This is a genomic window from Brucella sp. TWI559 (genome assembly GCF_039674265.1).
Lineage (GTDB): Bacteria > Pseudomonadota > Alphaproteobacteria > Rhizobiales > Rhizobiaceae > Brucella > Brucella chromiisoli.
The window spans coordinates 1-112,856 of record NZ_JBDJNE010000010.1 but is presented as its reverse complement, the minus strand read 5'-3'; the positions used below and the strand labels follow the sequence as shown (position 1 = coordinate 112,856).

Genomic DNA, 112,856 nt, shown 5'->3' with positions numbered 1-112,856 from the left:
CGATCTATGAATCCTATGGCTCGACGCTGCAGGCTCTGAACAAGCTGCCGACACTGCAACAGCGTGTGGGTGAGCGTTATCTGGGCAGCTCCAATCAGGTCAATTCCGGTGCCAATGTGGGTGAAACCGACAGCAAGGCGATCTGGGGCCGCATTGAAGGCGCGCATAACCGTCATGAAAGTGCCTCCACGGCAGGTGATCTGCATCAGGATATCAACTCTTTCATCATGCAGGCCGGTGTGGATGGTCAGTTCTATGAGGATGAGAATGGCACACTGTTTGCTGGCATTACCGGGCAATACGGCAATGCGCGCTCGAATATCCACAACCGGACCGGTGACGGTTCGGGCAGCATCAGCACGCAAGGATGGGGGCTTGGTGCCACGACCACATGGTATGGCACATCCGGCTTCTATCTTGACGCACAGGCACAGGCCAACTGGTATGACAGCGATCTTCATGTCGATGCAGTCAACAAGGCTCTCAGCAACGGCAATAAGGGCTTCGGTTACGCTCTGAGCCTTGAAGCGGGTCAGCGTTTTGCCATCAACCAGAACTGGTCGCTGACACCGCAGGCGCAGCTCATGTGGTCATCGGTGGATTTTGACACCTTTACCGATAGCTATGGCGCGCGCATCTCCAATAGAGACGGTGATAGCCTGACAGCCCGGCTTGGTCTTGCTGCCAACTATGCCAATAGCTGGAAGGGCCATGATGGGCGGATGATCAATACATCACTCTATGGCATTGCCAATCTTTATCAGGAGCTCATGGGTGACGCCCGTATGAATTATGCGGGAACCCATATGGCCACTGACAGCGATGATACATGGGGTGGGATTGGCGCAGGTGGCACCTATGCCTGGGCCGACAATAAATATGCCCTCTATGGCGAAGGTTCCATCAACACGTCACTCAACCATTTCTCCGACAGCTACGCCCTCAAAGGCAATGTCGGCTTTAAGGTGAAGTGGTAGAAAACCCATAGTCGCAATCAAATTATCGCTCCCGGTGCAAAGCCGGGAGCGATTTGTTTTATGCCGTCGATCTGATCCAAATGTGCTCTAATAGACTACTGCAAAATCCCTCGCGATCATGCTGAGATTGTGATTCACTCTTGGCATTTATTTAGGAGTAGCAGGTAGCTGCGCTGCGGGCAGCCTTCAATCCGAGCCGAGATGTAGCTTCGCGTAACGCTGTTTCAGGCCTTTTTCTCGATCTGCTCGGAACGGATGCTGATGGAGCAGATAAACAACAATCTGCTGTTTCGCCGGTTCGTTGGGCTTTCGATGGATTCCGCTGTCTGACATCAGGCAGCTTCATGCACAGTCGTGCCCGTTTGCGCGAAGCGGACACTGCCCGCGATTTCCTGTCCGCGTTGATGGCGCTGGCCCAAGGTTAGGCGTAACGACGAGCGGAACAAGCCCATCGAAGGACAGTGGCTGTCTCATGTGTTGTGCGAACTTTGCAAAAAGTGGAATGAGATTTCATTTTTTGCTAGACCAATCAAAACCGGTCGTTTATTCAATTATGAAATTTCATTCAATTTTCTGGGAGGGAAGATGAATTTGGAACTCGACGGGGCATCACGCCTGCATTTCGTGATCGGCGATCCGATCGCACGGGTTAAATCCCCAGCCGGGGTCAGCGAGATGTTGCAAGCGCGCGGACTAAACGCCCTTTGCATTCCCGGCCATGTTGCGCCACAGGATCTTGTGCTGTTCTGGAAGGGGCTGCGGCTGTTGCAGAATCTTGATGGCGTGATCATCACCGTGCCGCACAAGATTGCTGCGACGGCGATGGTTGATCGGCTGTCGGAGCGCGCGGCATTTCTCGGTGCGGTCAACACGATCCGCCGCACGCCAAGCGGTTGGGAGGGCGACATGTTCGACGGAGTGGCCCATGTTGCCGCCCTGCGCAAGGCAGGCTGTGTTCTGGAAGGCAAGAGGGCCATTCTTGCAGGCGCGGGGGGCGCTGGCAGCGCCATTGCTCATGCGCTTGTGTTGGCGGGCGTCAGCGAGCTGGCCATTCATGACATGGACGACACGCGGCGTAACAGCCTGATCGCGCGTTTGGCTTCGCTTGGCAAGGCAAAGGTTTTTGCAGGAAGTGGGGACCCCACCGGCTTTGATGTCATCGTAAATGCAACGCCCGCCGGTATGAAGGATAGCGATCCGCTCCCGTTTGACGGCGACCGTCTACGTGCGAATATGTTCATCGGTGACGTCATTACCCAACCTATGGTTTCGCCGTTCGTTGCGCGTGCGCGCGCCCTTGGCTGCCGTGCCATCACGGGCTACGACATGTTCGTGGAAGTGCGCGACTTGATGGTTGATTATATGTGCGCGAAGTGAGGCGGGTTATGACAAGACATTTTGCACTCGCTTTCCTTACCGTTGCCGATCTCACACCAGCACGGGCCATTCGTGTGGCGGCCGAAACGGGCTATTCCAGTGTCGGTCTGCGGTTGCTGCCAGCTGCGGCTACCGGCGAGGCGCCCTATCCAATTCTCACGGACAAGGCTGTTCTCGATGAAGCCCGCGCCGCCCTCGCTGAAACGGGCCTTCGGGTTGGCGATGTCGAGATCGTGCGGCTGAAGCCCGAAACGAGAGCCGCGGATTTCACGCGTTTTCTGGAATGCGCGGCGGCACTTGGCGCAGCCAATATTCTGGTTGCCGGCGACGATACCGATCATGCACGTCTGACAGAGACTTTCGCAGCATTTGCCGAACACGCAGCCAGCTATGGTCTCACCGCCGATCTGGAATTCATGCCCTGGACGGGCGTGCGCAATGCTGCTGAAGCCATCGCTATTGTGGAGGCGGCAGGACAGCCGAACGGCGGGGTGCTGGCCGACGCGCTGCATTGGGATCGGACTGGCGGCAAGAGTGAGGAACTCACCCGTATTCCGCGCAATCGCATTCATTACTTCCAGCTTTGTGATGCACCACGCGACTATGATGCCAGCGATGCGGGGCTGATTGCGATCGCTCGGGGCGGGCGGTTGTTTCCGGGTCAGGGAGGGATCGATCTTAAGACCTTTATTGCGGCTTTGCCTGATGATGTTCCTGTCAGCATTGAGATTGCCTCGACCGAGCTTATGAAGCGCCTTGCGCCGAAGCAAAGAGCTGAACAAGCTCTCGCATCGGCACGTGCGTTGTTATCCGAATTTGATGGAATGTAATTATTAAATTGAATGATATTCCATTTTATGTATAAATAAATCAACAAAGACGGAACTGCGCTCGTGACAAGAGCGGGCGCCTTTTCCACAAAATCAAAGCGGTAGTACCGACGCCCGTTGGGCGCGGCCGACTTTCTGCGCCCTGGAGGAGGCAAGAATGATAGTGGCGATGGCTGACACACCCAGCGCGGCGATGGGGCGGGTGGACTGCGATGTGCTGGTTATCGGTTCAGGCGCAGGTGGTCTGGCCACCGCTGTGGCCGCCGCTCATTTTGGCCTTGATGTGATTGTGGCGGAAAAGGCCGATGTGTTCGGCGGCACCAGCGCCTTTTCCGGTGGCTGGCTTTGGGTGCCGAATGCCCCGCATGCAGTTTCCGCAGGCAAGGGGGAAGATCCGGAGCGGCCGAAAACCTATCTCCGCGCTATCCTCGGCAATCGCTACAATGAGGACATGATCGGGGCCTATCTTGAGGCCGCACCGCGGATGCTGACATTTTTTGAGAACAATACAGCGGTCCATTTCAACCCCGGTGTCAACGTGCCGGATTTCCACGGAAATGTTCCCGCAGCGGCAACAGGTTGGCGCTCGGTCGTTGCGGCACCCTACGACGGACGCAGGCTGGGCGCGCTGATTTCGAGATTGCGTTCGCCTATCCCCGAGACGACATTTATGGGCATGGGCATCGCCTCTGGCGTCGACATGCGGATGTTTCTGACAGCGCTTCGCTCGCCCCGTGCCTTTGCCTATGTGACGCATCGGGTGCTGCGCCATCTGCGCGATCTCGCCGTCCACCGCCGCGCCATGCAATTGGTCAACGGCAATGCGCTGGTCGCGCGGCTTCTGCATTCGGCTGCCGACCGTGGGGTCCGGCTCTGGGCGGAGCTTTCGGCCCACGAACTCTGCCGCACCGGCGACCGCGTGAGCGGTGCCATTCTCGCTGGGCCGCATGGAGACGTCATCGTTTCGGCTCGCCGTGGCGTGGTGCTGGCGACTGGCGGTTTTCCGCACGATCCGGGCCGGTTGCATGATCTGCTCCCGCATGTGCAGGCTGGAACGCCGCATCATTCTGCTGCGCCGGAGAGCAACAGTGGCGACGGTCTGCGTCTTGCTGAAAGTGTGGGCGGTCATATCAACACGGGCATGAGCCATGCGGCGGCTTATGCGCCGGTTTCGCTGGTGCCGCGCGCAGGCGTGAAGGCCCCGGGACATTTTCCGCATTTGGTAGAGCGCGGTAAGCCCGGAATCATTGCCGTGAACGCCGCCGGAAAGCGCTTTGTTGATGAGGGCGGTCCCTATCATGACTATGTTCGCGAGATGATCGCCGCCACGCCGCCGGGCATGCCTGCGGTTTCGTGGCTGATCTGCGACAGACGCTTTCTGCGCCGTTACGGGCTGGGTGCGGTCAAGCCCGCGCCGGTTCCCTTCGGTGCCTTTATCCGCAACGGCTACCTGATCGAAGCCCCGTCGATTGCCGCGCTTGCGGCACGATGCGGCATCGATGCCACGGGGCTGGTAGAAACCGTTTCGGCTTTCAACCTGCACGCCGCGCGCGGCGAAGATCCAGACTTTCACCGTGGCACGACGCCCTACCAGCGGGTGCAGGGCGATCCGGACCATCGGCCCAACCCCTGTCTCGCCCCGATAGAAAACGGGCCGTTTTATGCGGTGAAAGTGGTGCCCGGCAGTCTTGGCACCTTTGCCGGCATAGAAACCGACAGCCGGGGCCGCGTGCTGGATGGCGCCGGCGTTCCCGTGCCCGGTCTTTTTGCTGCTGGCAACGACATGAACAGCATCATGGGGGGGCATTATCCGAGCGGTGGCATCACGCTTGGGCCAGCCATGACCTTCGGCTTTCTGGCCGCCGAGACTTTGGCGGAAGGAGAGGCCGTTTTGCACAGACACAGTGTTGGAGGAGAGCAAAATGCCGTCTGAACGCGGGTCGGAAGACCGGTCGCAGGCTTTCGAGGAAGTGGACCTTCTGGTCTGTGGCGCGGGCGCGGGCGGTATGACCGCAGCGCTCGTTGCGGCGCTGGAAGGGCTTCATGTGGTTCTCGCCGAAAAGACAGACGCGGTGGGCGGTACGACCGCCACATCCGGCGGCACGACCTGGGTGCCGGGAACACATCTGTCCGTTCAGGCCGGTGTGCCGGACCGGGTGGAGGAGGCTCGCGCCTTTCTTGAGGCAATCGTTGCCAACCGAGGCGGAAATGCCTTGCGCGAAGCCTTCCTCACATCGGGCCCTGATGCCATTGCCGAATTGGACAGCCGAACGGATGTGAAGTTCGTCGCAGCGATAGCACATCCGGATTATCTCGATGGGCCGGGTGCTGCTTATGGTGGCCGCGCGCTTGCGCCCGTCGCGTTTGACGGGCGCCGGCTCGACAAAGCTGACTTTGACCGGGTGCGCCCGCCGCGCCGCGAGTTTCTGGGGCTTGGCGGTATGATGGTCGGGCGCAATGAGCTAGGCGCTTTGCTGGCCCCTTTTGGATCGGTGGCAAATTTCCGCGGTGCGACCGGTATTGTCGGTCGCTATCTGCTGGACCGTTTGCGCTATCGGCGCGGCACCCGGTTGCTGATGGGCAATGCTTTGGTGGCGCGTTTGTTGTTCAGTCTGCGCAAGGCTGGCGTTCCCATGCTTTTTGATACGGGACTGCGCGACCTGATCGTGGAAGAGGGGCGGGTGGTCGGCGCGGTGCTTAACGGACCCGGCGGTCTGCGCCATATCCGCGCCCGCAAGGGTGTGGTGCTGGCTACCGGTGGCCTTTGCTGGAACCGCAAACTGCGCGAGCGCCTGTTTCCCGCAGGCACCCGCGATTATGCGCTCGGTCCTGCGACCAATACTGGCGACGGCGCCGATGCTGCGATGGCAATCGGCGCGCGGTTCGAGGATGGCGGAGACAGTCCGGCACTGTGGATGCCCTGCTCGTCCTACCGGCGGGCCGACGGCACGCTGGCCGTCTGGCCGCATATCATTCTTGACCGCGCCAAGCCCGGTCTTCTCGCTGTCGATGCGCATGGCAAGCGGTTCGTCAACGAGGCCAACTCCTATCATGATTTTGCGATGGGGCAGATCGCCAACGGCGCCATTCCGGCGCATCTTGTCTGCGACGCCGCCTTCATGCGCCGCTATGGCATCGGCATGGTCCTGCCCGGTGCATCCAACTTGAAATCCATGATCGCGGCAGGCTACGTCATCCAGGCTCGAACGCTTGCGGATCTTGCAGCACGCATCGGGTGCGATCCGGCTGGCCTCGCGGAAACGGTCGCGTCCTACAACCGTGCGGCGGCAACCGGCGTCGATGAGGCGTTCGGACGCGGGTCGAGCGTCGTCAACCGATTCAATGGCGATGCGCAGGCCGGACCAAATCCGTGTCTTGGTCCCATCGGGCAGGGTCCGTTCTATGCCATGGCCGTGCGTCCCGCCGACCTCGCCTCCAGCGCCGGGCTGTCAGGTGATGTCTATGGCCGTGTTCTTGATGAGGCTGGGACGGCCATTCCCGGACTTTACGCCTGTGGCAACGATCTCGCCTCGATTTTTCGCGGCACCTATCCCGGCCCCGGCACAACGCTTGGCCCGGCCATCGTCTTTGGCTGGCGTGTGGCCAAGCACGCCGCTGGCAAGCTTACCGACACGGCGACCGATGTCGCTGACACGATGACGCACGAAAGGAATGATCATGCAACGATATGAAATCGCAACGCTTTCCACCAGCATGGGCGCGGCAGCCAAGGTGTCGCCGGCTATTGAGGCCTTTGCCAGCGAAGGCAAGGGACGCCTGCTCGGCATTTTCAACGCAGATATCGGCGCGCTGAACCGCGTGTTCGTTTTTCGCGGCTTCGACACTGTTGTCGATTTCGATGCCGAGCGGGAGCGCACGTTGCGGGCAGCAAACCCTTTTGGTGCTGCGGAGTGGTTGACCGGGCTTGAGCTTGAGGGCTACGCACCGTTTCCGTTTCTGCCGCCGGTGCAGATCGGAAGCTTCGGCCCAGCCTATGAGTTCCGCACCTATGTTTTGAAAACCGGCGGGCTTGAGCCGACAATCCGGGCATGGGAGGCGGCAGCTCCCGCACGTACCGCGCTTTCGAAGCTTACGGTTTGCATGTACGGCATCGACGGTAAGCCGCGCATGACGCATATCTGGCCATTTGCTTCGGTTAACGACCGCGGTCAAATCCGCGCGGATTCTGTTGCGCAGGGCGTATGGCCGCCGAAGGGTGGGCCGGATTGGCTGACGACTGACATGCGCTCGACGATTGCCTTTCCGATGGCGAATTCGCCGTTGAAGTAATGCACCTGCCCATACAAAGCAAAGGCCCCGCTTCGTTATGAAGCGGGGCCTTTGTGTTTCTTGATATGGGCCTGCGTTCAGCCGAATTTATGAAGACCGGGAAAATAGCGGGAGCCATTGGCGGCCATGCCAATTTCTTTTGCGGCCTGCGCCAGCGCCGGGGCAAGTTCAGCCATGCGCTCGCTGGTCAGTCGCACGGCTGGGCCGGCAATCGAGAGACAACTGATGGCCTTGCCATCACTCATGATCGGCATCGCCATGGCCGCCATGCCGACGATATAGCTGTCGACGGAGACGGAGTATCCCCGTGCACGCGTGTTTGCCAGAATGGCCAGCAGATCGGTGATGGTGCGGGGTGCGCCGGGACCAGAGGGTTTGCCGTTATTGATCAACCCTTGTCGGGACACCCGTTCCAGTGCTTCTTCGTCACTCATGGAAGAGAGCCAAGCCTGCCCACCGGCACTGGAGGCTAGATGCACGACGACGCCCTGTTCCTGACCGGGGTCATAACGCAGGCCGCTGGTAGCGCCCTGAGCCACCGCGACCCAGATCAGGTTTTCACCATCGATGACGGAAAGACGAATCAGCTCGCCGCTTTCCTGTGCAAGACGGTCCAGAATGGGCTGCGCAATATCGCCGACCCCGGTGCGTCCGAGAAAACCGACACCGAGTGCCGCCAGTTTCATCGTCAGCGCATAATCGCCCTGATCTTGAATCTGACGGACATAACCTAGCCTAATCAATTCGTTAAGGGTCCTATGAACGCCGCTTGCCGGCTGGTTGACCCGCTGCGCAATGGCCGATACGGAGAGACCGCCGGGGTTTTCCGCCAGCATCTCGACGATGCTCAGGCATTTTTCAAGATTGCTCATGATCTTTCCAGTTTGGATTATCATTCCATTTTCGACGTGACACTGTTCATAGTCAAGGCGTTTATTGTTTTGTTTTAACGGGCTGGGGCACATGAGGCATGACGGTTCAGCATTGTGTCGTGTAAATAGTTTGTTGCGATCGCAACAAAACATTTGACGGACCGTAATCCCGTGAATAGAAATCAATGCAAGTTTGCAGCAGGAGGCTGCAGACGGAAGATCTATCGACACAAGAAATTGCATAGTTGCGGGGCCATCGCGTCCGGCGACCGCTTGTGGTCGTCCATTTTCTGGGAGGAAACAATGGTACATGGGGGATTGCCTGCATCGGGCGCAACAACAGGCGAAAGCGGTGGCTGGACCCCTTTGCGGATCACGGTCGTCTTCATTTGCTTCCTGCTCAATGCCATTGATGGAATGGACATCGTGATCATGTCCTATGTCGCGCCAGTGCTCAAGAGTGCCTGGCAACTCAGCCCGGAAGTGCTTGGCACTGTGTTTTCCGCGTCGCTGGCGGGCATGGCGATTGGCGGTCTGTTCATCGCGCCGCTGGCGGATCGGTTTGGCCGCCGTCCACTGATCATGAGCCTTCTCGCGGTGATCACAGTTGCCATGCTGGCGTCCAGTCAGGCCCGCAACGTCTATGAACTCATCGCGCTTCGCGCGATCATCGGCATGTCCGTCGGCGCATTTCTCGCAAGTGTGACGACAATGGCGGCCGATTTCGCGCCGAAGGGGCAGCAGGGCATGGTCGTGGCCATTGCCATTGCAGGCTATCCGCTGGGTGCTGTCATCACCGGCGTGACGATTGCGCACTTCTTGCCCGTCTGGGGCTGGCACGGCGCGCTCATGGCCGCCGGTATTGTTTCGCTGGTCGTGCTGCCGTTTGTCGTGATGATCTTGCCGGAATCAATCGATTACCTGAAACGGGTGCAGCCTGCCGGTGCGCTTGAAAGGCTGAACGTCATCCTGCGTCGTCTCGGCGATGCCCCGCTTGCCACGCTGCCGCCGCGCGTCGCAACGCAGAAGGCTTCCGTCCGCGCAATCTTTGCGGAAGGGCGTCTTGTGGCAACGTTTGCGCTATGGCTGGCGATCATCATGGGGTTCATGACCTTCTACTTCCTCGTCTCGTGGATTACCCAGCTGACTGTGCAGTCAGGCCTTCCCGTCGATAAGGCCATCTATGCGGGTGCCCTGTTCAATCTGGGCGGCTTTATCGGAACGCTGATCATCGGTGCTTGCGGCAGCCGTTTTGGCCTGCCACGTGTCACCTGTGTGGCGCTGGTCGCTGGTGCTGTCGTGGTTGCGGCCTTCGGCTATGTCACGGTTTCGCTCACCGTCACGCTCGCGCTCGCCTTCTGCGCCGGCTTCACCACCAATGGCGGCTTCAATGCCTTCTATGCGCTGGGTGCTGCGCTTTACCCCACCGAAATTCGCTCAACCGGGATCGGCTGGGCCATGGGTGTTGGCCGTCTTGGCGCCGTGATCGGACCGATGCTCGGCGGCATCCTGATCGGGCAGGGGCTGAGCCTTGCCGCCCTGCTCGCCGTCTTTGCCATTCCCCTCGTAATCGCAGGCAGCGCCGCTCTGATCGTTCGTCCGCACCAGCACGAACCGGTCCTGCAGCCCGCCGCAGCCGAATGAAAGGATACTCAAATGTCCCTTGCCAATAGCTATGACGTTGTCGTCATCGGTTCCGGTGCCGCCGGCCTGACCGCCGCGATCACCGCCAAGAAATCGGGTCTTTCCGTTGTTGTGCTGGAAAAAGCGCCGGTCTTCGGTGGCACGACCGCCTTCTCTGGCGGTGTGATCTGGATACCCGGCAATCCGCATTATGAGGCGGAAGGCATCAAGGAAGACCGGGCCGCCGTGCACACCTATATGCGTGGCGAGGCTGGCAACAAATACGACGCTGACTTCATTGATGCCTATCTGGATTTCGGTCCGGAAATGCTGCGCTTTATGGAAAAGGAAACCGAGGCGCGTTTCGTTCGCACGCTTTATCCGGATTATCACCCGGAGCAGGCGGGCGGCGTGCAGATCGGCCGGTCGGTTACAGCAGCAGCCTATGACGGTCGTCGTCTTGGCAAGGAGTTTCGCCGCCTGCGCCAGCCACTGAAGACCATTACCTTCATGGGCATGATGTTTAACTCCTCGAACAATGACCTGAAGCACTTCTTCAATTTTACCAAGTCGCCTGTTTCGGCCATGTATGTGGCCAAGCGTCTGGCCGTGCATATGTGGCATCTGCTGCGCCATGGGCGTGGCGTGCAGCTGACCTCCGGCAATGCGCTGGCTGCGGCCCTGTCGAAATCGGCGCTTGACCTTGGAATCGAGATCGTGACCGATGCGCCGGTGGGCGAACTGGTGAAGAAGGACGGCCGCGTTACCGGTGTTGTCGTCACCCTTGACGGCACACGCCGGGATGTTCAGGCAACGAAGGGCGTCATTCTGGCCGCTGGTGGATTTGCCCGTGACGGCAAGCGTATTTCCGCGCTTTACCCGCATCTGAAAGAAGGGGGCGAGCATTTCACGCCGGTTCCCGAAGGCAATACCGGCGATGGCATCGCGCTTGGTGAAAAGGCCGGCGGCCATATTTCCGAAGGGCTGCCGAATGCGGCGGCCTGGATGCCGGTTTCCAAAGTACCGTTCCCCGGTGGCGAGATCGCGTTTCCGCATCTTGTCGATCGCTACAAGCCGGGTTTCATCATGGTGACGGCATCGGGGCGGCGCTTCGTCAATGAGAGCCTTTCTTATCACGATGTTGGCGCGGCCATGATTGAGGCGTGTCGGGGCAAGGGCAAGACCGAAGCCTGGCTGATTGCCGATCACCGGACGATCCGTAAATATGGCATCGGCTATGTGAAGCCCTATCCGATGCCGCTTGGCCCACATCTTCGCTCCGGCTATCTGAAGAGCGGCAAGACGCTTGAGGAACTCGCGGGGCGGATTGGCGTCGATGCGCGTGCGTTCGCCGATGAGGTGAAGCACTATAACGACGGCGCCCGCAACGGGGAAGACCGCCAGTTTGGTCGCGGCACCTCCGGTTTCAACCGCTATCTCGGTGATGCCAACAACAAGCCGAACCCGAATGTCGCCCCCGTCGAGCAGGGCCCGTTCTATGCGCTGCGCATCGTGATGGGTGACCTTGGCACATTCCCGGGACTGGTAACCGACACGCAATCGCGGGTGCTGGACGAGCAGAGCCAGCCGATTGCGGGCTTGTGGGCTGCCGGCAATGACGCGGCCTCGATTATGGGCGGCGCTTATCCGGGGGCAGGCATCACCATCGGCCCGGCAATGACATTCGGCTATGTCGCGGCGCTTTCGATTGCCGGTAAGATCCATGAACGCGGGCGCACGCTCGCGGCAGAATAAGGAAGCCAGAATGTTTACTGCCCCCGCCGACCGTCCGCTCGTCAATCTGCGTTACTATACGATTGCGCCACGCAAGATGGGCGAGTTTCTCGAGGTCTTCGACCGGCTTGCCATGCCGGTTTTAATCGAAACACTGGGCGCGCCGATCGGCTTCTACACCAGTGCCGTCGGGTCGCTCAATCAGGTGGTTCATCTGTGGGCCTATCGTGACATGAGCGATATGGAGGCCCGATGGGCTGCCCGTGACAGCCATCCCGACTTTCCTGCCTACCTGAAGGCGTCTGCGCACCTCGTGGTGGCTCAGGAAGACTGTCTGCTCAAGGCGGCTTCGCTCGCGTCGCTGTCCTGAGCGGCCCGGCTCTGCGCGTCTTCTTCGACATTCGGCAGGTTGGCGATTAACCGGTGGAAATAGCCGAGGAGGGTTTCGAACTCCTCCGCCGTGAAGCCCTGCAGCACGGCAGCTTCACGGGCGCGGGCAATGGGAAGCACTTTTTGATGGAGCGCCCATCCCGCGTTGGTCAGGGCCATTTCACGCTTGCGCCGTGCGCCGTCGCGGGCGCTGACCAGTCCCTTTTCCTGCATGGCGGAAAGGGCGCGGCTGACGGAACTCTTGTCCAGCCCGATGGAATTTGCCATGGCAATGACGTTCGACCAGGGTTCGACGGCAAGATGGCAAAGAACCCGCCATTCCACGACACCGATGCCGAAACGGCGGTGATACTCCTGGGATGCGCCGGCGCCGAGGCGGCTGGAAAAGCTGGTGCTCAGTGCGCCAATGCAGCGCTGCAGATCGAAACTGTTTTCGTCCATAAACCCTCCTGAGGCGCAATCAACCCGCTTGGATGCATGTCTGCCGTCGACAGGTGGTTGCCGATGCAGCACGTTCCCTGCCACTTTGCCTTGGCATAATTGACGATGCTAGCCAATACCATCGAAAAATGCCGCAAGGCGGGTAGAGCGTGCCGCGTTTAATCGTACCCGATACGCTTGCTCTATGTGTTTGTTTTTAAGCACTCTCCCACGCAAATCGCTGCGCCCTTTTGCTGGGAATGTTTTAGCCGAGATAGCGCTTGCGGTATTGAGATGGGGTTTCACCCGTTGCCGCGCGAAAACGGCGCGAAAAATAGGGCGGGTCAGCAAAGCCGAGACGATAGCCGATTTCGGCAACGGAAAGCCGGGTGAAGGCCAGAAGTCGGCCAGCTTCGGCCATGCGTGCGGTCTCGATGTGGCGCGTCGCGCTATCGCCCGTCGCCATGCGACAGATTCGGCTGAGATGCCCCGGTGTGATCGACATGGCAGAGGCAAACTCCGCCGCGCCCCAGCCGGATGAAAGATGGTCTGCCAGCAGACGATCGAATTCCAGCATTCGCCGCTGTTGCAGCGGCTCCGTTGCTTCAGCACTGAGGGTTGCGATATCCGCTGTCACCGCCAGAGCCGCCTGCGCCAGCGCCATAAGGATCGCATCCCGGAATGGAGCTTTGCCGGCAAAGGTTACGGCAATTTCTTTCAGAATGCCGCGTAAACGTGCATCGGCTTGGGCTACAAACGGTCGCGCCAGACTGCGTTCCAGCGCTGCATTGTGCAGGCCCGCAAAAAGAGCGATCGGGAAGGACAGCACCAGTCCTTCGCTCCCGCGCGCAATGTCAAGTTCATGAACGGATTGCGCCGGAATGAACTGGAAATCGCCATCGCCAAGATGCACCGAGACGCCGTCGACACCAATTTGTGCTGCGCCATGCTCGACAAAAAAGATTTGCGTCATCTTTTGGTGGCGGTGTGGAGCGATCCGCCAGTCATGCAGACGCGCGCGGTCCCAGATCCGTTCGCAATGGGCAACATCGGGAAAGGATGACGTTTCGCCAAAGAGATTGAAGACAGGTATTTGCGATTGCAACGCCATGCACGAATAGTACCATTTTATACTCGCTCTGTCCATTCGCGAATGTCGTCATGCCCGGTACAAAAACGCCAGGGAGAACAATTCGGGAAATTGTTATGGATACTCAAGTTGTCATTATTGGTGGAGGACCCTCCGGTCTGCTGCTGTCGCAATTGCTCAACCGTGCGGGCATCGCGACGATTGTTCTGGAGCGCAGCACGCGCGATCATGTGTTATCGCGCATTCGTGCCGGCATTCTCGAATGGGGCTCGGTTGAACTTCTGCGGGAGGCGGGCGTTGGCACACGGATGGATGCGGAGGGTTTTCCGCATGACGGGACCTACATCACCGATCCGGACCTGATGGTTCACATCGATTTCAAGGCACTCACCGGCAAGCGCGTCATGGTCTACGGCCAGACGGAGGTTACGCAGGATTTGTATCAGGCGCAGGATGCGATGGGCACCACTGTCATTCACGGCGTTGAGGATGTGCGCATTCTCGATCTCGACGGGGCGCAGGCGAAGGTCGAGTATACGGTGAATGGCGAACGCAAAGCACTGACTTGTGCCTATGTAGCAGGATGCGACGGTTTTCACGGCGTCAGCCGTAACACGATTCCGGAGGAGAAGCGACGCGAATTCGAACGTGTCTACCCCTTCGGCTGGCTGGGAATCCTGTCGCAGACGCCTCCGGTGAATGATGAACTGATCTATGCGAATTCGCCACACGGCTTCGCTTTGGCTTCGATGCGGAATGCCAACCTCGTGCGCTATTATGTGCAGGTGCCATTGGCGGACAAGGTCGAGGACTGGTCAGATGATCGGTTCTGGGACGAGTTTCGCCGGCGTATTCCTTCAAGCGCTGCCGAGCGGCTGGTAACTGGGCCCTCAATTGAAAAGTCCATTGCGCCGCTGCGCAGTTTCGTTTCGGAACCGCTGCGCTGGGGCAGGCTTTTTCTGGTGGGTGACGCGGCGCATATCGTGCCGCCGACGGGCGCGAAGGGGCTCAACCTTGCGGTTTCAGATGTGTTCTACTTGCACCAGGCGCTCATTGATGCGCTGAAGCATGGCAGGGAAGGTGGAATTGATGCTTATTCGGAGCGCGCATTGCGGCGGATCTGGAAAGCCATGCGCTTCTCCTGGCAGATGACGACCATGCTGCACTGCTTTGAAGGGGAAGATAGTTTCGCCGGGCAGATGCGGCACGCAACGCTCGCCCATCTGGCAGAATCGGAAACCGCGCGCAAGGAATTGGCCGAGAATTATGTCGGACTGCCGTTTTGACGGCAGTTTGTCCTTAGCCCGCTTCCGGTCATAGATCAGTCTATGAAGTGGGTTTGACGCAGATTTCTGACATCTGATTTTCTTATGTCGGGGTCAATATTGCGTGTACAAAGAAGGGCGTGTCAGGCTTCTTTCAGCATGGCCTGCCTGCGATATGCACCCGGTGACAGGCCAACCCGCTGGGTGAAGAAGCGGTTGAAATAGGCCGGGTCTTCGAACCCCAGCAGATGCGCTACCTGCGAAACGCTACTTTCCGTATAGGCAAGGTAGCGTTTTGATTCGATGACGATCCGCTCATAAAGCATATCGGATGCTGTCTTGCCGGTGCGGGCTTTGCAAGCCGCGTTCAGGCGTGCCGGAGTGACAGCCAGATCGCCGGCATAGACGGCGAGCGAACGCTGGCTTTTGAAGTGGGTTTCAAGAAGGGCGCGGTAGCGCACCAGCAGAGCATAATCCCGATCCGGCGTCGCAATGCCCGGATCGTTATGAGTCACGAAAAGGCGCAAGACCACGACGAGAATGCGCATGTATTGCGCCATGATGGCTGTGCGTCGACCGGGGGCGGACCAGATGAATTCCCGGTGCAGCCAATCAAATGTATCAAAGACTGCCGGAATGTTGACGCCGGTGCCTTCCAACGGATAGACGGCGGGGCGCTCTGCCGCCCCTGACAAGCGCGGATCAGCACCGGACGCGGACTTGAGGCAGCCAAGTGCTGCGGTGACGGCGAAGCCGTCTGTGCCGGGGGAAAAGTCGATTTGATGCACGATGCCGGCCGGAATGACGAGAATACCCGGTGCCGGAATTGGCAGGATTCGGTCTTCCATGCGGATCGTCCCGCCGCCGGTCTTTACCAACAGAATTTGCATGTGATCAGGATGCGAATGCGGACGGATGCGCCAGTCATTCGGGCCGCTGCGGTCGCGAATAGGTTCCATATGCAGGAAATCGAGTTCGACGTCCGTGCTCTGATCGCCATAAAGATAGTAATGTGGAATATGGCTTGTCGCCTCAAGCGCCATCTGCTTCCTCCCGAATATATCCCAGTTGAATTGTGCAACAAATGCACCGGCACGTCCATTGGTCTGCTCTTGGTAGGCGCATAGGTTGCCTGTTGATAATTCGTGACTGGAGGCATGGAATGAAACACGGCTTTCCCGTGAAAATTGCCGTCGGCAAGACGCTCGCAGGCAACACCATTACATACACGATTCGTGATTTTCGGGGTGTCGGCCATGCGCCGACGGAAGAAAGCTGGGAGGTATCGCTATGAGTTGGCTTGGACTCAACGGTAAAACGGTGGTCGTGACCGGCGCGGGCGGTGGTATTGGGCAGGCGCTGGCGCGCGCTTTTGCCGGGCAGGGCACTCGCGTCGTGCTGCTTGACCGCGACACGCAACGCACAGCGCCGCTGGCAGAAAACCTCGGCGGGGGGGCGCTGGCGCTTGCCTGTGATCTTTCGCGGCCGGACGATGTGGCCGCCGCCGCGGCAAAGGTTGAGGCCGAAGGCGGTGCCGACATCTTGGTCAATAATGCAGGCATTCTGCGGCCCGGCCCGCTGGAAAGCGTTTCGGAAGCCGACTGGTCTGCCATGCTGGCGGTGAATCTGACCGGATATCTTGCAGCGGCACAGGCCTTCGGACGCGGCATGATTGCGCGCGGCGGCGGTGCGCTGGTGCATGTGGCCAGTATTGCAGGCACGCAGCCGCAACCCGCCAGCGGTGCTTATTCCGCCTCCAAGGCGGCGATCCTGATGCTCTCGCGGCAGCTGGCGTTTGAATGGGGTCCGAAGGGTATTCGTTCAAATTCGCTAAGCCCGGGTCTGGTGCGCACGCCGCTTTCCGAACCTTTCTACAAGGATGAGAAGGTCAAGGCAGCCCGCGAAGCCATGGTGCCGATGCGACGTATCGCAATGCCGGAAGATATGGCCGATGTGGCATTGTTTCTGGCCTCGCCGCGCGCTTCTTATGTGACAGGGCAGGACCTCGTGGTCGATGGTGGCCTTTCGCAGTCTCTGATGGGCATGGTGCCGAGGCCGGGCTATGCGTAAGCGCCGTCACGCGCTGGTTGCTGTCGGGTTTTGGGTGGCCATTGCCGATCTTGGTGACGCGGCTGCGGGCTGAGGATCGTATTCAAAACTGGAAAGGCCCGGCGCGAGGTTCGCACCGGGCCTTTCTGCTGCGCCCTCGGGAGGAGGCGTTCAGGCAGCGTCCTCGATATGGCCGCCGAGGAAAAGCTGGCCGACGCGCGGGTCCTTGAGAAGTTTGTCAGCCCTGTCGAACATGCGGGTCTGGCCAAGTTCCAGCACCAGGCCGTAATCTGACATGGCCAGAGCGGCCTTGGCATTCTGCTCGACCATGAGGATCGTGACGCCCTGGTCGCGCAAACGGATGAGGGTCTGGAACACTTCCTGCACCAGATTGGGCGACAGGCCGATGGACGGCTCATCGATCAGGATCATCTTAGGGTCGAGCAGCAGCGCGCGAGCGATTTCCAGCTGTTTCTGCTGCCCCCCCGAAAGCTCGATCGCCTTCTGGTCTTTGCGCTGGCGGAGCATGGGAAACTGGTCCATGACCTCCTCCATGCGCTGGCGAACCCGTGTCTGATCTCGCGAAGTAATACCGCCGAGTTCCAGATTATGCAGTACGGAAAGTTGCGGCACGACATTGCGGCCCTGCGGCACATAGGTCACGCCACGGGCAATCATTTCCGCCGGGCTCTTGCGGGTGACGTCTTCGCCATTAAGCAGGATCTGCCCGGAATTGATGTTGAGAAGGCCGAAGATGGCTTTGAACACCGTCGATTTTCCGGCGCCGTTCGGCCCGATCACCGTGGTGATTGAGGCCTTGGGAATGGTGAACGATGTGCCGTTGAGGATGGTGATGCGGCCATAGCCGCCATTGAGCTTTTTAAGTTCCAGCATGTCAGCCCCCCAGATAAGCGTCGATGACCATCTGGTTCGACCGGATTTCATCCGGCGTCCCCTCGGCAATGATCTCGCCCTGTGCCAGCACGATGATGCGCGTGCACAAAGACATGACGAATTCCATGTTGTGCTCAATGACGACGAAGGTCGTGCCATGATCGCGGTTATAGGTGATGAGCCGTTCCTTGAGATGACCGAGCATGGTGAGGTTAACCCCGCCCGCCGGCTCATCGAGCAGAACGATGCCGGGACCGGCCATGAACGCCATGGCTGCATCCACCAGCTTCTGCTGCCCGTAAGAAAGCGAGCCGGCGGCCGTGTCACGGTAAGGTGTGAGGCGGAAGAATTCGATGAGCTGGTCGGCCTTTTCGGTCAGGCCTGCATCGGGTTTGCCGAAAAGGCGCGAAAGCATCGAACCTTCATGCTCTTGCCCGGCCAGAATAACATTGTCGAGCACCGTCATATTCGGGAAAACCGAAAGCTGCTGGAAGGTGCGGCCGATGCCCATCAGCGAGAGGTCAGCCGGGCGCACGCCGTCTGTAGAGTGGCCGTTGACCTTGCAATGACCCTCCGTTGGCCGTAGTTGGCCGAGAATGCAGTTGAAGAGCGTCGATTTGCCGGAGCCGTTCGGCCCGATCAGGCCGAGGATTTCGCCGCGCTGGACGTCGAAACTGACGCCATTTACTGCACGGATACCGCCGAAATGCTTCGAGATGTTGTGAACCGAAAGAATCGGCGCTTCGGTGTTCTGGGTATGGATGTTCATAGTTGAACCCCCTGCTTCAGGTCGCGACGCGCCTCGTGCTTCGGCTTGAACTTGTCGATGAGCTTGCGCCCGAGGCCGATGAGGCCGGTGGGTGAATAGATCATGAGCAGAATGACGAGGGCGGAATAGATGATGAGGTAGTAGCCTTCGGTAAACCGCAGCACTTCCGGCAGGAGAATGACGACGGCAGCGCCGAGCATGGGTCCGAAGAAGAAGCCGGAGCCGCCGACGACGACCATCAGCAAAAGCTTGAGCGAGTGGATAAGTGCGAAGCTGGAGGGTTCGATAAACTGCACAAGCGGTGCTTGCAGCGCACCGGCGAGGCCGCCGAAGGCCGAGCCAATGGCGAAAGCGAGCAGGGTCTGGCGACGCACCTTCAGACCAAGGCTTTCGGCACGGATCGGGTTTTCACGCAACGCTTTGAAAGCACGCCCCCAGGGCGAGCGCAGGATCCACCACATGGCACCGGCAGCCACGAGGAAACAGACCAGCGAGAAGTAATAGAAGGCCATGTTGCTGTTGGTTTCGAAGCCGAAGAAAACCGGGCGTTCCATGCCGGAAAGGCCGAAGGAGCCGCCGGTGATTTCCTCTTCATTGCGCAGTACAAGAAAGAGCAGCGTGTTGAAGGCGAGCGTCACGAAAGCGAGAAAGTGGTGCTGCACGCGAAGGGCCGGATAGCCAAGCAGCAGGCCAACGACAAAACTTGCGGAAATGGCGATGATGACGGCGAAGCCCCAGTGGATGCCGGCCAGCGTCATAAGTGCGGTGATATAGGCGCCGATGCCCATGAAGCCTGCCTGCGCGAGACTGACTTGTCCGGCATAGCCGAGGGTCAGGTTCAGCCCCATGGCGGCGATGGAAAACAGCAGCCAGGAACAGAGGGTATAGATAATGTAATTGCCCTGGCCGATGGGGGCGGCAATCAGCGCCGCGATGCCGAGGGCGAGAAGGAGGGGTTTATAACGGGTCATACGGTTCTCCCTTCCGGGGTGCCGAGCAGGCCCTGCGGGCGCAGCAGAATGATGGCAATGAGAAGAATGAGCGGCATTGCGGAACGGTACTGGGCAGAGATGTAGACTGCCGAGAAATTGTCGATGATGCCGATCAGCAGGCCGCCGACGAGGGCGCCGCGGATCTGGTTGAAGCCGCCGACAATGGCCGCAATGAAGGCGACAAGGCCGAGTGTTTCACCGTTTGAGAACTTGGCGAGATAGATCGGTGAGATCAGGACAGAGGCAATGGTTGCTAGTGCGGCGTTAATCAGAAAGGTGTAAAGCACCATGCGCTTGACGTTGACGCCGAGAATTTCGGCAACCGCCGGGTTCTGGGCGCTCGCTTGCATGCAGCGCCCCGTGCGGGTGCGGCTGAGGAAAAGCTGAAGGCCGCCGATGGCGAGCATGGAGACGATGAGGTTGCCGATATCCTGAACGGAGACGCTGGCGCCAGCGATATGGTAGACGGTTTGCGGAAACACGGCCGGGAAGGGCTGGGCGGTCGCGCCGTAGAATTCCTTGACGCTTTCCTTCATCAGCAGGCCGAGCGCTATGGTTGCGATGACCAAGGGAAGCGTGCCGTGTGGTAGCATGGGTTCAACAATTAGTCGCTTGAAGGCAACGCCGAGAATGAGAAGCGAAAGTGCCAGCGCAAGCGCGACGGACGGCCAGAGTGACAGCCCGAGAATATTCATGCCGACAAGCACGAAGAAGGCCGGGAGCATGACGAATTCGCCCTGTGCAAAGTTGATCGTCTGTGACGCCTGCCAGAGCAACGTGAAGCCGACAGCGGCCAGCGCATAGATAGAACCGGCGGCAAGGCCGGAGACAAGGATTTGTAGAAGCTCGGCCATGATATGTCCTCACGGGCTGGTGGTCGGCTTTGCGAATGGGGTGATGAAGCCGACAACACGTTGTGCTGCCGGCGGATATGTTGATCGGCTGCGATCAGTTTGGCGGCAGGATGGCGTCGACGACCTGTTTGCCGTTCTCGACCTTCACAAAGAAGCTCTCGCGTGACATTTCGCCGGTGTCGTCCCAACTCACATCCATCAGAACGCCCGGATAGTCCGAGGCTTTGAGGGTCAGGCCGTGCAGTTTTTCGGCGACGGCCTTGCTGTCCGGCTTGCCGACCATTTCGGTGACGTATTTCAGCGTCCAGGCAGCGATGTAGCCTTTGATAGCGTTGTGATCGGGCGTATACTTGAACTTGATCTTGAAGCGCTCGACCATATCTTTGAGGGCTGGTACATCAGCGTCCGGCGTCAGACCGACATGGCCCATCGCACCGTTTGCGGCATCGCCAGCAAGCTCAATTACCTTATGGCCAATGAGCGTGGTTTCTCCGATCAGGGGCTTTTCGATGCCTTGCTTGCGTGCCTCGCGCAGGAAACGGGCGCTTTCCTCTTCGGTGTAGTAGATGAAGAAGGCATCGGCACCGGAATTCTTCAGCTTTAACACATCGGCGGAGAAATCTGCCTGCGCCTGTTCTGAAGGAACATCCACGACAATTTCAAGACCAGCCTTCGCCGCTTCGTCGATGAAGGCCTGATGGCCACCCTTGCCGAATTCGGTATTGGCCCAAGCAATGCCGACCTTCTTCACGCCCATGTTCTCAACCATGTATTTCACCATCTTCGGCACGCCTTTTTGCGAGCCGAAAGCGGTGCGGAAGATATAGGGGTTGCCCTTGGCGGTGATGGAAGGGGCCTCAGAACCGGTGAACTGTGGAATGCCATATTGCTTGGCAACGATCATGTTCACAACGGTGGAGGACGAGAAAACTGTGCCCATGATCGCATAGACTTCATCGTCGATCGCTTTTTGAACCATGGCGCGTGAAACCTGCGGATCAGTCTGGCTGTCATACTCGATGATCTTGACTGGTTCGTTGAGAATGCCGCCCTGTGCATTGATCTCTTCGAAGCCCATTTTCACGCCATCGCGGAAATTTGTTCCGGCAGCAGCGCCTGGCCCTGACAGCTCGACGATGGAACCGACCTTGATATCTGACAGTGCCGGGACAGTGCCGAGCGCCAGCAACACGGCAGCGGTGGAAAGCAGTTTCTTGATCATGATCTTCCTCCATGCATGATCGTTTCTCTAAAATCCGTTCGCCGATCCATCGACCTTTGCCCGGAACGCAGTGTCTCGAACTCCTCCCGAGAATGCGATTTGATTGTCAGACCTGCACTCCTCTCCTGGTCAGGTCCACCCGCAGTTGCCCGCATGCTTGACGTTTGACAAGACCATGGAGACAGGGGCTGGGAAATGGACGATGGGGACTAAACATTGGACGATTCCTCTGCCATCCGCATTTGCAGTTCGGCCAGCGAATTGGCGATTCCGCTCTGGATGCCCGTTACCGGTTGGGGGCCGAGAAAGGTGGGTACTGGATCACTCACCAGCGCTGCGGGGATGCGCAATGGCGGACCTTCGACGGTAATGCCGTTCCAGCCGGATTGCGTCTGAAGCTCGGCGACGAAATCGGCTATGTCAGCAGTGTCGCCTGCCATGGTCAACGTCACGGCTCCATCCGGCGCGGTCGTCATCGCCGCGGTAAGAAGACGGGCAACATCATCGACATGAACGAAGCCGACGCGACCGGAAAAGCGAATAAGTGCGGGCTCGCGCCGCACCGCAGCGGCAAGTGCGATTGACGGACCGGCAGCAATGCCCGAGCTGATACCGGGGCCGTAAACGATGTAGGGACGCAGCCCGAGGCTCGGTACGCCATGATCCAGAAAGAAGGCGCGGGCCGCGCCTTCAACAGCCAGTTTCGTGGCGCCGTAGGTCGTCATTGGCCGCGGATGCATAGCATCATCGGGCCCAAAGACACCGGCCGTGGAAAGATAGGCAACTGGAATGCAGTTTGATCTTGCCGCTTCGAAAACGTTGAGACTACCGATCAGATTGACCTGCGCGCCAATAATGGGATCACGGGCGCAGTCTGCTGTCATAAGGCCAGCGAGATGGACGATTCCATCGCAATCACGCGCAGCATCTGCGACCATTCCGGTATTTGTAATATCGCCTGCAAGCACTTCGACGGGCAGTCTTGCGGGAAAACGGGCGGGGCGGGGCGCAAGATCCAGCACACGCACCGCATGACCTGCCGCATGAAGGGCTGCAACAGTGCGCGCACCCACGAAACCGGTTCCCCCGGTTACGAGTATGCGCTTCATGCTGCGTTGCCCTTCTCATCAATGATGGTTTTGACAGTGCAACCCTCTGGTCTCGCTGGCATGCGGCGTCCCTCCCAAGATGGCCGTTTGTTCTTCTGATAATTTGGATCATTGCAAAAAATTGAACGGTATTCAATATTAAACTTCAATTCCATTTTAACTTCTGCTTTGTTTGTTCTCGTTAAAAGAATCGGGGAGGAGGCCTGTATGGAAGATGCAATTGCTGTGGCCGTTATCGGCGCCGGTGCCATTGGGCGCACACATATCGATACGCTTGGAAGAATGGAGGGGATGCGGCTGGCAGCGCTCGTTGACCCGGCGCCCTCTGGCAGGGCGTTAGCTGAATCGCTCGGCGTGCCATGCCTCCCGGATGCCGATGCGCTGATCGCATCCGGGCTTGTGCAGGCCGCGATTGTCGCCACGCCCAATGAGACTCATCTTCCGGTTTCCGAAGTGCTGCTGCGCGCTGGCATTCCGGTCCTTCTGGAAAAACCTGTTGCTGAAAGCCTGTCTTCTGCCCAGAGCCTGATTGCTGTTGTTGAAGAAACGGGCGTGCCGCTTCTGGTTGGGCATCACCGTCGTCATAATCCGATTGTGCAGGCCGCGCATGCGGCTATTCATGCGGGGCGGATCGGCCAACTGGTCATGGCAAGCGTCACCTGCACACTGGCCAAGCCTGCCTCCTACTTCGATGCAGCATGGCGGCGTGCACCTGGTGCAGGCGGACCGCTTTTGATCAATCTCGTGCATGAGGTCGACCTTTTGCGTTATTTCTTTGGTGAGGTGGCAAGCGCGAAAGCAATCACCAGCCACAAAGTGCGTGGTTTTTCAGTAGAGGATACAGCAGCCGTAGCCCTTCGATTTGCCTCTGGCGGGCTGGCGACGCTGTGTATTTCCGACGCTGCTGTGGGCCCATGGGCGTGGGACCTGACATCCGGTGAAAATCCAGCACGGTTCCCCGTCCACCCTGTCAGTGCCCATCATTATGCGGGTAGCCGCGCCGGGCTTTCTCTGCCGGATCTGACCCTGTGGGGGGCGGAGGGCGAACCGGACTGGACGCGACCGCTCTCTGGCACGGCGCTCCCCGTTGAGACGACTGATCCTTATCAGGCCCAGCTGCTTCACTTTGCAGAACTGGTCCGCTCGGGTGGCGCACCGCTGGTCAATGTGCGTGATGCAACCGCCAACCTCATCGTGCTTGATGCGATCCGCTCGGCGGCTGAAAGTGGTGAAGCAGTGAACGTGGATCTCGCACCGCTCGCGCTTTGAGGCGGGAGCGGTGTCGGCTGGTACTGTCGCAAAAACCGGGCACCGCAAAGGCATCCGGCGGGGCACTGCAAGAGTTATGCCGTTCGCATTATGATCAACATCATTGCAGCATACATTCTGGGTGCGGGCGGCATTTTACTGTCATGCGCCATCCCACCAGAACTGAGCCATGCCCACCACCCACTTGTGGCGCGAAATCGCCTGCCTGAAATCTGCAAATACCCGGCTTGGTAGACCGCACCGCAATGTCGATTTTTGGTTGTGGGCTATGAGAATTCATTCGATATTCTTGCTTAATCGATGCTTCTTAAGTGGGCTAGTTCCGCGCAGAGCCCAGATGGCTGATAGATGTGACGGCGGCACGATAGCCCTGCACACCTAAACCCGCGATCACGGCGGTCGCTATTTTGGACATCAGCGAATTATGATAAACCGCTTCGCGACGATGTACGTTGGAAATGTGCAACTCGATGATTGGCCCGTCGAACATCTTTAACGCATCCATGATGGCAACCGAACTGAAAGTGAAGGCTGCGGGGTTGATAATAATCCCATCGGCTTTCTCATCAATGGCTTCATGGATCCAGTCAATCAGTTCATATTCGCGGTTGGACTGGTGGAAAATAATCTCATCACTTCCAGCAGCTTCTTTGCAGATTGTTTCAACCTGCGCCAATGTTGTGTGACCGTAAATATGCGGCTCACGCGTACCAAGCCGATTAAGATTAGGGCCATTCAGTATATAGATTTTCTTAGTCATTTCATTCACCTGTTAGCCTGTGTAGCCGAAATAGCGCGGCACGCAGAGGACGATACTTGGAAAAATGGTTATAAGTGCAAGCGCTGCAAGCAAACCGAGGATAAACGGCGTGCCATCTCGGAGAAGGTCGCGCATCGACGCGCCTGAAATGCGTTTCACAACGAAGAGAAGCAGACCATAAGGCGGGGTTACCAAACCAATCATTACATTGAACACCACCACGACACCAAAATGGATCAGGTCGATACCGAGTGTGCTGGCCGTCGGGATAAGGACCGGCACGACGATAAGAATGATCGTGGCCCCTTCGAGAACAGCACCAAGCAGCAAAAGCAGCACATTCACGATCAGAAGGAAGGTCAGAGGCGTTAAGTCGAAGCTGAGCAGAAACTGACTGATGGAATTTGGGACGTTTTCGATGGTGACAATGTAATTGAAAACCAAAGCTGCGGCGATCAGCATGCCGATGGATGTTGTCGTGCGCGCAGCCGCCACCAGCGAACTATAAAACTCGCGTAAGCCAACATCACGATAAATGAACATTGAGACGAAAAGCGCATATCCCGCAGCAACGGCAGCCGCTTCCGTCGGTGTCATTACGCCACCACGCAAGCCAACAATTAAAACAACAGGGAGCATCAGTGCAGGGAGGGCTCGAAAGGTAATCTTGGGAAGTTCACGTAAAGGCACCGCTTCCTCTACAGGAAAGTTTTTTACGCGCGCCGTCCAGGACACAATGATCATTTGGCTGACAGTGATCAACAGTCCGGGCAGAATGCCAGCCAGAAAGAGAAAGCCAATCGAAGCGTTTGAAACAAGGGCGTAGATGACCATCGGGATTGACGGAGGCAAGATAGGAGCCACCACAGCAGTTACAGCCGTCAGTGCCGCAGAATAACTGGCCGTGTATTTGCCGTTATGGGTCATCATTTTGAGCATCATTTTGCCCATGCCGGCAGCATCAGCGATTGCCGAACCCGACATACCTGCAAACAGAAGGCTCTGAAGCACATTAACCTGAGCCAGCCCGCCCCGGAACCGGCCAACCAATGCATTTGCGAAATTCATAATCCGGATGGTCATCGAACCGGAATTCATGAGCTCTGCTGCCAGAATGAACAATGGAACGGCAAGCATCGTATAGCTTGTGTACATGCTGTTGAGCAGTTGTTCCGCAGCCGTGCCAATATCCAAGCCTGCGAGAAGCAGATACAGGATCGAAGCAAGGATCATTGAATGCCCGACAGGCAAACCCAACAGTGCCAGTGTAACCAGCAGCACAATACACGCCGTAAACGGATCAATGAAACTCATGATACAGGCCCCGACACGTCTTCCGGCTTGAGGGCCGCGCGATCAAAGATTGCGTGCCAAAGTATCCACATGTATCGGCAGACAACAGCAAGAAGAAAAATGATGTAAATCGAAAAGACGATATCGAAGCGGATTTTTAGATAAGCTGTCGACTGGATTTTCATAAATGTGACGTAATCCCAGCTTGCGCGCAGGGAGTACAAGTAAAGCCCGATCAATATCAGTGAACTGATAATCACCATTATGCGCCGCACGCCGCGCGTAACCGACGCGTAAATCAGGTCAAAACGGATCTCCTCGTCTTCACGCACAACAAATGCAGCCCCCCAAAGCACAATCCAGAGCCACATGATGACGGTAAGCTCGGACGACCAGCCCGTAGGCCAGTTTAAGAAGTACCGAAAAACGATTTGAAGGATAAAGGAGAAGAACATAACGGCCAGCATAAGTGCCTGAATGTTTTCAGCCCGTTTCCGGAGCCATTCTCCCATTGCGGAGATTCTCATCGGATTACTCATGTTTGAAAAAAGCGGCGCACAGTGCCACTCTTTTGAGTGGCACCCTTAAAAGAGCGGATCAGAGGGCGTTGATCTTCTCCAGCAAGCCTTCGGGCCAAGACGCGGCCTTGCCCTGATCGACATAGTATTTTTGCGCATGTTCACGGAAAGCGGCCAGATCAGGCTCGTAAATTTCCAGCCCTTGTGCTTTAAATTTTTCGATCAAAGCTGCTTCATTGTTCAGATGTTGCTGATTGCTCCAGGCGATTGCGTTATCGGCTGCCTTCTGGACGCGCGCCTGCTGTTCTGGTGACAATTTCTCCCAAGCCGAAAGCGAAATCGTAAGAACGTCGAAGCCAACCAGATGAGACGTCTGAACAATCTGCTTCATGACTTCATTGAACTTCATGTTTTCAACGTTTGGCAAAGGATTGTCCTGCGCATCAATCGCGCCCGTCTGAAGTGCGGTGTAAGTCTCGGCATAGGCGACGGGTGTAGGGTTGGCGCCAAGAGAGCTTCCGAGGAATTGCCACGCATCACCGCCCGGCATTCTAAGACGAACGCCTGCGAGATCAGCGGGCGTATTGATCTTTTTATCCGTCCGCATCCCGACGTGCCGTGCACCAAAATAGGTCGGTCCTAAAACGCGGATTTTCAGTTTATCTTCCGCGAGCTTCTTCAGTTTTTCGCCTTCCTCGCTCTGGAAGAAAGCCGTAAGATGGTGAGCGTCCCGGAACAGATAAGCAGAGGTTAGAATGGACCATTCTGGAAGTTGCTCTGAAATATCCTGAGGTGCGATGTTGCCCATCTCAAGATTGCCGCGCTGCAATGCAACCAGTTCGGTGCCCTGACGGAAGAGCGTCGCGCCATAGTAACCGTCATATTTGAAATCACTGCCCAACTCTTCAGCAAAGCGCTTCATCATTTCTGCGCGAATATCTTGTTGAGAGAAAACAGCAGAAAAACGCAGCGTCGTTTCCTCGGCGCGTGCGGCATTGGATAGACCTGCAATGAGCAGTGCGGCGGTGGTCGCTGCAAGAAACGCGCGTCTGGATATAGAATACATTTCAGTCTCCTCCGGAAGTGTGCGATGGCTCCTCAACCATGTTCCCGTATAATTTTTGGCACATGGGATAATGTGGATCAATAGATAAAATGAAAATCATATGATATTATTTGTTATGTCATTTATTCGACGACCTTGCAGTTGGCCAAACCTTTGAATTAAATGCAAGGGTAACCGGAGCTCCAATCTTGCACGCCCCTTCGAAAAGCATCACAGCAGGCGATAGTGCCTACGAACTGATCAAGTCCGATATTATATTCGGGCGGCTCAAGCCCGGACAAAGGCTTAAGCTCGACGAGATAAAATCAACTTATGACGTGAGCGTCAGCACGATCCGCGAGATTCTCTATCGTTTGAACGCGGAAAGTCTGGTGATTGCAGAAGGACAGCGCGGGTTTACCGTTGCCCCGGTCACCCAGAAAAATTTTCGCGATATTGCGTCAATGCGGATTTTTATTGAGGGCTATGCGCTCACCAAGGCGTTTGAGCGGGGTGATGTGGAGTGGGAAGCCGAGGTCGTTGCCGCGCACCATCGTCTCTCCCGGCTTGAAGAGCAAATCATAGCGGGCGATCGTTCGAACCCCCAGGCCTGGAAGAATTATGATCGCGCATTTCACCACGCACTGGTGTCCGCTTGCGGATCTCAAACGCTGCTGCAAACGCATGCGCGAATCTTCGATCAGTATCTACGCTATCAGATTGCGGCTGTTATCTTTCGAGGTCGCATTGCAGCAGATGAACACCGGCAACTCTTGCAATGTGCGCTGGACCGCGATCATTCGAAGGCTATCAGCATTCTTTCGACACATATTCATTCCTGCGTCGATCATACTATCGATAACGGCCTTCTCCCCGTCTGATACGAGATGAATAAAAATCCTATGGCAAAACAGAGCACAACCATCGATCATACCGTTCTCCCGCAAACCATCGGCGAGCAGGCCTATCAGCGCATTCGTTCCGACATCATATTCGGTCGATTGAAACCGGGCCAGAAGCTCAAACTCGATGCTTTGCGCGCCGTCTACGACGCCAGTATCAGTACTTTGAGAGAAATTCTTAATCGGCTCGCGTCCGAAGGACTTGTGCTGGCGGAAGGCCAGCGCGGCTTTGATGTTGCGCCCGTTTCGATAGAAAATCTGAAGGAAATCTCAGAGTTGCGGCTTCTTCTTGAAACGCACGCGCTTCAGCAGTCATTTGCAGCCGGCGGCGTAGACTGGGAGGGCACTGTTGTCGCCTGTCATCACAAATTGGCAACCTTGGAACGTCAAATGGCCGATGGCGACAAATCGCAAACTGAAACCTGGAAACGCTACGACTGGGAGTTTCACCAATCTCTTATTTCCGCATGCGGTTCTCAGGTGTTGATGGAAACACATGCAAGTATTTTTGATAAATACCTTCGATATCAAATGATTGCCTTGTCGTTTAGAGGCGAGATTGCCGCGCAGGAGCACCAGGGGCTGCTTGACGCAGCTCTGAGCCGCAATGCTGAGGCGGCAATCACAATTCTGGAGTGCCATGTTAAAGGGGGGCTGGAGCATGCACTCGCAACGGGAACGATAAAATAACAGATAATAGAAGAAATATCGGATAAAACTTAAAACACCATTTGATTTTAGCTTTCTCCATTGTATCGTTAAAGTGATTTTGACGGGGAGGAGTGAGCATGATTAAGCTTGGTTTGATCGGAGACAATATTCTTGCGTCCAGTTCGCCGCGACTGCATCGCTTGGCGGGTGAGATTGTCGGGCTTGAGGTGACATATGACGCGCTCATCCCCCGAGAGCGTAACCAGGATTTCCACGCGCTTTTCGATTGGTGTGCAGGAGAAGGGGGCTATCGTGGGGTGAATATAACGTTCCCCTATAAGGAGATGGTTTTTGAACGTCTCACGGTGAATTGTCCGACCGTACAAGCCTTGGGCGCTTGCAACACCGCCATTTTCGAAGATGGGCTGGCAACAGGCTACAATACTGACTTCTCTGGCTTTCAGACAGCATATCGCAACGCGTTTCCCAACGATGCGCCGGGACATGTTGCAATGGCTGGTGCAGGCGGGGTTGGGAAGGCGATCGCTTTCGGCCTTGCCACTTTCGGCGCTAAAAGCATTCGCATTTTTGACCCTGCCCTTGAACGTGCGGAACAGCTTGTCTCTGCAATCAAAAGAACTTTCCCTGACATACAGGCGCTTGCGGTCAAGACTATCGAGAGCGCTTGCGCAAATGCTGATGGTTTGGTGAACTCCACGCCTCTGGGCATGGTTGGCTACCCCGGTTCAGCATTTCCGACGCATCTTCTGGCTAAAAGACGCTGGGTCTTTGATGCGGTCTACACTCCCGTTGACACCCAGTTTCTAACGGAAGCCACGCTTTCAGGAGCGACCTGCATTTCCGGCTATGAGCTGTTTTTTCATCAAGGTGTGGACGCGTTTAACCTCTTTGCCGGACAAGACATTGATAAGAAACTGCTTCGTGCGCAGTTAAAGCACGCCCCGAAAAGCAACGGCCGCCTTTGCGGAGAAATCAGCCCACCAGACTGATTTCTATTCCTGCTACGATCCGAGAACGACATGCGTAAAAACAAGAAGATAGAGTGAGCGTATTGGGTATCATTAACCGCGACACGCTCTTGAGGCTCTACATCGAGCCGTGGCAGCGAGAATTTTTGGAAAAATCTCAGATGTGATTTCACGGCGCTGACTGCCGATCCCATCACGGCACCGTCTATGATCTTTTTTATTTCGGCATGCCTGCGGGGCGAAGATAACGGCGCAGTGCAGCTATTCTGAAGATAGCGTTCGCTGCGCCATATCCAGCATAACCGCTGCGTTGAACGATCTCGAAGAAAAAGCCTTGTTCGTCATTTGGGCTGTAGAGCTGAAAATATTCGCCCCCATCATCGCGATCATACAGCAAATTGGCTGCCTTTAATCTATCGGTAAATGCTGGCTCCAGGCCCAAACGCGCTTCAAGATCGTCATAATAGTTGGGGGAGATTTCGAGCATTGGAAAGCCGTTTTCGCGAAGTGCGGCGGCTGTCGCAAATATATCATCTGTCGCGAATGCCAGATGCTGTATGCCGGAACCAAACGTTTCAGCAATAAAGCGTCCTGCCAACGTGCGGTGATTTTCAGCGCCATTGAGCGTGATGCGCAGCGTCCCGCTTGCGTTTTCAATAACCTGACTGCGCACAACCCCCGCTGGATCGACAATATCGACCATCGGTGATTTATGTGCATCCGTAATCGACGTATAAAATAAAAGCCACGTCAAAAGTTCATCGAACTTCATTGTCTGCGCAATATGGTCGATATGCGTGAGACCGATCCCGCCGGTATCGCCTGAATTAGCAACATGCTCGAATTCAATATCGAAAATACGGCCGAGATCAGTTTTCTCATCAAGAAAATAAATCAATCCGCCGCCAACGCCACGGATCGCAGGCTTGCCGATTTCTCCCGGATCAAGCGGTTGCTCAAAGGGTTCCGCGCCCAATGCAACGGCTCGTTCCAGCGCCGCGGCAGCATCATCCACGCTCAGTCCAATCGCGTAGGCTGTTGGTCCATGCATCGCGTAAGCCGTGCTTGCAAAGCCGCGAATATCCGTGTTGATAACAAGATATATCGCACCCTGACGATAGACGCGTACATCTTTGGTCCGGTGCTTTCCGACAAGGGCAAAGCCCAAAGTGGAAAAGACCTGGCCAAGTCTCTTCCCATTCTCTGCGTTGGCAGCAAACTCGATGAACCCAACACGATCCACTTTCGCTCGCTCCGGCATTTCCGCGACCGTTAACTGGCTTGCGGCCTCAATGCGCTTCACCTGATCACCGAGATAGATAAGTGATCTATGCCCATCTTCGGCAATCGAAGCAGGCAAGCCACCTCGAAACTGATCGTTGAAAATTTCGAGGGAAAAATAGCCGTCATAGCCTGTCGCGGCGACTGCACGCATGAAGTCCAGAACCGGCAGGTCGCCCTCTCCGGGCATGTTGCGATAGTGGCGGCTCCAATAAAGCAGATCCATGTCAATCAGCGGCGCATCGGCCATTTGAACAATGAAGAGCTTATCCTTGGGGATTGAGCGGATCGAATTTACATCGATTTTGCGCGCCAGCGTATGAAAACTGTCGAGAATAAGTCCAACATTTTGATGATCAGCACGCCGCACAATTTCCCATGCATCGCGGTGGTCATGAATATGTCGTCCCCATGCAAGCGCTTCATATCCCACACGCAGGCCCCGCTTTGCTGCTCTTTCGCCAAGCGCATGAAAATCGTCAGCAGCCCTGTCGATGCCACCAAGAGCCGCAGGGGATACATTTGAACACACGAGAATAAGATCTGTGCCCAGCTCCTGCATCAAATCGAACTTGCGTTCTGCCCGGTCTAAAGTTCGGCTGCGCAAGGGCTCCGGCATACCCTCGAAATCACGAAAAGGCTGAAAAAGCGTAATGTCCAGCCCAAGGTCTCGCGCCATGCGCCCCACTTGCTTTGGGCTCTCATCAAAAGTGAGAAAATCATTCTCGAATATCTCGACACCATCAAAGCCAGCCTTCGCAATGGCCTCAAGTTTCTGTTGCAGATCTCCACTAATGGAAACGGTCGCTATCGACGTTTTCATGACATGCGCTCCTGATTGAGGCTGTGCTGATACGTGTTTTGCAGATTGAATCGGCTTAACGCGGAACCGGGTCTTAAATCGCAAAAATAGCTGCTGGATTGCTATTCTGTGTTCAGGTTGTCAGCGTAATGCATGTCGATGATAATATCGCATACCAAATGTGCCGCCTTGCATAACATGATGTTAATTTTTGAGGCTGTTCAATCAATATCTGCGAATGAACTGACAGCATTCATTTCTGTACGAAGCAGCTGCACAAAATGATCGGCATAAACGGAGAGGGGGATATCGTTGCGATAAGCGATATAGGTATTAAAGTTGTTTTCAGCATCAATTGGAATGCTTTTGAGGCCCCTTACGACCGCATGTGCCACCGTAAACTCATCAATGATCGCGATGCCCAATCCGGCCGCAACAAGGCTGCACACAGTCGATCCAAATCGCGCTTTGATGTTCATTTTATAATCAAGACCCGCATTGGTGAACATTGCAGCCATGATCGCCCCATAAGGATCTTTTGGATTGATCCCGATGAGTGGATATTGCGACATTTCCAGAGGGGTTATCTTGCTGCGTGATGCAAGGGGGCTATGTTCCGGCACGATGCATAAAAGCCGTCCCGTTGTAAGCGGCTCAAAATGGATAAGAGGGTGATCAAACCGCGATGAAATCGCAACAATTTCGCCGCGTCCCAGGAGAAGATAATCGACAGCTTCCTCAATCTTAAGAATGTCGAGGTCAAGATGAATATCTGGATAACGCTCGCGAAGTTTCGCAACAGTGCGTGGTATCATGACATTGGCAATGCTTGGCACCGATGCCACGCAGAGTTCCTGCGCTTTTCCCTTGCTCAGATCCGTAACAGCTGATTGAAGATCTTCGATTTTCCGGTGAACCGTATCGAGAAGATCAAAGATATTTCTCGCCTGTGGCGTAGGGACATATCGCCCGCCGCGCCGATCAAACAGCCTTACGCCGAGCGAGTCTTCGGAATATTTCATCAGCCTGCTAAGGCCGGGCGCTGATACATTGAGCAGTTTTGCAGCGCCAGCGATTGTTCCTGTTACCATGATCGCGCGGATCACTTCTATCTGGCGGAGCGTCAACATTCAGTCGCCTTTCAAATATGCCTTTTTGCCGCTGCTGCGAAACCTAACTCCAAGCTAAATCTCGTGGCGAAGCAGCTTTTGAACTCCGAGCATATGCGCACAATTATTACCAGCATGTTTGTAATATCCAGCCGAGATGCTGTGCCGCATGGGCATGCGTTTCGATCTGAGTTTTCGATCAACGCAAATAAAACTCAGCTAACTGCGAAGTTGAGGTGTGTTTTCACAATCTGGTCCTCATGAAGCTGGATCATGAGGACCAGCCGTATGTCTCGTCCAGCAATTGAAATTCGTTCAAACCAACGACATCGCAATATTGCTGATAGGTGATCATCTCAGACGCGCGCGCTTTCGACGTCCCATCACGCTTTAATACTGCCAACGTGTCGGACATTGCCTTCACTGCAGAAAATAGCGTCGACAGTGCATAGAACACCACATTGAAACCCATGCCTTCGAGGTCTTTGGCGGTTAAGGATGTGGTTTCATTGCCATCAACGATGCTGACGACCTTGGGTCCCTCGACATGCCTCGCCACGGCTTCCACTTCTGCGACCGTCTTGATTCCATCCACGAAAACCAGATCAACACCGGTGTCCTGATACATTTTCGCACGACGAATAGCTTCTTCCGCACCTGCCGCAGGCATCGCATCAGTACGCGCGATTAACAGCATATCGCTACCCTTACGCGCTGCCACAGCGCAACGCAGACGGCGAACATTCTCTTCTGCCGAAATCAAGCGAACGCCGGCAAGTTGGCCACAGCGCTTTGGCGCCATTTGATCTTCCAAATGGATCGCGGCAACGCCAGCTTGTAAATATTCTTCAACAGTGCGGACAATATTGGCAGGACCACCGTAACCGGTATCGGCATCGGCAATCACTGGAATATCCACAACGCGCACCATATCGCGCGCATGTGTGGTCATCTCTGTCTGAGTTAAAAGTCCCAGATCGGGCGTGCCAACCCGCGTTGCTGTTGCTCCAAATCCGGTCATATAGATCGCGGGGAAGCCTGACTGCTGTACGAGGCGTGCCGTCAATGCATCCTGCGCTCCAGGAGCCTGTATGATCTTTCCGCTGTTAATAAGCGCTTTGAGAGTTTTTGCCTGTGACATCTCTTGATCTCCTTAACGACCGCCGGAGACGTCAAGCACGACCCCGGTAATGTAAGCAGAACTGGGTGAGAGCAGCCAGACCGCAGCGTCTGCGACTTCCTCAGCGCTCCCGAGGCGCTTAAGCGGAATGAGTTCGGCCATTTTTGCAATATTCGCGGGATCAGCGAACACGTCTTTCTGAATTTCGGTATCAATGACACCGGGAGCCAGCGCATTGACACGCACCGCCGGAGCAAGCTCTTTGGCCAAGGCATAGGTATAGGACGCAATGGCTCCCTTGGTCGTTGCATAGGCGATATTGCCAATCATGCCGCCGGTACGGCCAGCAATTGACGAAAGACTGATGACTGAGCGGCCATCATTGCTGCTCATGTGGCGCAGATAGGCGCTCGACACGTAGAAAATGCTTTTCAGGTTAATAGCCAGAACGCGGTCGAGTTCATCGGAATCAAAGTCTTTTACCGTCATGCGATTGCCGATAATGCCAGCATTGTTGACCAGATGATCAATCGCTCCCCAATGCCCGACCAATTCTGCGACCGCTGCATCAACGGCACTTTTGTCGGAAACATCGACCTTTTGTGTCATCACTTGGTTGCCAAAGGTAGCAGCAACCTCTGCCAGGCGACTTTCCTGAATGTCCCACACTGCCACCCGCGCCCCCAATCCGGCGAGTTTGGCGGTGACGGCATAACCGATGCCTGATGCACCACCCGTTACCAGAACAACACGGTTTCGAAAAAAGTCGATAGGGCCGGGAGAATTTGGATTTTGCTCATTCATGAAAAGATGCCGTCCTTGCCAAGGTTGAAAACTTGCGTAAGCGAACCGGGGGATCACACATGCGCATAGCGTCCCATTAAAGGGCACATCTAAACCCTATTTGTCAATCTAGGGTACAAGTTTTCGCATACTACTTGTAATATACGAAATGCGGCGATACACAGATATTGAGAGCTTCAGATGGAAGGGGTGTTCAGGGTATTGCGCCGTGGGGAAACAACCGCCTTCTATGCGGCGCGAACACGCTAACGCTGAGATCTGGGACTCTGAGCCTTAAGCGGCATGTGCCACGAACTGGCTCAAAGCGCGACTTACCTAGGGAGGAAACCGTGGTACACTCTGTCACTGGTGCGATGAGCGCCAATACTTCACTGCGCGACAGCACGATCCGCAAGCTTAACGTGCGCATCGTCTTGTTTTGTTTCATTGCATTTATCATTAACTACCTTGATCGTGTGAACATCGGTTACGCCGCTCTTCATATGAACAAGGATATTGGCCTGACCCCATATATGTTTGGTATTGGGGCTGGGATTTTCTTCATCGGCTACATGTTGTTTGAAGTGCCAAGCAATATGATGCTGCACAGGTTCGGGTCGCGCATCTGGATCGGGCGCATCATGGTGACATGGGGAATTGTTTCTTGCGCCATGGCCTTTGTTCAGGGCCCCATATCGTTCTACATTCTGCGTTTTCTGCTGGGGGTTGCTGAAGCAGGATTTGCGCCCGGCGTTCTGCTTTATCTGACCTTTTGGTTTCCCGCTAAAGAGCGCGGTCGGGCGACTGCCTTGTTTATGACCGCGACAGTGCTTTCCATCGTCCTTGGCGCGCCGCTATCAGGCTGGCTTATGGATGCCGGTGAAGGTCTGTTTGGACTTCATGGTTGGCAGGCTATGTTCATCCTGGAAGGTATTCCGGCCGTTATTCTTGGTATCATCACTTTTTTCTATCTGGTGGATAGCCCGGAAAAAGATAGCAAATGGCTTGATGCTGATGAGCGCGCCTGGTTGTTAAAAGAGCTCGCAGAAGAGCGTAAAGGCAAGCAGGCAGATACGCGTCATTCGTTGCGCGAAGTATTCAGCGACTATCGCGTCTGGTTGCTCACGCTGGTTTATATGTTCAATGGAATTGCCATTTATGGCGTGATCATGTGGCTCCCGCAGATCGTCAAGAGCCTTGGTGATTATTCGGCAGCGCAAACGGGTCTGATTTCAGCGATTCCCTTTGTCTTTGCAGCACTGGGCTTGGTTGTGATCTCTCGCAGCTCCGACAAAACAGGCGAACGCAAAATTCATACCGCAATTGCCGGTTTGTTCGGGGGTGGGTTCCTTGCCGCCAGCGCGCTTGCACCAACACCACTTGTGGGACTGTTGTTGCTTTGCGCCTGTGCCTTCTTCCTCTGGTCATATCTCGGCGTATTCTGGACGCTGCCGACGCAATTTCTCTCTGGTGCTGCAGCCGCTGGTGGCCTTGCAGCCATTAACGGGTTCGCGCAGCTGGGCGGTTTTACCGGCCCCTACTTGGTTGGCTATGTCAAATCGACGACCGACAGTTTTTCTCTGGCGCTTTTGACACTCGCTGTATTCCCAATCTTAGGTTTTTTCATCTGCATGAGCCTTAAGGCGAAACGAGATTGAAGATGTCCACAGACTGGCCAGGTATTTCTGGCCAGTCGTTTCTATTCAAACCACACAAGTACCTATAAGATTTTCATATGAAAAAGATTCGCGGCAAAACCAAAGCGAGTTTGGCAAGCTCTATTGCTGATCGTATTCGCGTGGCTATTGTTAATGCCGAATTTGATTTCGGAGAAAGTCTCTCTGAAGATACGCTCGCTACGGCTTTTGAAGTCAGCCGGACGCCTGTACGCGAGGCGCTCAATATTCTGCAAATGCAAGATCTGGTCCATATCGTACCGAAATCGGGAACCTATGTTTTTACGCCAGATCACAACGACATTGCTGAATTATGCGATTATCGTGTTGCGTTGGAAACACAGGCCATCACGCTTTCACTGGCGCGCGCCAAAGCAAAACTCGTTATTGATCTCAATACGCATTTTGAAGCCATGCGCGTTGCAATCGCGAAGCAGGATTTACGCAGCTATGGGCGCCACGATACTGAATTTCATCTGACTTTTTTCAGGAATTGCGGCAACCGCTATCTGGCGCGGGCCTATGATCATATTCTAGGGCGTGTTGCAGCCTTACGCACACATCTCGCAATCGGTGCGAAAGGTGAACCGGACCGCTCATTTGGTGATCATGGTTTGATGATAGATCTGGTAAAAGATAATGAGTTGACCACGCTGACGACAGTGCTTTCAGACCATATCCTGCGCACCAAGAGCAATTATCTCAACGCGTTTGACCAGTTGCCGAAGCAGCCGTCTGACACCCGTACATTGCGGCTACGCAAGCAACTTTCGCTTTTCAAGGAATAAAGTGCATCACCCGGCTCTTGGAGCATCGATCTGATTAAATTCGATCGGCGCTCCAAGAGCCGGCTATCAAGATGGATCAATTATACCGTTTCCAGTGCGATGGCGATGCCTTGACCGACACCAATGCACATGGTGGCCAATGCATATTTGCCGCCGTTCAGCCGTAATTCCAGAGCGGCTGTTCCTGTTATGCGTGCCCCTGACATGCCGAGTGGATGGCCAAGCGCGATGGCACCGCCATTGGGATTGACTCTTGCGTCATTGTCATCAATCCCCAGTTCGCGCAGTGTTGCCAGTCCTTGACTGGCAAAGGCCTCATTGAGCTCGATCACGTCAAGCTGATCCGGTTGAAGGCCGAGGCGAGCCAAAAGTTTTTGCGAAGCCGGAGCTGGACCAATCCCCATAATGCGCGGCGGAACACCGGCAGCCGCTCCGCCAATGATACGCGCTATCGGTGTCAGGCCATATTTTTTAATGGCCGCTTCCGATGCGATGATCAGCGCAGCCGCTCCATCATTGACACCTGAAGCATTTCCGGCTGTGACCGTTCCCCCTTCACGAAAAGGGGTTCCAAGCTTTGCAAGCGCTTCCAGTGTGGTTGGACGCGGATGCTCGTCCTTATCCACGCGCAACGGGTCTCCTTTGCGCTGGGGAATTGTGACGGGTATGATCTCCTTCGCGAGGCGACCACTGGCCTGAGCCGCTGCTGCCTTATCCTGGCTACGCAAAGCAAATGCGTCCTGATTTTCGCGGGAAATATTGTATTCTTCGGCGACATTCTCACCGGTTTCCGGCATGGAATCGACGCCATATTGCTGCTTCATCAGCGGATTGACAAAGCGCCAACCTATAGTGGTATCGAAGATTTCAGCTTTCCGGGAAAATGCGGTTTCAGCTTTTGGCATCACCAAAGGCGCGCGGCTCATGCTCTCAACACCGCCCGCAATTACCAATTCCGCCTCACCTGCTTTGATGGCGCGTGCGGCAGTTATTACAGCATCCATGCCGGAACCACACAGACGATTGATGGTCGTTCCGGATACCTTCACTGGAAGTCCTGCCAGCAACAGCGACATGCGGGCAACGTTGCGGTTATCTTCCCCTGCCTGATTGGCGGAGCCGAAAATCACATCATCGATCGCTTCCCAATCGACCGTTTCGTTGCGCTCCATCAAAGCTTTGAGTGGAACAGCACCCAGATCATCAGCACGAACCGATGAAAGCGCCCCACCATAACGGCCGATAGGGGTACGGATATAATCACAAATATAAGCTTCGGTCATGATGGTGTCTCACAATTCCGGAACAACAAGATTAGCAACGGATCCATTAACGTGAAGCTGTGCACCGGTCATGGCCTGCAACTCATCAAAGCTCATATCAGCCAGCTTCTCGCGTAAAACAAATCGCCCTTTTTCAACGTCGATAACGGCATGACTGGTGTAGATGCGTGTGATGCAGGCAACGCCTGTCAGCGGAAACGTGCATTGTTCTACAAGCTTAGGCTCACCCTTTTTTGTGACGTGTTCGGTAATCACAACCACTTGTTTGGCGCCATGCACAAGATCCATAGCCCCACCAACCGCAGGCACGCCCTTTGCACCAACCCGCCAGTTGGCGAGATCGCCATTCTGGGCAACCTGATAGGCGCCGAGAATTGCCACATCAAGATGCCCGCCGCGAACCATCGCAAAACTATCGGCATGGTGAAAGAAAGCAGCGCCAGGCTTGAGCGTGACAGCTTTTTTGCCAGCATTGATCAGATCCCAGTCTTCTTCCCCTTGAGGGGGCGCTTCTCCAAAATCCAGAATACCGTTTTCAGTATGGAATATCGCTTGCCGTCCCGCTGGCTGGTATCTCGCAACCATTTCGGGAAAACCAATGCCAAGGTTTACATAAGCGCCATCGGCAATATCCTGTGCTGCACGCCAGGCAATTTGTGCATTCGATAACTTGATGTCCTCACGAGTATCGACGGTCATACGTATTCAACTCCTGCCCGAATGAGCGTTTCTTCCTGTTGGGGATCCGCGACTTCCACGATGCTGTCGACGAAAATGCCGGGAGTAATGACGTTCTCCGGGTCAATCTCCCCAAGTGCTACAGTTTTAGACACCTGAACGATGGTCTTGGCGGCAGCCATGCACATAAGAGGATTAAAATTACGCGCAGCCATTCGGTACGTCAGGTTGCCATGGGGATCGCCTGAATGGGCTTTGATCAATGCAAAATCAGCCTTTAACCAGCGCTCCTGAACGTAATGTCGCCCGTCAAATTCGGCGATTACCTTGCCTTCAGCAAGTTCGGTTCCATAGGCCGTTGGCGTATAAAATGCCGGTATTCCGGCCCCTCCGGCACGAATGCGCTCGGCAAGTGTTCCTTGCGGAACCAGTTCAAGTTCAATTTGCCCTGCAAGGTACTTATCAGTAAATGCGCGGGGATCGGATGAGCGTGGAAATGAGCAGATCATCTTTTTAACCATGCCGGCATCAATCATCGCGGCGATACCAATGCGCCCATTTCCGGCATTGTTATTAATAACAGTCAGGCCCTTCGGCCGCTTGTCGATAAGCGCATGTATAAGCTCAATCGGCGCGCCCGCGCCACCAAAGCCACCGATCATAACGGTGGCTCCGTCGCTGATTTCAGCGACTGCATCAGCAAGGCTTCCAATAATTTTGTCCATTCAAAATCTCCCTTTTGCCACCCGCACTCCCTGCGCAGCCTGAATACGCTTGAGAGCTCTGTTTTCACGTATGTCTTCTTCTCAAAGTGGCTTTGATTTTCGTGAGACATGCTTTTGGTGGGGCTTCTCGCAGCAAACCTGCCTCAAGTAAGCCACCACGCAGGCAAGCGGTCAAATATTTTGTTCATTATTTGACATTTGTTCGTATATCGCACAAAATCGATCATCACTTTTGACTGGGGCGCGTGATGCGAGAGACCGATTTTTTAGGTGGGTTCGCCAAAGGACTGGCGGTGATAGAGGCGTTTGGAGAAGATAAGCCACGACTTTCCATAACCGATGTATCGCATATTACGGGGCTTGACCGCGCAACCGCGCGTCGCTGTCTCTTGACGTTGGCAGAATTGGGTTATGCTGAATATGACGGCAAATTCTTCATGCTGTTGCCCAAGATATTGCGGCTTGGGCATGCATATCTCTCTGCGACACCACTACCAACGATTATTCAGCCTCATCTGGATCAACTCTCCGAGGCTGTGGGCGAAAGCGCTTCGGCTTCAGTGCTGGATGGAACGGAAATCGTTTACATCGCGCGCGCAGCCCAGATACGGGTCATGTCGATCAATCTGATGCCGGGAAGTCGTTTGCCGGCTTATTGTGCTTCGATGGGGCGCGTACTGTTGTCATGGCTCCCTGAAACCGAAGCGCGTGCGCTGCTTGCCCGTTCCGATCTGCAATCGAGAACCCGTTATACGCGCACGGATCCTGATCGGTTGATGGAAGAGTTTACACGTATCAGAGCACAAGGCCATGCAATCAATGATCAGGAACTGGAGCTGGGTCTTCGCTCAATTGCGATACCGATATTCAATAGCCGCGGAACGATTGTGGCTGCATTGAATATCGGCGCGCCAGCAATGCGTGTTGAGGTAGAGGAGCTGATTGAGCGTATTTTGCCCGCAATGCAACGGACGCAAAGCGCTCTTCGAGCGGTCCTGCCGTAGAGTGCGTTGCCTTAAATTGCTTTTGCGGTTTCACGAATAGTCTGGATGAGTATTTGCAGTGCGGTTGACGGTATTGCATCGGTGCGGATGGTCAATCCGACCGGTCCCGTTGTTTCACTAGTATCAATTGGCAATGGCACCAAACGGCCTTCCGCAATGTCAGTTGCCACCACACCTTCAGAAATAATCCATATCGCATCACTCTCACGGACAAATGCGCGTCCGAAAGCGTCCGAAACGGTATCGATCTGCATTGGCAGTGGTCCAATTCCATTCACGATCAAAAGCCGATCAACAAATGGCCGAATAATCGAATTCTGGGTCGGCATAAGCACGGGATAATCTGCGAGACAATCAAATAGCGAGCGTTTTCCAGAGGTGAGTGGATGGCCAGCACGCACGAGGAACAGCACTTTTTCTGAATAGAGGTGCTCGAAGGAAAAGCCTGTCATCTTATCGGGCGCAGCCAAGCGTCCAACCACTAAATCAAGATCGCCGACGCGCAACTGTTCCAGCAGAACCGCATTTTCGCCTGTGACAATCTTGATCGGACTCCCGATTTTTTCGGTCAGAAACAGGTTGATGGCATTTGGCATGATGCGTGTTGAAACGGTCGGCAATGCGCCGATACGCAGTGGTGGACCAGATCCATGAAGCTCCTGAGAAACGGAATCCAGCCCTTGCCGTAGCGCTGACAAAGCAGTGCCTGCATGACGTAGAAATACCTCACCATAACGCGTGATGCGGATACTGCGACCATCACGCTCAATCACGGGAACGCCAAGAATTTCTTCCAACTCACGGATTGTTTTTGTTACGGCGGGCTGGCTGACATGTAGCACCTCGGAGGCTTTCATTACGCCTTTTTGGCGCGCAACCTCAATGAGTGTGTGTAAATGGCGAAGCTTGATACGATAGTTTATCATTATTTTCATAACCTATAAGTTATGAGTAGGTACAATAATATCATTATACCTAACCATACGAAAATGCCAGTCTGGTTTAACGGAGGAGATCAGCGTGCAGTTTGCTTATATCAACAATATTGCCGTGCATTATGACTGGAACCACGCAGGCGAAGGTAAGCTGGCGGTTGTCTTCATCAATTCGCTCGGAACTGGTCTGGGTATATGGGATGATGTAAAGGCGCAGTTGGGTGATGGCTATTCCATTCTCACTTACGACAAGCGCGGACATGGCCTCTCAGATGTTGGTAAAACGCCTTATTCAGTCGAAATGCTCGCAGCCGACTTGATTGCGCTGATCGAACATCTGGCAATTGAAAAAGTGGTTATTTGCGGCCTTTCCGTTGGTGGGCTGATCGCGCAGGAAGTTTACGCCCAGCGGCCCGATTTAGTAGCTGGGTTAGTTCTTTCCAATACCGCCCATAAAATTGGTACTGGACAGATGTGGAATGACCGTATTCGTGCGATCGAAGAAATTGGTCTTGCGGGGATTGTTCAAAGTACGATGGCGCGTTGGTTTACAGCGCAGTTTCGCTCGTCTGATAACGCTGCCTTTGCTGGTTATTGCAATATGTTTACGCGTCAACCGCTAGATGGGTATATTGCAACTTGTGCGGCGCTGCGTGACGCAGACCTCACATTCGCTGCAGCCAACATCAAAGCCCCGACGCTCTGTATTGGCGGCGATCAAGATGGTGCGACACCGCCCGATCTGGTTCGTGAGCTGGCAAAGCTAATCCCCGGCGCCCACTTTGAAGAAATCGGTGACAGCGGTCATATCCCTTGCGTCGAACAGCCTTATATTTTTGCCAAACTGCTTGGCGAATTCATACAATCAGTTGAAAATGGAGATAAGGCCGATGTCTAATAAAGCTGCGCCATCCGAGCGCTATCAGACAGGCATGGGCGTACGTCGCTCAGTTCTCGGTAATGCTCATGTGGATCGCGCCCAATTGACAACCACTGATTTTGACATGCCGTTTCAGGAGTTGATTACTGAAGCTGCGTGGGGAACTGTCTGGGCGCGACCTGGACTCACCAAACGCGAGCGTTCCATTGTTACGATCGCACTTCTGGCCGCGCTCGGTCAGGATGAAGAAGTGGCCATGCATGTGCGTGCGACCGCAAATACGGGTGCCACAAAAGAAGATATCTGCGAGGCGCTGATGCATGTCGCGATCTATGCAGGCGTTCCCGCTTCAAACCATGCATTTAAAATCGCCAAGCTAACATTTGAACAGATGGAAGCAGCCAAGCAAGCCGAGGGGGACGCATCGTGAGCAACATAAAACCTGAAACGACACCGTTTTTTGCCCGCGATCTGGCGGTCCACCCTCCGGCCTTTACGCCCGGTTATAAAACCTCGGTATTGCGTTCGCCAACGCGTGCGCTTTTGTCTCTCGAAGGCACAAAGAGTGAAATTACCGGGCCTGTTTTCGGACATAACATGCTTAATGAGCTGGATAATGATCTTATCCTCAATTACGCAAAACCTGGCGAAATGGCGATTGGTCCACGTATTCTCGTCCATGGCCGTGTGTTGGATGAAAGCAACCGTCCAGTACCGGGAGCGCTTGTGGAGTTCTGGCAGGCTAACGCGGGCGGGCGGTATCGCCATAAAAAAGATACTTATCTTGCAGCAATTGATCCAAATTTCGGTGGCGTGGGGCGCACTATAACCGATGAGAACGGTGGCTATTGGTTCAGGACGATTCAACCAGGTGCATATCCGTGGCCAAATGGCGTCAATGACTGGCGTCCAGCTCACATCCATTTTTCGATTTTCGGTGCGGGCTTCTCCCAGCGACTGATCACACAAATGTATTTCGAAGGCGATCCGCTGATCTGGCGGTGCCCAATTGTTAACACCATTCCTGACAAATCAGCAATTGAACGGCTGATTGCACCGCTGGATATGAATGCAACCCTGCCAATGGACATGCTCGCCTATAAATTCGATATTGTATTGCGGGGTCGTCGCTCAACGTTATTTGAAAACCGCATGGAGGGAAATTAATCATGGTCCAACCACTCGGTTATTTAAAAGAAACCGCATCCCAGACTGCTGGACCATACGTCCATATAGGCTGCACGCCCAATTTTGCCGGCATCCACGGTATTTTCAAAGAAGACCTTGGGGCGGGCCCGCTTGTTAACGACAAGACGCGTGGCGAACGCATAGCCATTCGGGGAAGAGTGTATGATGGCTCCGGCACAGCGATGAAAGACGCTATGGTGGAAATCTGGCAAGCCGATGCCGCCGGACTTTACAATAGCCCAACGGAAACGGGTGGTAAGGCTGACGAAAATTTTCGTGGCTGGGGCCGCTGCCCCGCCGATATGGAGACTGGCGAGTTTCATTTTGAGACGATCAAACCGGGGCGCGTTGCATTTAGAAACGGACGTTTGATGGCCCCACATGTCACGCTTTGGATTGTTGCGCGCGGCATCAATCTTGGGTTACATACACGCATGTATTTTTCCGATGAGGAAGAAGCCAATGCAACAGACCCGGTTTTGGCGCGGATTGAACATCGGGTTCGTGTGCCAACCCTGATCGGCGAGCGCAACGGTGATACCTACACATTCGACATTCATTTGCAGGGCGAAAACGAAACTGTTTTCTTCGATATATGAGCATTTCAGTTTTTAATCACGCCTTTCAATCGGGGCTGTTCGGCGATGATGAAGTCGCGCGGGCATTTGAAGCCTCATGCGATGTGCGCGAGATGCTGCGTTTTGAAGGAGCACTTGCCAATGCTCAGGCTCAATTGGGAATCGTGCCAAGCGTTTCAGCGAAAACCATCGCAGAGGTTGCAGCAGGCCTCCAACCGGATATGGATGCTCTGAAGCGGGCGACCGCGCGCGATGGTGTTGTGGTGCCGGAACTGGTGCGCCAACTGCGCCATGCAGTCGGAGAACACTATGCCGCTCATGTGCATTTGGGCGTAACCAGTCAGGACGTTATCGACACCAGCCTGATCCTGCGACTGAAGCAGGTGTTTCAGCTTTTCGATCAACGGTTGACCCACTTGATTGAGCGGTTTGATCAGCTGGATCAAGTGTTTGGGGGTGTTGAATTGACCGGCTATACGCGGATGCAGGTGGCTATCCCTATTCGGGTCAGCGATCGGATTGGCGCATGGCGCGCACCGCTTGCACGCCACTTGCAACATGTGCGCAGTTTGCAATTTCCATTGCAATTTGGCGGTGCTGTCGGCACGCTGGACAAATTTGGTGAATATGCAGCGCCGTTAAGAGCCGCACTTGCAACCATGCTTGGCCTGAACGATGTACCCCAATGGCAAACCCAGCGCGATTATGTTGTAGCATTCGCAAATGCGTTATCATCCATCACCGGTAGTCTTGGTAAGTTTGGTCAAGATATCGTTTTAATGGCAGAAATTGGTGATGAGATTTCTATACGCGGCGGCGGTGGTTCCTCGGCCATGCCGCACAAGCAAAATCCGGTTGAGGCTGAAGTCTTGGTTTCCTTGGCACGGTTTAACGCTATTCAGGTGTCAGCTATGCATCAATCTCTGGTGCATGAACAAGAGCGCTCAGGTGCAGCCTGGACACTGGAGTGGATGATTTTGCCACAAATGGCGGCAGCGACTGCGGCTGCGTTGAATATGGCGGCCAACATCACACAAAACATCATCTCCATCGGCAAAAAAAACAAACCACAAACTTAGCGCTTTGTACAACCTTGCTTTCGACTTGAACATGCACCGGGTGGTATTGGTGGGTGGCCAATATCGACATGCGTTTCATGATGATCTTGGCGATTAACAAACCGCTTTTGCGGACAAAACATGGTCAAGATTTTCCGAGTCAAGCTAAGCTTGGAACTTATCATGACGAGACCTATTTCAAAGGTATTTCTTGCAGTGGTGTGAGATAGCTATTGCACCGAGAAAATACATTGTTTTTTATGTTATCGTTGCCATCATTTCGTATCGCTCTTTCCTTATCCGGCGGATGGAGACTGTGCGTCCAATCGCGTCAGCAAAGCGTGAACGAACATGAACGCCCGGATCTTCAGGGTCTTGTGCTGCAACATACTCCTTTGCGACGAGGATCACTCCGTCATGCAAAGGCGTTACCAATCCCACTTTACCTTTACGGTAGATAGCTGCCAGAAGGTTTGGGCTGAAGGCACGATTGGCGTAACGGACCGGGGCCCAGTCCAGTCGTCCCATCGATATGCCCTGCAATTTCAGCGACTTGATGTTGGAGCGCATCATACTCTCCGACACCGGAGCGGTATTTGGGGCTAAGGGGATAACTTGAGGGCTTTCTGCCACCAATTTCGTATTGGTTTTGGCATTTTCAGCGGGGTAGCCAGCGCACAGGCTCATGCCATTGATACGATTGACGGCTAAAAACCTGGCTTCGTCGGTATGGTCATTACCGGCAGCAGTCGGACATTATCTGCCTGACAATTGCTTCTTGCTATGGGCCTGCCGATAGTGGATGGCGAAAGCGCCGTCCTTATCCTCAAATAAAAGTTTTGCCAGATCCATATCATAATTATCCATGAGATAGGGGACACGTTACCCATCGCAGCTGACAAATCGCTTTTTTAGATTTAACCGCAACAAGAGCAGAGATAGCGACTGTATTCATCATTCGCATTGATGATGTGTGCATCAAGTGTGCTTTCGAAGCCTGCTATTGCGGGTTTCGATCTGATTGAACCTGATAGAAACTTTAAGTTGCGCTCTGCGTTTCAGCGCTTCGTATCGATGATGTCATCGGCCGGGCAAATGGCTTCTTCTTTGGTTTAGGCAACAGACCTTCACGCTGAGCCTTTTTCTTTGCTTCTTTTTTCGCTCGACCTATTGCAGCTTCTTTTTCGCGAATTCGTCTTTCGGACGGCTTCTCATAAGCGCGACGGGCCTTCATTTCGCGAAACACACCTTCGCGCTGCAATTTCTTTTTCAAAACACGTAGGGCTTGATCGACGTTATTATCTCTGACTAGAACTTGCAAAGTATCTCCTCTCTATTGTTTTTTTATACAGAATGATCACGGGCTATTCTTGCAGCCCTCAAACGATCGGTCTTGGCGGCGATAGCGGATCTCTCCTCGTTGAGAATAGCTTGAGCTGCCAGATCCGTTCGCGATTTCTGTGCTTCAAGGCGTGAAGGCATTGGCTTGAACAGCGTATCTTTTGTAAGTTCTGTTATCATTGTTTTTTCTTCCGATTTGCGTGAATATCTATAGCGACCGCGTTCGGCTTTTAGAGCAACCGCCCGCACTTCTTCTCAAAACATTTGAAAGTTTTGCCCACTCTCCCGACAAAACGGGGCGCTCTGCGCTGACATTTGATGTCGATGCCTGTTTTACAGGCGTAACATCAAGTTTTCGTATAGTGGGAATGAAGTTATACGCATGATCAATTTGAGTTTTCATGATGCCTCCCAGGTGAAATATTTCCTAGTCTGAAAAATATCAAATAAAAAAGGGTCGAGTGTCCACCCGACCCCTCAAGTTTTAACTTCTTTCAACAGTGCCAGTACATCCGTGGTCAAAGGAAAGAAGAAAAAATATTTAAGCAGCCTGCAGGTTGCAAGCCGACATTTTGCCGGACTTCATGTCCCGCTCCATATCGTAGCCAATCTTCTGGCCTTCGACGATTTCGCGCATTCCGGCGCGCTCGACGGCAGAGATATGAACGAAGGCATCAGCGCCGCCGTTGTCAGGCTGAATGAAGCCGAAGCCTTTTGTGGAATTGAACCATTTAACTGTGCCAGTGGTCATAATGAACCCTTTCATAGCAGTATAGAGGATGGCACGCTGTTGCGTGCGCAAAGTGATAACGATTTTTAAAAGGGGGTTCGTTCAGGGCACGGTGCTAAACGTGCAATAAGCAAAACTCATCAAGAAAATATCGATGTATTTTTAATATTATTTTTTTGATTAATTGTCAAATTATATTTTAATAATATTCTGTTTGGGCGCTATTTTTGAATTTTATTTTATAATCTATCGTCGATAATATTTATGAAGTTAAGTCAGGCGAGCTCTCTCCTTATCGGAGAGCTCACCCAAAAGATAAGTTGTTCATTTATGGCGTGCCATATGCAGCGGTATTGTTCGGCAATGGTGCGACGTTCATGCCATGATTTGGAATGACACCTGACATAAAATTCTGCAGAACAAGTTGCGACTGTTGAAAGAGCGGGCCGGATAGCGGCTTCATTTTGAAGGTCACATAACTGGCTTTGGACATCATCTGTCTGAGGATGCGATTGCTCATATGGAAATCAACGTGGTGAATATTGGAAGGCATGCAGCCCTCCTTTCAGATTGTGGGTAAGGACAAGCTGGTCCCTGTCAGCAAGCCTTGATAAAAATGAATGGGCCCGCAGCTTGAGGGTCGGCTTTTATGGGCCAAATAGCAAGGAAACAATTGAGGTCACTTAAAGGCGGACAATTAGTTGCCCATAGGAGCCCTCAGAGGTGGCCCGGTGCGTCAAAGCAGTTTCGGATTTCTTTTGGGGGTAAAACTTTCGACGCAGCAAGGTGCTTTGCCCTCTGTTATCTGAATTTGAGCCTCAATGTTTAAACAATATATTTGATTATAATAATCGCCAGCGAGACAGTGATTGCACCGCCGATACGCGTCGCAATCTGCGCGAAAGGCATGAGCGTCATACGGTTTGCAGCAGTAAGGATGGCGATGTCCCCTGTGCCGCCTTGACCGCTATGACAGCCGACCACGATCGCGGTGTCGATCGGATACATTTTAACCAATCGGGCGGTGAAAAAGCCGGTCGCGATAAGGGAAAACACCGTAGCGAATACTGTTATGACGGTTGGGAGGGTAAACACAGCAACAAATTCTGCCCACGGCGTAAAGGCGACGCCCATAGCAAACAGCAGTGGCCAGGTGACAATGGTTGAGAAAAACTTGTAGACATCGCGGCTTCCGCTTTCGATGCTTGGCTCAAACACGCGGCCGATCTTGGCGGCAACAACCAGAAACAGCATGCAGATGGGTGCGGGAAATTCCGTCAATTTTTGAATGAAGACGCCGAGAAGGTATAAGCTGACAATCGTGACGCCCGCCGCTGCGATTTCGGTTATGTCGGCTGATTTTGAATTTTCAGTGTTTTGGGAAGCCACATTTGCCTTGCCCGGTTGAAGCTGTCCTTCGCCGGTCAGGCGGGGCAAACGCTTGCCCAACAGATTGAGAAGTCCGCATAGCAGGACGGCTGTGAAGCTCCCAAGCATAACAATGGGTATGATCTGAGCAAAAAGCACATCTTGTGATTGATGAAGGATGAGTGAGTATCCGAGAGACAAGGGGATTGCGCCTTCTCCCAAGCCTCCCGCCATAATTGGAACGACGATGAAAAACAGACTGTGCGTGGCGGTGAATCCCATCGTCATGCCCGTCAAGGTGCCGACGATCATAGCAACGATCGACCCGGCGGCAAGGGGAATGAATACCTTGATGAAACCTGCCAACAGGACCTGACGGTCCATGCTGATGATGCTGCCGACGATAATTGCTGAAATATATAGATAGAGAAAATTCGACTGTTTGCTGAATGTCGTCACGGATTCTGCAACCGACGCCGGTACCCAACCATAGAACACTGCAGCCGAAGGGACAACAAATGCCATGATTGCGGCACCGCCCATCAGCCCGAGGATTCGCACACGCTTGCCCAATTCCATAAAGAAGAAGCCGCCAATCGCCAGAATGCCGATCGACATCGTCAAATCAGAGGGCACCTTACCGATTGATACGAAGCCAACGACCAGAAGCGCGATAAGCAGATAAACAGGAAGCGGAACGATACCTATGCGAATGCGCTGTGCAAGCCAGAAGCTTTCACGCCAATCTGCGCTACAAGTTTTATGCTCGGTCTGTTCACGATGAGCCATGCTTCCTCCTTCACGCTATTGTTTTAAATTTCAATAACTTTGGTGCTGAAATAAAATAAGATCTGCATTGACGGTGCGCGTAACTGCGCCCTGTCGCTGGAAATTTTTCGGATGCGTATTTCGTTGTTTTGTTTATAAGTATAATTTATAAATAATGGTGGTTATAACAATTTTTATTTAACTTGTATTTAGTATTGAATGTAATTTTATTTGTTGTAAATTGCGTGCGCCTTGTGCGGAGCGGAGTATAGGATATGAGTTTAAGCTGTACTTTAAGCGGGTTTGGTCAGTTTTCCGGCCGGCCGTAATTATCCGCCGGTTTTCTCTGACCCTTTCATCGCTGTTTTAAATGCTGCGCAATAGCGCTGCAGTCAGCGGGTGGTATGAAATTTCTTCATTCTTAAATCCTTATTGAGAAAAGGCACGGACTTTCAAAATTGACATCAGTTAGAGCGCAAAAGATAAATTAGTCCAACTCCTGCAATTGAGGGGGAGGATTCAAGCAGCTCTTACAGCCATGTGGCATCGATGTCTGTCATAAGCTAGCGTTGACCGCCTCTCGAACGGGTATAATTTGCGGAGTTGCATAATCGTAAAGTATGGCAATATGGCGTCACCGACAAAAACGCCATTGCACAGCTTCAAAGGCCGAAGACAGTGATCGTGTAGCCGGTCTGTTAAGGTCAGCCGTTTTGGCCGGTGCAAATTTTGCCGGTTAGGAAACGGGCGATGCCCTATGCGCCGTGCTGCGCTTTTGCATTTGGGATATAACGAAATAAGCGCGATCCTTCCTGTATTTTAGAGCAGTTTTGTTGCGCTCATTGCTGCAAACACATTGACTCTTTTTTCAAAGGGCTTAAAAGCGCAATCGGAAAAGGAGACAATCCCGTGAATGCTTCTCGCGCATCACATAGCCTGTGCGGACGAAATGGCCTCATCGCCATTTTGAGCCCTATGGCGTCCGTTTCCAAAACTACCATGGCCACTTGCATTAAAACGACCACCAAAACGGTCTGACCCCTTGGCCTGCTCGCCCTCTCTCCCCGGGTCCGGCCCAGGGAAAAGGCCCGCTGGTCGCGGGTTTTTATGGAAGCGGAGAGGACAGGAGAAGGTAAATGGGTTTTAAAGTTGCAGTCGTCGGCGCCACCGGAAATGTCGGTCGCGAAATGCTCAATATCCTTGAAGAACGCGGTTTTCCGGCTGATGAAGTCGTAGCGCTTGCTTCGCGTCGTAGCCAGGGAACGGAAGTATCCTATGGCGACAAGACGCTGAAGGTAAAAGCACTCGACCAGTATGACTTTTCCGATACCGACATTTGCCTCATGTCCGCTGGTGGAAATATTTCCAAGGAATGGTCGCCTAAGATCGGTGCGCAGGGCTGTGTCGTTATCGATAATTCGTCCGCATGGCGCTATGACGCCAATGTGCCGCTCATTGTGCCTGAAGTGAACCCGGACGCGATCGAAGGTTTTCGCAAGAAGAATATTATTGCCAACCCGAATTGCTCGACTGCGCAGCTCGTCGTGGCGCTGAAGCCTTTGCACGATGCAGCCAAGATCAAGCGCGTCGTTGTTTCGACCTATCAGTCCGTTTCGGGTGCTGGCAAGGAAGGCATGGATGAGCTGTTCCAGCAGTCGCGCGCGGTGTTTGTTGCTGATCCGGTCACTGCTCAGAAGTTCACCAAGCGGATCGCGTTCAACGTGATCCCGCATATCGATGTCTTTATGGAAGACGGTTACACCAAGGAAGAATGGAAGATGGTGGCCGAAACCAAGAAGATGCTTGATCCAAAGATCAAGCTCACAGCAACGGCCGTTCGTGTGCCCGTGTTCATCGGTCACTCGGAAGCCGTCAACATCGAGTTTGAAAACCCGATTTCGGCTGAAGAAGCACGCGATATTCTGCGCGAAGCGCCAGGCTGTCAGGTTGTCGATAAGCATGAAGACGGCGGTTACATCACGCCGTATGAATCGGCTGGCGAAGATGCAACCTATATCAGCCGTATCCGTGAAGACATCACGGTTGAAAACGGTCTGGCACTGTGGGTTGTTTCCGACAACCTGCGCAAGGGCGCAGCTCTCAACACGATCCAGATCGCCGAACTGCTTGTCGCTCGTGGCCTCATTACGCCAAAGGCACTGGCTGCTTAATCAAGATTGCAGATCGCAAAATAAAGGCGCCGGTTTTCCGGCGCTTTTTCAATTTGAGAGACTGTCTTTGAGATTGTTGCGGACATCAAGCAGCTGTGCTCGAAGATGCTGTAAATCCCCGATGGGTTGACCGAGTGCGCAAAGCACCTGTTCCGGGATGCTTTCAGCTTGTTTGCGCAAAGCACGGCCTTCATCGGTCAGCGTGATGCGAACCTGCCGTTCATCTTGGCTGTCACGGCGGCGCGCAATATGCCCTGCTGCTTCCAGCCTTTTTAAAAGCGGGGTGAGGGTGCCGGAATCGAGATTGAGTTTCGCGCCGATTTCAGAAACCGTGCGGTTATCCTGTTCCCACAAAACAATCATGACCAGAAACTGAGGGTAGGTGAGTTCCAGCTTGCTGAGGATCGGCTGATAGGCGCGCGTCAGCGCATTCGCCGTCGAATAGATCGCAAAACAGACCATGTCCGACAAATTGAGATGAGATTCCTTTGGGTCTTCTTTCATAGCGCAAGCTCCATGGCAGAACTTTATAGGAGGTGCAATTGAATTGCGCATCACATATTTGTGATAATGTATTTTGCAAAATTAGATTGTGCGCAATTTAATAATTTGCAATTTTGATTGCGGAGATACATGAATACGCACCAAAGGAGATTTTCAAATGGCTATTCTTTACACCACCCAGTCTACGGCAACCGGCGGCCGCACGGGCAGCGCCAAGACCGCTGATGGACGTCTCAGCGTTGTTCTTGACACACCAAAGGAGCTTGGCGGTTCGGGCGGCGAGGGAACCAATCCTGAGCAACTGTTTGCATCTGGTTATGCAGCATGCTTTCTCGGGGCATTGAAATTTGTCGCAGCCAAAGAAAAGGTTTCTGTTTCCGCTGATAGCACAGTGACCGCAACGGTTGGTATTGGTCCGCGTGAAGATGGTACTGGTTTTGGACTGGATGTGGCTCTGGAAGTCGCTCTGCCGGGCGTTGATAAGGCCAGGGCAGAAGAGCTGGTCAATGCCGCGCACATTGTTTGCCCTTATTCACATGCAACGCGCGGCAACATCGATGTCCGCCTGAGCGTGGCATAAAGCGCATCCCGAAAAGTGGGAACCGGTTTTTGGAAAAAGATGCGCGGCGAATAAAATTAGCACAAGGCGCCCAGACGGGCGCCTTTGTTTTATTCATTCAGGCAGATCATTCAACGCTTTTAGGGCTGCCTCAACCTGTGCTCGCGTTTCTTCGCCCAATGGCAGAATGGGCCGCGGCGGCTCGATCTTTGCAAGATCAAGCAGATCGGCAATAACAAACATCACACGGAAACTGCCATGGGTTTTGAACAGGCTCCAGAGCGGTTCAAATGCCCTATTGATGCGCTCGGCTTCTTCCTGTTTGCCGCTTTGTGCAGCGCGCACCAAGGCTGCAAACTGCTTTGGCAGAAGGCCCGCTGCCACACTGTAGAAAGCATCAGCGCCTGCAAGCAGCGCATTCTTTGCGCCCCAATCGCCGCTATAACCGATGGCGAAATCATCGGGCGTTACAGCGCGAAGTTTCGCGATCTCAGCCGCGTATTTATCATCGGCAGGCAGGGGCATTTTGATTGCCCTGATGTTTTTGAGTTCTGCCAGGCGCGCAATCAGCTCATCCGTGAAAATGAAACGGGTGGTGCCGGGATTGTTGTAGATGCACAAAGGCAGATCAGTCGCTTGTGCAACAGCTTTGAAATGCTGGAAGCCTTCCTCCTGCGTGAGCGGTGTATAAGACACGGGCGCGAGCAACAGTGCATCAGCACCGGCATCTGCCGCATCGCGGGCAAGCGCTTGCGCTTCATCGGTCCGCAATGCGCCAACGCCCACAATGAGCGGTGTCTTACCACCGATGCATTTCACGGCGGTTTTGACTGTATGTCGGCGTTGTTCTCGTGTGAGGAACGCATAGCCACCAGTGCTTCCCAGCAGGCCGATTGAGCCCGCGCCTGCGTCATGGATGCGGGTGAGAAAAGCGCTGAGCATATCCTCTATGAGATTGCCTGCTGTATCGATTGGGGTGAGAGGGAAAGCGGAGAGACCTTTGAAAATATTCATTGCGATACTCATACTTCAAGCTGGTCTAGCGTGACAAAAGCAGGCGAATACCAGCAAAGGCAAAGACGGCTGACAGAATGCCTTCGATCCATCGGCGAGCGCGCCGGTATAAACGCACCATGGGCGCGGTTGAAAAGACGATGGCATAGCCACAGAAGATGGTGATGCTTAGGACAATGCAGCCGCTGAGGAAGGCTGCAACCTGTGGCCATGATGAATTTGTTCCAAGGCCAAGCGTTACCAGCGCGATCCATGACAGGATCGACTTGGGATTGGAAAGATGCATCAGCAGTCCGCGCCGATAAAGCTCTCCATCCGAAAGAAGAGCATCGCCATTTATCGTACGTGCTGCAATCTTCTCGTCTGATGCCATGGCCGCGCGTGCTGCTTTGAAAGCAAGATAAAGCAGATAGAGTCCGCCGAAAATTTTTAGAATAATCAGTGCCTCGGCGTAGCGGGTGAGGATTGCCGAAACTCCGGTCGCGGCCATTACGCCCCAGAATATGGAGCCAGTCACAACCCCTGTGGCGAATATCAGCCCCGCTTTTCGACCCTGATTCATGGCTACGCCCATAATGCGCATATTGCTGGGGCCCGGGCTTCCGGCAGCAATAACATAGGTCGTGTAAACGAGCAGAAGCTGGTAGGCAGCCGGAGAAAGGTTCATGATCATCACTCAGTTTGAACTGAGGCAATCAATAGCATTCTCCGCATGCAATATCTGTATTGCGATTGTATCGAAATCTCACGAAATTGTCACTGTTTTGATCAGAAATGGCCAAGCTGCGCCATTCATCGCAAATCTGTCATTCTATTCCGCCTGTGTTTCAAGATTTTCCATATCGTCATCCGAAAGGCCGAAATGATGGCCAATTTCATGGATAAGCACATGGGTAATGATGTCGCCGAGCGTCTCTTCATGCTCGGACCAGTAGTCGAGAATAGCGCGGCGGAAAAGTGTGATGCGGTTTGGGGTGTCGCCCGTTTGCAGGCTGAAGCGTTCACCGATGCCCGCGCCCTCGAACAGTCCTAACAGGTCGAAAGGCGTTTCCAGTCCCATATCTTCGACAATCTGTTCTTCGGGGAAGTCAGATATCTGTATAATAATATCGCCGCACAGCGTCCTGAACTCTTGAGGCAGATGCGCAAGAGCTTCAATCGCGATAGATTCGACTTCATCAAGTGACGGCGACAAACGTGCCGCCCAGTCACCGCTTTGATCTTCTCGGGCCATTTCAGCCAATCGTGTCCTATTCACTCGTTCAGGCCACCATGCTTAGACCAGAGGTAGATAATGATTTGATCATTATGCCCAAGGACGCAATTCAGCGTTTTTCGCCTCGAACGTATCAATGCTTTTAGCCTTTTCCATGGTCAGGCCGATGTCATCAAGACCATTGAGCAGGCAGTGGCGCTTGAAGTCGTCGAGGTCAAAGGAAATCGAACCGCCATCGGGGCCATGGATTTCCTTGGTTTCGAGATCAACAGTCAGCGTTGCATTGGCGCCACGCGACGCGTCGTCCATCAGCTTGTCGAGATCTTCCTGGCTGACCTTGATCGGCAGAATGCCATTCTTGAAGCAATTGTTGTAAAAGATGTCGGCAAACGAGGTTGAGATCACGCAGCGGATACCAAAATCAAGCAATGCCCAAGGCGCATGCTCACGCGAAGAGCCACAGCCGAAATTATCGCCTGCGACAAGAATCTGCGCATTGCGATAGCCGGGCTTGTTGAGCACGAAATCCGGATTTTCGGTTCCGTCTTCGTTAAAACGCATTTCGGCAAAAAGCCCCTTGCTCAGACCTGTGCGCTTGATCGTCTTGAGATAATCCTTCGGGATAATCATGTCCGTATCGATATTGACGATCGGCAGGGGGGCTGCAACGCCCGTGAGCTTGGTGAACTTATCCATCTTCCTGACCTGTCGGTTGGGTATTTTAAATTTGCAGTCTGATTTACATCAGCCCAGCACAGAGTCAATCTTTCAGGAGGCGAGTGCCCAATAGGTCGCAACCTTGAAGCAGATTAGCAGCGCTTCCGGCCTGTTTTGAAGAGGCCGGAAGTGGTTATCGTGTTTTGCGCATGAATATGTCTGAAATTAGTATCTAAAATTCAGAATCATGCGCCAGAGTTGGTTTGGACGAAATTATTGCATATCAAGTGCGATGCCGCCGGCTTCACTGCCAGTCAGCCTGCGTGCTTTTCCATCTGCTCCGACGACAACGGTATAGCGTCTGCGCAGCATGGTGAGGTTTGGCGAAACTGCGACATCAATCGCAGGGTCGAATTGCAGGGTGATCCGCCAGAGATCAGGCTTGATCGTTTCTTCAACAGCGATAATGCGTGCTTTAAAAACGGTTGAGTGAAAGGTGCCTGAAACGCGTTGACTGACACGGTAAGGGGCCGCACCGTCTTCGGTATGCGCGGCATCGGTCTTCGCGCCATAGGCTGCCAGTGTGTTCCAATCACGTGTACCGGACTGGCGAGCAACGAGGTCAAGCGCTTTTCCGTGGCTGATTTGGATGCCCTCTTCCCCCAGAGCCTGCCGCAAACGGCGAGCCTGATGTTTAAAATGCATCGTATTATGCCCAGCAAGGGTAGCTGTGGTCATGGTTTTGCTCCTGAATGTGAGCAGCGTTTTCGTGAACGGGTACCCGCATTGCCGTTTCTGCCGTCACCGGAACAGGAACGTGAATTTAGAATGCTTTACCATGGCCATGAGGCTGCGAGCGGCGGGTGCATTCCAACCCAAGGGCAGAAAATAGGCATATGTGAGGAGGATTACAAGCCCCTCAATATGGGAATGGGGTGCTTGCACCCTGGCGCTGTTCAGTGCACAAATTGCGCATGAAAACACTTGCTCGCCCACGTCGTTCCGTTTTGTTTGTTCCTGCCTCCAACAGCCGTGCGCTGGAGAAATCGCTGGCGCTTTCAGCCGATTGCGTGATTTACGATCTTGAAGATTCTGTTGCGCCAGAAGCAAAAATCGCTGCCCGCGATGCGTTGATTGCGCATTTTTCCCTTTATCCCAAGGTTCAGTTTGAGCGCATCGTGCGGGTGAATGCTGCGGACACGCAATGGGGAGAGGCGGATATTCTGGCGGGCGCGAAAATCGGCGCGGATGCCGTTCTTCTGCCAAAGGTCGAGCGACCGCAGGATGTGATTGATGCCGCTAATCTGCTGGATGGCAGCGATGCCGCGTTGTCCTTGCGCATCTGGGCAATGATTGAAACGCCACGCGGCATTCTCAATGCGGATGAAATTGCCATGCTTGGCCATCGTTCGGCGGCAAGGCTTGGCTGTTTTGTGGTTGGACCCAATGATATTGCGCTCGCCACGGGCGTTCGTCCGCAAGCCGGGCGGCCTTATTTGATCCCATGGCTCATGCAGATTGTTCTCGCGGCGCGCGCAGGCGGTATCGATGTGCTGGATGGCGTTTATAATGATTTTCGCGATAGCGCTGGCTTCGAGGCTGAATGCTTGCAAGCGGCTCTAATGGGCTTTGACGGCAAGACGCTCATTCATCCGTCGCAAATTGGCGCTGCAAACCGTGCTTTTTCGCCATCGGATGACCAGCTAGCCCATGCCCGCGCTGTGATAGAGGTGTTTTCGAAAGCAGAAAATGCGGATAAAGGCGTTGTGTCGCTGGACGGCCAGATGGTCGAGCGCCTGCATCTCGCAATGGCTGAGCGTTTGCTTGCAAAATCAAATTCATCATCATGACAAAGGAAGAAAGACTATGAAGCTTTATCGTTTCATCACTGGCCCGGATGACTCCGCATTTTGTCATCGCGTGACCGCCGCTTTGAACAAGGGCTGGCAGCTTCATGGCTCGCCAACCTATGCGTTCAATGCAGCAACGGGCGTGCTTCATTGCGGCCAGCCGGTTATCAAGGAAGTTGAAGGTGTAGACTATACGCCGGACATCAAGCTCGGCGATTATTGATAAGACGAGAAAAAGGCCGGTTTCCCGGCCTTTTTTTCAGTTCAGTCCACGCTTTTCAATCATTGCATCGGGCGTTGGCATCTTGCCGCGGAAGGCTTTGTAAAGCTCTTCCGGATCGCGGCTGCCACCGGCTGAATAGATATATTGCCTGAGTTTTGCAGCCAGTTCCGGGTTAAACGCGTCGCCGGTTTCTTCAAAAGCCGCAAATGCATCGGCATCGAGCACTTCCGACCACATGTAAGAATAGTAACCGGCTGAATAGCCATCACCGGAGAAGACATGGGTGAAATGTGGTGTGCGGTGACGCATGATAATTGCATCTGGCATCGATAGCTTTTTCAGCGCTGCTGTTTCAAATGCCAGCGGATCGGTGATCTTTTCCTTGCCGGTATGGAACGCCATATCGACGAGCGCAGATGCGGTGAATTCAACCGTGTTGAAGCCTGCATTGAACGAGCGCGCAGCAAGCACCTTATCAAGAAGTGCCTTTGGCATGGCTTCTCCCGTGCGATAATGCACGGCGTATTCTTCAAGCACCTGCGGCACGGTCAGCCAATGCTCGTAAAGCTGCGACGGCAATTCAACAAAGTCACGCGAAACGGCGGTGCCGGAAACGGCTGGCCATGTTACATCCGATAAAAGTCCGTGCAGCGCATGGCCAAATTCATGAAAAAGCGTGCGGGCATCATCAAGCGAGAGAAGCGCCGGTTCTCCGGCTTTTGGTTTTGCAAAATTCATGACATTGTAGATGAAAGGTTTTTGGCCTGCATCGAGCTTGTGGCTTGATTGTAGCGAACTCATCCACGCGCCGGAACGTTTCGATTTACGCGCAAAATAATCACCGAGAAACAGGCCGCGTTCGCTGCCGTCCGCATTGAACACCTGAAACACCCGTACATCTGGATGCCAAGTGGTAATGCCCTTCTTTTCTTCAAAGCGAATACCGAAAAGGCGCGTTGCCACATCAAAGCTGGCTTCGATGATCTTTTCGAGTTGCAGATAGGGTTTCAGTTCAGCCTCATCGAAAGCAAAACGCTCGGCACGCAGCTTCTCGGCATAAAAACGCCAGTCCCATGGCGCGACCTTGTGATTGCCACCATCGGCGGCGATCAGACGTTCCAGTTCAGCTTCTTCTTCGCGCGCCTTGGCTCGCGCCTTATCCCACACGGGTTCCAGCAGGTTCATGACAGCCTCTGGCGTCTTGGCCATGGTGTCATCAAGCTTATAGGCGGCAAAATTGGCATAACCGAGCAGATGCGCCTTGCGCTCGCGCAGTTCCACCATTTCGCGCACAATCTCGCGATTGTCGTTGTCGCCTCCATTTTCGCCACGCTTGGCCCAGGCATTGAAAGCTTGCTCTCGAAGTTCCCGGTTTTCTGAAAAGCTCAAAAATGGTTCGACAATCGAGCGTGAGAGCGTCACCGCCCAAACGTCAGGTCGGCCATGTTCGCCAGCCGCACTTTGCATGGCGTTTTTAAGAAAATCGGGAAGTCCCGCAAGATCGGCTTCGTCGGTGATGAAAAGCGCCCAGCCTGCTTCATCCTTCAGCACATTCTGACCAAAGCGTGCGCCAAGCCCGGCGAGTTTTTCATTGATGCCTGCGAGTTCGTTTTTGCCTGCCTCATCAAGCTTCGCACCAGAGCGCACAAAGCCCTTCCAGGTCTTTTCCAGCACACGCTTTGTCTCCATGTCGAGATCCAGATGATCGCGCTTTTCATACAGTGCGTTGATACGCGCAAAGAGAGCCGGGTCCATCATGATACGCGAGTAATGGCGCGACATTTTCGGCGCGATTTCGCGCTCAAGCGCCTGAATCGTATCATTGGTATGTGCACCTGCGCGCAACCAGAAAACTGACGAAACACGGTCGAGCGCCTTGCCTGAAAGCTGTAAGGCTTTGAGCGTATTCTCAATCGTTGCCTCGGAGGCACTGTTTGCAATGGTTTCCACGTCTGCAAGGTCGTAAGCCAAAGCAGCATCAAAGGCGGGAGCGAAATCTTCATCCTTGAAAGCGGTGAAATCCGGCAGGCCGAGAGGTCCATTCCATTCGGTCAGTGCATGATTATAGACGGGCGTGTCGGACATCGCAAAACTCTCATTTAAATGAACTCGATATGAGTAAGACTTAGGATTTGAATGCGTTGAGGACAAGGGCAATTGGCAGTATAAGCAGAATATGAAAAAGCCGTCATGAAAGTCGCGCAGGGGTTGACTTTGATGTCGACCCGGCGCACATGAGCCTCGCAGCCGCATTTTCTTTGGCTGCATTTCAACCGGAGTTTTATTCTCTTATGCCAAGCGACAGTCATAGTCGATTGTTTCAGCCGTCAAGGCAGTTCGTGATCTGATCGCTTGCGGTCGGCTTGCACGATCTGCCTCTGACGGCGGATCGACAGAAAGGCAAGCCTATGACCGACAACAACTTCTTCTCTGAAGTGCTTAATGTTGCCGACCTCCCTGCTGCGGCAATTGCCAGCCGCATCGCCGATATTCGTACAGGTGACGCGGTCGAGATCGTCAATGAACTGGATGCAGATGATGCAATCGCGGTTCTTGCACAGCTATCGCACGATGATGCCATCCGCCTGCTTGACCAGCCGGAACTGGAACGTGCGACCGAAATTCTTGCAAATTTACAGCCCAATATCGCAAGCTCGCTGCTTGATGGCATGTCCGCTGACCGTGCCACGGACGTTTTCCAGGACATGGAAGATGCGGATCGGGCACGGCTTTTTCCCATTCTCGCGCCTGAGACAAAGGCTGCGTTGAAAAAGCTTATGGGCTATCCGCCGAACACGGCTGGTAGTCTGATGACCATTGAATTCATCACGGTTCCTTCGGACTGGAATGTCGGGCAAACGCTTGATCATATTCGTAAGGTCGAGCGCACACGGGAGACGGTTTATGCAATCTATGTGGTTGAGCCACAGACCCGCGTTCTGCTGGGCGTGGTCAGCCTGCGTCGTCTGATTGTTCGCGAGCTTGATGAGCCGATCCTCTCGCTTGCCCGCGATGATGATCCGATCACCATTTCGCCCCTTGCCAACCGTGAAGATGTTGCGCGGCTTTTCCGCAAGCACGACCTTCTGGCGGTGCCTGTCGTTGATGACAGCCGCCACATCATCGGCATTGTTACTGTCGATGATGTGCTGGATGCCATGACCGAGGATGCCAGCGAAGATGCTTATCGTTTTGGCGGCATGGAGGCACTTGATAAGCCTTATATGCGCATCGGCTTTGGCGAAATGCTTAAAAAACGCGGTGGCTGGCTGGGTATCCTGTTCCTTGGCGAAATGCTGACCGCAAGTGCGATGCAGCATTTTGAGCTGGAGCTGGAAAAAGCACTGGTTCTGACGCTGTTTATTCCGTTGATCATGTCGTCCGGCGGCAATTCCGGTTCGCAGGCAACCTCACTGATCATTCGCGCGCTGGCTCTACAGGAACTGACGCTCAAGGACTGGTGGCGGGTCGCAATTCGCGAAATACCAACCGGTCTGGCACTTGGTGCATTCCTTGGGTTTATCGGTGTTGTCCGTATTGCTATCTGGCAGAATCTCGGCATCTATGACTATGGAGAGCACTGGATGCTGGTTGCGGTCACGGTGGGGATGGCGCTTGTCTGTATCGTGACCTTCGGCTCGCTGACAGGTTCGATGCTGCCGTTCATTCTGCGCAGACTGGGCTTTGATCCCGCAAGTGCCTCGGCGCCTTTTGTCGCCACACTGGTTGATGTGACGGGTCTCGTGATCTATTTCAGCGTTGCGCTGGTCATTTTGTCGGGTACCTTGTTATAGAAACACCGGCAAAACTGTCACAATCAGCCTGTAAACAAACATCTAAATCCGGTCTTTTCGGGTTAAATGAGGGGCAGTTTCGCGCTGCCCCTTTCTAAAACGTAAAAAAACCTGTAAGAGCGCCCCATTGATTTTCCGTGCATCCATCTTGGCGCGGCTCCCAACTCATACAGAAGTGATCTCTATATGGAATTGCGTAATATCGCTATTATCGCACACGTCGACCATGGCAAAACAACGCTGGTCGACGAACTGCTGAAGCAGTCCGGCTCTTTCCGCGACAATCAGCGCGTTGCAGAACGCATGATGGACTCCAACGATATCGAGCGCGAGCGCGGCATCACCATTCTCGCCAAGGCCACTTCGGTTGTCTGGAAGAACACCCGCATCAACATCGTTGACACGCCCGGCCACGCCGATTTCGGCGGTGAAGTTGAGCGTATTCTTTCGATGGTGGACGGCGCTATCGTTCTCGTTGATGCTGCTGAAGGCCCAATGCCACAGACGAAGTTCGTGGTTGGCAAGGCGCTTAAGGTTGGTCTGAAGCCAATCGTTGCGATCAACAAGATCGATCGCCCGGATGGCCGTCATGAAGAAGTCATCAACGAAGTGTTTGACCTTTTTGCCAACCTCGACGCAACCGACGAGCAGCTCGACTTTCCGGTGCTTTACGGTTCAGGCCGCAATGGCTGGATGGCATTGAACCCAGACGGCCCAAAGGACGAAGGTCTTGCGCCGCTGTTCGATCTGGTTCTCAAGCACGTTCCTGCGCCAAAGGTTGCGGAAGGTCCGTTCCGTATGATCGGCACGATCCTCGAAGCTGATCCGTTCCTTGGCCGCATCATCACCGGTCGCATCCATTCCGGTTCGATCAAGCCGAACCAGAGCGTTAAGGTTCTTGATCAGGAAGGTAAGCTTCTTGAAAACGGCCGTATTTCGAAGATCCTCGCTTTCCGCGGTATCGAACGTCAGCCGATTGAAGAAGCACAGGCAGGCGACATCGTTGCTATTGCCGGTCTTTCCAAGGGCACGGTTGCAGACACGTTCTGCGATCCTTCCGTGACCACACCACTTGAAGCGCAGCCGATTGATCCACCGACTGTAACCATGTCCTTCATCGTCAATGACAGTCCTCTGGCTGGCACGGAAGGTGATAAGGTTACCAGCCGCGTGATCCGCGATCGCCTGATGAAAGAAGCTGAAGGCAGTGTTGCTCTCAAGATTGAAGAATCCGGCGAAAAGGATTCGTTCTTCGTTTCCGGTCGTGGCGAATTGCAGCTTGCTGTTCTGATCGAAAACATGCGCCGTGAAGGTTTTGAGCTTGGCGTTTCGCGTCCACGTGTTGTCATGAAGGACGGCGAAAACGGCGAGAAGCTGGAGCCTGTCGAAGAAGTCGTCATCGACGTTGATGAAGAATATTCGGGCACCGTTGTTCAGAAGATGTCTGAACGCAAAGCCGAAATGGTCGAACTGCGTCCTTCGGGCGGCAACCGCGTTCGTATGGTGTTCTACGCACCGACCCGTGGTCTGATCGGCTATCAGTCGGAACTTTTGACCGATACACGCGGCACGGCGATCATGAACCGCCTGTTCCACGATTATCAGCCATATAAGGGTGAAATCGCTGGCCGTAACAATGGCGTTCTGATCTCCAACGATCAGGGTGAAGCTGTTGCCTATGCGCTCTTTAACCTTGAAGATCGTGGTCCAATGATCATTGACGCAGGCGTCAAGGTTTACCAGGGCATGCTGATCGGCATCCACTCACGCGATAACGACCTTGAAGTAAACGTGCTGAAGGGCAAGAAGCTCACCAACGTTCGCGCGGCAGGCAAGGATGAAGCTGTGAAGCTGACGCCGCCGATCCGCATGACACTGGAACGCGCTCTGTCATGGATTCAGGACGACGAACTGGTTGAAGTCACGCCAAAGTCGATCCGTCTGCGCAAGCTCTATCTCGATCCAAATGAGCGTAAGCGTTTTGAAAAGAGCGGCAAGTCAAGCGCTGCCTGATCTTTCTGATGCTATAAAAAAACGGCGCCTTCGGGCGCCGTTTTTGTTTGGGGTAACAAGATTTATTCTTTATCGCTCGCCGCGGCGATAGGGCTGCATCAGCGCCTGTGGAACGCGTGCGCGACGTGCCATTACGATCAGCGCCACAATCGACATGATATATGGGATCATCAGGAAGAGCTGATAAGGCACGAGCTTGCCGTAAACGGTTTGTAGACGCAGCTGGAACGCGTCAAAGAGCGCAAACAGCAAGGCGCCTAAAAGTGCGCGCGCAGGCTTCCATGAGGCAAATACGACGAGCGCGATACACACCCAGCCGCGTCCCTGCATCATGGTCGGGAAGAACGAGTTGAACGCGGAGAGCGTGAGAAACGAGCCGCCAACAGCCATCAATGCACTGCCGAACATGATGGTGAAAATACGCACCCGGATCGGGTTGATGCCTTGCGCTTCGGCTGCATGTGGATTTTCACCGGTCATGCGAATGGCGAGGCCAAGTGGTGTGCGAAACAGCACATAACCAAGCAGCAGTGCCAGTGGAATGGCGATCCATGTGAGTGCTGTCTGGGTGCCGAGCACCTGTCCAATAAACGGAATATCCGCAAGCCAAGACGGATTGACTGGCTGGAACGGTGTGATTGTCGGTGGTGTGGAAGACAATGGCACCAGCAGACGAAACAGGAAATAGCTCAGACTCGACGCAAACAGCGTGATGCCAAGGCCGACCACATGCTGCGACAGGCCGAGTGGAACGGTCAGCGCTGCGTGCAGCAGGCCAAAAACAGCACCCGATGCGGCAGCAGCCAGCACGCCGACCCAAAGATCTGCCCCGTTGAAGACGGTCAGCCAGCCGATCATTGCGCCAAAGGTCATGATGCCTTCGATGCCGAGATTCAGAACGCCTGCACGTTCGCAATAAAGTGCGCCGAGCGTGCCGAAAATCAGCGGTGTTGCGATGCGCAGAACCGATACCCAGAGGCCAGCGGAAAGCAGGATATCCATCAACTCGTTCATCGGGCGATCCTGTATTGGGTGAAGAAGAGGGCGACCAGCATGGTGAGCAGCGACAGTGCAACCGTCACATCGGCGATGAAGCTCGGAATGCCAATGGCGCGGCTCATGCCGTCTGCGCCAACGAACATGGCTGCTGCAAAAAGGGCCGAAAAAATCGCACCAATGGGGTTCAGATTGGCAAGCATGGCAACGATGATGCCGGAATAGCCAAAGCCCGGCGACAGATCGGTTGTGACATAACCTTTGACACCCATGACCTGTATTGCACCGGCAAGACCCGCAAGACCACCGGAAATGCAGGCGACTTTCACCAGCGTTTTGCCAAGGGGTACACCTGCAAAACGCGCGGCTTTCGGGTTAAGTCCCGCAGCTTTGGTTTCAAGACCAAACACGGTGCGCTTTTGGACATAGGCGATGATCAGCGCAAGCGCGATGGCAATCAAAATGCCGATATGGAGCCGCATGCCCGGCATGATTTTTGGCAGCACGGCTGCATCCGGTACAGGTTCCGACTGCGGCCAGCCGAAAGCCAGCGGGTCTTTCATCGGGCCTTCGATCATCATCGAAACGAATAGAACAGCCACGAAATTGAGCAGCAGCGTGGTCACGACTTCATCAACGCCAAAGCGCAGGCGAAGGCCGAGCGGGATCAGCAAAAAGATCATGCCAGCAATCGCACCCACGATCAGCAACAGCGGAATGAGTAAGGGTGCTGGCAGGGCTAATTGCGTGCCACAGGCAACAACCGCAAGGGCACCCATATAAAATTGGCCTTCAGCGCCGATATTCCAGAGTTTTGAACGGAAGGCGACAGCCGCAGCAAGGCCGGTCAGCATCAAAGGGGCCGCGCGGGTCAATGTTTCGGTGATGGAAAGCTTCGTACCGAATGCGCCGATTGCAATCTGGCGGAAGGATTCAAGCACAGGGGCGCCCGCGGCTGCGATCAGCAGACCAGCCAGCACAAAGGCAGCGAGAACCGCAAGAACCGGAGCCGTTGCCACCAGAGCCATGGGCCTTGTTTCGCGTCGTTCAATACGCATCAGTTGAGCCCCTTCGTAGTATTATTCTGCCATTCGCCGGCCATCATCAGGCCCAGTCTTTGCGCATTGGCCTCGGCTGCATCAATGGGTGGAGACAGCTTTCCTTTGACGATAGCCTGCACGCGGTCGGCAAGGCCGATAATTTCGTCAAGGTCTTCCGAGATAAGCAGCACGGCAGCACCTTTGGCCCGCGCTTCCAGAATGCGGGCATGAATGGCAGCGACTGCACCTTCATCAAGGCCGCGCGTTGGCTGGGCAGCAATTAGAATGCGCGGGGCTGTTTCAAGGTTGCGGCCCAGAATGAGTTTCTGCATGTTGCCGCCTGAAAGCAGACGAATGCGGCTGTCGGGCGTGCCGCCACGCACATCGAAATCTTTAATGATGCGGTTGGTAAATTCACGCGCAGCCGTTCGATTGACCAGAATGCCATTGGAAAATTGCGGATCGCGGACGCGCTCAAGTATAGCGTTTTCCCAAAGTGTGAGATCGCCGATTGCGCCTTCCGCATTGCGATCTTCCGGGATACGGCCAACGCCCATTCCCACAAACTGACGCGGATCAAACTTCTTAACCGCCTCGCCGAACATAACGAGTGAGCCACTGGCAGGCTGGCTGAGGCCGGAAACAAGACGGCCGAGCGCCGCCTGACCATTGCCGGAAACGCCGATGATGCCGAGGGTTTCGCCAGCGCGCAGATGAAAATCAAGATCGGTCAAGCGCGCCACACCATCTTCCACCACAGTGACATTCTTTGCTTCAAGCAAAGTCTCGCCGGGGGGGGCGGCTGCGCGCGAAGGGCGCGAAACACGGCGGCCAACCATCAGTTCAGCCAGCTCTTCCTTGGAGGTTTCGGACGCTTTGCGTTCTGCGACAAGCTTGCCGCCGCGCAAGACCACAACGCGGTCAGCAGCAGACATGACTTCATGCAGCTTATGCGAAATGAAAATGAGCGACAGGCCCTGACGCGCCATCTCTTTCAGTGTCGCAAACAGGTTTTCGGCTTCCTGCGTGGTCAGAACGGCGGTCGGCTCGTCGAGGATCAGGATGTCGGCGTCGTTATAGAGTGCCTTGAGGATTTCCACACGTTGCTGCTCGCCGACCGAAAGGTCACCAAGCCGTGCATCGGGATCGACCTGCAAGCCAAAGCGTTTGGCAATTTCCGAAATTTTGGCGCGCGCTGCACCATGCGCTGATTTTAGTTTCCAGAGGCTTTCGGTGCCGGTGATGATGTTTTCCAGAACCGTGAGATTGGGAGCCAGTGTAAAATGCTGATGCACCATACCAACGCCCGCATCGATTGCGGCGCGTGGCTTACCCTGCGGGATTTCGGTGCCCTTGACGAAAACGCGCCCTTCATCAGGCACGTAATGGCCGAACAGAATGTTCATTAGCGTGGTTTTGCCAGCGCCGTTTTCGCCGAGAAAAGCGAGGATTTCGCCGCGCTCAAGCTTTAACGAAATAGCGTCATTGGCGGTCAGCGTGCCAAAGCGTTTGGTTATATTTTGCAGTTCGAGAACTGTGGTGGTCATGCGTTCAACCCCGCAACGCCAAATTTATGCTGAAAGCGACAGTCCTCTTCCATCAACTCGCCCAGGTTTAAGAGAAGATTGTCCGCTCCCATACGAGCAATCAACTGAATTGCAAGCGGCATACCGTTTGCGTCCGTGCCAAAAGGCATGGAAAGCGCCGGAAAGCCGGAAATATTGGCCAAGGCCGCATAAGGCGCGAATGCATTCATCTTATGCCAATGTGCGTCCACATCGTCATGATCCATAGGATATGAGCCGATCGGCTGCGGACCACGCGCCAGCATCGGCGTTATTAACACATCAATGTCATGGAAAATCTGCCAGAGTTGATAGGCCGTCATAACGCCGCCATTCATGGCGTCGTAGAGTTCGACTGCGCTCATTCTGCGTCCGCGCAATGCCACGGCTTGCGTCAGTCTTTCAGGCTTATCTTCGTCAATTGAGAATGCATCAATCGCCGATGCCAGATTGGCCGAGATGATCCGGTCAAAAGCTGTGGCACTGTTATCAACGAGCGGGGAAAGAGCATCCGCATTGATCGCCCGAATTGTGTGGCCTTGCGCTTCGAGAAAGCGGGCTGCATCTTCAACCACTTGTTGACGCTCTTCCGTTACCGGATATTTGGTCAAATCTCCCGAAACAATACCGATGCGCAGTTTTGACGGCTTGTTGTCTGATCGAAGGGAGACATCAGGCAGGAAGCTTTCGGCGTTGCCAGCAACGAGCGGGAATAAAGTCTTTGCATCGCGAATTGAACGGCAAAGCGCAAATTCGCTTGCGATGCCTGCGAGATAATTGCCGAAATGCGGACCGGCTGGCATAGCGCCACGGCTTGGCTTGAGGCCGATCAGCCCACAAGTTGCCGCTGGAACGCGGATCGAACCACCAGCATCGGTTGCGTGCGCTATTGAAACAATACCGGCTGCCACGGCTGCGGCTGCACCGCCCGATGATCCGGCAGGCGAGAGTGTGTCGTCGAAAGGATGGCGAGCGAGAGGGCCGTCTATTGGCTCGCTTGCAAGCGCCATGCCGAATTCTGGAACGGTTGTCGTGCCGAAGAAGCTAAGGCCCGCTTTGCGCAAACGCGCAGCGAGTTCTGAATCAAGGTCTCGCGGTGCGTTCGCACAGGCGCGCGAACCAAGGCGGATCGGCAGGCCAGCGCATGGACCACCAAGATCCTTGAACAGGGACGGTACCCCGGCGAATGGCGCTTTGTGATCAAAAGCGCTCGCATTCCCGCGTCCAAGTTCTTCATCGAGATATGCAATGGCGCCCAGAGGGCGCCATTTTTCTGCGGCTTCAATCGCGGCATCCATGGCCTCTCGTGCGGTCAAAACGCCTTTCGCAATCGCGAGTGCGAGCGCTGTTGCATCCTGTTGCTTCATATCGAGTGCCACGTTGCTGTCCTGAAATTTCTTACTTAGGCTCTGCCGGATTTGGCTCGACCTTGAAAGTGCCAGCCTTGATCTCGGCGCGACGGGCTTCCATTTTGGCTTCGACGTCTGCCGGAGCAACGCCCTTGACGTAAACGATGTCGTTGCCGCCTTCCTTCATCAGGCTGAATGGCGTGTAATCCTTGCCGGTTGGATTTCCAGCCTTGACGTCTGCAACGGCTGCATCAAGGATCGGGCGGAAGTTCCACATCGCATTGGCAAAGACGGTATCCGGGTAGCGTGGCGTGTAATCGATCAGCGAACCAATTGCTTTGATGCCGCGTTCTTTGGCAGCATCTGCCGTACCGATACGCTCGCCAAACAGGATGTCAGCGCCAGCGTCGATCTGGGCGAGACCAGCTTCGCGTGCCTTTGGCGGATCGAAGAATGTGCCGATGAACGAAGCGTTGAACTTCGCATCCGGGCGGGTTTCTTTCACACCGTCCTGAAATGCGTTGATGAGCATGTTGACTTCAGGAATTGGGATAGCACCGACGGAACCGAACGTACCGGTCTTGCTCATGCCACCCGCAAGCATTCCTGCGAGATAGGCCGCTTCAAAATTCCATGTGCCGAACACGCCGAAATTGTCGCCCTGTTCCTTGCCGGAAGAACCCATGATGAAGGTGGTCTGTGGGTAATCGGCTGCAACCTGACGCGCTTCGCGTTCAACAGCATAGGATTCGCCGACGATCAGTTTGATGCCCTGTTCTGCATATTCGCGCATGGCGCGCGGATAGTCGCTGGCCGAAACGCCTTCCGAAAAGACATATTCGATAACGCCGTCGTCATTGGCCTGCTTGAGCGCTTCATGAAGGCGCGAGTTCCATGCGTTTTCAACAGGTGATGCATGAATGCCTGCGACTTTTAACTTTTCTTCTGCCGCGAAAACGCTGGTGGAGAGTGCTGTTACACTGAGAGCCGCAGACATTGCGAGAACGCTGCGGCGTGTGAGTTTGGACGGTGTGGTCATGGAAACCCCTCTTGGGTGATGTGTAGACGTGCAATTATGCGCGACTGATTGCTCCGCCTCTTTTTGCGAGGCTTATGAGCAACGTCACGTATTTCAGACGAATCTGCCGTTAATTCAAGCGCTTTTATCAGACGGTTGAAAAAGAGGCACTGCTTTTTCGTCGTATTTTTGTGGGAATATTATTCCTGTGGCGCATAATCTGCGCCATCAACCGAAGACGGACGGCCTTCAAGGTTGAGTGCGCTGATGCGTTGTGGTGTTTCGGCGATGATTTTTCCGCGTTTGACGACTATCAGGCGGTTGGCTTTTAGGCGAAGTGCTTCCAGCGCGTCGCGTGCCTGAAGCACCACGAAATCTGCATTGCAGCCTTTTTCAAGGCCGTAACCTTCAAGGCCCAGCGCTTTAGCCGAATTGACGGTGAGCGCGTTGAAGACCTGTTTCTTGCCTTCAATCGATGTCATCTGCGCGACGTGAACAGCCATATGGCCGACTTCCAGCATGTCACCCGAACCCATAGAATACCATGGGTCCATCACGCAATCATGGCCAAAGGCTACGTTAATGCCAGCCGCCATCAGTTCCGGCACGCGGGTCATGCCGCGACGCTTCGGATAGGTATCTGCACGGCCCTGCAATGTGATGTTGATGAGCGGGTTTGGAATGGCGTTCATCTGCGCTTCCGCAATCAACGGAATGAGCTTGGAAACGTAATAATTGTCCATGGAGTGCATGGAGGTGAGGTGCGAGCCGGAGACGCGGCCCTGAAGGCCAAACCGCATTGTCTGTGCGGCCAGTGTTTCGACATGGCGCGACATTGGATCATCGGTTTCGTCGCAATGAATATCAACCGGCAGGCCGCGTTCTGCGGCAATGCGGCAGAGTTCTTCTAGCGATGCTGCACCGTCTGCCATGGTGCGTTCGAAATGTGGAATACCGCCGACAACATCAAGGCCCATATCGAGCGAACGATTGACGAGATCGACAGCACCGGGCGAACGATAGTACCCGTCCTGCGGGAACGCCACGAGTTGAAGGTCGATATAAGGTTTCACCTTTTCGCGCACTTCGATCATCGCCTCTGCCGTGAGCAGACGCGGATCGCTGACATCGACATGACTGCGAATGGCAAGCAGGCCCTGACTGACAGCGAGATCGCAATAGCGAAGCGCGCGCTCAACCATGGCGTCAACGGTCAGCATGGGCTTGAGTTCACCCCAAAGCGCGATGCCTTCCAGCAATGTGCCGGAGCGGTTTAAGCGCGGCAAGCCAAGTGACAGAGTTGCGTCCATATGGAAATGTGGATCAACGAAAGGCGGTGTGACCAGCCGGTTTGAAGCGTCGATTTCCTTGGCTGCCTGATGATCGCCCGTGGATGGCACAATATCGGCAATCTTGCCGTCTTTGACCAGAATGTCCTGCTTTTCACGTCCGTTGGGAAGATTGGCGTTTCTTACAATCAGATCGAACATGGGCGGCCTCTTGGTCATTATAAAAATATGAGCGCTATAATGTGCTGCTCATTTGCGTTTTGACTTATACCCAACTTTGCACGCACGCAATGCTGACGGAGCCATAAGGGGTCGTCATCCGCAACGTAAAATGCTAGTCCGCAAAAATACTGTTAGCAGGATAGCCATGTTCACCATCAGCCGCATTGAAACCATGACACAGGAGATCAAGAAGAGCCGTTTTCTGGCTATTGCCGCTCCTGTGGCGAACGAACAGGCGGCAAAGGATTTCCTGACTGAATATTCCGATCTGTCTGCGACGCATAATTGCTGGGCATGGCGCATGGGACAGAATTATCGCTTCAGCGATGATGGTGAGCCGAGTGGCTCGGCAGGCAAGCCTATTTTGCAAGCGATAGACGGTCAGCAGCTTGATAATATTGTGGTGGTTGTCACACGCTGGTTTGGCGGTATTCTGCTGGGCAGTGGCGGGTTAATGCGCGCTTATGGTGGCACGGCGGCCATGTGTCTTCGGCAGGCTGAGAAGACCGAAGTCATCCCCGTAATTGGTTTTGTGCTGGCGTGTGATTTTTCTGATCATGCGCTTATAAAAGCGCGCCTGACGGCTGTTGAGAATGTGACGATTGCGAATGAGAACTTCACCGCAACCGGCGTCGAAATAACGGGTGCGATGCCGCTTGCCGCACAAGATGATCTGGCGCGTCTGGTGAGCGACATCACTCGCGGTAAAACCGTGATAAAGTTTGACGACTGATCAGGAAAGCTGCGATTTCCGCAGCGCTTCTGCTGAATAATGTTTACGTTTGTCTTCATACATCAAAAGATCAGCGCGCTTCGCAACCGTTTCCAGTTTTTCGCCCGGCATACTGGTGGCGGCACCCATCGAAAGCTCGATTTTAAGCTGCGAATAATACTGGTTGTTGATATCGACCAGCCGGCGAATATCTTCCATCACCGCGTCCGCGCCGCGTTCATCAACATATGGCAGCACAACCGCAAATTCATCGCCACCGATACGGGCAGCATGGCCGGGAAGTTTTACGGCTTCGTTGAGCACTTCACCGATACGGCGCAGCAAACCATCGCCGCTGGCGTGCCCCAGCTGGTCATTGGCTGCCTTGAGGCCGTTGAGGTCAATGATGATGATTGAGACTGGGGGCTGTCCCTTGCGCTCAAGACGATTGAGTTCATCGACATAGAAAGCGCGGTTGTGCAACTTGGTCAGCACATCATGTTTGCCAAGGTATTCGAGATAGGCTTCTGCCTTTTTGCGCGCGGTAATATCAGCCAAGGCGACTTGAACCAGCGACCAGTCTTTTTCGTGTCCGGGGAGCACTGAAAACTGCAAGAGTAAATGCCGCTCGCTTCCATCAAGTGCATAGTTGACGACCTCGCGGCGCTGAAACAGAACGCCATTCCAAAGGTCGATGAGTTGCTCGCGGAAATTCGTTTCCATATCGCCTTTGAAAACATTTTGCAGGTTCTGCAACAAGGTAGCTTTGTCGGGCGCCAGAAACAGTTCGAGTGTTTCGCGATTGATATCAAGGACGCGGATTTCGCTCATGCACTGACGCACAAATTCAGGATGCACATCCGTAAAAATGCGAAAATCGACAATGCCGCGCTCGCGAATATCGTCCATCATCTGTTTGATACGGCTGAAATCTTCAACCCAGAGCGAAACAGGGGAATGCTCAAACAGGCCTTCCGCGTGCTGCTTATGCTTATTTTGCTCGCGCCGCGCTTCTTCGCGTGCTGTCACGTCTTCGATAGACAACAGAACACGCTCCCAGCTTTCTTCATGGCCGGGGAGAACCACGCCCTTAAGCTGAATATCGAGACGCTTGCCACCGAGAGAATAGTTTATGGTATCGCTCATAAAGGCGTTGTCACCATTCCAGAGCTGAACCATTTCTTCGATATGCGGATCAACCATATCGTCGCGGAACACACGCTCCAGATTTTCCTTCAGATGGTGGATGTCGCGTGCTTCATAAAGCGATAACGTTTTGCGATTGACCTTGAGCACACGGATCTGGCTTGTGCAGATGCGCAAGCGGCTGAGATCTTCTTTGAGGAAGGCTCTTAAATCTGTCACGCCGAGTTTGCGCCATTGCTCAAATTGCTTACGCAGGCCGCTATAGTCTTCAAGCCACAGGGAAATTGGCGCGAGTTCAAAGACATTGGCACCGTCATTTAAGGCAGATTCAATATTCATCGTTCGGTTCTAAACCTGAGGCGTTGTTGCATTATTCGCAGACCAGATTGGCAGATAATGATTGCCTTATATTATGCGGTTAAAAGATAAACCAGCACTTATCTATAGAAGCGTGTTATTAACCTAATTTTGTAGCGATTGATTAAAGTCCAATCTGGTAGAGACCGTTCGTCAATAACAATTTTCGATTGAGTCTCGTCTGAAGCCTTTGAAAGCGGTATGGATGCGATGATTTCAGGGGGCAAAATATGGATAAACCGCTAAAAAGCCGGGATGTCCCGCTAGCGGTAGATCTGGATGGCACACTCGTTGCGACAGATTTGCTATGGGAGAGTGTCTTTGTTCTTCTTAAGAAAAACCCGCTTTTTGTATTTCTGCTGCCAGTCTGGCTGTTGTCAGGCAAGGCCAATCTCAAGCAGCAGATAGCCAGTCGTATTTCTATTGACGCAGCGCTTTTGCCTTACCGGCAGGATTTTCTCGCATATCTGCGTCATGAACATTCGCTGGGTCGCAGGCTGGTGTTGGCAACTGCCGCAGCGCAACCGCTCGCGAAGGTTGTGGCGACTGAGCTTGGGATTTTTGAAAGTGTTTACGCGACAAGTGGGAAAACAAATCTGTCCTCACACCGTAAGGCACAGCTTCTAAGCGAAAAATTTGGCCAGAACGGTTTTGATTATGCCGGTAATGATCGCGCTGATATTGCCGTGTTTGCGGCTGCGCGCAAGGTGATTGTCGTTGCCCCCGACCGTGCTGCCGCACGCTTTCACAAACAAAATGGTGGCCGCCTTTTCAAGGCAGATAAGACAGGCATAAAGCCCTATCTTAAAATGCTGCGTGTTCACCAATGGCTCAAGAATCTGTTGGTTTTTGTGCCCGCATTTCTCAGCCATACCATATTCTATCCAGAGATAATTCTGTCCTCTGTACTCGCTTTCGTTGCGTTCTCAGCGGCAGCCTCTGCGATCTATATTCTCAATGATATTGTAGACCTGCCGCTTGACCGCCAGCATACCAGAAAGCGCTCACGTCCTTTCGCCAGTGGAGCGCTCAGTATTCCATTCGGGCTGAAAGTTTCATTGTTGCTGTTAATGATCACGGCCGGACTGTGCTTGTTGCTGCCATTGCCTTTCAGCTTGGTTATCGGTCTTTATCTGCTTGCCACAACAGCCTATTCGGTGGCGCTCAAACGTATGTTGCTGATAGACGTGATCTGTTTGGGGGGGCTTTATACGTTGCGTCTTCTTGGCGGTGCAACGGTTACAGAAATTCCTCCGTCATTCTGGCTGATGGCATTCGCTATGTTCTTCTTCCTGTCGCTCGCGCTGGTCAAACGCTATGTCGAGCTGCAGAATTCCACGGTAACCGAAAAAGATCGTATCGCTGGTCGCGGCTATCGCCCGGAAGATTTGGATATTGTCGGCCAAAGCGGGGTTGCTTCTGGTTTTACCGCAGCAGTGGTTTTAGCACTTTATGTCAACAGTGCCGCCGTTCAGCAGCTTTACAACTATCCGTGGCTGATCTGGCCGCTGGTCCCAATCGTGCTTTATATCATCATTCGTGTTTGGATATTGGCGCACCGCAAGGAAATGGACGACGATCCGGTCGTCTTTCTTGCCAATGACTGGCGTAGTCAGCTGGTGATCGCGATTGGCGCGGGCCTGCTGTTTGTGGCCGGGATGCGCTGATGGACCAGTCTTTCGACAGCTTTGGACGCATTGATCGTCATAGGCGAAGCGCAATTGCATTCGACGATGTGTTTTCCAGGCTGGAAGGCCCGCAAAGTCTGCTCGCATTCGGCAATGGACGGTCTTATGGCGACAGCTGCCATAATGACACAGGGCTGCTTGTGCCGATGCGCACGCATGCGCGGATTGTAAGCTTTGATCCGCATACCGGTGTTCTTGAAGCGGAATCCGGTGTTTTGTTGAGTGAGATTATCGCCGCTGTTGCCAAGCATGGTTATTTTCTACCCGTGACGCCCGGCACGCGCTTTGTAACGCTTGGCGGGGCAATCGCCAATGATGTGCATGGGAAAAACCATCATCTGCGCGGAACATTCGGGAGCCATGTTGAGAGCTTTGAATTGTTGCGTTCTGACGGTGTGCATTACATCTGCTCAAGCGCAGAAAATGCAGAGCTTTTTTCAGCAACGATTGGCGGCATGGGCCTGACAGGGTTGATCCTCAATGCCCGCATCCGGTTGATGCCGGTTGGTTCGCTGGATGTAGAAGAGCGCCTGACACCCTTTAAAAGCCTGCCCGAATATTTCGCGATGGCTGAAGAATCCGACCAGCAAAATGAATATGCGGTTGCCTGGGTGGATCAACTGGCAAGCGGCCATTCAGAAGGGCGCGGGATTCTGATTACCGGAAATCATGCAGTCAATGGCAAGCGCTTGGTCAATCATGGTGCAGCGCGGCTTGGCGTTCCGTTCGAGATGCCATTTTCGATGCTCAACAAACTGAGTCTCACTGCGTTCAACACACTCTATTTTCATGCAAAACGCCGCAGGCAGGCGCCACATCTTACAGGGTTCGAGGGGTTCTTTTATCCGCTTGATAGCCTGCGCAACTGGAACCGGCTTTACGGTCCGGCAGGACTTTATCAGCATCAAAGTGTGATCCCGCTTCAAGAGGCGGAGCGCGCCATTCCTGCAATGCTTCATGCAAGCAGGGCAGCAGGGCAGGCATCATTTCTTACGGTGTTGAAGCGGTTTGGCGATGCGCATTCTCCGGGGCTGATGTCATTTCCAAAGCCGGGTTATACCCTGACAATGGACTTTCCAAATCGCGGGCAAAAGACGCTTGAATTGCTCACCCTTCTTGACCGTATGACGATAGAAGCCGGTGGTCGTGTCAATCCATACAAAGATCAGCGCATGAGTGCGGAGACATTCAAGGCAGGCTTTCCAGAGTGGCAGCAGCTTGAAGAGATGCGTGACGCGCGGTTCTGCTCTGATTTCTGGCGGCGTACCGCATTGAAAAATTAAACCACGGGACAGACAATGAAATATATCCCATTCATTCTTTTTACGGTCATGACCAATGCGGCAGCACAACTTCTGCTCAAATATGGCATGATGACATTTAGCAATGCCAGCTATACAGCGGATACGCTGATTTATCGGATTTTTCAGATTGTCTTTAATCCGTGGGTTTTCGCTGGCTTGACCATGTTCGTGATTTCGATGGCATCCCATATGTATGTGCTCTCAAAAGTCGATTTGTCTTTCGCATATCCTTTTCTGAGCCTTGCTTATGTTGCGGTCGCAGTTTTCGCGTGGCTTTTGTTCAAGGAAGAACTGGGTGCCTACAAAATTGCAGGCATCGCTTTCATCTGCATTGGAACAGTATTGATCGCACAGAGCGGTAAGACGCCGAAGGTCGAACAGAACGCGGCGGTTCATGACCGTTCGTCAGTCTAAATTTAAAAGTCGGGGCAGGATTATGAGACATATTATTTTCGGTGGGGATGGTTTTGTGGGGCGTTATCTCGCTCCTATGCTTCTCGCTGATGGCCATGAAGTGATCGTCGCAGATATCGTGAAAAGCGATCTCGCGCATTATGGCCAAGCAACCTTTGTGCATACGGATGTGACCGACCCGGAAGCCATCCGCAAGCTTGGGCTTCGCGCCGACGATATGGTTTATAATCTTTCGGCCAAAATGCTCTCGCCGCTTCAGGTACGGGCCAAGCGTCACGATTTTTTCTTCCCGGTTAATTATTACGGCACGGAAAACATCATCAAGGCGATGGACGAGGCTGGCGCAAAGCGTCTCGTTCATTTTACCACCGACATGGTTTATGGCCACACTTATGTCTGGCCGCAGAAAGAAGATCACCCATGCAATCCGCTGGGCGAATATGGCTTGTCGAAGCTGAAAACCGAGGAACTGGCTGCGGAATGGCGCAAGCGCGGCATGAATATTTCGCTGTTCCGTCCGCGCCTGATCATCGGACCGGGACGCCTTGGTATTCTGGAAAAGCTGTTTAAGCTGATTGATAATAACCTGCCGGTGCCGATGATTGGCTCAGGCAAAAATCCTTATCAGTTCATTTCTGTGTTTGACTGTGCGTCCGCTTGTTACGCGGCCTTCAAAGTAGGTGTACCGAACGAGGTTTATAACCTTGGATCGCTTAATCCGCCACCGGTGCGCAAATTGCTCGGCGATCTGGTCAAGCACGCCGGCTCGAAATCCATTCTGGTGCCGACACCGGCATGGGCGGTCAAGCGTACGCTGGATTTCCTTGATTGGCTCAACAAGCCTTTGATGGACCCGGAGCAATATTTGATTGCTGATGAAATGTGTATTCTTGATGTTTCAAAGGGCGAGCGCGAACTCGGCTGGGTGCCGCAATATCGCGATGAGGACATGCTGATCGCAGCCTATAGCGAATATCATAAGAAACTTGAATCGAAGGCAGCGTGAGAACAGGCCATGACCAATATTGTAACAACAAATACCACGCCTAAGCCGAAGTTGCTGAGCGTTGAAGACGCCAAGGCGCTTGATCTGCCCCGCATGACAGAGCTTTTCACCGCGCACCTTAATCCGGGGCAGTTGCACTTCATGAAGCTGCTGGGTTTTCATAAGGTGAAAATCGAGCGTGCCGAAGGCATGTATTATTATGATCAGGACGGCCGCAAGATTCTCGATTTTTTCGGCGGTTTCGGTTCGCTGGCATTAGGACACAATCACCCGCGCATTCTCGAAGCGCGTCACAAATTTCAGGAGGAAATGCGGCACGAAATCGCGATCGCTTTCATGTCGCAATATGCAGCAGCCCTCGCTTATGACATTGCTGCCTGCTCGCCGGGCGATCTTGATATGGTGTTCTTAGGCTCGTCCGGTTCTGAAGCCATGGAAGCTGCGGTCAAGGTTGCAGAACGCGCCGCAGGGCCGAAGAAGCCGAAGATCGTCTATGCTGAAAATTCTTTCCACGGCAAGACCAAGGGTGTGTTGTCGATCACTGATGGCGGACTTTATCGCGGTGAGTTCAAGCTGGTTGATAACACCGTTCGCGTGCCATTTGGCGATATTGATGCCATTGAAAATGCCTTCCGGTCCGATCCGGAAATCGGTGTCATTGTGCTTGAAACCGTTCAGGGCGGCGGCGGGATCATTCAGGCCGATGCGGCATTCTGGCAGAAGCTGCGCCAGCTCTGTGATCAGTATGGTGTGGTGTGGGTAGCCGACGAAGTGCAGTGCGGTTTTGGCCGTACCGGCAAGTTCTATGCCTTTGAACATTACGGCGTCATTCCGGATGTCACAGCGCTCGCCAAGTCGCTGGGTGGCGGCAAGACGGCTATGGCTGCAATGATTGCCAGACGCGACGTCTATATGAAAGCCTATGGCACGCCGAAGACGGCAATGATCCATGCCATGGCAACTTTCGGCGGCATTGGCGAATCCTGCATCACCTCCATTGAAACGATCAATGTGCTTTACGATGAGCATCTGATCGACAACGCGGCTGAAATGGGGGATTATCTGCTGGATCGTCTGAAAGAGCTTCACGAACGCTATCCAACGCTCATCAAGGATGTACGCGGCAAAGGCATGATGGTGGGGCTTGAGTTCCACGATTTCTCAAAGGCCATGCCAATGGTGCTGCGCCCTGTACTGGCAATGCTGGATGACAAGCTGAAAGGCTCGTTGCCGGGCTTTATCGGCAGTCATCTTTTGCGCGATCATGGGGTGCTGGTGGCTTTCACCGAATATAATCGCAATGTGATCCGGCTTGAGCCGCCATTGATTTGCGGGCGCCAGCATATTGATGATTTTATAGCGGCACTTGATGAAGTTCTTGGACGCGGCATTGTCCGCATTGTCAAAGATTTTGTGAAAGCGCAGATTAAGTAAAGTGAAAAGGCCGGGATTTTACCCGGCCTTTTCTTTGAGAATGCCCGGGCGCACCAGCAAATCCCAACATGCGTTGAGCGGCACCACGTCGCGATCTTTAAGCGCATCCGCATAAATTTCCTGCAAAGCCCAGCGCGATGACGTCATCGGGCATTTGGGACGCAACACGCCGTCGGTTGCTTCCACCGCGGCTTTGGTTTCCGGTGTCATTGCCGGGACGGTGCGAAATGGGTCTGCACCGATCTGGATTTTGCGCGTTGCCTTGCGGTTCAGCAGCCATGGAAACGGATCGGTGAAATCAAGTGCCATCAGCGTGTTCAGATGCAGGCCTGTTTCGGCTTCAAATTGTTTGAAGGCCTTGACGGCTTCATCAACCGAAATGAGCCAGTACATTTGATAATCAAGCTCAGAATACAGCCGCCAGCTGGGCAATTGTCCCTGTTTTCCCAGTGCTTCATAGGGTGCGAAATACGCGGCATAATGTTCTGGAAGTAATCTTGCACGCTCCATGATGTCGGGTTTGGTTGACACCTGACGCATGTTTTTAAGCTCAGTTACCGGTGGCTGAATATAAGTTGGCGCCACGGCAATCGTGCGCAAAGTTCTATGCGTTACCGTGCTGAACGCCGGTATGACGCAAAAGGCAGAAAGCGCGATGAACGCGATTTTTGCTTTGCTTTGAATAGGTCTGAGACGCTGATAGATCATCAGCAAAACGGGCCAGATGAAAATGAATTCCTGACTGCCGGTGTTTTGTGTTTCCAGAATGGTGCCGCCCAGAAGGACAATGGCAAGCCAAACGGAACTGCGATCGAAAAACCGGCGAGAGGTTATACCGCGTGTGGTTTCAACCCAGAACAGCACCAGAACCAGTATTGCTGCTGGTAAAATGACATCGAGCTTACCGGAAACAACTGTCAGAAAGCGCGGCAGCAGCGCCCCTTTGTTCAGGGCAAGAAGCTGTCCGACGTCGGCAATATAGGCTGAAATCAAGTGGTGGTTTAATTCGAGCGCCCCCAGAGCGATGAGGGTGACAAATGTTGCAATCAGAATGTTTTTGATTGAAATATGCCCCGCCAGAAGTGCGGTGAGGCAAAAAAGACCGCCAACCAGAAACCCGGTTATTTTTGTCAGAAACAGCGCCAGCATGGCCACTGCACAAATGGCTGCGAGCTTGCGGCCATCATCAATGAATATCAGTCCGCAGATCAGCACATAAAGCAGTACTGACACCTGTCGGTTATAGATACCAAAGCCATCCAGCCCCGGATAGGACGTATAGGTCTGCACATTGACCGGACAAACCGCGAAAACGAGAAAGGGAATGAGAAGTGCAAAAGCCAGCATGCGGCTTTTTCTGTCCACATCGGCGATGATGATAATCATCAGTGGTGCTGCCACTGCGAGCAACGACCATTGCGCAAGCAGCAGAGTTTGTGCATGCGGGAAAAGCGTTATGCCCCAGGTGAAAAGATAATATCCGAGTGGACCACCAGGCGTGGAAAAATCCACGGACGGGATCTGCCCGGTATTTATACGTTGGGCCGCGTCGAGATAAAGATAAGTATCCCAATACATCGCGCCGATTGGCACTGTCAGTGCGATGCTTAACAAGCCCACCAGCACAAGCAGGACAAGCAGCATCCAGAAGATCGGGCCGCCGAGAAAGCGAGAGCCTCCATCTTCATTATCAGTATATGAAGTCATAAAAATTTTCAAATGATGCCCCCGTTCGGCACAAATGGACCGACTCTGTTTCTTTCTAACCTCTATTGTTTAAAAACTCAAAAACACGCCTTGCGCTTGTGATTTCCGGCAATATGTTGCGCGCTTAGGGCGCGTTTCGATTTCAATGAATCACAGCGCTTATCTTTCGATTGGAGTTGTTTTTTGCAAAGCGTCGATGTTTTGGTGATAGGCGCTGGCGCTGCTGGCATGATGTGCGCGATAGAGGCGGCAAAACGGGGCCGTTCGGTGCTCCTTATTGATCATGCGAAAAAGCCCGGCGACAAAATCCGCATCTCCGGTGGCGGACGCTGCAATTTCACCAATATCCATGCGAGCCCGAAAAATTTCCTGTCGCAAAACCCGCATTTCTGTATTTCTGCCTTAAGTCGCTATACGCAGCGCGATTTTATCAAGATGGTAGAAAGGCATCGCATTGCGTATCACGAAAAGACGCTTGGACAGCTCTTCTGCGATGGGTCAGCAGCGCAGATTATCGCTATGCTGCTTGATGAAATGAAGCAGTATGGCGCTCGTTTGCAGCTCGAAACCTCTATCGAAAAAGTTGAAAAGACTGAGCGCGGTTTTGTGGTCAGGCATTCAGGCGGAAGCGTTGCTGCGCAGTCTCTGGTTATTGCCACCGGTGGAAAATCCATTCCCAAAATGGGAGCGACGGGCTTCGGCTATGACATTGCCAGGCAGTTTGGTCTGCGTCTTGTTGAGACGCGTCCGGGGCTGGTGCCGCTGACTTTTGAGCCGCATTTGCTTGAACGCCTGAAGCCCTTGGCCGGTATTGCTGTTGATGCAGTTGTTTCCTGCAAGAAGACGAAATTCGCTGAAGCCATGCTGTTTACGCATCGCGGTATCAGCGGCCCGTCTATTTTGCAGATTTCGTCTTACTGGCGCGAGGGAGACGAAATCGCTATCTCTATGCTGCCAAAGACGGATCTGTTTGACGCCCTGCGCGATCAGCGTTCAAAAAATGGCAAGCAGGCGCTGCAAACGGCACTTTCATTTTTCATCCCCAAAAAGCTGGCGCAGCTTATTGCGGCAGATTTTCCTGCAAACAACCTCGCGGATTTTTCAGACACCGTGCTGCGGCGTGTTGCTGCTGCGGTGAATGACTGGCATGTAAAGCCAGCCGGTTCTGAAGGCTATCGCACCGCGGAAGTGACTTTGGGTGGTGTGGACACGCGCGATCTTGAATCCAAAACCATGGAGGCCAAGGGTGTTTCCGGCCTCTATTTCATTGGTGAGGTGGTCGATGTTACGGGCTGGCTCGGTGGTTACAATTTTCAGTGGGCGTGGTCGTCCGGCTGGTGCGCGGGGCAGGTTGCCTGACACCTTGTCGCGCTCAAGACTTCCCAAGCGCTCAGATGCTGGCGCAGCAGGCCTTAAAATCTTTAAGCGCCACAAGGGTTGAACCAAGCGTCTACGAGCCATGCCGACCGATACTTGGGTTGAGAGCGCTGATCCGGTTTGTCCATATAGAAAAGCGCTCCCCTGAATTTAATTATTGTTTGGTGGCTATTTAGATATCATCTAAAGTATTGGTTGAGGATGGAGGTTCGTCCGAATGCCGCAAAAAAACTCCCCCCTGGCGCCGTTTCAATATGGAACTTTTCGCGCTTTGTGGTCTGCAACGTTGTTTTCAAATCTTGGCGGCCTCGTGCAAACCGTTGGCGCGGGTTGGATGATGGCAACCATCGCGAACTCTGACGATATGGTTGCGCTGGTTCAGGCTTCCACCACGTTGCCTGTGATGATATTTTCTGTAGCGGCGGGTGCGCTGGCTGACAATTTTGATCGCCGCCGTATTATGCTCACTGCGCAAACCCTGCTGTTGTTCATTTCTGTAGCACTTGCGGCATTTGCCTATCTTGGCATGCTGACACCGTGGATGTTGCTTGGCTTCACCTTTCTCATTGGATGTGGTGGAGCGTTGCATAACCCATCATGGCAGGCGTCGATGGGCGATATTGTTCCGAGAGCGGATTTGCCAGCGGCTGTGGCTCTCAATTCCATGAGCTTTAACCTGATGCGCAGCATTGGACCGGCAATTGGTGGTGCGATTGTCGCAATCGCTGGCGCAGCCTTTGCCTTCATTTTCAATGCCTTTAGTTATTGCGCGCTTATTCTGGCGCTCTGGCGCTGGCAACCGCAGATAACCAAATCGACTTTGCCGCGCGAAACACTGGGGCCTGCAATGGTTGCCGGTCTGCGCTATGTGGCTATGTCGCCGAGCCTTCTAAAGGTTATGTTTCGTGGCTTTTTGTTTGGCCTGTCGGCGATTGTTATTCTGGCCCTTTTACCACTTGTGGCGCGGGATCTTGTTGACGGTACAGCGCTCACATATGGTATTATGCTTGGCTTTTTTGGCATCGGTGCCATTGGCGGCGCGCTTTCAAGCGCCCGGTTGCGCGAATATCTTGGCAATGAGTGGCTCGTACGCGCTGCCTTTACCACTTTTGCAATCAGCTGTGTCTTGCTGTCGCTCAGCCGCAGCATTTGGCTGAGTTGTATTTTCCTGTTCCCTGCTGGCCTGTCCTGGGTGCTCGCGCTTTCGCTTTTCAATGTGACTGTGCAGCTTTCCACGCCACGATGGGTGGTGGGGCGTGCATTGGCATTTTATCAAACAGCCACTTTTGGCGGCATGGCGGCAGGGAGCTGGCTCTGGGGTTCCGTGGCGGACGGTTTTGGGGTGCCATTTGCGCTGATGGTTGCGGCAGGTGTGTTGCTGTTTGGCGCGTTGATCGGCATTCTTCTGCCGCAGCCGGATTTTGAATCGCTTAATCTCGACCCGCTCAATCGTTTCAGTGAGCCGAAATTGCGCCTGGATTTGCGTTCGCGCAGCGGTCCGATCATGATCATGGTTGATTATAAGATCGCACAGGAAGATGTCCGGGCATTTCTTGAGGCAATGGCGTTGCGGCGCCGTATCCGCATTCGCGATGGTGCGCGGCAATGGGCGCTGCTGCGTGATCTGGAAAATCCGGAAATATGGACCGAGAGCTATCATGTTCCGACATGGGTCGAATATGTGCGTCATAATCAACGGCGCACACAATCGGATGCGGAAGTGTCAGAAAGACTGCTTGCTCTTCACAAGGGCGCAACCCCGCCTCTCGTGCATCGCATGATTGAGCGACAAACAGTCTCTGTTCACGATGATATGCCGCTGAAAGCTCATCTCGATTTGACGTAAGATCAAAGGGTATCGCTGTTTCTGCGCCAATTCAGAGGCTGCGCAAAGCTTTGACAGCTTTGCATAGCTTGATTTTAAGCAGGCTTGTCGCTTTTGCGACCAATGCTCAGAAGTTGGTACAGCACCAGAGCCGCAAAGGTTGATGTACCAATTCCGCCGAGCGCAAAATTTCCAATATTGAGGGTGAAGTCACCCGCACCGAAAATGAGTGCTACGCCAACAGTGAAGAGATTGCGCGGATCGGAGAAGTCAACCTTGTTAACGACCCAGATGCGCGCCATTGCCGAGGCAATCAGGCCAAAGACCGAGACCGCAAGACCAGCCAGAACCGGCGCGGGAATGGTATGCAGCATTGCACCGAATTTGGGTGACATGCCAAGTGCAATCGCTACAACGGCAGCAATGACGAAAATCAGTGTCGAATAGACCTTGGTCATGGCCATCACGCCAATGTTTTCAGCATAGGTCGTGACACCTGTGCCGCCGCCGAAACCTGAAATCATTGTGGCAATGCCGTCACCAAAAAAGCCGCGCCCGATATAACGGTCCATGCTCTGTCCGGTGATAGCGCCAAGCGCTTTGATATGGCCGAGATTTTCAGCAACCAGAACGATCGCCACCGGCGCGATCAACGTGATCGCAGGCCATGTGAAAACAGGTGCCGTGAAGGCGGGCAGGCCAAACCATGGCGCGGCACCCACAGCGGCAAAATCGATGCCCGGAACAAAGCCGAGGCCATTGCCGAAAATCAGCACAAGGCAATATCCGAACAGCAGCGCCAGCAGCACGGCAACGCGCTTGGTTGCAAGCGAGCCATAGGCAGAAATCATTGCCATGCAAAGCACGGTCAGCAGTGCGATTGCCATATGCGCGCCAGAGCCTTTAAGCTGGCCGATTGCCACGGGTGCGAGATTGAGCCCGATGGCGACGCCGATGGCGCCTGTGACGACGGGCGGCATCAGACGCTCGACCCAGCCGGAGCCTATGGCCATGACCACCAGCCCTATTGCGGCATAAAGTGCACCGCAGGCGATGATGCCGCCAAGAGCGAGTGCGATGTTCGGATTGGGACCGCTACCGGAATAGGCGGTGACGGCAATCACCACCGCGATGAAAGAGAAGGACGAACCAAGATAACTTGGCACGCGACCACCGGTCATTAGGAAGAAGATGAGTGTTCCGATGCCGGAGAAAAAGACGGCGACATTTGGATCAAAGCCCATCAGCAATGGCGCAACGATCGTAGAGCCGGACATGGCCAGCAGATGCTGAATGCCCATCGGAACGGCCGCTGTCGTTGGAAGCCGTTCATCGGGCAGCACCGTGCTGTTCCTGGTTAGATGCCACTTTGGAAAATAGGACATGGACCCCTCGTAAGATGTTTATCGAAAGGCCATTAACTGCAATTCCACCGGATCGCCAGTGTGTTGGGGTCACGTTTTCTTATGATAAGGTCCGGTTGGATGATATTTCCTCAGAAAATGCTTGCCACGGCGGTAAAGAACAGCCCGTTGCGCGGGGTCTTTTGCCTCGCAGGCATGGTTTTATAACGATCAGACAACTCACCAACCGATCGAATAATGTCATGTTTGTTGCCACATTGGCGGGACTCTTCTTAAGCCAGAACCGAAGCAGACATAACCCCCGAGACATCGGAGTCGGAGACATATAGATGCCAGCGGCGGCGTTGTGCCCGGTTGATTGTTTAGTCCGCGTCAGAACGGAATATGAGGCACTCTATCTACCAGCAAGTCGATGACGACCTCCTCGTGCCGTATCAAAGCCCCCTCAAAAGGAAGATTGAAGCACAAAATTGAAAAATTACCGATTTTAAGTGTTCACAAGCTTTAGCATATGTCGAGCAGAAGTGCGAAGCGGATTTGCGTGAGATAACGTGTGAAAACAAATAGATAGAGCATTCCCGATGATTTGATCAAAACAGAAAGTGCTCTGGGATTATGCTTCAAAGCAAAGACCTCAGAGGCCGGTCTGACTTAAGCAGATATAAATGCCCTTTGATGGGCGCTGCAAAATATTAAATATTTTTAATTTTGGTTATTTTGAACAATGTGTGATTTCAATCAAAGTGAAGTTATTGGCTATTCGTTATTATATTATTTTTTAAATTAAGGTATCTATTATGAACAAAAACAATCCTTTTTTAGACGGCTCCGATGGTTATGGGGTGGTCAGCCGATCTTTGCACTGGTTGATGGTTGTACTGTTTGTTTGGCAATTCATCACAACAATCCTTCGCTTTTTTGCTAAAGACACAGCAATTTATAATTTGATATGGCCAACACATTTTCAGGTTGGCTTTGCGTTGTTTTTGCTGGTTTTGATCAGAGGCGTGTGGGGATTGCTGAATTTATCAAGGCGCCCGCATAAGTCTGGTGTTTTGGGCAAGCTGGCGGGTCTTGGTCATCTGGTTATTTATGGGCTGATGTTTGTCGTGCCAGCGGTTGCAGTCCTGCGCAGCTATGGTAATGGCCGTGGCTTCTCGTTTCTTGGGATTCAGATTTTTGAACGCACGGGAGTGCCGAATACTCTGCTGACCGCGCCTGCCATTGCAGTTCATGGCCTTCTTGGCTGGTTACTCCTGGCGGCCATTGTTGGCCATGTGCTGATGGTGTTTGTGCATCATTTTGCAATGCGGGATAACACATTGGAGCTTATGACCGGGCGCCGTGTGGCCCGAGAGGCCAAATGATTACCGCTTCTCGCGGAAAAAATCCCTGAGTATCTTCTGCGCTTTCTCTTCGGAAAAGCCTGTGTAAATTTCTGGAACATGATGGCATGTGGGCTGCGTGTAAAAGCGCGGCCCAGATTCCACGCCGCCGCCCTTAGGGTCGGCTGCGCCATAATAAAGGCGGCGGATACGGGCAAATGAGATTGCAGCCGCGCACATTGCGCAAGGCTCAAGCGTTACATAAAGATCGCAATCGATCAGCCTCTCAGATTTGAGCGCCTCGCCCGCAATGCGTATTGCAAGGACCTCTGCATGCGCTGTCACATCATTTAATTCCCGTGTCCGGTTGCCCGTGCGCGCGATGATTTTTCCTTCATATACGACAACTGCGCCAATCGGCACCTCTCCGCGAAGGGCCGCAGATTTCGCTTCCTCAAGCGCAATATCCATCGGTGTTGCTAGTTTGGGTGGTGAAATATCTGCAACCTTTTTCAAGCCAACCTCATTTCGTGGCAAAGAGCGGGAAATTTTGCTCGCAAGCCATTGAGCGATTTGTTACTGCATAAGTCACGAAATCAAAACCGATTTGCAAACGGATTTATACAGCGTTTTTGACCGTATGGTTCTGTATGGCCCCAAAAAGGCGACAGAGGACAAGGCAACGCTGCTGAGAGGCCAATACCAGATGAGCACTGAAGACGACAATAAGGGCGGTCGACGTCCTCCATTCGGACGCGGCGAAGGTCGCGGAGAGCGTCCGCGTAACGACCGGCCTCGCGAAGGTAAGCCGCGCGAAGACAGGCCGCGTCGCGAAGACGATCGTGGTGCGCCGCGCACGTTTGGATCGCGCGCCCCGCAGGAAGGCGAAGATACCAGCGAGCGTATCGCCAAGCGTCTGGCACGTGCGGGCATTGCGTCGCGCCGCGAAGCCGAGACGATGATTGCGGCAGGCCGCATTTCTGTGAATGGTAAGGTGCTAGACAGCCCGGCTGTGAACGTGAAGCGCAGCGATGTCATCACCGTTGACGGCAAACAGCTTAAGCAGGCCGAGCGCACTCGTCTCTGGCTGTACCATAAACCAGCAGGTCTTGTGACGACCAATCGCGATCCTGAAGGTCGCCCGACCGTGTTTGAAGCGCTGCCTGCGGAAATGCCGCGTGTGCTCTCGGTCGGACGTCTGGACATCAATACGGAAGGTCTGCTGCTGCTTACCAATGATGGTGGGCTGTCGCGCGTTCTTGAACTGCCTTCCACCGGCTGGCTGCGCCGTTATCGCGTGCGCGCCCATGGCAAGGTAACACAGGCGCAGCTTGATGAACTGAAAAACGGTATTGCGGTTGATGGCGTCTTTTATGGCAGCATTGAAGCGACGCTTGAGCGCGAACAGGGTTCGAATGTCTGGATTTCGATCGGTTTGCGCGAGGGCAAGAACCGCGAAGTTAAGAACATTCTTGGTGCACTTGGTCTGACCGTTGGTCGTCTGATCCGCGTCTCATTTGGTCCATTCCAGCTGGGCGATCTGGAAGAAGGCGGCGTGCGCGAAATTCGCGGTCGCATTCTGCGTGACCAGCTTGGTGAAAAGCTGGTCGAGGAATCGGGGGCTGATTTCGATGCCCCCATTCTCAACGAGTTCTCCAACACGGTTGTTCAGGGCCGAACCGCGCGTGAAATGGAACAGCGTGAGCCGGAAGAAGAGCGTCGGCGCGCGCCACGGGAGCGCGAATGGATTTCGAGCCAGCCGGAACGCCGCAAGCAGAAAGAAACGAAAGAAGACAGGGTTGAGCCGCGCCGTCGTGGCAATTCCAATGTCTGGATGGCGTCAGGCGCGCGCCCACAGGGTGAAAAGGCTGCTGCAATCAAGGCCGCTCGTGCCGAGAGCCGTGGTGTGCGCGCAAGCCGCTCCGATGGTGATCCGCGCCGTTCTGAAGGGCGCTTTGACAAGCAGGGCTCTCGCCCTGAAGGTCGTTCGGAAGGACGTCCGGCGCATCGCGGTCCGCGCCCGGAGGGAGATTTCCCGTCCCGTCCACGACGCTTTGGTGATGGTGAACAACGCCGTGATGAGGGGCGTGAAGAGCGTCCCCGGCGCGCCGAGGGCCGTTTTGAACCGCGTGCACCACGGCCCGAAGGACGCGACGATCGCAAGCAAGAGCGTCGGCCCGGCAAGCGTGAGCGCGCTGAACTAAAGGGTGAGGGCGGCGAAAGATCATCGGGCGGCTATGAAGGCCGGAGCTTTGGTAAGCCATCCGGGCCACGTGGCAGCGGTGCGCGCTCCAGCGAAGGCCGCAGCCCGTCGAAGGGGTCGGGCGGCTTTGGCAAGGGGCCGGATCGTGGTGGCTCAGGCGGCAAGCCAGGCAATGGCCGGTCTGGCGATGGAAAGCCACGCGGTGGCAAGCCAGGGGGTAGTGGTGCGGATCGTCGGCGGTAAATTCCGCGGGCGCACGCTCGTAACACCTGCAACAAATGCGATCCGTCCGACAACGGATCGCACACGTGAAAGCCTGTTCAACATTCTCGCGCATAGTTTTCCTGACAAAGTGGACGGCGGGCGTGTCCTTGACCTTTTTGCAGGCACAGGCGCGCTCGGTCTTGAAGCGCTGTCGCGCGGTGCACGCTATGCGGTTTTCGTCGAGGAATCGGCGGAAGGACGCGGTCTTCTTCGCCAGAACATTGAAACATTTGGACTTCAGGGGCAGACCAAAGTTTTGCGTCGTGATGCCTGCAAGCTCGGCGAGGCAGGAACAATGGAGCCTTTTGATCTGGTTTTTGCCGATCCGCCTTATGGACGTCGCATGGGTGAAAAAGCACTTTTGTCTGCACTTGAAGGCAATTGGCTTAATCCTGACGCACTTCTCGTGCTTGAAGAGGATGCAGAAGCATCGCTTGAACTGGATGAACGATTCGTCGTGCATGAAGAGCGGAATTATGGTGGCACCATCATTCGCCTCATCCAGCTGAAGTAAAGCTAATGACTTACCGGAACCGGAAAACCGGGTCCGGGGGTAATATTTGATTTTATATTAAGCCATTTCACTCAGGATCTGGGTGAAATGTAAACTGATTGGAGATGTCGCTTGGTGCATAACCCCTCACTCCGGCGCTTATTGTTGTCTACGGCACTTGGTTTTGCACTGGTGTTGCCGCTGGCATCTGGTTCCGTACAGGCGCAAACGGCAGCTCCGGCTGCAACGACCGAGGCCGCAGCGTCGCTGTCGCCTCAAAAGCTTCCTGAAATAAAGCAATCCGAAGGTATCAGCAGCTTCACCCTTGAAAACGGGTTGCAAGTCGTCGTTATCCCGGATCACCGCGCGCCTGTCGTGACGCAGATGATCTGGTATCATGTGGGTTCGGCTGACGAAGCTGCGGGTAAATCCGGGATTGCGCATTTTCTCGAACATTTGATGTTCAAGGGCACCGAGACCTACCCGGCAGGCGAATTTTCGGCAAAAGTTGCGGCCATTGGTGGTCAGGAAAACGCTTTCACCTCTTATGATTACACGGCGTATTTCCAGCGAGTGACGCCCGACGCGCTTGAGATGGTGATGGGGTATGAATCGGACCGGATGGCCAATCTGGTGCTTAATGAAGAGGCGGTTAAGACAGAACGCGATGTTATCCTCGAAGAACGCAGTATGCGGGTGGATTCCAATCCCGCAGCGATGCTGATGGAAAACACCGATGCTACGCTTTTTTATAATCATCCTTATCGCGTGCCGGTAATCGGCTGGCGGCAGGAAATGGAAAAGCTCAGCCTCAAAGACGCGATCGATTTTTATCAGCAATATTACACGCCAAACAACGCCACGCTGGTGATCGCTGGCGATGTGACGCCTGAGCGCGTGCGTGATCTTGTCATGAAAACCTGGGCAAAAATCCCGAAGCGGGCTGAGGTCCTGCCGCGTGACCGTCCGCAGGAGCCGGTAAAACATGCGGCGCGGATTGTGACCTTGCATGATGAACGCGTCAGCACCCCATCGTTCCGCATTTCCTGGCTTGTACCATCTTACGCCAATGAAAAGCGCTTTCCCAATGTAAAGAAGGGCGATGCACCTGCACTTGACCTTTTGGGCGAGATTCTGGGCGGATCGCTGCGCTCGCGCCTTTATCAGGAACTGATCGTTAAGCAGGGCATCGCGTCCAATACCGGCGCGAGCTATGACGGTGATGCGCTGGATGACGGCACGTTCTCGGTTTACGGCTCTCCACAAACTGGCAAGACATTGGCGGAAGTGGAAAAGGCTGTTGATGCGCAGGTTGCACGCATTATCAAAGATGGTGTGACGCAAGAAGAACTCGATCAGGCGCGCAACCGTTTTCTCAAGGCCGTGATTTTTGCGCGGGACAGCCAGTCTGGTATGGCGCGAATTTACGGTTCAGCATTGTCTGTTGGTCAGAACATTGAAGATATTCAGAAATGGCCAGACCTGATCAAATCTGTAACGGTTGAGCAGATCAGGGACGCGGCAAGCCGTTATCTTGTGAAGGACCAGTCGGTGACGAGCTATCTGTTGCCGCCCGATACGGAGCCGGAAAATGCAAGTGAAAATTCCAATGCAGCGGCGGGCAATGCAGGAGTGAATGGCGCAGAAGGAGCAATCCAGTGAGTAATGTTGTTGTTTTGAGCATTCTGCGGACGAAAAATGCCATTGCCGCCGTTGTAACCTCGATGTTGTTGCTGGCCGCTCTGAGCCTTCCGGCCAATGCAATTGAAATACAGGAAGTCGTTTCGCCCAAAGGCATCAAAGCCTGGCTGGTGGAAGATAATTCCGTGCCGCTTGTTTCGATGCGGTTTTCATTCAAGGGGGGGACATCGCAGGATCCGGGTGGCAAGGAAGGTCTTGCCAACCTGATGACAGGCCTCTTCGATGAAGGTGCTGGCGATCTTGATGCCGATAGCTTTCAGGAACGCATCGATAATCTCGGCGCGGAGATGAGCTTTTCGGCGTCACTTGATTCTGTTGCAGGCAGCATTCGGATGCTTTCTGAAAACCGCGATGCTGTCGCTGACCTTCTCGCTCTTGCTGTTAATAAGCCGCGCTTTGATCAGGATGCGATTGATCGCATTCGCCAGCAGGTTGTTGCCGGCCTTGAAGCGTCACAGCGCAATCCTTCAACGATCGCTTCGCGCAAATTTTCTGAAGTCCTCTATGGCAAGCATCCTTACGGTCGCCCTGATGATGGTACGGTCAAGTCGCTGCAATCGATTACCCGGGATGACCTGATCAATTTTCACCGCAAGAACTTTGCACGGGATCACCTGACAATTGGTGTTGTCGGCTCGATCACCCCGAAGGATCTGGGTGAAATGCTCGACAAGGTGTTTGGTGATCTGCCCGCAAATGCAGAGCTTGTGCCTGTGCCGGATGCGAAGCTCGCGCTTGGTACGACGACGAGCTTGAGCTTTGATATGCCGCAGACATCGATCAGCCTTGTCTATCCGGCTGTGCCGCGCAAGGACGACGAGTTTTTTGCCTCTTACCTGATGAACCATATTCTGGGTGGTGGTTTTACCTCGCGTCTTTATGCAGAAGTGCGTGAAAAGCGTGGGCTTGCCTATTCAGTATCCTCGTCCATGGCGCTGCGTGATCACGTCTCGGCTTTGACGATTTCGACGGCCACACGCCCTGACAAGTCTCAGGAAGCACTCAAGATTATTCGCGAGCAGGTGGCGAAAATGGCCAATGAAGGCCCGACGGAGGCAGAACTTGCCGCTGCCAAGAGCTATCTTAAAGGCTCATATGCGGTGAATAATCTGGACTCGTCTGTGTCGATTGCTGACACGCTCGTTGGCCTTCAGGAAGCAGAGCTTGATCGGGATTATATTGATAAACGCGCCGAACTGATCGATGCGGTTACGCTTGATCAGGTAAAAGCTATTGCCAAAAAGCTTCTGGAAGCAGAACCTGCAATTTTGGTTTATGGGCCGGCACAGTCTTAAGTTGGTACAGTCCTAGAGCATTTCCAATGTTTCAATCAAAACAGGAAATGCTCTATCTGTTTGTTTTCACGCATTATCCCATGCAGAACTGCCTCGCATTTTTGCTGGAAATGCTCTAACTGCAGAAAGAACAGCATGGATACCACCGTGCCATCAACGCCGCGTATCGCCGTCGCCTTTGGCGGCGGTGGCGCGCGTGGAATTACCCATATCCACATTATCGAAGTTCTTGACGAGCTTGGCATCAAGCCTGTGGCCATTGCCGGTTCGTCCATCGGCTCGATTGTCGGTGCTGGTATGGCCAATGGCATGAGCGGCCAGGAAATTCACGACTATATGGCAGCGATTTTCAATCGCCGTTCGGAGGTCGCGCGTCGTATGTGGCAGGCGCGCCCTGAACGCTGGGTCGAGCTGCTCAAGGGTGGTTTTCGCGTCAGCCAGTTTAACATTGAAAAAATACTCCACGTCTTTCTCCCTGCGGCGTTGCCGGAAAATGTCGAAGATCTGAAAATTCCGATGAGTATTACAGCATCGGATTTTCATGCGGCCACCGAAATCAACATTCAAAGCGGTGATTTGCGCTCGGCGATTGCTGCTTCCTGCGCCATTCCGCCGGTGTTCAGGCCGGTGCGGCGCGATGGTCGAATTCTGGTGGATGGTGGATTGCTCAATCCTGTTCCGTTCGATTTGCTCTTCGATAAGGCTGATATTGTGATTGGCATCGATGTTGTCGGGGCGCCTGTGGGCCCAGACGATTATATGCCGACGACCATTGAAGCGGTGATGGGTGCCAACCAACTCACCATGTGCTCGATTATAGAAAACAAGTTCCGCAATCGTCCGCCGCACATCTTCCTTCGCCCGAATGTTGAGCGGATAGGTCTGCTCGATTTCCTGAAGTTCGAGCAGATATTGTCACAAAGCGCTGATATACGCGAAGAGTTGAAGCGCGCACTTGATACGGTGCTAAGTGGAAAGCCAGTGGCGGCGTCTGCATCTTAAATTATTCAGCTGCGAGCGAGTTCGCAGGCGCGCCCTCATCGATCTGTGCAACAACATCCATATCGCTGCCCGCCTTGTCGATGCGCTGGCCTTCGCGTGCAGGTTTGACAAGAGGTTCTGGCGTAACCGGCTTGTTGAACAGCAGATACCGGCCTGCCATGATTCCTTCAGATGCCTGCACATGGAGGCGGTCTTCGTCGCGCTGGCGTACATCTTCACGGATTTGATAGGCGATTGTTTCCGTTATTCCCAGACCTTCAAGGGTTCGTTGACCGAACAACAGACCAGACTCGAAGGTTTCTCGCAGTTCATATTCCACACCCTGCCCACGCAGTTGCAGCGTGTGTTCACGGTCATAGGAACGAACAAACAGGCGCACATCGGGATATTCCGACTGAATCATATTAACGATGCGGTTGGTGATTTCCTTCTTATGCGTGCAGACGGCGACGATTTTCGCTTTGCGAATCCCTGCCGCTTCCAGCACGTCCTTGCGGGTGCCATCGCCAAAATAAATACGGAAGCCGAATTTTCCAGCAGCACGCACGCGGTTGGGTGAATTGTCGATCACCGTCACATCGATGCCGCCTGCAAGCAGAATCTGCGCTGAGATCTGTCCGTAACGCGAAAAGCCGATCATCAGCACATCTGCCCCCGCACCTTCAAAGTTTTCTTCGATGACGTCTTCTGTCTTGTCTTTGATCAGCAGTTTTGTGCCTATGGCGACAGAAAGCGGTGTCAGTGCCATCGAAACAGTGACGGCGGCCACCAGTTCAGAACTGAGCGCGTTCGAAATGACGGCAGCCGCAGCCGCAGCCGAAAACAGCACGAAAGCGAATTCGCCGCCCTGTGGCAACAGGAATGCGATGCGTATCGCATCGTTGTGGTTTGAGCGGAAGATACGGCACAGAATATAGATAATGGCCGCTTTGACGATCATGAAGATCGGAACCGCGATCAGGATTGTCTGCCAATATTGCAGGATAACGGTGAGGTTAAGCGAAAGGCCGACGGCCACGAAGAACAGCCCGAGGAATATTCCGCGAAAGGGTTCGATATCGGCTTCCAGCTCGTGGCGATAGGAGGATTCGGCCAGCAGAACGCCAGCAATGAAAGCACCCATCGCCATGGACAGCCCTGCGGCCTGCAACAGACTTGCCGATCCCAGCACAACGAAAAGGGCTGCTGCAATCATGACTTCGCGCGCGCCCGTATTGGCAATGATGCGGAACATCGGATTGATCAGATAGCGACCGGCAATCACCAGCGCTGCAATGGCTGCGATGGCCGTTATGAGATGAAAGCCAGCGCTTGCTTGTGAAGGTTCATTGGGAGAGAGTGCCGGGATAATCGCAAGGATCGGCACGATTGCGAGATCCTGAAACAACAGGATCGCAAAAGCGCGCTGGCCGTGCTTCTGGTTGGTCTCCGCTCTGTCTTCCAGCACCTGCATGGCGAAGGCTGTTGAAGACAATGCGAGGCCGAAGCCGATGATGATCGCAGCTTCTGTGTCCAGATCGGCGAGATAAACGCCAAGCGCTGCCAATGCCGAGCCAGTCAGGATCACCTGCGCGGCACCGAGGCCAAAAATGGCATGGCGCAATGCCCATAGCCGGGACGGTTTGAGTTCAAGCCCGATAATAAAGAGCAGGAACACGACGCCGAGTTCGGAAAAATGCAGAAAATCTTCACCGTCCGCGATGAGACGTGCTATCGGTCCAATAACAATACCGGCGGCGAGATAACCCAGAACCGTGCCCAAGCCAAGTCGCTTGAACAAAGGCGCTGCGATGATCGCGCCACCCAGAATTACCAGGGCCTGTAAGTAGAGACTTCCGCCAGTTGCGACCATGTTATGCTCTTGGAATTTGAAGAATGTGGCGGCCTTGCCTTGAAGCCCCCGGATTTCGGCAATATAGAAGCAAGATATGGCTCTAATCAGTCTGATGTCGAACGATTTGACGATATTTTCGCAAACTCCCGTTACGGTTGGTTATATATCGTGGTTGCCAGTCTGGTTAAGTTAGGCCCCTGTGGACTTGGATAATGTAATGATTTCAAATAATTCTTCGGAAAAAATCGTCGATCGCGCAGCCCGTCTTGTTGAAGCTGCGAAGCGCGCAGGGGCTGATCATGCTGACGCAGTTGTGATCCGCGCGCGCTCGGTGAGCGTTTCTGTCCGACTTGGCAAGGTTGAGGGAACCGAATCGTCGGAGAGCGATGATTTTTCTCTGCGCGTATTTGTCGGCCGTCGTATCGCCAGTGTTTCGGCCAACGCTGGAAGTGATCCAATGCAATTGGCGGAGCGGGCGGTTGCCATGGCACGCGTTGCCCTGGAGGACCCATTCGAACAATTGGCCGATCCGGCACTGCTGGTAAAATCACCACGTGATCTTGATCTGTTTGACGCGACAGAGATTAACACTGCCCGCCTTACAGAAGATGCGTTGGCAACCGAAGCGGCTGCACGCGCTGTTGCCGGTGTTACCAATTCAGGCGGTGCGGGGGCATCGCGCAGCATGGGCGGACTGGTACTCGTCACTTCATCCGGCTTCTCAGGGGAATATGCGGCAACGCGCTTTGGTCGTTCTGTGTCTGCAATTGCAGGTCAGGGCACGAAGATGGAGCGTGACTATGATTTTAGTTCGCGCCTTCATTTTGCTGATCTCGATACGCCTGAAAATATCGGCAAACGTGCTGGTGAGCGTGCTGTGCGCCGTCTGGGCGCAAGGCAGGCCAAAACCGGTCCCGTGACCGTTGTTTTTGATCCGCGTCTGGCACGTGGTATCGCGGGGCATCTTGCCAGCGCCATCAATGGCGCTTCGGTTGCGCGCAAGACAAGTTTTCTGCGCGATAGTCTCGGCAAGCAGATTTTAAAAGCAGGAATCAACGTCACCGACGACCCACTGCGTATTCGCGGGGCCTCATCGCGTCCATTCGATGGTGAGGGCATTGAGGGTCAGGCTCTGACCATGGTTGAAAACGGTGTGCTGAACCATTGGCTGTTATCCGGTTCGAGTGGGCGTGAACTGGGCCTTGTGGGCAATGGGCGTGGCGTGCGTTCAGGTTCACATATTTCGCCTGCCTCAACAAATTTTGCCATTGAGCCGGGTATCCAATCGCCGGAAGAGTTGATCCGCTCGGTCGGTACAGGGTTTTATGTGACGGAAGTGTTTGGTCAGGGCGTCGATATGATCACCGGTCAATATAGCCGTGGCGCGTCAGGCTTCTGGATTGAAAATGGCACTCTCGCCTATCCGGTCAGCGAAGTGACGATTGCATCCAATCTGAAGAACATGTTCCTCAACATGACTCCCGCCTCCGATATTGATCGGAATTTTGGTATGACCGCCCCAACTCTTGTAATTGAAGGCATGACCCTTGCCGGAAATTGAGAAACGAAAAGATATTCAGAACGAGCTGGAACTCCTGCGTCACGCAGCGCGGGAGGCTGGCCGCATCGCTATGCGCTATTTCGGCCAGTCGCCGGAAGTCTGGATGAAAGACGGCCAGTCTCCCGTCAGCGAAGCAGATTTTGCGGTTGATCGCTATCTCAAGGACGTGCTGCTCGAAGCGCGCCCCGATTATGGCTGGATTTCAGAAGAGACGACCGATGATCGCGCCGCTGCGGTGCGAAGCCGTGCCTTTGTGATTGATCCGATTGATGGAACGCGCGGTTACATCAACGGGCAGGCGCAGTGGTGTGTCAGTGTTGCCATTGTTGAAGACGGAAAGCCAATTGCCGGTGTGTTGCAATGCCCTGCACTTAATGAGGTGATTGAGGCTGGCAAGGGATTTGGCGCATCGCAGAATGGTATGCCTATTCAAACCCGGCTGCCGCCTGTTGATGAAAAAATTTCAATCGCTTCCGCTAGGAGAATGGTTGACGTTATGCCTGAAAGCTGGCGCGACAGGGCGGTTCTTCATCCCTATGTCCCGTCACTGGCCTATCGTATCGCGATGGTTGCACGTGGGGATATTGCTGGTACCTTCATTCGGCCCAATTCTCATGATTGGGACTTGGCTGCGGCAGACCTCATTTTGAGTGAGTCGGGTGGTGCGCTCTTGAACCATGATGCCCGACCGCTCATTTATGGTGGGCAGACGCTGCAACATGGCGCGCTGGTGGCGTCGAGTGGAAACCTTTTGCAGGAAATGTTGAGTGTTGTCGCGGACTGGCCATTGAGCTAATCATGCGGCGAACGGGTTTGTTTCAAGGAATGATCATATGAGTGCCGAAGGCGACAAAAAGCAGCTTCTTCATCTGGTGTTCGGCGGTGAGCTGACCAAGCTTGGAACGGTTCAGTTCCGCGATCTCGACAATCTCGATATTGTCGGAATCTACCCGGATTATGAAACTGCAAAGACTGCATGGAAGTCGAAGGCGCAGCAGACCGTGGATAATGCGCATATGCGTTATTTCATCGTCCATCTGCACCGCTTGCTGGACCCGGAAGGCGTGGACCTGAAGGCGGAATAAACGCTTTTGTCCACTCCGCATAAAGATCAGGTGGCCGAAACAGAGCGCGCATCGCAAGCCGATGCGCGCAGCCGCTCGGATGGCTTTGCCAAGCGCGTGTGGCGCCGCATTCGCGGCCCGCTGGCGCGCTCTGCATTTGTCAAATCTGCGCTGGTGCAGTTGATTTCCGGCTATCTGAAATTCGTGCACCTGACCAATCCGGCCCTTAAAGGGTCTGCGGATATAAAAGGTCTTTTGAGTGAACACAGTCCCTCCATCATAACCTTCTGGCATGGCCAGCACATTATGGCGCCTGTGGTGCGCCCGCACGATCTTCAAGTCGTGGCAATGTTTTCACGCAGTGCGGATGCGGAGCTTAATGCACGTATTGCCGAGACATTCGGCTTTATAACTGTGCGGGGCTCTGGTGGTCGTGGCGAAGGAAATTCGGCGAAAAAAGGTGGCGCGCGTGCACTTCTGACATTGAAAAATGCGCTGAAAAAGGGACAATCGGCATCGATGATTGCCGATATTGCTCATGGCAAGGCGCGAGAAGCAGGCGAGGGGATTATTTTGCTGGCCAAACTCTCCGGTCGGCCAATAATGCCTTTTGCATATGCTTTTTCGCGGAATCATGTTTTGCATAAGACATGGGATAAGACCACTATTCCGTTGCCATTTGGCCGCTCGATGATTGTTTGCGGAGAGCCGGTCTGGGTGGATGAAAATGCCGACGAGGCACAACTGGAAGAAAAGCGCATGGAATTGACGCGCCAGCTTAATGACGCGACGATCAAAGCCTATGCCGCATTGGAGGCAATGAAATGAGTGAACGTTGGGCACGAAACATGTTGTCGGCCTATCGTATGCTCGGCTCTGCCGCTTACCCATTCATCGGGACATATATTTCCTATCGTGCTTCGCGCGGCAAGGAAGAACGTTTGCGGCGTGCAGAGCGCTACGGCAAGACCGCTATCCCCAGACCGCAGGGCCCCGTTATCTGGGCGCATGCAGCAAGTGTGGGTGAAACGGTTGCGATTGCTCCGCTGATTGAATGTATTGCCGCGGCGGGCATCCATATTGTAATGACGACTGGCACTGTGACATCTGCCAAACTTGTTGCGGATCTGCTTGGCAGTCAGGTGATTCATCAATATGCGCCGCTTGATCTGCAACCGGCGGTCAATAATTTCCTTGATCACTGGAAGCCGGATCTGGCGATTGGCTGTGAATCCGAAATATGGCCTGCGACCGTGCTTTCACTCAGCTCACGGCATATCCCACAGGTTCTGGTGAATGGTCGTCTTTCTGACCGCTCTTTTACAGCATGGCAGAAGCGCCCCGAACTGGCCGAAGCCTTGTTTGAAAATTTCGCGCATGTGATTGCGCAGTCCGAGCTTGACGGAGATCGTTTCCGCGCGCTGGGCGCACGGCCTGTCAGCGTTTCCGGCAATCTCAAGGTTGATACCGCGCCTGCTCCTGCTGATCCGCAGGCATTGGCTGCACTTCAGCACCAGATTGGTGGGCGCCGCACCTGGGCAGCTATATCGACACATGACGGCGAGGAAGAAATCGCTGCCGAAGTGCATCAGATGCTCAAAGTTCGCTATCCGCGTCTGGTGACGGTCATTGTACCGCGTCATCCCAACCGTGCTCCCGCCATTGAGGCAATGCTTGGCGAAAAGGGCTTGAAGGTCGCAGCGCGCAGCCGTGGCGATATGATTGCAGCCGATACAGATATTTTGCTTGGTGATACGATTGGCGAAATGGGGCTATATCTGCAACTGACGGATATTGCATTCATTGGCAATTCACTGACCAAGGAAGGCGGTCATAATCCGCTTGAACCAGCGATGATGGGCACAGCCGTACTGACCGGCAAGAATGTGCAGAATTTCCGCGATTCTTTCCAGCGTCTCATCAAAAATGGTGGTGCGCGTGTTGTGAAAGACCGCAATATGCTGGCTGGCGCTATCAATTTCCTGTTTAACAATCCGCAGCATTTGCAGACGATGATCAATGCCGGTTCGGATACCGTGAAAGACATGCGCGGCGCACTCAACCGCACACTAAATTCACTGGAGCCTTTTATCCAGCCGCTGGTGCTGCAAGCGCAGTTGCCGGGAAATCGCAATGATGCGATCTTTATCAACGGCGGCATCTGATCATGGTGAGCGAGGCACCGCCCTTCTGGTGGGGAAAGCCTGACTGGCGGGCATACGCACTTGCTCCGCTATCCTGGGGCTATGGCGCTGTTGCGGGCCGCAGGCTTCTCCATGCTGAACCTCCCAAAATCGCAGCGCCTGTGCTTTGCATCGGCAATTTCACAGTGGGCGGCGCAGGCAAAACCCCCACTGCGATTGCCTTTGCCAAGGCCGCAAAGGAGCGCGGCTTGCACCCCGGCATTGTTTCCCGCGGTTACGGCGGCAATTATACCGGGTTGCATATTGTCGATCCCTCCAATGACAGTGCGCGTCATGTTGGCGATGAACCGCTTTTACTGGCGCGCCACGCGCCGGTTGCACTTTGCCCGGATCGGCTGAAATCGGCTTTGGAACTGATTGAGCGTGGCTGCGATTTTATCATCATGGATGATGGTTTTCAGAGCGCACGCCTTCATGCCGATTTTTCACTTCTGGTGGTCGATTCCACGCGTGGTATTGGCAATGGGCGGGTGATCCCGGCAGGGCCATTAAGGGCATCTTTGACGGACCAGATGCGCAAAACCGATGCGCTGCTGCGCATTGGCAAGGCGCGCGAGGCAGATTTCGTGGTGCGACAGGCATCGCGTGCCGGACGAGCTGTCTATGAAGCGCAATTGCTGCCATCCTCTTCATCAAACGTTGCAGGCAAACGCTGGCTGGCCTTTGCAGGCATTGGCAATCCTGCCAAGTTCTTTGCAAGTGTAGAGCAGGCAGGCGGTAGTGTGGAGGAAACGCGAAGCTTCCCGGACCATTACAGCTATCAGCCGGATGATATCCGCACGCTGGTTGAAACCGCGAAAAAGCTTGGCCTTGGACTGATCACCACTGCCAAGGACCATGTTCGCCTTGCCACCATGAGCAGCGTGCCGCACGCATTCATCAGTCAGTTGGCTGTGCTTGATGTCGATCTGCAATTTGAGCGCAAGGATGCGCTGCGCCAAATTCTCGATACGGCTGTTGAGCGGTTCAAAGCCCGCTCAATCGCCTGATTATCAAGCCTTCTTGCGGCTGCGCAATTCCGGATTGAGTTCGAGCTCACGCTCGTAAGAAATAAGTCCCGTCGCATAGGGCTCCTGCCGCGCCACGCTCCAGTATTTCAGCTCGTCGAGCGGGATATGCGCGCTAGACACAGCACAGACGACATAAGAACCGTGCTGCACAATTTCAAAATCGCCATCGAGATAGCGCAGAACGGCTTGAGAAGAGCGGGGTGATTCAAATCTGTTCATTGTGTAATTCCTTGATACGGAAATCTATCAAGTGCCAGCGTCATCGTCTAGAGCGTGCCGCGCTTAATCGTACCCAATAGGCTCGCTCGACCTTCTTGTTTTTACGCATGGCGTTCTCGGATCGTAGCGGGAATGGAAATCAGCCTGGTGGACTGATTTGCCCACAAAGGCGGTTTCCACTTTTGCGCGACATGCTTTAGCGCCTTCCGAACAATCGTTCAATGTCGGTGAGCTTCAGTTCGATATAGGTCGGACGTCCGTGATTGCAGGTGCCTGAACCGGGTGTTGCTTCCATATCGCGCAGCAGCGCATTCATTTCTTCGGGCTTCATGCGCCGCCCCGAACGCACCGAACCGTGGCAGGCCATTGTCGCGGCGACATGGTTGAGCATGGCTTTGAGGCCATCGGATGTATCATGTTCTGCAACTTCATCGGCGAGATCGCGGATGAGTTGCTGCACATTCATTTCGCCCAGCATGGCAGGCGTTTCGCGCACCGCTATCGCGCCGGGTCCGAACTGTTCGATACCAAGACCAAATCGTGCAAGCGTTTCGGAATGGGTTGCGAGTCGCTCCGCATCCTCTTCCGTGAGATCAACGATTTCAGGAATGAGCAGCATTTGTCCGGGTATGGGACGCGCATGCAGGGCATTTTTCAGTGCCTCATAGACAAGCCGTTCGTGGGCTGCGTGCTGGTCAACAATGACGAGGCTGTCTTCTGTTTGTGCGACGATGTAATTTTCATGGATTTGCGCGCGTGCAGCCCCCAGCGGCTTCTGCATCAGTTCTACAGGTGCCTGCGCGATTGTTGCGCGCGCATCGGCTGCCGGCTGCGAAAAAGTCTCAATAATCGCCTGTGTATCCTCGCGAAATGCGGGGATATGATCAAAATCAAGTGGCTTATGGGCAGGGTGTGCGGTTTGCGGCGACCACTCGGTGCGGGGGGCAGGAGGCGTTGTGCGCCAGTTCTGCGATGCGTAAGTGTTTGCTGCCGGGCGCTGCTGGAAGCCTTCGGCCCGAAATGCCTGCAACATGGCTTCCGCACCACTGGTTGCCGGTCGAATGCCCGATTGCGCGAGTGCCTGCTTGATTGCGCCAACGATGAGGCCGCGCACCAAACCAGGATCGCGGAAACGCACATCGGCTTTAGCGGGGTGCACGTTTACGTCCACCAGCGCCGGATCAAGCGTGAGAAAAAGCACTGCAACCGGATGCCGGTCACGTGCAATCACGTCGGAATAAGCACCGCGCAATGCGCCAAAAATCTGTTTGTCGCGCACCGGGCGGCCATTCACATAGGCAAACTGGTGTAGCGCATTGCCGCGGTTAAATGAGGGGATGCCAACAAAGCCAGCAAGTCGAACACCATCGCGCTCGGCGTCAATTGCAAGCGCATTCTCGGAAAATTCTTTGCCAAGAATCTGCCCGATACGTTCTAACGTTGCGTCTGCGCCGCTGCCCGTTGCTGGCAAGTCCAGTGGCGTGCGATCGGTGCCGGCGAGAGAAAAACGCACATGTGGAAAGGCGATGGCAATCCGCTTGACAATGTCGGTAATCGCGGTGGCTTCTGCACGGTCCGTCTTCATAAATTTGAGACGGGCAGGGGTTGCATAAAAAAGATCGCGCACTTCGGCAATGGTGCCACGATTAAGGGCGGCGGGACGCGGGCCTTCCAGACGTCCGCCGTTAACGGCAACTTCAAAGCCTGATTCCGCATCCTGTGGACGTGATTTCAGCGAGAGTTTTGAAACAGAGCCAATCGACGGCAATGCCTCGCCACGAAAGCCCAGTGCACGAATATCGTTCACATCATCGGAAAGCTTCGAGGTGCAATGGCGCGAGACTGCCAGCGGCAGTTCATCGACGGCGATTCCTGAACCATTATCGGTGACGCGCAAAAGTGTCTTGCCGCCGCCAGCTGTTACAACCTCGATGCGGGTTGCCCCTGCATCGATGGCGTTTTCGACAAGTTCTTTGATTACGCTTGCGGGGCGTTCAATCACCTCGCCAGCAGCAATCTGGTTGATAATGGTTTCGCTTAAGTGCCGGATTGTCATGATGTGACTATAGCGGATTCGCTTTTGCGAAGAACCGCTAATTCGCCATCAGTCTGATCATGTCCGCCCATAAATATCGTCGAAGCGAACAATGTCGTCTTCACCGAGATATTCGCCGCTCTGCACTTCGATCAGAACCAGCGGCAGAATGCCGGGATTTTCCAGACGGTGTTTGAAACCGCATGGGATATAGGTGGACTGGTTGGTGGTCAGCAGGATTTCCCGTTCACCATTGACGACCTTGGCTGTACCGGAAACCACGATCCAGTGTTCGGAACGGTGGTGATGCGCCTGCAGGCTGAGGCGGCTGCCGGGCTTAACCTCAATACGCTTGATTTTAAAGCCGTCGCCTTCTTCAAGAACCGTATAGGTTCCCCATGGACGGTGGGCTGTGCGATGCAGCTTGGCTGCTTCATGGCCCTGTGCGCGCAACTTGTTGAACACTTTGCGAACGTCCTGCGCCTTGTCGCGATGGGCGACCAGAAGCGCATCCGGCGTATCGACGACGAGGAGATCGTGAACACCGACGAGGCTTACAAGCCGGGTTTCTGACAGGACAAAACTATCGGTCGTGTCTTCAAGTACAGTTTCACCGCGTAAGCGGTTGCCATTCGCATCTGGTGTAATCAGGTCTGCCATCGCCGCCCAGGACCCAATATCCGACCAGCCACAGGAAACCGGAACACAGGCAATATTGTCAGCCTTTTCCATGACGGCGTAGTCGATGGAAATTGCAGGCGTTGCTGCAAACGCATCGCGGGCGATTTCGAGCGTTTTGGTTTCGCCGTTCAGGCCATGGCGCGCGTGCTCAAGGGCTGCCTTTACACCGGCAAGCACATCGGGCGCATGGCTTTGCATGGCGTCGATCATCGTTGATGCCTTGAAGCAGAACATGCCGGAATTCCAATAGTACCGGCCGCTTTCGACGTAGCTTTGCGCGGTGGAGGCGTCCGGTTTTTCAACAAAGCGTAAAACATCGTCGCCATTGACTTCGATATAGCCAAAGCCTGTTTCCGGGTGATCGGGAACGATGCCGAAAGTGACGATGCGGCCCTTATCTGCAAGCTTGCGTGCCTTGAGAACGGCTTGGCCAAATGCAGCTTCATCTTCGATGAGATGATCCGCAGGCATAACGAGCAAAGTTGCGTCGGCACCATAGGTTGAAGCGGCTTGAAGAGCTGCGAGGGCAACAGCAGGAGCTGTATCGCGGCCAAGCGGCTCAAGCAGAAATGTGTTTTCGATTTTGCGTGCGCCCGCATCCGCATAGGCATCAAGCGTCAGAAACAGGAAATCGCGGTTCGTAACCGTAAGGATCTGTTCGACATCATCAAGATGCGATGCGCGTGCATAGGTCTTTCCAATCAACGTGCCGCCATCGGGCAGTTCGATGAAAGGCTTTGGGTGGGCGTCGCGCGAAAGCGGCCAGAGTCTGGAACCAGAACCGCCACTGATGATAACCGGAATAAAGCTCATTTGCTGTTGGCATCCTTCGTTGCTTTACGGGCGATCTCAAGTCCCATGGTCAAAAGTTGTGCGGCCTGTTCTTCGGTCGCGGCTTCCACATAGCAGCGCAGTTCTGGCGCGTTGCCGGAGGCGCGATAGTGGATTGCGTTGCCGGATGCAAAAAACAGTTTCACACCGTCAATTGTTTCAAGGCGAATAACTGCGTCCGTTAATGGAAACAAGCGCAGGCGCGCTTCTTCTTGCGTAATGACCGAGAGAAAGGCAGCAGTCTTTTCTTGTGCGACGTTTTGCAAACGGTCGCTCAATGCGATGCGGAAGCCGTAGCTTTTCGCAATTTCGGAGAGCGGCTTTTGCGACTGTTTGATGGTACTCAGACATGCAAGGATAGGCAGCAGCGCATCGCGGGTTGGGAGGGCTGTTAATGGCTGGCCGTTTTTCTCAATGGTGCTGCCGAGCAGCACGCCGCCATTGGCTTCAAAACCGACAACGCGTTTTGCATTGTCGCTTAAAGCTTTCTGCATTCCGGCAATCACATAAGGCGAGCCGACGCGTGTGCGCAAAACGTGAGCGAACTTTCCGCATTCCTCAAGCGCTGTATTGGAGGTGACAGGCGTTACGATTGTGTCTGCGCCTGCCCATGCAGACGTGATCGCACCGACGAGATCGCCGCGCACAAAATGCCCTTGCTCATCGGCAATCAGCGGGCGGTCTGCGTCACCATCTGTTGAAACGATCGCGTCAAAACAAGTCTGAGTTGCCCATTGCGATAGCAGCTCAATGTCTTCTGTACGCAGGGCTTCTGTGTCGACCGGCACAAAAATATCGGATCGACCAAGCGCCACTGTTTCAGCACCAAGAGCATCCAGTATTTTAATCAAAAGATCACGTGCCACAGAGGAATGCTGATAGACGCCGACTGTCAATCCCGCGAGACTGTCTACGCCAAACAGCTTGATGTAGCGCGCGGCATAGGCATCCATTGCCTGAGTGCTTACAGGCAGGTTCATCGCTTTTCTTGTGGCAAGGTCAGCGGGCAGGGCAGCATAGGCAGCGCTGATTGCTGTCTCATCATTTTTGTCGATTTCGCCATCGGCGCGATAGAATTTCAAGCCGTTGCGGTCATCTGGGATATGACTTCCGGTAATCATGATGCAGGGTGCATTTTGTGCTATTGCGAAATAGCTCAATGCGGGGGTCGGTAACACGCCGCAGTCAACGGGCGTGAAGCCAGCGTCTTCAATTGCGCCCATGGCGAGGGCCGCAATATCGGGGCTTGATGGGCGTAAATCCTGACCGACAAAAACGCGCTCGCCCGCAGTCAGCTCTCCTCTGGATTTCAGCATCTGAACAAATGCCAGCGAATAAGCATAGGCAGGCAATCCGTTTAGTTCTGTTGCGAGACCTCTAAGGCCGCTTGTGCCGAATTTGAGGGAATTGCCTGTCATGCCTTGTCCGAGCCTGTTTTCCAGATAAAAATCAATCTACTGCTAATATAATGGCCTTATAGAGGCTGCCTTTTCTATCGCTTATATTGCTGACTGTTTCAATTGCTGGATGTTCATGTGGTTATTGAGAGCTTTCAATTTAAAATATGTCTCCCAAAAGGATGAGCCGCTTTTGGGGGACATGCCTTTAAACATAGTCGCGATGCGCGGGCAGGTTGAGATCGGGTAGACTTTCTGCCTGCACAACTGCGCGGGCGACTGCATGTGCCATCACAGTTGCCGCAATCGCACCAATGGCCGTGACATCAGCTTCCACCCCTTCTGCCTTGCCTGTCGAGAGCGCAAAGATTGTATCGCCATCCCACATTGTGTGGATCGGATTGATCGAACGGGCAAACCCATCATGCGCCATGCCGGCGATTTTCTTGAGTTCTGCCTTGTTGAAGGGCGCATTGGTGGCAATCGCACCGATTGTCGTGTTGGCGCCACCCGATTTGACGACATTGCGGCCCTGCATGATCGCATCCATGATATTGCGGAAACCTTTGCCGTCTTCATTGCGTGCGCCAGCAAGAATCTGCTGCGAATTGGGTGCATAGACATCACCGACCGCGTTGACGGCAACAATCGCCCCCACCACAACGTCGGTGCCGGGTACTTTATAGCTTGCGGTGCCTAAACCGCCCTTCATCGCATAGTCCATGCCAAACATTTTGCCGACGGATGCGCCTGCACCGGCGCCAATATTGCCTTCGGCGGAGGGTTCGCTTTTTGCCGCCTTGCAGGCGAGATAGCCCGCTTCTTCATCAGGACGAATGGAAAAATCGCCGACGCCTAAATCCATCAAAACCGCAGCCGGCACGATTGGAACCACGCCTTTGCTGATTGCAAATCCCAGTTTGCTTTCTTCGAGATAGCGCATGACCCCAGTTGCTGCATTCAGCCCGTAGGCGCTGCCGCCCGAAAGCATGACCGCTTGTACTTTCTGCACAAGGTTGATGGGGTCCAGAAGATCAGTCTCACGGGTGCCGGGTGCCGAGCCGCGGACATCGACGCCTGCCGTAGCCCCTTCTTCGCAAAGAAGAACTGTGCAGCCGGTCGGGCGCTTTGTCAGCGTATGATGGCCCAGCTTTAGTCCCGGAACATCAGTGATGCTCCCCCCCATGAGTTCCAGCATGCTCTGTTCCCCTCGTTGTGCTGCTGCCGCTGAGCCGACAATGAAAGGCATTGTTCCAAACCCTGCAAGTCCTTTTGCAAACGCGCGCCTGTCCATAGGCTGTTCTCCCCCCATTTGATGATTACTCAGTTAATACACTCTTCTTCTGTGCCCGGCGCAGACGTAAGACATCTGCCACAAATATACGTGAAAGAGCGTGATAAAGTGGCTCGTGCGATATAAGTCTTGCTGTGCCGTAGCCCAGCATTGATGCACACATAAGCGGAATAACATTGTTATGATTGCCGGTCATCTCCAGAATAATCACAAAGGCTGTCATTGGTGCTTGCACGACACCTGCAAAATATCCTGCCATACCAAGAACGGCAGCGAGACTGATGCTGGTGCCAAGCAATAAACCTATCGTGCTGCCAAGGCCTGCGCCGACCGACAGTGATGGGGCAAATATGCCGCCCGGAATGCCCGAAACCATTGAGAGAAGTCCGGCGATGAATTTCTCAAGGAAATAAAGTGGTGGCAAGGAAAGCCCTTCAATGGCGCTGCGAGCCTGATCATAGCCGGTGCCGAAGGTTGATCCTCCCGATGCAATACCAATCACGGCAATCAGCAGGCCGCAAATGCCTGCTATAATGACTGTGTCGCACAGCGGTGCTTTTTGTACACGACGCCTGATACGGTTGGTCAGATTGAGCGCAAGAGCGCTGAATGTTGCGCCAAATGCACCCCCGATCACGCCGCACAGAATGACCAGAATCCAGTCTAAGCGGCTTACAACAGTTACGGTCGTAAGACCGAAATAGTTATAGTTTCCAACAAGGCCGAGCGAGGCAAGACCTGCAAGAATGACGGCGGACAGAACAAGCCCGTTCGTTCGTGCTGCATAGGCTCGCCCCATTTCCTCAATGGCAAAGACGATTCCTGCAAGCGGCGTATTGAAAGCCGCAGCAATGCCTGCCGCAGAGCCCGCAAGGATAAGTCCACGCGCGTGTTCCAAGCTGCCAATACGTGCAGATAACAGCATGATCGACGCACCGATCTGCACAGTCGGACCTTCGCGTCCAATCGAAGCACCAGAAAACAACCCGACGATTGTGAGGAGGATTTTGCCGAAAGCGATTTTCATCGAGAGCAGCAAAGTTCGGTCTTTTGGGTCATTGAGGTGCCGCGCTGCAATTGCCTGCGGTATGCCGCTGCCGCCGGAGCCGGGAAAAAATTTCATTGAAATCCACGCGCATAGCATAAAGCCGAAGGGCGTGATCAACAGTGGCAACCAGGCCCGCCATGGGCTGGTTTGGCCATCGGTCAGACTCTTGAACCAACCCTGTGCAATGTCGGCGGCTTCCGCGAAGGCCACACTGAGAACACCAATTGCAATCGCGCCACACCAGAAAACGAGGCGGGGCTTCCACAATCGTGGAGACATCCACATTGCGCGTGAGCGACGAATGAGATGGATTCGTTGATATGCCTTACGCATTTTGCCCCCTTTGGGCGAAATTTAAAGAATATGGCGGCGGGTTTATCATGAAAATCGTTATCAGTAACTGAAACTTGTCCGCAAAAGACTTTCCAATCAGTCATAAGCATGTTACCAGCCGGTGCCAATTCAATACGCAACGAAGCGCAGTCGCTGCTCCCGGTTTCTTACCGGAGAGGCGGCTTTGCTCATTCGGTAAACCCGGTAAAGGAATTGGCAATGGCTAAAATCGTAGAATCTTCCACCGGAGCTCTTGCTCTCACATTCGACGATGTTCTTTTGCAGCCGGGCCATTCAGAGGTGATGCCGGGGCAGGTTGATCTGCGCACCCGTATTGCCAAAGATATTGAGCTTAATTTGCCGCTGCTTTCAGCTGCCATGGACACCGTCACAGAATCACGTCTCGCCATTGCTATGGCGCAGTCGGGCGGTATCGGCGTTATTCATCGTAACTTGACACCTGAACGTCAGGCCGAAGAAGTCCGCCAGGTCAAGAAGTTCGAATCCGGTATGGTCGTAAACCCTGTCACGATTGGGCCGGATGCAACGCTTGCCGATGCACAGGCGCTCATGAAAGCGCACCGTATTTCGGGCATTCCCGTTGTAGAAAACGCTGGCAAGGGTCCGGGACGACTGGTCGGTATCCTGACAAATCGTGATGTGCGTTTTGCCTCTGATCCAGCGCAGAAGATTTATGAACTGATGACGCGCGAAAACCTGGTTACGGTGCGCGAAAACGTGCGCCAAGACGAAGCGAAGCGACTGTTACATGCGCATCGTATTGAAAAGCTGCTGGTCGTTGACGACAAGGGCCGCTGCGTTGGCCTGATAACCGTCAAAGACATGGAAAAGTCGCAACTTAACCCGAATGCCGCCAAGGATGCGCAAGGCCGTTTGCGCGCTGCTGCTGCCACAAGCGTTGGCGAAGACGGTTACGAGCGTGCTGAACGTCTGATCGATGCGGGTGTTGATCTTCTGGTTGTCGATACCGCTCACGGTCACTCACAGCGCGTTCTTGATGCCGTTGCGAAAATCAAAAAAGCCTATCCCAATGTTGCCATTCTGGCCGGCAATGTTGCAACGGCTGGCGGAACACAGGCGCTGATCGATGCCGGTGCGGATGCCGTCAAGGTCGGCATCGGGCCGGGTTCCATCTGCACCACGCGCATTGTCGCCGGTGTTGGTGTTCCGCAGCTTTCAGCCATCATGTCGGCAGTTGAAGCCGCGCACAAGCATAACATTCCGGTTATCGCTGATGGCGGTATCAAGTTCTCCGGCGATTTTGCCAAGGCGCTGGCCGCTGGTGCGGTTGCTGCCATGGCTGGCTCGCTGCTGGCGGGTACGGAAGAAAGCCCAGGCGAGGTCTATCTGCATCAGGGCCGCTCGTTCAAATCCTATCGTGGCATGGGCTCGGTTGGTGCGATGGCGCGCGGTTCGGCAGATCGCTATTTTCAGGCGGAAGTGCGTGATGAGCTGAAGCTTGTACCGGAAGGCATTGAAGGTCAGGTCGCTTATAAAGGACCGATTTCAGCTGTTCTGCATCAGCTTGCCGGTGGACTGCGTGCCTCCATGGGCTATGTCGGTGCCAAGACGCTGGAAGAGTTCCGCGACAAGGCAACCTTTGTTCGCATTTCCAATGCGGGCTTGCGTGAAAGCCATTCTCATGGCGTATCCATCACCCGTGAAAGCCCGAATTATCCGGGCGGTATGTAATATCATATCGGACGTGCATTTCATCAGGGCGGCCTCATTGAGGTCGCCTTTTATTTTGAGAGTGCCTTCATTTTATCGTCATCAATGAGAAGGCCGGATGCACTTTCGACAATGCAATCTGCAAGTGCGCGAAAGTCATCGAAGCGTCTGTTTTGCCTGCGCCAGAAAAGTGCGATTTCCCGTTTGGGCTGCTCCCCATCAAACGGAACGATGCGCATAGTGTTGCTGCGTGTTTCCGCATGAACAGCAATTTCCGGAATAAGCGTCAGGCCCATTCCATGGGCGACCATTTGTAAAAGTGTCGTCATGCTGGTTGCGCCATATTTTACCAGTTGCCGCTGGGATGGCCGAGAACAGATCGCCAGCGCCTGATCACGCATACAGTGGCCTTCTTCCAACAGCAGCAGGCGATCAAGCGCCGCATCATCCTGCGTCATGGTCGAAGACAATACCGTCTGATCATTGCTTGACGTGGCGATCAGAAAACGATCATCAAAAAGTTTCTGATGCGTAAGCCGATCATCCACGATTGGCAAAGCTGCAATGACAGCGTCGGTCTCACCTGAATGAAGCTCCTCAAGAAGCGTTGCCGTTATGCTTTCGCGCAATTGCAGACGGAAAGACGGGTGCCGCTCGGCCAGCAGTGGGATGAGATGCGGGATAATATATGGAGCAACGGTTGGGATAATCCCCAGTCGCAACTGGGTCTGCAGCAGGCCTTTGCTCTGCGCAGAGATTTCCTCCATCGCGTGAAGCTCTTTGAGAATGGCCCGAATGCCGGGGAGTAACTCGCGGCCAAGCTTTGTCATAATGATTGTGCGATGAGAGCGCTCAAACAGCGAAGCGCCAGCCACCGCTTCCATTTCAGCAATCTGTGCTGAGAGGGCGGGTTGCGAAATATGGGCAAGCTCTGCAGCTTTACGAAAATGCAGCGTATTGGCGAGCGCATCGAAGTAGCGCATTTGGCGAACTGTAAACATGATAGGAAAAACTTATCAATAATAACAAAAAAAGCAATTGGAGATTATACTTAGAATTAGTCTAAACTGGGTTCATTATCCAGTAGGCATGATGCGGCGGGGCTGTCCAAGGTCAGAATCCAAGCTGAATGTAGGATCACAAACGATTTTTAGGAAGGAAATTCCCATGGCAGACCGTCCGATTATGACGACAAGTGCTGGTGCACCGATCCCGGATAACCAGAATTCCCTGACTGCGGGTGAGCGCGGCCCTGTTTTGTTGCAGGACTATCAGCT

General features: G+C 54.0%; 104 protein-coding genes and 2 pseudogenes. 53 read left to right on the top strand and 53 right to left on the bottom strand.

The features are described from left to right. From ABE530_RS13815 to ABE530_RS13785, 7 genes and pseudogenes are all read left to right on the top strand, one after another. Positions 1-977, top strand: a 977-nt coding sequence (locus ABE530_RS13815) for an autotransporter family protein (protein ID WP_499694876.1), incomplete at its 5' end; no start/stop codon positions are given. 177 nt (positions 978-1,154) lie between these two features. Next, positions 1,155-1,304 (top strand): annotated as a pseudogene (locus ABE530_RS13810) (transposase); the annotation flags it as partial. Between the two features lie 258 nt (positions 1,305-1,562). Continuing rightward, positions 1,563-2,354 (top strand): shikimate dehydrogenase family protein, encoded by a 792-nt coding sequence (locus tag ABE530_RS13805; RefSeq protein ID WP_499694875.1) that lies wholly within the window; start codon positions 1,563-1,565, stop codon positions 2,352-2,354. An 8-nt stretch (positions 2,355-2,362) separates the two neighbouring features. Then, the gene (locus tag ABE530_RS13800; protein WP_499694874.1) at positions 2,363-3,184 is read left to right on the top strand and encodes a sugar phosphate isomerase/epimerase family protein; all 822 of its coding nucleotides are present in this window, start codon (positions 2,363-2,365) and stop codon (positions 3,182-3,184) included. A gap of 157 nt (positions 3,185-3,341) precedes the next feature. After that, complete coding sequence (locus ABE530_RS13795) at positions 3,342-5,117, top strand: FAD-dependent oxidoreductase (protein ID WP_499694873.1); 1,776 nt, start codon at positions 3,342-3,344, stop codon at positions 5,115-5,117. Continuing rightward, entirely contained in the window at positions 5,107-6,876 is a 1,770-nt protein-coding gene (locus tag ABE530_RS13790; RefSeq protein ID WP_499694872.1) for an FAD-binding protein, read from the top strand. The genes ABE530_RS13795 and ABE530_RS13790 overlap by 11 nt, the downstream gene beginning before the upstream one ends. Continuing rightward, complete coding sequence (locus ABE530_RS13785; protein WP_499694871.1) at positions 6,863-7,474, top strand: NIPSNAP family protein; 612 nt, start codon at positions 6,863-6,865, stop codon at positions 7,472-7,474. The genes ABE530_RS13790 and ABE530_RS13785 overlap by 14 nt, the downstream gene beginning before the upstream one ends. Before the next feature lie 77 nt (positions 7,475-7,551). Here ABE530_RS13785 and ABE530_RS13780 read toward each other — a convergent pair whose 3' ends face one another. Continuing rightward, entirely contained in the window at positions 7,552-8,370 is an 819-nt protein-coding gene (locus ABE530_RS13780) for an IclR family transcriptional regulator (protein ID WP_499694870.1), read from the bottom strand. 279 nt (positions 8,371-8,649) lie between these two features. On the opposite strand from ABE530_RS13780, the gene ABE530_RS13775 reads away from it, so the two are divergent. The 3 genes from ABE530_RS13775 to ABE530_RS13765 are packed head-to-tail and all read left to right on the top strand — an operon-like array spanning position 8,650 to position 12,073. After that, on the top strand, positions 8,650-9,990 hold the full coding sequence (locus tag ABE530_RS13775) for an MFS transporter (RefSeq protein WP_499694869.1): 1,341 nt from the start codon (positions 8,650-8,652) through the stop codon (positions 9,988-9,990). A gap of 12 nt (positions 9,991-10,002) precedes the next feature. Beyond that, a complete protein-coding gene (locus ABE530_RS13770; RefSeq protein ID WP_499694868.1) occupies positions 10,003-11,724 on the top strand; it encodes an FAD-dependent oxidoreductase in 1,722 nt (573 codons plus the stop codon). A 10-nt stretch (positions 11,725-11,734) separates the two neighbouring features. Next, the gene (locus tag ABE530_RS13765) at positions 11,735-12,073 is read left to right on the top strand and encodes an NIPSNAP family protein (RefSeq protein WP_499694867.1); all 339 of its coding nucleotides are present in this window, start codon (positions 11,735-11,737) and stop codon (positions 12,071-12,073) included. On the opposite strand, the gene ABE530_RS13760 is transcribed toward ABE530_RS13765, so the two are convergent. Both ABE530_RS13760 and ABE530_RS13755 read right to left on the bottom strand, forming a co-directional pair. Continuing rightward, positions 12,025-12,534 carry a MarR family winged helix-turn-helix transcriptional regulator gene (locus ABE530_RS13760; protein WP_499694866.1) on the bottom strand — a complete coding sequence of 170 codons (510 nt, stop codon included), beginning with the start codon at positions 12,532-12,534 and terminating at the stop codon, positions 12,025-12,027. The two genes, ABE530_RS13765 and ABE530_RS13760, sit on opposite strands and share 49 nt — an antisense overlap. Positions 12,535-12,778: 244 nt before the next feature. Continuing rightward, positions 12,779-13,624, bottom strand: a complete 846-nt coding sequence (locus tag ABE530_RS13755; RefSeq protein ID WP_265985839.1) for a helix-turn-helix domain-containing protein — start codon at positions 13,622-13,624, stop codon at positions 12,779-12,781. Positions 13,625-13,719: 95 nt separating this feature from the next. On the opposite strand from ABE530_RS13755, the gene pobA reads away from it, so the two are divergent. Next, the gene (gene pobA / locus ABE530_RS13750; RefSeq protein ID WP_499694865.1) at positions 13,720-14,889 is read left to right on the top strand and encodes a 4-hydroxybenzoate 3-monooxygenase; all 1,170 of its coding nucleotides are present in this window, start codon (positions 13,720-13,722) and stop codon (positions 14,887-14,889) included. A 122-nt stretch (positions 14,890-15,011) separates the two neighbouring features. Here pobA and ABE530_RS13745 read toward each other — a convergent pair whose 3' ends face one another. Next, a complete protein-coding gene (locus ABE530_RS13745; RefSeq protein WP_499694864.1) occupies positions 15,012-15,911 on the bottom strand; it encodes a helix-turn-helix domain-containing protein in 900 nt (299 codons plus the stop codon). A gap of 119 nt (positions 15,912-16,030) precedes the next feature. Between ABE530_RS13745 and ABE530_RS13740 the strand changes: the two genes are divergently transcribed. Further along, positions 16,031-16,162, top strand: coding sequence for a hypothetical protein (locus ABE530_RS13740; RefSeq protein WP_499694863.1), 132 nt, complete (start codon positions 16,031-16,033; stop codon positions 16,160-16,162). Next, complete coding sequence (locus ABE530_RS13735; RefSeq protein WP_499694862.1) at positions 16,159-16,938, top strand: SDR family NAD(P)-dependent oxidoreductase; 780 nt, start codon at positions 16,159-16,161, stop codon at positions 16,936-16,938. The genes ABE530_RS13740 and ABE530_RS13735 overlap by 4 nt, the downstream gene beginning before the upstream one ends. 150 nt (positions 16,939-17,088) lie before the next feature. Here the strand turns inward: ABE530_RS13735 and ABE530_RS13730 are convergent, their stop codons facing one another. The 6 genes from ABE530_RS13730 to ABE530_RS13705 all read right to left on the bottom strand — a co-directional run bounded on the left by ABE530_RS13730 (position 17,089) and on the right by ABE530_RS13705 (position 22,757). Beyond that, positions 17,089-17,811, bottom strand: a complete 723-nt coding sequence (locus ABE530_RS13730) for an ABC transporter ATP-binding protein (protein ID WP_265985856.1) — start codon at positions 17,809-17,811, stop codon at positions 17,089-17,091. 1 nt (position 17,812) lies between these two features. After that, positions 17,813-18,580: an ABC transporter ATP-binding protein gene (locus ABE530_RS13725; RefSeq protein ID WP_265985834.1), complete on the bottom strand. Its 768-nt coding sequence runs from the start codon at positions 18,578-18,580 to the stop codon at positions 17,813-17,815. Next, a complete protein-coding gene (locus tag ABE530_RS13720) occupies positions 18,577-19,551 on the bottom strand; it encodes a branched-chain amino acid ABC transporter permease (protein ID WP_265985833.1) in 975 nt (324 codons plus the stop codon). Before ABE530_RS13720 ends, ABE530_RS13725 begins: the two co-directional genes overlap by 4 nt. Continuing rightward, entirely contained in the window at positions 19,548-20,426 is an 879-nt protein-coding gene (locus ABE530_RS13715) for a branched-chain amino acid ABC transporter permease (protein WP_499694861.1), read from the bottom strand. Before ABE530_RS13715 ends, ABE530_RS13720 begins: the two co-directional genes overlap by 4 nt. 94 nt (positions 20,427-20,520) lie before the next feature. Beyond that, positions 20,521-21,648, bottom strand: a complete 1,128-nt coding sequence (locus ABE530_RS13710; RefSeq protein ID WP_265985831.1) for an ABC transporter substrate-binding protein — start codon at positions 21,646-21,648, stop codon at positions 20,521-20,523. A 209-nt stretch (positions 21,649-21,857) separates the two neighbouring features. Beyond that, complete coding sequence (locus tag ABE530_RS13705) at positions 21,858-22,757, bottom strand: NAD-dependent epimerase/dehydratase family protein (protein WP_499694860.1); 900 nt, start codon at positions 22,755-22,757, stop codon at positions 21,858-21,860. A 207-nt stretch (positions 22,758-22,964) separates the two neighbouring features. Between ABE530_RS13705 and ABE530_RS13700 the strand changes: the two genes are divergently transcribed. Then, positions 22,965-24,026, top strand: coding sequence for a Gfo/Idh/MocA family protein (locus tag ABE530_RS13700; RefSeq protein WP_499694859.1), 1,062 nt, complete (start codon positions 22,965-22,967; stop codon positions 24,024-24,026). A 316-nt stretch (positions 24,027-24,342) separates the two neighbouring features. Here ABE530_RS13700 and ABE530_RS13695 read toward each other — a convergent pair whose 3' ends face one another. From ABE530_RS13695 to dctP, 4 genes are all read right to left on the bottom strand, one after another. Further along, positions 24,343-24,786, bottom strand: coding sequence for a type II 3-dehydroquinate dehydratase (locus ABE530_RS13695; protein ID WP_499694858.1), 444 nt, complete (start codon positions 24,784-24,786; stop codon positions 24,343-24,345). Between the two features lie 12 nt (positions 24,787-24,798). Then, positions 24,799-26,100: a TRAP transporter large permease gene (locus ABE530_RS13690; RefSeq protein WP_499694857.1), complete on the bottom strand. Its 1,302-nt coding sequence runs from the start codon at positions 26,098-26,100 to the stop codon at positions 24,799-24,801. Beyond that, a complete protein-coding gene (locus ABE530_RS13685; protein WP_499694856.1) occupies positions 26,097-26,591 on the bottom strand; it encodes a TRAP transporter small permease in 495 nt (164 codons plus the stop codon). Before ABE530_RS13685 ends, ABE530_RS13690 begins: the two co-directional genes overlap by 4 nt. Before the next feature lie 85 nt (positions 26,592-26,676). After that, entirely contained in the window at positions 26,677-27,663 is a 987-nt protein-coding gene (gene dctP, locus ABE530_RS13680) for a TRAP transporter substrate-binding protein DctP (RefSeq protein ID WP_499694855.1), read from the bottom strand. A 188-nt stretch (positions 27,664-27,851) separates the two neighbouring features. On the opposite strand from dctP, the gene ABE530_RS13675 reads away from it, so the two are divergent. From ABE530_RS13675 to ABE530_RS13665, 3 genes are all read left to right on the top strand, one after another. Next, positions 27,852-28,523 carry a GntR family transcriptional regulator gene (locus ABE530_RS13675; RefSeq protein WP_499694854.1) on the top strand — a complete coding sequence of 224 codons (672 nt, stop codon included), beginning with the start codon at positions 27,852-27,854 and terminating at the stop codon, positions 28,521-28,523. Between the two features lie 21 nt (positions 28,524-28,544). Beyond that, positions 28,545-29,234, top strand: coding sequence for a GntR family transcriptional regulator (locus ABE530_RS13670; RefSeq protein ID WP_407673268.1), 690 nt, complete (start codon positions 28,545-28,547; stop codon positions 29,232-29,234). A 98-nt stretch (positions 29,235-29,332) separates the two neighbouring features. Further along, positions 29,333-30,205 (top strand): shikimate dehydrogenase family protein, encoded by an 873-nt coding sequence (locus tag ABE530_RS13665; protein ID WP_499694853.1) that lies wholly within the window; start codon positions 29,333-29,335, stop codon positions 30,203-30,205. A gap of 196 nt (positions 30,206-30,401) precedes the next feature. Here ABE530_RS13665 and ABE530_RS13660 read toward each other — a convergent pair whose 3' ends face one another. From ABE530_RS13660 to ABE530_RS13645, 4 genes are all read right to left on the bottom strand, one after another. Next, positions 30,402-32,288: a bifunctional sugar phosphate isomerase/epimerase/4-hydroxyphenylpyruvate dioxygenase family protein gene (locus ABE530_RS13660; RefSeq protein ID WP_499694852.1), complete on the bottom strand. Its 1,887-nt coding sequence runs from the start codon at positions 32,286-32,288 to the stop codon at positions 30,402-30,404. A 200-nt stretch (positions 32,289-32,488) separates the two neighbouring features. Beyond that, positions 32,489-33,397 (bottom strand): LysR family transcriptional regulator, encoded by a 909-nt coding sequence (locus ABE530_RS13655; protein WP_265985945.1) that lies wholly within the window; start codon positions 33,395-33,397, stop codon positions 32,489-32,491. Between the two features lie 250 nt (positions 33,398-33,647). Next, positions 33,648-34,517, bottom strand: a complete 870-nt coding sequence (locus ABE530_RS13650; RefSeq protein ID WP_499694851.1) for an isocitrate lyase/PEP mutase family protein — start codon at positions 34,515-34,517, stop codon at positions 33,648-33,650. Positions 34,518-34,529: 12 nt separating this feature from the next. Then, positions 34,530-35,300, bottom strand: coding sequence for an SDR family NAD(P)-dependent oxidoreductase (locus ABE530_RS13645; RefSeq protein ID WP_499694850.1), 771 nt, complete (start codon positions 35,298-35,300; stop codon positions 34,530-34,532). 329 nt (positions 35,301-35,629) lie between these two features. Between ABE530_RS13645 and ABE530_RS13640 the strand changes: the two genes are divergently transcribed. Next, on the top strand, positions 35,630-36,937 hold the full coding sequence (locus ABE530_RS13640) for an MFS transporter (protein WP_499694849.1): 1,308 nt from the start codon (positions 35,630-35,632) through the stop codon (positions 36,935-36,937). 77 nt (positions 36,938-37,014) lie between these two features. Next, entirely contained in the window at positions 37,015-37,743 is a 729-nt protein-coding gene (locus ABE530_RS13635) for a GntR family transcriptional regulator (RefSeq protein WP_499694848.1), read from the top strand. A gap of 80 nt (positions 37,744-37,823) precedes the next feature. On the opposite strand, the gene pcaF is transcribed toward ABE530_RS13635, so the two are convergent. From pcaF to ABE530_RS13620, 3 genes are read right to left on the bottom strand one after another with little or no spacing between them, the layout of a single operon-like run. Continuing rightward, complete coding sequence (gene pcaF, locus ABE530_RS13630; protein ID WP_499694847.1) at positions 37,824-39,026, bottom strand: 3-oxoadipyl-CoA thiolase; 1,203 nt, start codon at positions 39,024-39,026, stop codon at positions 37,824-37,826. Between the two features lie 9 nt (positions 39,027-39,035). Next, the gene (locus ABE530_RS13625; protein ID WP_499694846.1) at positions 39,036-39,725 is read right to left on the bottom strand and encodes a CoA transferase subunit B; all 690 of its coding nucleotides are present in this window, start codon (positions 39,723-39,725) and stop codon (positions 39,036-39,038) included. After that, complete coding sequence (locus ABE530_RS13620) at positions 39,722-40,429, bottom strand: 3-oxoacid CoA-transferase subunit A (RefSeq protein WP_499694845.1); 708 nt, start codon at positions 40,427-40,429, stop codon at positions 39,722-39,724. The genes ABE530_RS13625 and ABE530_RS13620 overlap by 4 nt, the downstream gene beginning before the upstream one ends. Before the next feature lie 248 nt (positions 40,430-40,677). On the opposite strand from ABE530_RS13620, the gene ABE530_RS13615 reads away from it, so the two are divergent. Further along, positions 40,678-41,433: an IclR family transcriptional regulator gene (locus tag ABE530_RS13615; RefSeq protein ID WP_499694844.1), complete on the top strand. Its 756-nt coding sequence runs from the start codon at positions 40,678-40,680 to the stop codon at positions 41,431-41,433. A gap of 11 nt (positions 41,434-41,444) precedes the next feature. On the opposite strand, the gene pcaQ is transcribed toward ABE530_RS13615, so the two are convergent. Continuing rightward, the gene (pcaQ, locus tag ABE530_RS13610) at positions 41,445-42,359 is read right to left on the bottom strand and encodes a pca operon transcription factor PcaQ (protein ID WP_499694843.1); all 915 of its coding nucleotides are present in this window, start codon (positions 42,357-42,359) and stop codon (positions 41,445-41,447) included. Between the two features lie 94 nt (positions 42,360-42,453). On the opposite strand from pcaQ, the gene pcaD reads away from it, so the two are divergent. Genes pcaD through ABE530_RS13585 form a run of 5 tightly spaced genes read left to right on the top strand, consistent with a single transcriptional unit; the run spans position 42,454 to position 46,093 of the window. Then, positions 42,454-43,266, top strand: coding sequence for a 3-oxoadipate enol-lactonase (gene pcaD / locus ABE530_RS13605; protein WP_499694842.1), 813 nt, complete (start codon positions 42,454-42,456; stop codon positions 43,264-43,266). After that, positions 43,259-43,678: a 4-carboxymuconolactone decarboxylase gene (gene pcaC / locus ABE530_RS13600; RefSeq protein ID WP_499694841.1), complete on the top strand. Its 420-nt coding sequence runs from the start codon at positions 43,259-43,261 to the stop codon at positions 43,676-43,678. Before pcaD ends, pcaC begins: the two co-directional genes overlap by 8 nt. Further along, complete coding sequence (gene pcaH, locus ABE530_RS13595) at positions 43,675-44,415, top strand: protocatechuate 3,4-dioxygenase subunit beta (protein WP_499694840.1); 741 nt, start codon at positions 43,675-43,677, stop codon at positions 44,413-44,415. The genes pcaC and pcaH overlap by 4 nt, the downstream gene beginning before the upstream one ends. 2 nt (positions 44,416-44,417) lie before the next feature. Then, a complete protein-coding gene (gene pcaG / locus ABE530_RS13590) occupies positions 44,418-45,035 on the top strand; it encodes a protocatechuate 3,4-dioxygenase subunit alpha (protein ID WP_499694839.1) in 618 nt (205 codons plus the stop codon). Then, positions 45,032-46,093, top strand: coding sequence for a 3-carboxy-cis,cis-muconate cycloisomerase (locus tag ABE530_RS13585; RefSeq protein ID WP_499694838.1), 1,062 nt, complete (start codon positions 45,032-45,034; stop codon positions 46,091-46,093). The genes pcaG and ABE530_RS13585 overlap by 4 nt, the downstream gene beginning before the upstream one ends. A 306-nt stretch (positions 46,094-46,399) precedes the next feature. On the opposite strand, the pseudogene ABE530_RS13580 reads toward ABE530_RS13585, so the two are convergent. The 6 genes and pseudogenes from ABE530_RS13580 to ABE530_RS13555 all read right to left on the bottom strand — a co-directional run. After that, positions 46,400-46,679: pseudogene (locus ABE530_RS13580) on the bottom strand (trehalose-6-phosphate synthase); the annotation flags it as partial. 432 nt (positions 46,680-47,111) lie between these two features. Continuing rightward, complete coding sequence (gene rpsU, locus ABE530_RS13575) at positions 47,112-47,393, bottom strand: 30S ribosomal protein S21 (RefSeq protein WP_265985109.1); 282 nt, start codon at positions 47,391-47,393, stop codon at positions 47,112-47,114. Between the two features lie 23 nt (positions 47,394-47,416). Further along, positions 47,417-47,593 carry a hypothetical protein gene (locus ABE530_RS13570; protein WP_265985110.1) on the bottom strand — a complete coding sequence of 59 codons (177 nt, stop codon included), beginning with the start codon at positions 47,591-47,593 and terminating at the stop codon, positions 47,417-47,419. A gap of 361 nt (positions 47,594-47,954) precedes the next feature. Continuing rightward, positions 47,955-48,164, bottom strand: coding sequence for a cold-shock protein (locus ABE530_RS13565; RefSeq protein ID WP_094507679.1), 210 nt, complete (start codon positions 48,162-48,164; stop codon positions 47,955-47,957). A 307-nt stretch (positions 48,165-48,471) separates the two neighbouring features. Continuing rightward, positions 48,472-48,696 carry a hypothetical protein gene (locus ABE530_RS13560; protein ID WP_265985115.1) on the bottom strand — a complete coding sequence of 75 codons (225 nt, stop codon included), beginning with the start codon at positions 48,694-48,696 and terminating at the stop codon, positions 48,472-48,474. Between the two features lie 272 nt (positions 48,697-48,968). Continuing rightward, positions 48,969-50,300, bottom strand: a complete 1,332-nt coding sequence (locus ABE530_RS13555) for a 2-hydroxycarboxylate transporter family protein (RefSeq protein WP_499694837.1) — start codon at positions 50,298-50,300, stop codon at positions 48,969-48,971. A gap of 1,115 nt (positions 50,301-51,415) precedes the next feature. Here ABE530_RS13555 and ABE530_RS13550 point away from each other — a divergent pair. Then, on the top strand, positions 51,416-52,450 hold the full coding sequence (locus tag ABE530_RS13550; protein WP_265985116.1) for an aspartate-semialdehyde dehydrogenase: 1,035 nt from the start codon (positions 51,416-51,418) through the stop codon (positions 52,448-52,450). A 48-nt stretch (positions 52,451-52,498) separates the two neighbouring features. On the opposite strand, the gene ohrR is transcribed toward ABE530_RS13550, so the two are convergent. Next, a complete protein-coding gene (gene ohrR, locus ABE530_RS13545) occupies positions 52,499-52,954 on the bottom strand; it encodes a transcriptional regulator OhrR (protein ID WP_265985117.1) in 456 nt (151 codons plus the stop codon). Between the two features lie 157 nt (positions 52,955-53,111). Here ohrR and ABE530_RS13540 point away from each other — a divergent pair, with 157 nt between their 5' ends. After that, the gene (locus ABE530_RS13540; protein WP_499694836.1) at positions 53,112-53,534 is read left to right on the top strand and encodes an organic hydroperoxide resistance protein; all 423 of its coding nucleotides are present in this window, start codon (positions 53,112-53,114) and stop codon (positions 53,532-53,534) included. Between the two features lie 93 nt (positions 53,535-53,627). Here the strand turns inward: ABE530_RS13540 and ABE530_RS13535 are convergent, their stop codons facing one another. The 5 genes from ABE530_RS13535 to ABE530_RS13515 all read right to left on the bottom strand — a co-directional run bounded on the left by ABE530_RS13535 (position 53,628) and on the right by ABE530_RS13515 (position 57,138). Then, positions 53,628-54,527, bottom strand: a complete 900-nt coding sequence (locus ABE530_RS13535; protein WP_499694835.1) for a dihydrodipicolinate synthase family protein — start codon at positions 54,525-54,527, stop codon at positions 53,628-53,630. A 25-nt stretch (positions 54,528-54,552) separates the two neighbouring features. After that, positions 54,553-55,194, bottom strand: a complete 642-nt coding sequence (locus tag ABE530_RS13530) for a LysE family translocator (protein ID WP_499694834.1) — start codon at positions 55,192-55,194, stop codon at positions 54,553-54,555. A gap of 144 nt (positions 55,195-55,338) precedes the next feature. Then, the gene (locus tag ABE530_RS13525; RefSeq protein WP_499694833.1) at positions 55,339-55,761 is read right to left on the bottom strand and encodes a metallopeptidase family protein; all 423 of its coding nucleotides are present in this window, start codon (positions 55,759-55,761) and stop codon (positions 55,339-55,341) included. Between the two features lie 72 nt (positions 55,762-55,833). Next, positions 55,834-56,439, bottom strand: coding sequence for a 3-isopropylmalate dehydratase small subunit (gene leuD, locus ABE530_RS13520; protein WP_265985122.1), 606 nt, complete (start codon positions 56,437-56,439; stop codon positions 55,834-55,836). Positions 56,440-56,673: 234 nt separating this feature from the next. Then, positions 56,674-57,138: a glyoxalase superfamily protein gene (locus ABE530_RS13515; protein ID WP_499694832.1), complete on the bottom strand. Its 465-nt coding sequence runs from the start codon at positions 57,136-57,138 to the stop codon at positions 56,674-56,676. A 236-nt stretch (positions 57,139-57,374) separates the two neighbouring features. On the opposite strand from ABE530_RS13515, the gene ABE530_RS13510 reads away from it, so the two are divergent. Beyond that, complete coding sequence (locus tag ABE530_RS13510; protein WP_499694831.1) at positions 57,375-58,250, top strand: HpcH/HpaI aldolase/citrate lyase family protein; 876 nt, start codon at positions 57,375-57,377, stop codon at positions 58,248-58,250. 16 nt (positions 58,251-58,266) lie between these two features. Beyond that, on the top strand, positions 58,267-58,473 hold the full coding sequence (locus tag ABE530_RS13505) for a DUF1737 domain-containing protein (RefSeq protein ID WP_396996836.1): 207 nt from the start codon (positions 58,267-58,269) through the stop codon (positions 58,471-58,473). 36 nt (positions 58,474-58,509) lie between these two features. Here the strand turns inward: ABE530_RS13505 and ABE530_RS13500 are convergent, their stop codons facing one another. Then, entirely contained in the window at positions 58,510-60,558 is a 2,049-nt protein-coding gene (locus tag ABE530_RS13500) for a M3 family metallopeptidase (protein ID WP_499694830.1), read from the bottom strand. Positions 60,559-60,881: 323 nt separating this feature from the next. Here ABE530_RS13500 and mgtE point away from each other — a divergent pair, with 323 nt between their 5' ends. Both mgtE and typA read left to right on the top strand, forming a co-directional pair. Continuing rightward, positions 60,882-62,267, top strand: a complete 1,386-nt coding sequence (gene mgtE, locus ABE530_RS13495; protein WP_265985128.1) for a magnesium transporter — start codon at positions 60,882-60,884, stop codon at positions 62,265-62,267. Between the two features lie 186 nt (positions 62,268-62,453). Then, entirely contained in the window at positions 62,454-64,280 is a 1,827-nt protein-coding gene (typA, locus tag ABE530_RS13490) for a translational GTPase TypA (RefSeq protein WP_499694829.1), read from the top strand. A gap of 69 nt (positions 64,281-64,349) precedes the next feature. On the opposite strand, the gene ABE530_RS13485 is transcribed toward typA, so the two are convergent. The 6 genes from ABE530_RS13485 to ABE530_RS13460 form a co-directional block, all read right to left on the bottom strand. Further along, on the bottom strand, positions 64,350-65,294 hold the full coding sequence (locus ABE530_RS13485) for an ABC transporter permease (RefSeq protein ID WP_396996842.1): 945 nt from the start codon (positions 65,292-65,294) through the stop codon (positions 64,350-64,352). Next, positions 65,291-66,334, bottom strand: coding sequence for an ABC transporter permease (locus ABE530_RS13480; protein WP_499694828.1), 1,044 nt, complete (start codon positions 66,332-66,334; stop codon positions 65,291-65,293). The genes ABE530_RS13485 and ABE530_RS13480 overlap by 4 nt, the downstream gene beginning before the upstream one ends. Continuing rightward, positions 66,334-67,863 (bottom strand): ABC transporter ATP-binding protein, encoded by a 1,530-nt coding sequence (locus ABE530_RS13475; RefSeq protein WP_499694827.1) that lies wholly within the window; start codon positions 67,861-67,863, stop codon positions 66,334-66,336. The genes ABE530_RS13480 and ABE530_RS13475 overlap by 1 nt, the downstream gene beginning before the upstream one ends. Next, the gene (locus ABE530_RS13470) at positions 67,860-69,248 is read right to left on the bottom strand and encodes an amidase (RefSeq protein WP_499694880.1); all 1,389 of its coding nucleotides are present in this window, start codon (positions 69,246-69,248) and stop codon (positions 67,860-67,862) included. Before ABE530_RS13470 ends, ABE530_RS13475 begins: the two co-directional genes overlap by 4 nt. Positions 69,249-69,279: 31 nt before the next feature. Further along, a complete protein-coding gene (locus ABE530_RS13465; RefSeq protein WP_265985134.1) occupies positions 69,280-70,269 on the bottom strand; it encodes a BMP family protein in 990 nt (329 codons plus the stop codon). Between the two features lie 179 nt (positions 70,270-70,448). Next, complete coding sequence (locus ABE530_RS13460; protein WP_499694826.1) at positions 70,449-71,738, bottom strand: amidohydrolase family protein; 1,290 nt, start codon at positions 71,736-71,738, stop codon at positions 70,449-70,451. 166 nt (positions 71,739-71,904) lie between these two features. On the opposite strand from ABE530_RS13460, the gene ABE530_RS13455 reads away from it, so the two are divergent. After that, positions 71,905-72,492: an IMPACT family protein gene (locus ABE530_RS13455; RefSeq protein WP_499694825.1), complete on the top strand. Its 588-nt coding sequence runs from the start codon at positions 71,905-71,907 to the stop codon at positions 72,490-72,492. Here the strand turns inward: ABE530_RS13455 and ABE530_RS13450 are convergent, their stop codons facing one another. Further along, positions 72,493-73,956 carry a sensor domain-containing diguanylate cyclase gene (locus tag ABE530_RS13450; RefSeq protein WP_499694824.1) on the bottom strand — a complete coding sequence of 488 codons (1,464 nt, stop codon included), beginning with the start codon at positions 73,954-73,956 and terminating at the stop codon, positions 72,493-72,495. A gap of 248 nt (positions 73,957-74,204) precedes the next feature. Between ABE530_RS13450 and ABE530_RS13445 the strand changes: the two genes are divergently transcribed. From ABE530_RS13445 to ABE530_RS13425, 5 genes are read left to right on the top strand one after another with little or no spacing between them, the layout of a single operon-like run. Next, entirely contained in the window at positions 74,205-75,641 is a 1,437-nt protein-coding gene (locus tag ABE530_RS13445) for a UbiA family prenyltransferase (protein WP_499694823.1), read from the top strand. Further along, positions 75,641-76,945 carry an FAD-binding oxidoreductase gene (locus ABE530_RS13440; RefSeq protein ID WP_499694822.1) on the top strand — a complete coding sequence of 435 codons (1,305 nt, stop codon included), beginning with the start codon at positions 75,641-75,643 and terminating at the stop codon, positions 76,943-76,945. Before ABE530_RS13445 ends, ABE530_RS13440 begins: the two co-directional genes overlap by 1 nt. Before the next feature lie 15 nt (positions 76,946-76,960). Further along, positions 76,961-77,380, top strand: a complete 420-nt coding sequence (locus tag ABE530_RS13435; RefSeq protein ID WP_499694821.1) for an EamA family transporter — start codon at positions 76,961-76,963, stop codon at positions 77,378-77,380. A 22-nt stretch (positions 77,381-77,402) separates the two neighbouring features. Beyond that, positions 77,403-78,386, top strand: coding sequence for an NAD-dependent epimerase/dehydratase family protein (locus ABE530_RS13430; RefSeq protein ID WP_499694820.1), 984 nt, complete (start codon positions 77,403-77,405; stop codon positions 78,384-78,386). 9 nt (positions 78,387-78,395) lie between these two features. Continuing rightward, the gene (locus ABE530_RS13425; RefSeq protein WP_265985142.1) at positions 78,396-79,820 is read left to right on the top strand and encodes an aspartate aminotransferase family protein; all 1,425 of its coding nucleotides are present in this window, start codon (positions 78,396-78,398) and stop codon (positions 79,818-79,820) included. Positions 79,821-79,838: 18 nt separating this feature from the next. Here the strand turns inward: ABE530_RS13425 and ABE530_RS13420 are convergent, their stop codons facing one another. Then, positions 79,839-81,527, bottom strand: coding sequence for a hypothetical protein (locus ABE530_RS13420; RefSeq protein ID WP_499694819.1), 1,689 nt, complete (start codon positions 81,525-81,527; stop codon positions 79,839-79,841). A 183-nt stretch (positions 81,528-81,710) separates the two neighbouring features. Here ABE530_RS13420 and ABE530_RS13415 point away from each other — a divergent pair, with 183 nt between their 5' ends. Further along, entirely contained in the window at positions 81,711-82,886 is a 1,176-nt protein-coding gene (locus ABE530_RS13415) for a BaiN/RdsA family NAD(P)/FAD-dependent oxidoreductase (RefSeq protein WP_265985143.1), read from the top strand. Between the two features lie 235 nt (positions 82,887-83,121). After that, entirely contained in the window at positions 83,122-84,750 is a 1,629-nt protein-coding gene (locus tag ABE530_RS13410) for an MFS transporter (protein ID WP_265985144.1), read from the top strand. Between the two features lie 74 nt (positions 84,751-84,824). On the opposite strand, the gene ABE530_RS13405 is transcribed toward ABE530_RS13410, so the two are convergent. Next, positions 84,825-86,114: a solute carrier family 23 protein gene (locus ABE530_RS13405; RefSeq protein WP_265985145.1), complete on the bottom strand. Its 1,290-nt coding sequence runs from the start codon at positions 86,112-86,114 to the stop codon at positions 84,825-84,827. Positions 86,115-86,890: 776 nt separating this feature from the next. Here ABE530_RS13405 and ABE530_RS13400 point away from each other — a divergent pair. Continuing rightward, the gene (locus ABE530_RS13400; protein WP_499694818.1) at positions 86,891-87,460 is read left to right on the top strand and encodes a cytochrome b; all 570 of its coding nucleotides are present in this window, start codon (positions 86,891-86,893) and stop codon (positions 87,458-87,460) included. Here the strand turns inward: ABE530_RS13400 and ABE530_RS13395 are convergent, their stop codons facing one another. Further along, on the bottom strand, positions 87,461-87,889 hold the full coding sequence (locus ABE530_RS13395; RefSeq protein WP_396997310.1) for a nucleoside deaminase: 429 nt from the start codon (positions 87,887-87,889) through the stop codon (positions 87,461-87,463). Positions 87,890-88,124: 235 nt separating this feature from the next. Here ABE530_RS13395 and ABE530_RS13390 point away from each other — a divergent pair, with 235 nt between their 5' ends. The 5 genes from ABE530_RS13390 (at position 88,125) to ABE530_RS13370 (ending at position 94,376) form a co-directional block, all read left to right on the top strand. Beyond that, the gene (locus ABE530_RS13390) at positions 88,125-89,864 is read left to right on the top strand and encodes a pseudouridine synthase (RefSeq protein WP_499694817.1); all 1,740 of its coding nucleotides are present in this window, start codon (positions 88,125-88,127) and stop codon (positions 89,862-89,864) included. Beyond that, positions 89,809-90,399, top strand: coding sequence for a 16S rRNA (guanine(966)-N(2))-methyltransferase RsmD (rsmD, locus tag ABE530_RS13385; protein WP_407673272.1), 591 nt, complete (start codon positions 89,809-89,811; stop codon positions 90,397-90,399). The genes ABE530_RS13390 and rsmD overlap by 56 nt, the downstream gene beginning before the upstream one ends. Positions 90,400-90,513: 114 nt before the next feature. Continuing rightward, the gene (locus tag ABE530_RS13380; protein ID WP_499694879.1) at positions 90,514-92,040 is read left to right on the top strand and encodes a M16 family metallopeptidase; all 1,527 of its coding nucleotides are present in this window, start codon (positions 90,514-90,516) and stop codon (positions 92,038-92,040) included. Positions 92,041-92,102: 62 nt separating this feature from the next. Beyond that, positions 92,103-93,374, top strand: coding sequence for a M16 family metallopeptidase (locus ABE530_RS13375; protein ID WP_499694878.1), 1,272 nt, complete (start codon positions 92,103-92,105; stop codon positions 93,372-93,374). 135 nt (positions 93,375-93,509) lie between these two features. Further along, positions 93,510-94,376 (top strand): patatin-like phospholipase family protein, encoded by an 867-nt coding sequence (locus ABE530_RS13370; protein ID WP_499694816.1) that lies wholly within the window; start codon positions 93,510-93,512, stop codon positions 94,374-94,376. A 1-nt stretch (position 94,377) separates the two neighbouring features. Here ABE530_RS13370 and ABE530_RS13365 read toward each other — a convergent pair whose 3' ends face one another. Further along, positions 94,378-96,228, bottom strand: coding sequence for a monovalent cation:proton antiporter-2 (CPA2) family protein (locus ABE530_RS13365; protein ID WP_499694815.1), 1,851 nt, complete (start codon positions 96,226-96,228; stop codon positions 94,378-94,380). A 199-nt stretch (positions 96,229-96,427) separates the two neighbouring features. On the opposite strand from ABE530_RS13365, the gene ABE530_RS13360 reads away from it, so the two are divergent. From ABE530_RS13360 to lpxK, 6 genes are read left to right on the top strand one after another with little or no spacing between them, the layout of a single operon-like run. Next, a complete protein-coding gene (locus tag ABE530_RS13360) occupies positions 96,428-97,771 on the top strand; it encodes a TldD/PmbA family protein (RefSeq protein WP_499694814.1) in 1,344 nt (447 codons plus the stop codon). Beyond that, on the top strand, positions 97,758-98,567 hold the full coding sequence (locus tag ABE530_RS13355) for a 3'(2'),5'-bisphosphate nucleotidase CysQ (protein WP_499694813.1): 810 nt from the start codon (positions 97,758-97,760) through the stop codon (positions 98,565-98,567). Before ABE530_RS13360 ends, ABE530_RS13355 begins: the two co-directional genes overlap by 14 nt. A gap of 37 nt (positions 98,568-98,604) precedes the next feature. Then, positions 98,605-98,856 carry a DUF4170 domain-containing protein gene (locus ABE530_RS13350; RefSeq protein ID WP_265986130.1) on the top strand — a complete coding sequence of 84 codons (252 nt, stop codon included), beginning with the start codon at positions 98,605-98,607 and terminating at the stop codon, positions 98,854-98,856. 30 nt (positions 98,857-98,886) lie between these two features. Next, positions 98,887-99,663, top strand: coding sequence for a lysophospholipid acyltransferase family protein (locus ABE530_RS13345; protein ID WP_265986153.1), 777 nt, complete (start codon positions 98,887-98,889; stop codon positions 99,661-99,663). Then, positions 99,660-101,000 carry a lipid IV(A) 3-deoxy-D-manno-octulosonic acid transferase gene (waaA, locus tag ABE530_RS13340; RefSeq protein ID WP_265986131.1) on the top strand — a complete coding sequence of 447 codons (1,341 nt, stop codon included), beginning with the start codon at positions 99,660-99,662 and terminating at the stop codon, positions 100,998-101,000. Before ABE530_RS13345 ends, waaA begins: the two co-directional genes overlap by 4 nt. A 2-nt stretch (positions 101,001-101,002) precedes the next feature. Next, positions 101,003-102,028 carry a tetraacyldisaccharide 4'-kinase gene (lpxK, locus tag ABE530_RS13335; RefSeq protein ID WP_499694812.1) on the top strand — a complete coding sequence of 342 codons (1,026 nt, stop codon included), beginning with the start codon at positions 101,003-101,005 and terminating at the stop codon, positions 102,026-102,028. Positions 102,029-102,031: 3 nt separating this feature from the next. On the opposite strand, the gene ABE530_RS13330 is transcribed toward lpxK, so the two are convergent. The 6 genes from ABE530_RS13330 to ABE530_RS13305 all read right to left on the bottom strand — a co-directional run bounded on the left by ABE530_RS13330 (position 102,032) and on the right by ABE530_RS13305 (position 109,887). Next, positions 102,032-102,268 (bottom strand): DUF2093 domain-containing protein, encoded by a 237-nt coding sequence (locus ABE530_RS13330; protein WP_265986133.1) that lies wholly within the window; start codon positions 102,266-102,268, stop codon positions 102,032-102,034. Positions 102,269-102,464: 196 nt separating this feature from the next. After that, positions 102,465-104,324, bottom strand: coding sequence for a DNA mismatch repair endonuclease MutL (gene mutL / locus ABE530_RS13325; RefSeq protein WP_499694811.1), 1,860 nt, complete (start codon positions 104,322-104,324; stop codon positions 102,465-102,467). Between the two features lie 57 nt (positions 104,325-104,381). After that, positions 104,382-105,797, bottom strand: coding sequence for a mannose-1-phosphate guanylyltransferase/mannose-6-phosphate isomerase (locus ABE530_RS13320; RefSeq protein ID WP_499694810.1), 1,416 nt, complete (start codon positions 105,795-105,797; stop codon positions 104,382-104,384). Beyond that, complete coding sequence (locus ABE530_RS13315; RefSeq protein ID WP_499694809.1) at positions 105,794-107,233, bottom strand: phosphomannomutase; 1,440 nt, start codon at positions 107,231-107,233, stop codon at positions 105,794-105,796. Before ABE530_RS13315 ends, ABE530_RS13320 begins: the two co-directional genes overlap by 4 nt. Positions 107,234-107,420: 187 nt before the next feature. Next, a complete protein-coding gene (locus ABE530_RS13310) occupies positions 107,421-108,506 on the bottom strand; it encodes a P1 family peptidase (protein ID WP_499694808.1) in 1,086 nt (361 codons plus the stop codon). A 25-nt stretch (positions 108,507-108,531) separates the two neighbouring features. Further along, positions 108,532-109,887, bottom strand: a complete 1,356-nt coding sequence (locus ABE530_RS13305; protein WP_499694807.1) for a chloride channel protein — start codon at positions 109,885-109,887, stop codon at positions 108,532-108,534. 219 nt (positions 109,888-110,106) lie between these two features. Between ABE530_RS13305 and guaB the strand changes: the two genes are divergently transcribed. Continuing rightward, positions 110,107-111,600, top strand: a complete 1,494-nt coding sequence (gene guaB / locus ABE530_RS13300) for an IMP dehydrogenase (protein WP_265986139.1) — start codon at positions 110,107-110,109, stop codon at positions 111,598-111,600. 50 nt (positions 111,601-111,650) lie between these two features. Here guaB and ABE530_RS13295 read toward each other — a convergent pair whose 3' ends face one another. Continuing rightward, a complete protein-coding gene (locus ABE530_RS13295; RefSeq protein ID WP_265986140.1) occupies positions 111,651-112,580 on the bottom strand; it encodes a hydrogen peroxide-inducible genes activator in 930 nt (309 codons plus the stop codon). A 166-nt stretch (positions 112,581-112,746) separates the two neighbouring features. Here ABE530_RS13295 and ABE530_RS13290 point away from each other — a divergent pair. Continuing rightward, positions 112,747-112,856 (top strand): catalase (locus ABE530_RS13290; RefSeq protein WP_499694877.1); only part of this gene is annotated, 110 nt, incomplete at its 3' end.

Bases quoted from the DNA above. Each gene is read 5' to 3' on its own strand.
- ABE530_RS13685 (WP_499694856.1), bottom strand. From the start codon at position 26,591: ATGGGAGAATGGCTCCGGAAACGGGCTGAAAACATTCAGGCACTTATG.
- ABE530_RS13670 (WP_407673268.1), top strand. From the start codon at position 28,545: ATGGCAAAACAGAGCACAACCATCGATCATACCGTTCTCCCGCAAACC.
- ABE530_RS13315 (WP_499694809.1), bottom strand. From the start codon at position 107,233: ATGACAGGCAATTCCCTCAAATTCGGCACAAGCGGCCTTAGAGGTCTC.
- ABE530_RS13475 (WP_499694827.1), bottom strand. From the start codon at position 67,863: ATGACCACCACAGTTCTCGAACTGCAAAATATAACCAAACGCTTTGGC.
- ABE530_RS13555 (WP_499694837.1), bottom strand. From the start codon at position 50,300: ATGGCTCATCGTGAACAGACCGAGCATAAAACTTGTAGCGCAGATTGG.
- ABE530_RS13525 (WP_499694833.1), bottom strand. From the start codon at position 55,761: ATGGCCCGAGAAGATCAAAGCGGTGACTGGGCGGCACGTTTGTCGCCG.
- ABE530_RS13800 (WP_499694874.1), top strand. From the start codon at position 2,363: ATGACAAGACATTTTGCACTCGCTTTCCTTACCGTTGCCGATCTCACA.
- dctP (WP_499694855.1), bottom strand. From the start codon at position 27,663: ATGTATTCTATATCCAGACGCGCGTTTCTTGCAGCGACCACCGCCGCA.
- ABE530_RS13425 (WP_265985142.1), top strand. From the start codon at position 78,396: ATGACCAATATTGTAACAACAAATACCACGCCTAAGCCGAAGTTGCTG.
- ABE530_RS13775 (WP_499694869.1), top strand. From the start codon at position 8,650: ATGGTACATGGGGGATTGCCTGCATCGGGCGCAACAACAGGCGAAAGC.
- ABE530_RS13375 (WP_499694878.1), top strand. From the start codon at position 92,103: ATGTTGTTGCTGGCCGCTCTGAGCCTTCCGGCCAATGCAATTGAAATA.
- pcaG (WP_499694839.1), top strand. From the start codon at position 44,418: ATGGTCCAACCACTCGGTTATTTAAAAGAAACCGCATCCCAGACTGCT.
- pobA (WP_499694865.1), top strand. From the start codon at position 13,720: ATGGATACTCAAGTTGTCATTATTGGTGGAGGACCCTCCGGTCTGCTG.
- ABE530_RS13295 (WP_265986140.1), bottom strand. From the start codon at position 112,580: ATGTTTACAGTTCGCCAAATGCGCTACTTCGATGCGCTCGCCAATACG.
- ABE530_RS13720 (WP_265985833.1), bottom strand. From the start codon at position 19,551: ATGACCCGTTATAAACCCCTCCTTCTCGCCCTCGGCATCGCGGCGCTG.
- ABE530_RS13500 (WP_499694830.1), bottom strand. From the start codon at position 60,558: ATGTCCGACACGCCCGTCTATAATCATGCACTGACCGAATGGAATGGA.
- ABE530_RS13795 (WP_499694873.1), top strand. From the start codon at position 3,342: ATGATAGTGGCGATGGCTGACACACCCAGCGCGGCGATGGGGCGGGTG.
- ABE530_RS13400 (WP_499694818.1), top strand. From the start codon at position 86,891: ATGAACAAAAACAATCCTTTTTTAGACGGCTCCGATGGTTATGGGGTG.
- ABE530_RS13690 (WP_499694857.1), bottom strand. From the start codon at position 26,100: ATGAGTTTCATTGATCCGTTTACGGCGTGTATTGTGCTGCTGGTTACA.
- ABE530_RS13585 (WP_499694838.1), top strand. From the start codon at position 45,032: ATGAGCATTTCAGTTTTTAATCACGCCTTTCAATCGGGGCTGTTCGGC.
- ABE530_RS13710 (WP_265985831.1), bottom strand. From the start codon at position 21,648: ATGATCAAGAAACTGCTTTCCACCGCTGCCGTGTTGCTGGCGCTCGGC.
- ABE530_RS13515 (WP_499694832.1), bottom strand. From the start codon at position 57,138: ATGACCACAGCTACCCTTGCTGGGCATAATACGATGCATTTTAAACAT.
- ABE530_RS13570 (WP_265985110.1), bottom strand. From the start codon at position 47,593: ATGATAACAGAACTTACAAAAGATACGCTGTTCAAGCCAATGCCTTCA.
- leuD (WP_265985122.1), bottom strand. From the start codon at position 56,439: ATGGATAAGTTCACCAAGCTCACGGGCGTTGCAGCCCCCCTGCCGATC.
- ABE530_RS13770 (WP_499694868.1), top strand. From the start codon at position 10,003: ATGTCCCTTGCCAATAGCTATGACGTTGTCGTCATCGGTTCCGGTGCC.
- ABE530_RS13395 (WP_396997310.1), bottom strand. From the start codon at position 87,889: ATGGATATTGCGCTTGAGGAAGCGAAATCTGCGGCCCTTCGCGGAGAG.
- ABE530_RS13735 (WP_499694862.1), top strand. From the start codon at position 16,159: ATGAGTTGGCTTGGACTCAACGGTAAAACGGTGGTCGTGACCGGCGCG.
- ABE530_RS13705 (WP_499694860.1), bottom strand. From the start codon at position 22,757: ATGAAGCGCATACTCGTAACCGGGGGAACCGGTTTCGTGGGTGCGCGC.
- ABE530_RS13725 (WP_265985834.1), bottom strand. From the start codon at position 18,580: ATGAACATCCATACCCAGAACACCGAAGCGCCGATTCTTTCGGTTCAC.
- ABE530_RS13715 (WP_499694861.1), bottom strand. From the start codon at position 20,426: ATGGCCGAGCTTCTACAAATCCTTGTCTCCGGCCTTGCCGCCGGTTCT.
- ABE530_RS13390 (WP_499694817.1), top strand. From the start codon at position 88,125: ATGAGCACTGAAGACGACAATAAGGGCGGTCGACGTCCTCCATTCGGA.
- ABE530_RS13485 (WP_396996842.1), bottom strand. From the start codon at position 65,294: ATGAACGAGTTGATGGATATCCTGCTTTCCGCTGGCCTCTGGGTATCG.
- ABE530_RS13560 (WP_265985115.1), bottom strand. From the start codon at position 48,696: ATGCCTTCCAATATTCACCACGTTGATTTCCATATGAGCAATCGCATC.
- ABE530_RS13530 (WP_499694834.1), bottom strand. From the start codon at position 55,194: ATGAACCTTTCTCCGGCTGCCTACCAGCTTCTGCTCGTTTACACGACC.
- ABE530_RS13410 (WP_265985144.1), top strand. From the start codon at position 83,122: ATGCCGCAAAAAAACTCCCCCCTGGCGCCGTTTCAATATGGAACTTTT.
- ABE530_RS13550 (WP_265985116.1), top strand. From the start codon at position 51,416: ATGGGTTTTAAAGTTGCAGTCGTCGGCGCCACCGGAAATGTCGGTCGC.
- ABE530_RS13635 (WP_499694848.1), top strand. From the start codon at position 37,015: ATGAAAAAGATTCGCGGCAAAACCAAAGCGAGTTTGGCAAGCTCTATT.
- ABE530_RS13505 (WP_396996836.1), top strand. From the start codon at position 58,267: ATGAAGCTTTATCGTTTCATCACTGGCCCGGATGACTCCGCATTTTGT.
- ABE530_RS13460 (WP_499694826.1), bottom strand. From the start codon at position 71,738: ATGTTCGATCTGATTGTAAGAAACGCCAATCTTCCCAACGGACGTGAA.
- ABE530_RS13455 (WP_499694825.1), top strand. From the start codon at position 71,905: ATGTTCACCATCAGCCGCATTGAAACCATGACACAGGAGATCAAGAAG.
- ABE530_RS13730 (WP_265985856.1), bottom strand. From the start codon at position 17,811: ATGCTGGAACTTAAAAAGCTCAATGGCGGCTATGGCCGCATCACCATC.
- ABE530_RS13480 (WP_499694828.1), bottom strand. From the start codon at position 66,334: ATGCGTATTGAACGACGCGAAACAAGGCCCATGGCTCTGGTGGCAACG.
- ABE530_RS13430 (WP_499694820.1), top strand. From the start codon at position 77,403: ATGAGACATATTATTTTCGGTGGGGATGGTTTTGTGGGGCGTTATCTC.
- ABE530_RS13360 (WP_499694814.1), top strand. From the start codon at position 96,428: ATGATTTCAAATAATTCTTCGGAAAAAATCGTCGATCGCGCAGCCCGT.
- ABE530_RS13665 (WP_499694853.1), top strand. From the start codon at position 29,333: ATGATTAAGCTTGGTTTGATCGGAGACAATATTCTTGCGTCCAGTTCG.
- ABE530_RS13535 (WP_499694835.1), bottom strand. From the start codon at position 54,527: ATGAATATTTTCAAAGGTCTCTCCGCTTTCCCTCTCACCCCAATCGAT.
- ABE530_RS13450 (WP_499694824.1), bottom strand. From the start codon at position 73,956: ATGAATATTGAATCTGCCTTAAATGACGGTGCCAATGTCTTTGAACTC.
- ABE530_RS13440 (WP_499694822.1), top strand. From the start codon at position 75,641: ATGGACCAGTCTTTCGACAGCTTTGGACGCATTGATCGTCATAGGCGA.
- mgtE (WP_265985128.1), top strand. From the start codon at position 60,882: ATGACCGACAACAACTTCTTCTCTGAAGTGCTTAATGTTGCCGACCTC.
- ABE530_RS13700 (WP_499694859.1), top strand. From the start codon at position 22,965: ATGGAAGATGCAATTGCTGTGGCCGTTATCGGCGCCGGTGCCATTGGG.
- ABE530_RS13365 (WP_499694815.1), bottom strand. From the start codon at position 96,228: ATGGTCGCAACTGGCGGAAGTCTCTACTTACAGGCCCTGGTAATTCTG.
- ABE530_RS13645 (WP_499694850.1), bottom strand. From the start codon at position 35,300: ATGAATGAGCAAAATCCAAATTCTCCCGGCCCTATCGACTTTTTTCGA.
- pcaQ (WP_499694843.1), bottom strand. From the start codon at position 42,359: ATGATAAACTATCGTATCAAGCTTCGCCATTTACACACACTCATTGAG.
- ohrR (WP_265985117.1), bottom strand. From the start codon at position 52,954: ATGAAAGAAGACCCAAAGGAATCTCATCTCAATTTGTCGGACATGGTC.
- ABE530_RS13330 (WP_265986133.1), bottom strand. From the start codon at position 102,268: ATGAACAGATTTGAATCACCCCGCTCTTCTCAAGCCGTTCTGCGCTAT.
- ABE530_RS13565 (WP_094507679.1), bottom strand. From the start codon at position 48,164: ATGACCACTGGCACAGTTAAATGGTTCAATTCCACAAAAGGCTTCGGC.
- ABE530_RS13765 (WP_499694867.1), top strand. From the start codon at position 11,735: ATGTTTACTGCCCCCGCCGACCGTCCGCTCGTCAATCTGCGTTACTAT.
- ABE530_RS13310 (WP_499694808.1), bottom strand. From the start codon at position 108,506: ATGGACAGGCGCGCGTTTGCAAAAGGACTTGCAGGGTTTGGAACAATG.
- rsmD (WP_407673272.1), top strand. From the start codon at position 89,809: ATGGAAAGCCACGCGGTGGCAAGCCAGGGGGTAGTGGTGCGGATCGTC.
- ABE530_RS13740 (WP_499694863.1), top strand. From the start codon at position 16,031: ATGAAACACGGCTTTCCCGTGAAAATTGCCGTCGGCAAGACGCTCGCA.
- ABE530_RS13445 (WP_499694823.1), top strand. From the start codon at position 74,205: ATGGATAAACCGCTAAAAAGCCGGGATGTCCCGCTAGCGGTAGATCTG.
- ABE530_RS13695 (WP_499694858.1), bottom strand. From the start codon at position 24,786: ATGACTAAGAAAATCTATATACTGAATGGCCCTAATCTTAATCGGCTT.
- ABE530_RS13370 (WP_499694816.1), top strand. From the start codon at position 93,510: ATGGATACCACCGTGCCATCAACGCCGCGTATCGCCGTCGCCTTTGGC.
- typA (WP_499694829.1), top strand. From the start codon at position 62,454: ATGGAATTGCGTAATATCGCTATTATCGCACACGTCGACCATGGCAAA.
- ABE530_RS13435 (WP_499694821.1), top strand. From the start codon at position 76,961: ATGAAATATATCCCATTCATTCTTTTTACGGTCATGACCAATGCGGCA.
- lpxK (WP_499694812.1), top strand. From the start codon at position 101,003: ATGGTGAGCGAGGCACCGCCCTTCTGGTGGGGAAAGCCTGACTGGCGG.
- ABE530_RS13625 (WP_499694846.1), bottom strand. From the start codon at position 39,725: ATGACCGTCGATACTCGTGAGGACATCAAGTTATCGAATGCACAAATT.
- pcaF (WP_499694847.1), bottom strand. From the start codon at position 39,026: ATGACCGAAGCTTATATTTGTGATTATATCCGTACCCCTATCGGCCGT.
- ABE530_RS13805 (WP_499694875.1), top strand. From the start codon at position 1,563: ATGAATTTGGAACTCGACGGGGCATCACGCCTGCATTTCGTGATCGGC.
- guaB (WP_265986139.1), top strand. From the start codon at position 110,107: ATGGCTAAAATCGTAGAATCTTCCACCGGAGCTCTTGCTCTCACATTC.
- ABE530_RS13745 (WP_499694864.1), bottom strand. From the start codon at position 15,911: ATGGCGCTTGAGGCGACAAGCCATATTCCACATTACTATCTTTATGGC.
- ABE530_RS13350 (WP_265986130.1), top strand. From the start codon at position 98,605: ATGAGTGCCGAAGGCGACAAAAAGCAGCTTCTTCATCTGGTGTTCGGC.
- ABE530_RS13405 (WP_265985145.1), bottom strand. From the start codon at position 86,114: ATGTCCTATTTTCCAAAGTGGCATCTAACCAGGAACAGCACGGTGCTG.
- ABE530_RS13760 (WP_499694866.1), bottom strand. From the start codon at position 12,534: ATGGACGAAAACAGTTTCGATCTGCAGCGCTGCATTGGCGCACTGAGC.
- pcaC (WP_499694841.1), top strand. From the start codon at position 43,259: ATGTCTAATAAAGCTGCGCCATCCGAGCGCTATCAGACAGGCATGGGC.
- ABE530_RS13785 (WP_499694871.1), top strand. From the start codon at position 6,863: ATGCAACGATATGAAATCGCAACGCTTTCCACCAGCATGGGCGCGGCA.
- ABE530_RS13510 (WP_499694831.1), top strand. From the start codon at position 57,375: ATGAAAACACTTGCTCGCCCACGTCGTTCCGTTTTGTTTGTTCCTGCC.
- ABE530_RS13615 (WP_499694844.1), top strand. From the start codon at position 40,678: ATGCGAGAGACCGATTTTTTAGGTGGGTTCGCCAAAGGACTGGCGGTG.
- ABE530_RS13660 (WP_499694852.1), bottom strand. From the start codon at position 32,288: ATGAAAACGTCGATAGCGACCGTTTCCATTAGTGGAGATCTGCAACAG.
- ABE530_RS13420 (WP_499694819.1), bottom strand. From the start codon at position 81,527: ATGACTTCATATACTGATAATGAAGATGGAGGCTCTCGCTTTCTCGGC.
- ABE530_RS13655 (WP_265985945.1), bottom strand. From the start codon at position 33,397: ATGTTGACGCTCCGCCAGATAGAAGTGATCCGCGCGATCATGGTAACA.
- ABE530_RS13755 (WP_265985839.1), bottom strand. From the start codon at position 13,624: ATGGCGTTGCAATCGCAAATACCTGTCTTCAATCTCTTTGGCGAAACG.
- ABE530_RS13470 (WP_499694880.1), bottom strand. From the start codon at position 69,248: ATGAAGCAACAGGATGCAACAGCGCTCGCACTCGCGATTGCGAAAGGC.
- ABE530_RS13540 (WP_499694836.1), top strand. From the start codon at position 53,112: ATGGCTATTCTTTACACCACCCAGTCTACGGCAACCGGCGGCCGCACG.
- ABE530_RS13305 (WP_499694807.1), bottom strand. From the start codon at position 109,887: ATGCGTAAGGCATATCAACGAATCCATCTCATTCGTCGCTCACGCGCA.
- mutL (WP_499694811.1), bottom strand. From the start codon at position 104,324: ATGACAATCCGGCACTTAAGCGAAACCATTATCAACCAGATTGCTGCT.
- waaA (WP_265986131.1), top strand. From the start codon at position 99,660: ATGAGTGAACGTTGGGCACGAAACATGTTGTCGGCCTATCGTATGCTC.
- ABE530_RS13465 (WP_265985134.1), bottom strand. From the start codon at position 70,269: ATGACCACACCGTCCAAACTCACACGCCGCAGCGTTCTCGCAATGTCT.
- ABE530_RS13650 (WP_499694851.1), bottom strand. From the start codon at position 34,517: ATGTCACAGGCAAAAACTCTCAAAGCGCTTATTAACAGCGGAAAGATC.
- ABE530_RS13780 (WP_499694870.1), bottom strand. From the start codon at position 8,370: ATGATAATCCAAACTGGAAAGATCATGAGCAATCTTGAAAAATGCCTG.
- ABE530_RS13320 (WP_499694810.1), bottom strand. From the start codon at position 105,797: ATGAGCTTTATTCCGGTTATCATCAGTGGCGGTTCTGGTTCCAGACTC.
- ABE530_RS13790 (WP_499694872.1), top strand. From the start codon at position 5,107: ATGCCGTCTGAACGCGGGTCGGAAGACCGGTCGCAGGCTTTCGAGGAA.
- ABE530_RS13620 (WP_499694845.1), bottom strand. From the start codon at position 40,429: ATGGACAAAATTATTGGAAGCCTTGCTGATGCAGTCGCTGAAATCAGC.